Genomic DNA, 114,413 nt, shown 5'->3' with positions numbered 1-114,413 from the left:
CAGGAATCGGCGACGGGCGAGCATAGGGGTTCTCCTGGTGACCGCCCGATTATTGGCGCCTCCCCTGCGACCCACCAGCGCGAAAAATCAGGGCAACCCATAAGTTGAATTCATGCCTGGCGCGATCAACTGTTTGAGATTTACGAAATTCCTCATTGAACGGGTAGGATCAGCCATCACCCTGGCTCACGGCTCTCCGATGCTGCACCCCACCCTGCCACTGAACGCGCTGCGTGCGTTCGAGGCCGCCGCCCGCCACCAGAACTTCACCCGAGCCGCGCTGGAGTTGTGCGTCAGCCAGGCCGCACTGAGCCACCAGATCCGGGGCCTGGAAGACCGGCTCGGCATCCGCCTGTTCCATCGCCTGCCGCGCGGCGTGGCGCTGACCGACGAGGGCGCGGCGCTGTATCCGGTGCTCAACGAATCGTTTGAACGCATCTCAGCCAGCATTGCGCGCTACACCGGCGGGCCGGCCCGGGAAGTACTCACGCTGGGCGTGGTCGGTACCTTTGCCACCGGCTGGCTGCTGCCACGGCTGGCCGCGTTCGAGGCGGCGCACCCGGACATCGAGCTGCGCCTGCAGACCCACAACAACCGCATCGACCTGGCCGGCGAAGGGCTGGACCTGGCGATCCGCTTCGGTGATGGCGACTGGCAGGGACAGGCCTGCACGGCGATCCTGGATGCCCCGTTCGCGCCGCTGTGCGCACCGGCATTGGCGCGGCGGCTGAAGCAGCCGCGCGACCTGGCCACACTGCCGTTGTTGCGCTCCTACCGCAGCGACGAATGGCCACGCTGGCTGCAGGCGGCCGGCGTCAGCGGTGTGGAAGCGCGCGGGCCGGTGTTCGATTCCTCGCTGACCGTGGCGATGGCCGCCGCAGGGGGAGCCGGCGTGGCGCTGCTGCCCCTGCGCATGTTCGAGCAGGAACTGGCCGAAGGCCGCCTGCTGCAGCCGTTCGGCACCACGCTGGAGCTGGGCCGCTACTGGCTGACGCGATTGCGTTCGCGCGCCGAACGCGAGCCGGCCAAGCGCTTCCGCGAGTGGCTGCAGGCGCAGGGCGCATGACAAAAAAAGGGGACGGAGGGGATTAAGTCGTTTGTGGCACAAACGACTTAATCCCCTCCGTCCCCTTTTTTGCGTGATCAGGACTCCAGCAGCTCCATCCACGCTGCCTCAGCTTTTTCCAGCTGCGCCGCGGTGGTTTCGCGGTCACGTCCGATCACCGCCATGCGGGTCGCATCGGCGTAGTTGGCCGGATCGGCCAGCTGGCGGTCGAGCTCGGCCAGCGCGCTCTCCAGTTCGGCCACCTTGGCCTCGGCAGCGGCCAGCTTGTGCGGGTTCACCGGCTTCTTCTGCACCACCTGCGCCACCGGTGCGGTCTTGACCACCACCGGCTCTTCCACCTGCTCCATGCGCGCCTTGGTGCCCTGCGCCTGCGGGCGGGTGCGCAGCCACGCGGCGTACGCGTCCAGGTCGCCATCGAACGGTTCGACCACACCATCGGCCACGCGCCAATAGGTATCGCAGACCAGGCCGATCAGGTGGCGGTCATGCGAGACCATCACGATCGCGCCTTCGAAGGTGGCCAGCGCTTCGGCCAGTGCTTCGCGCATTTCCAGGTCAAGGTGGTTGGTCGGTTCGTCCAGCAGCAGCACGTTCGGCTGCTGCCAGGCGATCAGCGCCAGCGCCAGGCGCGCGCGCTCGCCACCGGAGAAGCCATCAACCGGCTCGAATGCACGATCGCCCGGGAAGTTCCACTTGCCGAGGAAATCGCGGAAGGACTGGTTCGGTGCGTCCGGGGCGATCTCGCGGAAATGCTCCATCGGCGATTGGCCTTCGTGCAGCGATTCCACCGTGTGCTGGGCGAAGTAGCCGATCTTCAGGTCCGGGTGCGCCATGCGCTCGCCGACGATCGGTGCGAGTTCGCCCACCAGGGTCTTCACCAGGGTGGTCTTGCCCGCACCGTTCGGGCCGAGCAGGCCGATGCGCTGTCCCGCTTCCAGGCCGAAGCCGACGTTGTGCAGGATCACCGCGTCCTTGCCGTAACCGGCCTCGACGTGGTTCAGGCGGATCAGCGAGAACGGCAGCTTGGCCGGCGGCGCGAACTCGATGCGGAACTCGCGCTCGGCGCGCACCGCTTCGGTGCCGGCCAGCTTGGCCAGGCGCTTCATGCGGCTCTGCGCCTGCGCGGCCTTGCTGGCCTGCGCCTTGAAGCGGTCGATGAAGCTCTGCAGGTGGGCGCGCTCGGCCTGTTCCTTCTCGTGCGCGATCTGCTGCTGGCGCAGCTGTTCGGCGCGCTGGCGCTCGAAATCAGTGTAGCCGCCCGGGTAGAGCTTGGCGCCGCCGCCGTGCAGGTGCAGGGTGTGGGTGGCCACGTTGTCGAGGAACTCGCGGTCATGCGAGATCAGCAGCAGGGTGCCCGGGTACTTCAGCAGCCACTGTTCCAGCCAGTACACCGCGTCCAGATCCAGGTGGTTGGTCGGTTCGTCGAGCAGCAGCAGGTCGCTGGGCATCATCAGCGCGCGGGCCAGGTTCAGGCGCACGCGCCAGCCGCCGGAGAACGAGGACACCGCGCGGTGGTGCGTCTCGGCAGGGAAGCCGAGGCCGTGCAGCAGCTTGCCGGCACGCGCTTCGGCGTCGTAGGCCCCCATCTCGGCCATCTTGGTGTGCGCGTTGGCCACCGCCTCCCAGTCTTCGCGGGCGGTCGCCTCGGCCTCTTCGGCCAGCACCGCGGCCACCTCGGTATCGCCGCCCAGCACGAAGCTCAGCGCCGGATCCGGCAGCGACGGGGTTTCCTGGGCCACGCTGGCGATGCGCACCTTGCCGGGCAGGTCGACGTCACCCTTGTCGGCCTCCAGCTCGCCCTTCACCGCCGCGAACAGGCTGGACTTGCCAGCACCGTTGCGGCCGACCACACCTACCCGGTAACCGGCGTGCAGGGTCAGGTCGACATTGGACAACAGCAGCCGCTCGCCGCGGCGCAAGGCGAAATTACGAAGGGAGATCATCGGGGGAGGGGTCCATATAACCGGATGGAATGTGCTGGTGAGCACTGTTCCTGCGACGCAATTCTAGCGTTAACGAATACTTGACGCGTCCCGGGATGCGCAGTGGCCGACGTTCCTCTCTCCCACGTCCCCGCCGCGCGCGTCCCGGGGTCCCTTCCTGCCAGCGCTGATCCGGGCTAAATGGTTGCTGCTGCAACGTTTTTTCTGACGCCTGGCATTTGACAGGCACTGAATATCCCGTTAATTGCTGTATTGCGCACCGCAACAACCGCCGTCCGCCTCACGCTCGTGATGTCGATTCCGGTGCCGCCCCCGCCAACCGGAGCCCCATCCCGATGACCCGCAAGACCCGCCTGATCGCCGCCGCCGTCGCTGTCGCACTCGGTGGCTCTCCGTTCGTCGCCGCTGCCCAGCAGGCCGGCACCGCCGCCAACACCCTGGACACGGTGATCGTCACCGGCACCCGCGTGGCCGACCGTACGGTCGCCGAATCGCAGTCGCCGATCGACATCATCACCCCCGAAGTGCTGCAGTCCACCGGTACCAGTGAACTGGCCACCGCACTGTCGCGCGCCCTGCCCTCGCTGAACTTCCCGCGCCCGGCGCTGACCGACGGCACCAGCGGCGTGCGCCCGGCGCAGCTGCGCGGCCTGTCGCCGGACCAGGTGCTGGTGCTGGTCAACGGCAAGCGCCGCCACACCTCGGCGCTGATCAACGTCAACGGCAGCATCGGCCGTGGCTCGTCGGCGGTGGACATCAACGCGATCCCGATCGCCGCGATCGAGCGCGTGGAAGTGCTGCGTGACGGTGCCTCGGCACAGTACGGCTCGGACGCCATCGCCGGCGTCATCAACATCGTGCTCAAGGGCAGCGGCAGCGGCGGCAGCCTGGCAGTGGACTACGGCCAGTACTCGGCCGGCGACGGCAACAAGTACCAGCTGTCCGGCGACACCGGCGTCGAGTTCGGCAACGGCCGCGGCCGCGTGCACGTGGCCGGCCAGATCAGCCAGCAGGACGAGAGCAACCGCGCCGGCCCGTACCGCGGCACCACGCCGAACACCGGCAACTTCCCCAGCATCGGCCAGAAGACCTTCATCGTCGGCGACCCGCGCGTGGATGCCACCGCGGCCTCGGCCAACGCCAGCTTCGACTTCAGCGACCACGTGACCGGCTACGCCAGCGCGCTGCTCAGCAACCGCGACATCACCTCGTTCGCCTTCTACCGTTCGCGCAACCACAGCGGGCAGAGCGCGCTGCTGGCGCAGACCTACCCGGACGGCTACGTGCCGGAGATCAACCAGTATTCCAAGGACCGCTCGCTGGTGGCCGGGGTCAAGGGCAACACCGACAACGGCTGGACCTGGGACCTGAGCCTGAACCACGGCGAGAACACCCTGGACTTCCACACCCGCAACAGCATCAACTACAGCCTCGGTGCGACCAGCCCGCGCTCGTTCTACGACGGCACGCTGAAGTACCAGCAGGACATCTTCAATGCCGATCTGACCAAGTCGCTGGACTGGGGCCTGGCCTACCCGGTCACGCTGTCCTTCGGCGGCGAGTACCGCAAGGAGAAGTGGGACCAGAACCCGGGCGAACTGAACTCGTACACCGGCAGCGGCGCGCAGGGCTTCGCGGGCTTCACCCCGACCAATGAAGTGCATGCCGACCGCCACAACTACGCGGTTTACGCCGGCCTGGAAGCGGACCTGACCGAGAAGTTCTCGGCCGGCATCACCGGCCGCTACGAGGACTACTCGGACTTCGGCGACCGCTTCTCGGGCAAGCTGTCGGCGCGCTACGCGTTCACCGACAAGGTGGCGCTGCGGGCCACCGCCTCCAGTGGCTTCCGCGCGCCCTCGCTGGCCCAGCAGGGCTACCAGGCGGTGACCAGCCAGTTCCTCAATGGCGTATTCGTCGAGCGCGGCACCTTCCCGACCACCAGCCAGGCCGCGCAGGCGCTGGGCGCCTCGCCGCTGAAGGCCGAGACCTCCACCTCGTACAGCCTGGGCCTGGTGCTGCAGCCGGTCGATCGCCTGTACATCACCGTCGATGCCTACCAGATCGACATTGACGACCGCATCGCGTTGTCGTCCAGCATCACCACCAACGCGGCCACCAGCGCGCTGCTGGGCACCCTGGGCCTGCCGCAGGTGACCGCGTTCTCCTACTTCACCAACGGCCTGGATACGCGCACCCGTGGCGTCGACTTCGTCTCCAGCTACACCGTACCGTTCACCGCCAGCAGCCTGGAGCTGACCGCGGCCTACAGCTACAACGACACCGAAGTGCGCCGTGTCGGCGGCACCCCGGCGGTATTCGGCACCCTAGGCCTGACCCAGTCGCTGATCGGCCGTGATGAGATCGGTCGCATCGAGGACAGCTACCCGCGCGACAAGGCGATCCTGAGCGGCACCTGGCGTTCGGACCACTGGGAGCTGGGCCTGGCCGCCACCCGCTACGGCAAATTCACCGTGCGCAACTCGGCCACCGCGCTGCGTGACCAGACCTACGGCGACGCCTGGGTGGTGGATGCCTCGGCCAGCTACAAGCCGAGCAGCAACTGGACCCTCACCGTGGGCGCCGACAACCTGCTCGACAAGTACCCGGACCGCACCGAAGACCTGCAGAACTCCACCTTCGGCATGCTGCCGTACAGCAACTACTCGCCGTTCGGCTTCAACGGCGCGTATGTGTACGGTCGGATCAAGTACACCTGGTAAGCGGTACTGCCGGCCGCTGGCCGGCATGCCCGGGCCGCGCCTGGAGGAGAGCCCCTTCTTGTTGAAGGGGCGCGCCGAAGGCGTGGGTTGAAGAGGAATGCGTAGGCAAATCCGCCGGCCACGGCACGTGGCCGGCGGATTTGCCGTATCTGGCCTCATCGGTGAAAATCGGGATACCCCCGATTGCCTGCGAGTGCCGATGCACCATGACACCGACCTGATCAACATCGTTGCCGTTGGCCTGGGGCTCGCCTTCATCTTCGGCGCGCTGGCCAACAAGCTCCGCTTGTCTCCCCTGGTCGGTTACCTGGTTGCTGGCATCTGCGTAGGCCCGTTCACCCCCGGCTTCGTCGCCGACCAGGCACTGGCCAACCAGCTGGCCGAACTGGGCGTGATGCTGCTGATGTTCGGCGTCGGCCTGCACTTCTCGTTGAAGGACCTGATGGCGGTCAAGGCGATCGCCATCCCCGGCGCCATCGGCCAGATCGCGGTCGCCACCCTGCTCGGCTGGGGCGTGGCCTCGCTGATGGGCTGGCCGGCCATCCATGGCGTCATCTTTGGTTTCTCGCTGGCCACCGCCAGTACCGTGGTGCTGCTGCGGGCAATGGAGGAACGCCGCCTGCTGGAAACCATGCGCGGCAAGATCGCGGTCGGCTGGCTGATCGTGGAAGACCTGGCCTGCGTGCTGGCGCTGGTGATGATGCCGGTAATGGCAGGCGTGTTCGGTCCGGACGCGTCCAAGGAATCGCACTCGCTGGGCAGCGTGCTGGCCGACATCGGCTGGACCTTCGTGCAGCTGGGCCTGTTCGTGGCGGTGATGCTGGTGGTCGGCCGGCGGGTCATCCCGTGGATCCTCGAGCGCATCGCCGGCACCGGTTCGCGTGAGCTGTTCACCCTGTCCGTGCTGGCGATCGCGCTGGGCGTGGCGTTCGGCTCGGCGATGCTGTTCGGCGTCTCGTTCGCGCTGGGCGCGTTCTTCGCCGGCATGCTGCTCAACGAATCGGAGCTGAGCCACAAGGCCGCGCATGATTCGCTGCCACTGCGCGACGCGTTCGCGGTGCTGTTCTTTGTCTCGGTCGGGATGCTGTTCGACCCCAACATCCTTGTCCAGCATCCGTGGCAGGTGCTGGCCACCGTCGCCATCATCATGTTCGGCAAGTCGGCGGCGGCATTCTTCATCGTGCGTGCCTTCGGCCACCCGACCAGCACCGCGCTGACCATCTCGGCCAGCCTGGCGCAGATCGGCGAGTTCGCCTTCATCATCGCCGGCCTCGGCGTGGCCCTGCAGATCCTGCCGAAGGAAGGCCAGTCGCTGGTGCTGGCCGGTGCGCTGGTGTCGATCATGCTCAACCCGCTGGTGTTCGGCCTGCTGGACCGTTGGCAGGCCAAGCAGGAGCAGTCGCCGCAGGCGCCCGAGCCGCCCGAAGCGATCGGCCCGTCGCGCGACCTGCATGACCACGCCATCGTGATCGGCTATGGCCGGGTCGGCAGCGAACTGGCGCAGGTGCTGCGCGACCGTGGCGTGCCGGTGCTGGTGATCGACGACAACAAGGAACACGTCGAGGAAGCCCACGCCAAGGGCCTGGCGGCGATCCGCGGCAGTGCGGCGGCCGACCGGGTGCTGGCCGAGGCGCATCCGGAGCGGGCCAAGATCGCGGTGCTGGCGATTCCGCAGCCGCTGGAAGCCGGTGAAGCACTGGCCAAGCTGCGGGCGATCAATCCGGACCTGACGCTGCTGGCGCGTGCGCACAGCGATGCCGAGGTGAAGCATCTGCTGGAACATGGTGCCGATGGCACGGTGATGGCCGAGCGCGAGCTGGCCTATTCGCTGGCGGAGATGATCATGTCGACGCCGCCGTACCGGAACCTGGGGCAGCACAGCATCCCGGTGGTGTGAGGGGTCTGCGGCAGGGCTTGCAGCCCTGCACCGGCTGAATCAACTTCAACGGCAACGGCAGAAGCAAAAGCTGGCATCCCGTGGAATGGCGGGATGGGGCCAGTTGCGGGAGACGCCGTAAACCCTTCCATGGGGGCTTGGCCGCGGCATCCATGCCGCGGACACTCCCGCAACCGGACCCAGCCCGCCTTCGACGGTTTTCCGCGATCTATCGGAAATACTCCTGGGGTCAGATCCGTTTTCCGCAGGAAAACGGATCTGACCCCGGAAACAGAAAGATCCCCGGTCGACCCGCATCGACCGGGGATCTGGATCGCCACGTTGCCACTGCCTTGGAGAGGCAGTTCCACCGTAACGCATCGCTCGGCCCGTGGTGATCGCCTGTGGCGATGACGACCAAGCGCGTGGCTATCAGGCGCCGGCCAGGGCCTGTTCCAGGTCGGCGCGCAGGTCGCCGATGTGCTCGATGCCGATGGACAGGCGCACGGTGTCCTCGCTGACCCCGGCCTTGGCCAGTTCGGCGGCATCCAGTTGGCGATGCGTGGTCGAGGCCGGGTGGGTCGCCAGCGACTTCGCATCCCCCAGGTTGACCAGGCGGGTGAACAGCTTCAGCGCATCGAGGAAGCGTGCGCCGGCTTCACGGCCACCGGGCAGGCCGAAGGTCAGCACGCCCGACCCATGCCCGCGCAGGTAGCGCTGCGCGGCGGCATGCTCGGGATCGTCAGGTAATCCCGCATAGCGCACCCAGGCCACCTTGGCGTGCGCCTTGAGGAACTGCGCCACAGCCAGCGCATTGGCGTTGATGCGTTCCATGCGCAGGGCCAGGGTCTCGATGCCCTGCAGGAGCAGGAACGCATTGAACGGCGACAGCGCTGCGCCGGTATTGCGCAATGGCACCACCCGCGCGCGGCCGATGTAGGCCGCCGGCCCCAACGCTTCGGTATAGACCACGCCGTGGTAACTGGGGTCGGGCTGGTTGAGCCGCGCGAAGCGCGTGGGTTGCGCCGCCCAATCGAAGCGGCCCGAATCGATGATCGCGCCGCCCAGGCTGTTGCCGTGCCCGCCCAGGTACTTGGTCAGCGAATGCACCACGATGTCGGCGCCGTGCTCGAACGGGCGCAGCAGGAAGGGCGTAGCCACCGTGTTGTCGACGATCAGCGGCACCCCGGCGGCATGCGCGACCTTGGCGATGGCGGCGATGTCGGTGACATTGCCGCGCGGGTTGCCGATGGATTCGACGAACACCGCCTTGGTGCGTTCGTCGATCAGCGCGGCGAACGCGGCCGGGTCGGCCGGGTCGGCGAAGCGCGCCTGGATGCCGTACTGCGGCAGCGTGTGCGCCAGCAGATTGAGGCTGCCACCGTAGAGCGCACTGGAGGCGACGATGGTGTCACCGGCTTCGGCGATGGTCTGGATGGCGTAGGTGATCGCGGCCTGCCCCGAGGCCAGCGCCAGCGCGCCGATGCCGCCTTCCAACGCGGCCAGGCGCTGTTCCAGCACGTCGGTGGTGGGGTTCATGATGCGGGTGTAGATGTTGCCGGGCACCTTCAGGTCAAACAGGTCGGCGCCGTGCTGGGTGTCGTCGAACGCATACGCCACGGTCTGGTAGATCGGCACGGCCACCGCGCGGGTGGTCGGGTCGGGACGGTAGCCGCCGTGCACGGCCAGGGTTTCCAGTTGCCACTGCGGGTCGCTCATCGGGCCAGGCTCCATCCGGGGAAACGGCCACCATAGGCCAGCCGCGGGCCGCCGCTGAAAGCCACTGGCGATGACGGCCGTACCCACGGTTATCAGGTTGGTCGCGATTCAGGCAGTCGTCATGGGCCGTTGCTAGGCTTCGCCGCCGGGCGCTCCTGCCCGGGCACGGAGGCCCCTCGCATGCAGCCATCTTCCTGGACCCCTGCGCCCAGCCACTCACCCACCTCGGTGCTGCTGGTGGAGGACGACCGCCGCCTGGCCGAACTGGTCAGCGATTACCTCCACGAACATGGCTTTGCCGTGCGGCATGTGGCCCGCGGTGACCTTGCGGGCGCGGCCTGCCGCCAGCACGTGCCGGAGCTGGTGGTGCTGGACCTGATGCTGCCCGGCCTGGGCGGCATCGATGTGTGCCGGCAGATCCGCAGCTTTTCCGATGTGCCGATCCTGATGCTGACCGCCTGCGAGGACGACATCGAACAGGTGCTGGGCCTGGAGTCGGGTGCCGATGACTATGTGCACAAGCCGATCGAGCCGCGCCTGCTGCTGGCCCGCCTGCGCGCCCTGCTGCGCCGCCGCCATGGCAGCAGCACCACCGGCACGCCCAGCCGGCTGATGCACGGGCAACTGCTGATCGATCGCATGCAGCGCGAAGTGCACCTGCACGGCGCGGCGGTGGACGTGGGCACCACCGAATTCGAGATCCTGTGGCTGCTGGCCAGCCAGCCCGGACAGATCCTGTCGCGTGACCAGATCCTGCAGGCGGTGCGCGGGATAGGCTTCGACGGCCTGGACCGCAGCGTGGACGTCTGCATCGGCAAGCTGCGCCGCAAACTCGGTGACGACGCACGCGAACCGCGGCGCATCAAGACCGTGTGGGGACGCGGCTACCAGTTCAATCCTGCGGCCTGGTCGGAATGAAGCGGCTGTTCCTGTGGCTGTGGTTCGTCACCGGTGCCTGCTTCCTGGCCTCGGTGTTCTTCCTCAACCACATCCTGGATGGCATCTACACGCCCGTGCAGGATCGCGTTTTCGTCCAGCAGGTGCGCGGGCAGGTGTACGCCCTGCGCAGCGGCCTTGCGGGCCTGGACGCGGGTCAGCAGCGTGAGCGCCTGCGGCAGTGGCAACCCCACTACGGCATTGCCTTGACCCTGCTCGACGGTCCTCCCGCGCTCGATCGGCAGGAACAGGCGGCCGTGCAGGCCGATGGCTTCATCGTGCGCGATCAGTACCAGCAGGTCCTGCTGCCCATCGAGGGGGTCGATGGTCGCTGGCTGCACCTGCGCCTGCCTGGGGCCGTGCAGATGACCACGTACATGACCCTCGCCGCCTACCTCAGCATCCTGCTGCTGGTGGGCGCCAGCCTGTATGCCTGGGTACGCCTGCTCTGGCGCGATCTCGAAGCGTTGCGCCTGCATGCCGACCGCATCGGCGCCGGTGATCTGCAGGCACGCGCACAGGTCTCGCCGCGCTCGCAGATCCGCGTCATCGTCGACCATTCCAACCGCATGGCCGCGCGCGTGGCCGAACTGGTGCAGCGCCAGCGCGATCTCACGCATGCCATTTCGCACGAACTGCGCACGCCCATCGCGCGCGTGGCCTTCGGCCTGGACCTGATGCAGGACAGCGATGATCGCGAACGCCGCGCGCGACTGGCGGAGGGACTGCATGGCGACCTGGCCGAACTCAACCGGCTGGTCAGCGAACTGCTGGCCTACGAACGGCTGGAGCATCCCAGCGAAGGCGAGCCGATGCAGCGCATCGAAGCCGATGACTGGCTGCAGGCCTGCCTGGCCGATGCGCGCCGTGATGCGGAACGCGCCGGCCTGGTGCTGCGCGTGCAGCCCAGTGCGTTGCCACGGGTGGATGCCGAGCCACGCCTGCTGCAGCTGGCGCTGAGCAACCTGGTCGGCAATGCGCTGCGCCACGCGCGCTCGCAGGTGGAAGTGTCGCTGGTCGGTGTGGGCGGACGCGCCTGTCTGCGCGTGGACGACGATGGCCCCGGCATCGCCGAGGCCGACCGCGAGAAGGTGGTCCGCCCGTTCACTCGCCTGGATGACAGCCGCAGCCGTGACACCGGCGGCTTCGGCCTGGGCCTGGCGATCGTCGGCCGCATCGCCGCGCGCCACCACGGCGAGCTGCGCATCGGCCGCGCCACCCTTGGCGGCGCACGCCTGGAAATGCACTGGCCGCTGGCTGCCAGCTGAACGCCCACGGGCGCGCTTACAGTTGGTTACAACTCCCGCACAACTGCGGACGGATCGGTCGCCGGCGTATCGCCACGCTGGCAACCCTGCAGCGCGCGCCGGATGCGCGTGCTGCTTTCCTCCCATTGTCGAGAGTTTCCATGTCCCCGCTTCGCCGTTCCCCTGCCCTGCTCTGCCTGGCCCTGCTGCCGGTGTTCGCCGCCCCGATCGCTTACGCCAAGGATGACCACTGGACCTTCGAGCTCGCCGCCGGGGGCGGCGTGGCACCACGCTACAGCGGCAGTGAGGAGTATCGTGCAACGCCCTCGCTGTCGTTCGATGCCACCGCGCCGGGGGGCTGGTTTCTGGGCACCAGTGGCATCGGCTGGGGCACCTCCCTCGGCGAGCACACCCGCGTGCGGGCCTATGTGGGTGCCAGTGGTATCCGCAAGGACAAGGACTCGCTGCTTGGCGGTTCCGACTTCCTGCGCGGCATGGGTGATATCGATGCCCGTCCCCTGGTCGGCGTCTCGGCGGGTTATACGCTCGGCGAAGCCGTGCTGAGCGGCTCCTGGCAGTTCACCCGCAAGGATGAGGACAAGGCCGAGAATGGCCTGGCCACCCAGCAGATCCATCTGAACCTGACCCTGCCGCTGTTCGACCTGGCCGGCGGCGTGGTCAGCGGCAGCGTCTCCACCGACTACGGCAACCGCGGTTACCTGCAGACCTGGTACGGCGTCAGTCCGGCACAGGCGGCGCGCACCGGCTTTGCCGAACACACGCCGAAGGCCGGCCTGGTCAGCGCCGGTGTCGGCCTGAAGTGGAGCCACCGCGTCGGCCGCAATGGCAACTGGTACATCTCGGCCGAAGGCACGCGCCTGCTCGGCGATGCCGCCGACAGCCCGATCGTGCAGAAGGCAAACCAGTTCGGGCTGATGAGCGGTTACACCCACCGCTTCTGATGCATGAAGGGCGCCGCTGGGCGCCCTTTCCTTCTGCGATCAGCGGCAGGCCGGCGCGTCGCCGCTGCCGCACAACCCGACCTCGCGCAGCCAGCCGATCCACTGCACGACGTCCTCCTTCTCCGGCTCGGAGCGGAACGACTTCTGCACGGTGTGGAAGCCCTGCCTGCCCTGCATGCCCTTGATCCAGGTGAACTCGGGCTTGCCTGTCCCTGGATTCTGCGGGCAGCCGAGCATCAGCAGGGCGAAGGGCCGTCCCCCTTCTTCGCCTTCGCGGATCCAGTGGCTCTGCGCCGCCGGACAGGCGATGCGCCACCCCGCCTCGATGATGCCGAGGAACTCACGCGGACTCACATGGCCACTGTTCGGCGCATCGTTGACGGTGACCATGTCGGTCCAGTCGTGCACGGTCTGGCCCTGTGGCACGTACTCGGTGATGCGGTTGCCTTGCGCGTCGGTGCTCTGGTGGGCCTGCTGGTAGCCCTTCATCGGCGGCAGCTGGACCTGTTCGGCGGCCGCGGCGTGTCCACAAACAGCAGCCAACGCCAGCGTCATGCAGAATGAAGCCCTGCGGGCAACGTCCATGCGGTTCTCCTCATCCTTGCGAAAGTGAAACAGGACCATCGTGCGCTGCCAAGGCTCGGATGGCGCCCCAGCCATGGCCGGGGCGCCACCGGTTCAAGCCTTGGCGAAGACCAGGCGACCACCGTCGTTGCCGACTTCGATGGTATCGCCGTTGACGAAGGCGCCGGACAGGATCTGCTGCGCCAGCGGGTTTTCCAGCTGCGACTGGATCGCACGCTTCAACGGGCGCGCGCCGTACACCGGATCGAAGCCGACGTTGCCGAGCAGGTCGAACGCCGCATCGGAGACCGCCAGCTTCAGCCCGCGCTCGGCCAGGCGCTTCTCCAGCCCGCGCATCTGGATGCGCGCGATCTGCTTGATCTGCTGCTTGTCCAGCGGGTGGAACACCACGATGTCGTCCAGGCGGTTGATGAACTCCGGACGGAAGTGCGCCTGCACCACGCCCATCACCGCTGCTTTCATCTGCGTGTAGGCCTCCGGACTGTCGTCGGCGCTCATGTCCTGGATCTGGTGCGAGCCCAGGTTGGAGGTCATCACGATGACGGTGTTGCGGAAGTCCACGGTGCGGCCCTGGCCATCGGTCAGGCGGCCATCGTCCAGCACCTGCAGCAGGATGTTGAACACATCCGGATGCGCCTTCTCCACTTCGTCCAGCAGGATCAGCGAATACGGGCGACGACGCACCGCCTCGGTCAGGTAGCCGCCTTCCTCGTAGCCGACATAGCCCGGGGGCGCACCGATCAAGCGGGCGACGCTGTGCTTCTCCATGAACTCGCTCATGTCGATGCGGATCATCGCGTCGGCGCTGTCGAACAGGAACTCGGCCAGCGACTTGCACAGCTCGGTCTTGCCGACGCCGGTCGGGCCGAGGAACAGGAACGAGCCGGCCGGGCGATTCGGATCGGACAGGCCCGCTCGCGAGCGGCGCACCGCATCGGAGACGACCTTGATCGCTTCCTCCTGGCCGACCACGCGGTTGTGCAGCACCTCTTCCATGCGCAGCAGCTTGTCGCGCTCGCCTTCGAGCATCTTGTTGACCGGAATGCCGGTCCAGCGCGATACGACCTCGGCGATCTCCTCGTCGGTCACGCGATCCTGCACCAGCTTGAAGTCCTTGTGCTCGGCTTCCTGGGCCGCGGCCAGCTGCTTTTCCAGCTGCGGCAACAGGCCGTACTGGATCTCGCTCATCTTGGCGAAATCCTGGCGGCGCTGCGCGGCCTCCAGCTCCAGCTTGGCCTGCTCGACCTGTTCCTTGATCTTAGTGGCGCCCTGCAGCGCGGCCTTCTCCGACTTCCAGATTTCATTGAGGTCGGAGAACTCGCGCTCCAGCCCGTCGATGTCGTTTTCCAGGTCGGCCAGGCGCTGCCGCGAGGCCTCGTCCTTCTCCTTCTTCAGCATCTCGCGCTGGATCTTCAACTGGATCACCCGGCGCTCCAGCCGATCCAGCTCCTCCGGCTTGGAGTCGATCTCCATGCGCAGGCGCGAGGCAGCCTCGTCCATCAGGTCGATGGCCTTGTCCGGCAGCTGGCGGTCGGTGATGTAGCGGTTGGACAGCGTGGCGGCGGCCACGATGGCCGGGTCGGTGATCTCCACCCCGTGGTGCACGGCGTACTTTTCCTTCAGCCCGCGCAGGATCGCGATGGTGTCCTCCACCGACGGCTCACCGACGAAGACCTTCTGGAAGCGTCGCTCCAGCGCAGCGTCCTTCTCGATGTACTTGCGGTATTCGTCCAGCGTGGTGGCGCCGATGCAGTGCAGCTCGCCGCGTGCCAGCGCCGGCTTCAGCATGTTGCCGGCATCCATCGCACCGTCGGCCTTGCCCGCGCCGACCATGGTGTGCAGCTCATCGATGAACAGGATGATCTGGCCTTCGTTCTTGGCCAGGTCGTTGAGCACACCCTTCAGGCGCTCCTCGAATTCGCCGCGGAACTTGGCCCCGGCAATCAGCGCGCCCATGTCCAGCGACAGCACGCGCTTGCCGCGCAGGCCTTCGGGTACTTCGTCGTTGATGATGCGCTGGGCCAGCCCTTCCACGATCGCGGTCTTGCCCACGCCCGGCTCGCCGATCAGCACCGGGTTGTTCTTGGTCCGGCGCTGCAGCACCTGGATGGTGCGGCGGATTTCCTCGTCACGGCCGATCACCGGGTCGAGCTTGCCGCTCTCGGCACGCGCGGTCAGGTCGATGGTGTACTTCTCCAGCGCCTGCCGCTGTTCCTCGGCATTCTCCGACTGCACGTTCTCACCGCCACGCAGCTTGTCGATCGCCGCCTGCAGGCGGGTCTTGTCGGCACCGGCGGCGCGCAGCGCCATGCCCAGCGTGCCGCCGTCGTCCAGCGCCGCCAGCACGAACCACTCGCTGGCAATGAAGGCGTCCCCGTGCTGCTGCGCCAGCTTGTCGGTCTGGTTCAGCAGGCGCCCCAGATCGTTGCCCATCGAGACGTTGCCGGCCTGGCCGGATACCTTGGGCAGTGCGTCCAGCGCCTCGGTCAGGCGCTCGCGCAGCACCGGCACGTTCACCCCGGCCTGGGCCAGCAGTGGGCGCGTGCTGCCACCCTGCTGGTCCAGCAGCGCGCTGAACAGGTGGACCGGTTCGATGATGCTGTTGTCGCGGCCCACGGCCAACGACTGTGCGTCTGCCAGCGCCTGCTGGAAACGCGAGGTGAGCTTGTCCATCCGCATTGCGAATCCTCATCGGTCATCAGGGCCGGCCTGGGCCGGCAATGCTGGAAAGATGCGGTTGCCCCACCCGGTTTCAAGGGTGGCTGCGACTGCACCCCGGGGCCAGTCAGCCTGCGGCCAGCATGCCGGAGCGGGTGTGGTCGGCGCGTTGATCCCGATCAGTCCGGGGCGGCGGACCGGCTCAGCGGGTGATCGCGGTGCGGATCGCCCGCAGCTGCTGCTTGACCGCATGCACCTGGGCTGCGTCCATGCGCAGCAGCGCCTTCTGGCCGACCGAGCGCGACTGCAGGGTGGGATCGACAAAGCGGTAGCGGCCGCGCGCATCGCGCTGCACCGCCGGGGGCTGCGCCAGTTCCGGGGTCTCCAGCAGGTGGTCGATGACTGCTACCAGACGGTCGTTGAAGTAGCCCTCGGGCCGGCCCAGGTCGACGTAGGCCTGCTGGATCAGCGGATAGAAGCGCTTGTAGGCGGTGGCCGTTGCCGCCGGGTCGAGCGCGGTGAAGGCCTGCACGTAGGGCGCGTAGCGCGCCGCGTTGCTGGCGGCGATGCGTTCGCCGCCCTCGGCGGGTTCAACCTGCAGGCTGCCCGGCAGCGGTCGCGCGGCCAGCGCGGTCGGCGGCACGCTGGGCTTGTCCAGGTTGTCGAGCTGGGTAACCAGGCGCTGGATCAGGTGGTCGCGCAGCAGCAGGGTCAGTGGCCCCTCGCCCTGGAACAGCTGGCTCAATGCGCCCCAGGCCGCCGCATCGCTGTCGGCCAGCGTCGGCAGCGCCGGGTCAGCCGCGGCCTCGGTATCCAGCGGATGCCTGATCGGCGGTGGTGCCGGCGCGGGCTGCGCGGCCGCCTGCGGTTGTGGCGGCGCGCCGGTACTGGCGGGGGTTGATTGCACGGGTACCGCAACACCGTCTGCCATGTGCTTCAACTGATCGCGGAACAACCAGCCGCCCGCACCACCGATCACCACCACACCCAACACCCAGGGCCAGACCGCCTTTCCGCTCTGCATGATGCAGCACCTCGTATCACACGCATGGAAAGGGTGTGACCCCCACGGTTGCAACGGGTTCCCCGCCTGTTCCGCTGCCGTTGGGGTTCGCCTGCACCCGTGTCGCGCTCACGCCTGCTTTGCATGCTTCGCGCGAGGCTGTACGCCTTGCACTGTGGAGGCACCACCATGCAGTACGCGCTGTATTACTGGACCGGCATCCAGGGCCGTGGCGAGTTCGTGCGGCTGGCGCTGGAAGACGCCGGCGCCGACTACATCGACATGGCGCGGGTGCACGGCGATGCAGTGATGCAGTCGTTCCTGGAGGGCCGCAGCGAAGGCGCACAGCCCTTCGCGCCGCCGTTCCTGAAGGCCGGTCGCCAGGTCATCGCGCAGGTCGCCGCGATCCTGGATTTCCTTGGCCCGACGCTGGACCTGGTGCCGCAGGCCGCATCGCGGCGGATGCAGGCGCTGCAACTGCAGCTGACCATCGCGGATCTGGTGGCCGAGGTGCATGACACCCACCATCCGATTGCCGCGTCGAAGTACTACGAAGAGCAGAAGACCGAAGCCAAGGCACGTGCCGCGTCACTGCGCAGCGAGCGCCTGCCGAAGTTCCTCGGCTACTTCGAACAGGTGCTGGCCGCCAACGGTGGCCGCCATGCCCTGCGCGAGCATTCGTATGTCGATCTGTCGCTGTTCCAGCTGCTGAGCGGGCTGGACTACATGTTCCCGCGGCGCATGCAGGCGCTCGGCCCTACCGTGCCCCTGCTGCGGGCGTTGCAGGAGCGGGTGGCGAAGCGACCGAACATCGCCGCCTATCTGGCATCGGAGCGGCGGTTGCCGTTCAACACCAACGGCATCTTCCGCCATTACCCCGAACTGGACGCCGAACGGTAGTGCCGGCCGCTGGCCGGCAGCTGCACCCTCCGCCCGAAACCCCCGGTAGTGCCGGCCGCTGGCCGGCAGCTGCACCCTCCGCCCGAGGCCCACGGGTAGTGCCGGCCGCTGGCCGGCAGCTGCACCCTCCTCCCGAAGCCCACGGGTAGTGCCGGCCGCTGGCCGGCAGCTGCACCCTCCGCCCGAAGCCCACGACGGTGCCGGTCAGCGGCCGGCACCACCGCGGGGTCAGCTGTTCCCACCCAGCGGCTGCACCGGCTGTTTCTGCAGCGACAACAACCCCAGCAGCAGTGCCAACGCCACATAGGCACCGGCAAACTGCCAGCTGATGATGCGCGCCAGGCCGTCCAGGTCCCATGGCAGGTAGATGCCACCGCGCGGATCCACCGAATGGATCAGGCCGAACAGGGTCAGCCCGGCGGCCACCAGCAGGACGCCACAGGCACGGCGCAGGCGGCCATCGACCATCGCCGCCACGGCCGAGATCCACAGCATCGAGGTGATGATGAAGCCATTGCCCAGGGTGAAGATCACCGCCAGCTCCGGCAGGCCGTGGCCGTCGAGCTTGGTCAGCAGCTGCGGCAGCTGGTCCGGTGCGATCCAGCCGGGCGCCTTGATCGCCAGCAGGTAAGCCACCGACGGCAGGAAACCGAACACCATCGCGCCGGCGTGGTGACGCGGCGTCGCCTGGAAGGCCTGGGTGGTGATGTCGATGGCCACGTACACGATGATCGGCGCCAACACCGCCAGCGGCAGCCATTGCACCAGCCCGGAGATGATGCCAAGCATGCCGCCGATACCGACGAACAGGCCGGTCAGCAGCGTGTAGCCGCTGCGCGCGCCCATGTGCTTGTACGCCGGCTGGCCGATGTACGGCGTGGTCTGCGCGACGCCGCCGCAGATCCCGGCCACCAGCGTGGCCACCGCTTCCACCAGCAGAATGTCGCGGGTGCGATAGTCATCACCGGCCGCACGCGCGCTTTCAGAGACGTTGATGCCACCGACCACCATCAGCAGGCCGAACGGCAGCAGCAGCGGCAGGTAGGTCATCGCGGTGGGCAGGCCGTCGAGGAAGCCCAGCGTCGGCAGCGGCAGCACCACCTGCGGCGGCACCCACTCCGGTACATGGAAGCCGGGCGCGCCCAGCCCGGCCAGGCCGAGGCCGTAATACAGCACGGTGCCGAACACGAAGGCCAGCAGCACGCCCGGACCACGCACCGGCAACTTGCCCTTGGCGATCAGCACATACAGCAGCAGGCCCAGCGTGGTGAAGCCGACCAGCGGCGAGCGCAGCGTTTCCAGCAGCGGCAGCAGGCCCATCAGCACCAGCGCAATGCCGGCAATGGAGCCCAGCAGCGCCGCACGCGGCAGCGCGCGGGTGACTGCTTCGCCGAAGAACGACAGCACGAACTTGAGCACGCCCATGATGACCAGCGCGGCCATGCCCAGCTGCCAGGTGGCGATGCCTGCGGCATGCGGATCCATGCCCTGCTGCTTGAAGGCGATGAAGGCCGGGCCAAGCACCAGCAGGGCCATGCCGATGCTGGTGGGGGCATCCAGGCCGAGCGGCATGGCGGTGACATCGTCGCGGCCGGTACGCGCAGCCAGCCGACGCGCCATCAGCGTGTACAGCAGGTTGCCGACCAGCACGCCGAAGGCCGTGCCGGGGAACATGCGGCCGAACACCACGTCGGCAGGGAACTGGAAGATCCCGACCAGGGCCATGGCGATGAAGCCGAGGATGGAGAGGTTGTCGACGACCAGGCCGAAGAAGCCATTGAAGTCGCCGGCGACGAACCAGCGACGCGGTGCGGCGGAAGCGGGAGCGGACATGGAAGGGGCGGAGGGGGTGGGGAGCGCCGATGGTAGGCCCAGCAGGGCCCGGGCGCCAATTCCGCGGTGGAATGATGGGTTCCAGCGGACGGCGGGGCCCCTCTTGGCTGGTCGCGGGTAGAGTCGACTGTCAGTCGACTGGCATTGCGCGTTGGGCCGGTCGGGGTGGGCAGCGCAGGACGCGCCGTAAACCCGTCCTTGGGGGCTCGATGGTGCCATCCATGGCGCCAACGGTCCTGCGCAGCCCATCCCGACCGGCCCCTGACAGTTTCCTGCGCGCGGCAGCCACGGAAGAACATCAAAAGATCCAAAGCCGAGCCAGGCTCTCGCTGTAGTGCCGGGCCCATGCTCGGCTGCTGTACGCGAAGCCTCTGAGCCGAGCATGGCCCGGCAGTACAAGAACAATTCGATCATTTCCACGCTATCCACGCATGGCGTGGATCTACCGTGTCGACCAAGGTCGACACCTGCCCAAGGATGGCCGCCGTTGCTTCCGAGGTGGCCGGCCAACGGCCGGCACTACCGCGGGTGCAGGGCGCAGCCCTGCATCCTCGCCCTACTTCTTCAGGAAGTTGTCCACCAGCAGATGCTTCACGTCGTCGAAGCGGCCATTCAACACCGCCTTGGCGGCATACAACGCCGTACCGGCCACCTGCTTGGCCTCGATCTGCGGCGGCATCACCAGTTCGGCGCGGCTGGTATGCACGTCCAGCAGCGCCGGGCCGCGCTGGGACAGGAAATCCAATACCGCCTCTTCCAGATCCTCGCTGCGGGTCACCGTGCGGCCGTTGAAGCCGATCACCTCGGCCAGGCGGCCGAAGTCCGGGTTCTTCAGGTCGGTGTAGTTGTCCAGCAGGCCTTCCACCTTCTGCTCCAGCTCGACGAAGTTCAGCGAGCCGTTGTTGAACACCACCACCTTGATCGGCAGGTTCTCCTGCACTGCCGTGAGCAGGTCACCGAGCAGCATCGCCAGGCCACCATCACCGGACAACGAGATCACCTGCCGGCCGGGGAAGGCCTTCTGCAGGCCCAGCGCCTGCGGCATCGCGTTGGCCATCGTGCCGTGCAGCAGGCTGGTCAGCGTGCGGCGACGGCCGTTGACGCGGATGTGGCGCAGCACCCACACCATCGGCGAGCCGCCGTCAGCAGTGAACAGCGCATCATCGCTGGCGTGCCTGGACAGCAAGGCGGTCAGGTGCTGCGGGTGGATCAGTTCACCCTCGCCCGGTTGTTCTTCCTGCTCGCGTGTCTTCAGTGCCTTGTCGCGACGCTCGATGCATTCGTCCAGGAAGCTGCTGTCCTCGCGCGGCGGCAGCATCGGCAGCAGCGCGTCCAGGGTCGGTGCGATGTCACCGACCACGCCGAGGTTCACCGGATGGCGGCGGCCGAGGTGGCTGCCATCACGGTCGACCTGGATGATCGTGGCCTTGTCCGGATAGAACTGGCCCCAGGCGAAGTCGGCGCCGAGCAGCAGCAGCGTGTCGCACGCCATCAGCGTATGGAAGCCGGATTCGATGCCGAAGATGCCGGTCATGCCCATGTTGTACGGATTGTCCGGCTCGACGAAATCCTTGGCGCGCGAAGTATGCGCAACCGGCGCCTGCAGGCGCCGGGCCAGTTCCAGCAGCTGCGCGTGTGCGCCCTGGCAACCGGCACCGGCGTAGATGCCAATGCGCTTGCCCTGCCCCAGCAGTTCGGCGATGCGCTGCAGTTCGGCATCCGCCGGACGCAGCACCGGCTGGGTGTAGTGCACCGAGAACGGCACATCGTGCTTCACCTCAGCCTGGCTGATGTCGGCCGGCAGGATCACTACCGCCACACCCCGGCGGCTGATCGCCGCCTGGCAGGCCAGGGCCACGACGCGACGCGCCTGCTCCGGGCTGTGCACCTGTTCGCAGAACACCGTACAGCTGCCATAGACCGCCTTGAAATCCACTTCCTGCGGAAATTCCATGCCCAGCTCACTGGTCACCACCTGGCTGGCGATCAGCACCATCGGTGCACGGTTGCGATTGCTCTCGAAGACGCCGTTGATGAAGTGCAGGCCACCGGGACCACAGGAACCCGCACAGGCGGTCAACTCGCCACTCACCAGCGAATCGGCGCCGGCAGCGAAGGCGGCCACTTCTTCGTGGCGTACATGTACCCAGTCGATTTCACTGCGGTGCAGGGCATCGGTGACGTGATTCAAGGTATCGCCGACGATGCCATAACAGCGGCGGACGCCCGCCTGCTGCAGGGTATCGACAACGATCTCGGCAACGCGCTTGCTCATCGGAGAAATCCTCGAGGGGAGAACATCCGAGGCTAGACCCGAAGAAGTGATGCCTCCGTGGGCAAGGCGCACATCACCTCGATAGGCAAACTACCGGCGGAGATCGAGTCAATCGTTGACGTTGATCCAGCCCACCACCTCACCCTGCCTGGGGTTACGGTAGCGCAGCTTCACCCAGCCGTCCCGTTCATCCAGCAGTTCCACGCGGTCGCCCTGGACCAGGTAACGCCTGGTGCTGGATGCGCCGGGTTGGTCGAACAGGAACAGGCGCGCGGGCACCACGGTGGCTGTCACCGCAACCAGCGGGCTATCGTTTTCGGGCACTGCCAACCCGTCATTGATGGCTCGCTCTTCGATCTCCGCGGTCGCCGAGTAGCTGGTCCAAACGGCCAATGGGCCATCAAACCGCGTCGCCTCCAGGTTCAGCACTTCTCCGTCCAACCTGGGCAACGTAAGCATGCGTTCAGAACGATAAAGGTACAGAACGCCGTTGAATGGGCGGTAGACATCAACACGCCAGACGGCACTTCGGCAGCTACTGCGGAGCACCTGATTCTCAGAATCCAATTCGATCCGGCCGAACTCCCCACAACTTCGCCTTGCTTTCCGCAGGACTGGCAGTGTTATGAACCTGCCAAGAAACCGATCGAACTTGTAGACAAGTGTTGAAAAATTGACCATTCCAACGGGTATCTGCACTACCAGATCAAGCTGACCATCAAAGTCCACATCCAACGCCATCAGCGTCGTTTCAGCTTCCAGCGACCCCGATGGAGCTGGCGGCAGCTGCTGTGTCGCGCCTGAGGGGAGTTGGACCTGGATGCCCCCGTCAGGTTGATGGACGACAGTTACCGGTGTTGCTGGCGCTACTTCGAACATAAGCTGCGCTTGTTCCACGACTGGCATCGACCAGGCCCTCCCCGGCAGAAGGAGCCCAAGCTGGAGAAGAATCAGCGACATCAGCGCCGCAACCATGTGCGGGCCGTCTCTCTCAAGCAGTCGCGGCTCGAAGCCGATCCCCATTGTCATTGGAATGCCCGTGCAGAAACTGGCTTTTCAGCCACCACCACGATCATGTGCCGGAGCACCCGGCAGCTCCATGCAAGAAATCCGAAATTGCTTCCAGCGTCGAGGGGACCAGTCCTGCAAGCAAGAAACACACCAGGCAGCAGTGGCCCGGCTATCCAGGGGCCTGTCAGTTCAGTTCAATCAATCGTTGACGTTGATCCAGCCCACCACCTCACCCTGCCTGGGGTTGCGGTAGCGCAGCTTCACCCAGCCGTCCCGTTCATCCAGCAGTTCCACGCGGTCGCCCTGGACCAGGTAACGCCTGGTGCTGGATGCGCCGGGTTGGTCGAACAGGAACAGGCGCGCGGGTGCCACCGCGGCCTGCCGACCACGCAACGGTCCATCCGGCGGAGCACCCAGGCCATCGGCGATGGCACTTTCCAGCACGCGGCCGGCGGCATCATAGGTGCGCCAGACCGCCAACGGCCCGTTCTCTTCGCGTTGTTCCCACTGCAGCGCGGCGTTCAACGTATCGCCCAGCATCAGCACGCGCTCGGCGCGGTACAGATGGAGTGTCGCGCCTGCAAAGCGATACTGGTCGGTGTACCACATCGGGCCGCTGCGGCAGCTGCTGGTCAGCGTGCGGCTCGGACGGTCGACCGTCAGCCCCATCAGCTCACCGCAGCTGTCCTTGCCGTGGGTCTCGGCCTGCAGCACGCGGAATGCCTCAACGGCCGGATCGAACCGGTACACCGCCACCGCTTCGTTGACCATGCCTACCGGAGCGCGTGCGACCAGTTCCGGGTAACCATCGAAATCGACATCTTCGAGCGACCATCGCGAATTGCCGTCGGCATCGGCCGCGCCGGCCAGCGTCTGGCGCTTGCCCGAGGGTGACAGCTGCAGCGCGATGCTGCCGTCCTGCTGCGGATCGGCATGCGCCTGCACATGCGCGGCCACCTGGAAGCGCAGCGTTTCTCCGTCGTCCCCACCCGCCTGCGCCGTCGGTGCCAGTACGCCTGCCAATGCCAGGCCCAGCAGGCATTCCATGTAGTCCATCATTGCTCCCTGCGGCACCGCGGCGGCACCTTCAACTCAGAACGATACCTCGACCGCCTGCCGCGACCACAGCACCGACTGATGCCTGGTCTGCTGCTTCCACGCCAGGCGGATCGCCTCGATGTCGGCGCGGCGCTGCGGGGTGTCCTCGTGCAGCACCACCAGCACCTTGGTGCGCAGGCGGTTGGGCGCGGCATCGCCGCGGAACAGCCACTGGCCGTAGGCATCAAACACGGTCAGGCCGTCCGGGAAGCGCGGCGTTACTTCCTTGTCCAGGAAGGCGCGCCACTGCGCGTCGCTGATGGTGTCGGCCTGCGGGCGGTTGCCGGCCCCCTGCTCCTCGCCCACCCCGAAGTACAGCTCGCTGCGCACCCAGCCATGGCCGGCGGAAGGGCGGGCAGCATCGCCCTTCAGTTCGGCGGTGGTGGCCGTGGCATAGGCGCTGGGCGCCTGCGAAGACAGGCTGGCGCAGCCACTGGTGGCCAGCAGCACGGCGAAGACGAGGCCAAGGTGTTTCATCGGTACAGCTCCGGGGAAGGGGGACAGGGCGAGCCGGCAGCGTACAGCGCCACCGGCCCGGTGTGCTGATGCCAACCGGGCATCAGCTCATGCCGGACCGGCAGGGACTTGCATCGGCACCGGCCATCACGCGAAGATAATATATCGCTTCATCCGGATGGATGTAAGTGAAACCATCTCCCCCTTCCCCGTCGTCGTTGTTGCTGGAGCCCCCCATGTCCGCCCGCCTGCCCGCGTCGCCGCTCGGCCTCGCCATCGCCCTCGCGCTTTCCTCCGCTGCCATCCCGGCCCTGGCCCAGGACGCCACCAACCTGGACACCGTGATCGTCACCGGCACCCGTGCCGCCGACCGCACCGTGCTCGAATCCACCTCACCGGTGGATGTGCTCACCGCCGAGGACATCCGCAAGGCCGGCGTGGTCAACGGCGAACTGGGCAGCGCGCTGCAGGCGCTGCTGCCGTCGTTCAACTTCCCGCGCCAGTCCAACTCCGGTGGCGCCGACCACGTGCGCGCGGCGCAGTTGCGTGGTCTGTCGCCGGACCAGGTGCTGGTGCTGGTCAACGGCAAGCGCCGCCACCACACCGCACTGGTCAACACTGACAGCAAGATCGGCAAGGGCACCACCCCGGTCGATTTCAATTCGATCCCGGTCAGCGCGATCAAGCGCATTGAAGTGCTGCGCGATGGTGCCGGTGCGCTGTACGGATCGGACGCCGTGGCCGGCGTGATCAATGTGATCCTCGACAACGGCGGCGACGGTGGCGAGATCGAGGCCAGCTACGGTGCCAACCACACCGACCTCAAGCCGATCGGCCGCACCCTCACCGACGGCCAGACCGGCAACATCAGCGCCAAGGTCGGCACCTCGCTGGGCGAGGACGGCGGCTTCCTGCGCGTCGGCCTGGAATACAAGCACCGCAACGGCACCAACCGCGCCGGCTTCGACCAGATTCCGCCGTGGGACCAGACGTCGGACAACCTGGCGCTGCAGGGCAAGCGCAACTACGTGCTGGGCGATGGCCAGAGCAAGGACATCAACCTGTGGCTGAACACCGAGATCCCGGTGGGACAGACCTCGACGTTCTACGCGTTCGGTACCTTCAACCAGCGTGACACCGAAGGCGCCAACTACTTCCGCTATCCCGATGGCGAGGCCAACTGGAAGCAGGTCTATCCGAACGGTTACCGGCCCATTTCCGAAGGCGAGAACCGCGACGTGCAGGCCGTGGCCGGCGTGCGCGGGCAGTGGGGCGAATGGAGCTACGACGGCAGCCTGGATTACGGCCAGAACGACTTCACCTACCGCCTGCGCGATTCGCTCAACGCCTCGCTGGGCCCGACCAGCCCGACCCGCTTCAAGACTGCCGATTACCAGTACGCACAGACGGTGGGCAATCTCGATCTGAGCCGCGTGTTCACCCAGAGCGACAGCATCAGCCACACGCTGGGCCTGGGCGTGGAAGCGCGCCATGAGCGCTACCAGACCCGCCCCGGCGACCCGGCCAGCTATGCGGCCGGCCCGTACACCGACCGCCCGACCGGTTCGCAGGCCGGTGGCGGCCTGACCCCACAGGACGCCGCCACCCTGTCGCGCGACGTGGCCAGCGCCTATGCCAGCCTGTCCAGCCAGTTCGGCGACCACTTCTCCAGCGATCTGGCCGCCCGCTACGAGCACAACGACGACTTTGGCGGCGAACTGACCGGCAAGCTCGGCCTGCGCTACGAATTCACCCCGGCGTTCGCGTTGCGCGGTGCCATCTCCAACAACTTCCGCGCACCCTCGCTGGCACAGATCGGCTACGAATCCACCTCCACCGGTTACAACGCCGGCGGCCAGCTGGTGCAGGGCCGCCTGCTGTCGGTCAACAATCCGATCGCGCGTGGCCTGGGTGCGCAGAACCTGAAGCCGGAGAAGTCGATCAACACCTCGCTGGGCTTCACCAGCCGCATCGGCGAGCACTTCGACCTGTCACTGGACTTCTTCCAGATCGACATCGATGACCGCATCGCGCTGTCGGAGAGCATCACCGGTGACGCATTGACCGATTACGTGGCCGCCAACTACGGCGTCAGCGGACTGCAGAGCGCCAGCTTCTTCGTCAATGCCGCCGATACCCGCACCCGTGGCGCCGAGCTGGTAAGCAACTGGCGGCAGTCGCTGGGCGATGGCCAGCTGCTGCTGACCGGCACCTACGCCTACACCAAGACCACGCTGAAGAATGTGCTGGCCACGCCGGCGCAGCTGCGCGCCATGAACCCGGACTACGTACTGTTCGGCATCGAGGAAACCAACACCCTGACCGATGCCACCCCGCGCACGCGTGGCAGCTTCTCGGCCGCCTGGAGCAACGACCACTGGTCGCTGAGCACCCGCGTGAACCGCTACGGCAGCGCCACCCGCGTGTTCAATTTCGGCGATGGCTACATCCCGCGCCAGACCTACCAGGCCGAGTGGCAGCTGGATGCCGAAGTGGAGTACCGCATCACCCCGCGCTGGAGCGTGGCCATCGGCGGCCAGAACCTGACCGACAACTACCCGGATCGATCCAACAACGACATCTACTACTTCGGCAACCTGCCGTACGACGTGCTGTCGCCGATCGGCAGCAACGGTGCGTATTACTACGGCCGGGTCCGCTATACGTTCTGATTCGCCAGTCTGGTAGGTAGTGCCGGCCGCTGGCCGGCAACCTCAGGGTGCCGGCCAGCGCCCGGCACTACCCCGATCAGTAGCCTGTCCTCGACCCCACGTACACGCCCGCGCTGGCAGGCTGGGCGTCATGGCTGAATCGCTCCCCCTGCGTCCGCCACCGCCATTGCTGGACGACGCCTGTGCGTTGTTTCTCGATGTCGATGGCACCCTCATCGAATTCGCTGCACGACCGGATGCCGTGCAGCTCCTGCCGGATGTGCGTGAAGCCATCGGCCGCATCAGTGACCGCCTGGAAGGCGCCGTGGCACTGGTCAGTGGCCGACCGCTTGAACAGCTGGACCAGCTGTTCGCTCCCCTCCAGCTGCCTGCCGCCGGCCTGCATGGGCATGAGTTGCGCGGCCACGATGGTCGCGTGCTGCGCGACGAACACGATGACGACACCGCCGAATGGCTGCACGCACTGCACCAGCAGGCGATGCGCTTCGCCCACGGCCATCCCGGCGTGCTGGTGGAGGACAAGGGCGTCGGCCTGGCCCTGCACTGGCGCGGCGCGCCGCACGCGGCCAGCGACGTGCGCACCTTTGCCAACCGCCACGTGCGCGGCCGGCCCGGTTACCGCCTGCAGCCGGGCGACCACGTGGTCGAATTCGTTCCGGTAGGCAGCGACAAGGGGCGCGCCGTGCGCCGGATGATGCAGTACCTGCCCTTCCGCGGCCGTCTTCCGGTCTTCCTCGGCGATGACCTCACCGATGAATTCGGCTTCGAAGCCGCCAACGTCCAGCACGGCTGGAGCGTGCTGGTGGGTGAACGTGAACCCAGCGCGGCGGTGTTTGCGCTGCCCGACATACGCAGCGTGCACGCCTGGCTGCGTGAGAATGCCTATTGACCCGGCCACCCCCCACGGCCGCAACCGAGATGTACCGCGTGATGACCCAACCCGATCTTGATCTGGGCGTGGTCGGCAACGGCAGCTTCGGCGCCCTGGTCGACAAACATGCCCGCGTCGTCTGGAGCTGCCTGCCCACCTTCGACGGCGACCCCACCTTCTGCGCCCTGCTCGGCCCCAACCAGCAGACCGGCGGCGACTTCGCCATCGAACTGGAGGACTTCGCCGGCAGCGAGCAGGAGTACCTCACCAACACGGCGATCCTGCGTACCGTCCTGCGCGACGCGCACGGCGGCGAGCTGGAAATCCTCGACTTCGCCCCACGCTGGCGTCAGAACGACCGCTTCTACCGGCCGGTCAGCCTGATCCGCCAGGTACGCCCGCTGGCCGGCAGCCCACGCATCACCGTGCGTGCGCGCCCGCTGGCTGACTGGGGCGCACGCGTGCCGGAGTCGACCTGGGGCAGCAACCATGTGCGCTGGATCCTGCCCGAGCACGTGCTGCGGCTGACCACCGATGTGCCGGTGCGCTTCGTGCGCGATGGCCTGCCGTTCGTGCTCAACCATCCCATCCACCTGATCCTGGGCGTGGATGAGTCGCTCAACCGCTCGATCAGCGGTTATGTGCAGGAAGCCTTCCAGCGCACCCGCGACTACTGGCGCGAATGGGTGCGCTACCTGTCCATCCCGCTGGAATGGCAGGACGCGGTGATCCGCAGCGCGATCACCCTGAAGCTGTGCCAGTACGAAGACAGCGGCGCGATCATCGCGGCGATGACCACCTCCATTCCGGAAGCGCCGGGCAGCGTGCGCAACTGGGACTACCGCTACTGCTGGCTGCGCGACGCGGCCTTCGTGGTGCGGGCGTTGAACCGTCTCGGCGCGACGCGCACGATGGAACAGTTCCTCGGCTACATCTTCAACCTGGCCACCACCGACGGCACGCTGCAGCCGCTGTATGGCATCGGCTTCGAAGCCAAGCTGGACGAAGATGAGGTTCCCAGCCTGTCCGGCTACCGCGGCATGGGCCCGGTGCGCCGTGGCAACCTGGCCTGGGTGCAGCGCCAGCACGATGTCTACGGCAGCGTGGTGCTGGCCTCCACGCAGCTGTTCTTCGACCGCCGCCTGCAGGATCCCGGCGACGCACACACCTTCGCCCGCCTCGAACCGCTGGGCGAACAGGCCTTCGCCCTGCATGACGTGCCCGATGCAGGCTTGTGGGAGTTCCGTGGCCGCACCGAGGTGCACACCTACACCAGCGCGATGTGCTGGGCCGCCTGCGACCGCCTGTGCAAGATCGCCGTGCGCCTCAAGCGCGATGACCGTGCGCACTATTGGCGCGAGCGCGCCGACACCATCCATGCGCGCATCATGGCCGAATCCTGGAATGAGGAACTGGGCCACTTCACCGATACCTTCGGCGGCCATCGCCTGGACGCCTCGCTCCTGCTGCTGGCCGACATCGGCTTCATCGACGCGATGGACGCCCGCTTCATCGCCACCGTCGATGCGATCGGCCGCGACCTCAAGCATGGCAATTCGCTGTACCGCTATGTCGCGCCGGATGACTTCGGCGAACCGGAGACCAGCTTCACCATCTGCACGTTCTGGTACATCGATGCGCTGGCGGCGATCGGGCGCATGGACGAGGCGCGCGAGATGTTCGAGCTGCTGCTGAAGCAGCGCAACCACCTGGGCCTGCTGTCGGAGGATCTGGCCTTCGACAGCGGCGAGGCCTGGGGCAATTTCCCGCAGACCTATTCGCACGTCGGCCTGATCACTGCCGCGATGCGCCTGTCGCGGTCCTGGCAGGAGGCATCGTGAGTCGTCTGGTCGTGGTTTCAAATCGTGTGGCCGTACCCGGCGAGAACCGCGCCGGCGGCCTGGCTGTCGGCCTGCTGGCCGCCCTGAAGGAACGCGGCGGCCTGTGGTTCGGCTGGAGCGGCAAGACGGTAAAGGACGGCAGCGGTACGCTGCACCGGCAGAAGGACGGTGACATTGACTACGTCACCATGGACCTGAGCAAGCGCGAGGTGGACGGCTACTACAACGGCTTTGCCAACCGCACGCTGTGGCCGCTGCTGCACTTCCGCCTGGATCTGGTCGACTACGACCGTGCCACCCGCGAGACCTACCACAAGGTCAATGCGCTGTTCGCCGACAAGCTCGCGCCCTTGCTGCGCGAGGACGACATCGTCTGGATCCACGACTACCACCTGATCCCGCTCGGTGCACTGCTGCGCGAGCGCGGCATCGGCTGCCGCATCGGCTTCTTCCTGCATATCCCGATGCCCTCGGCCGACCTGCTGCAGGCGATGCCCGATCACCTGCGGTTGTTCTCCGCGCTCTACGCGTATGACCTGGTGGGATTCCAGACCCAGCGCGATGCCGATCGCTTCCAGACCTACCTGCGCCTGTTCGGCGGTGGTCGCGTGCTCGACAACGGCACGCTGGAAGCGCCGGGCGGGCGCCGTTTCCGCGCAGCGGCGTTCCCGATCGGCATCGACACCGAGCTGATCGCGCGCCAGGCCGGCACTGCGGCGACCAAGACCGCGGTGAAGAACCTGCGCAACAGCCTGCGTGACCGCCAGCTGGCGATCGGCGTCGACCGCCTGGATTATTCCAAGGGCCTGCCCGAGCGCTTCCTCGGCTTCGAACGGTATCTTGAGCGCCATCCCGACCAGCGCGGCTCGCTGACCTACCTGCAGATCGCCCCGGTCTCACGCGGCGATGTCACCGAGTACCGGCAGCTGCGCAGCCAGCTGGAACAGATCGCCGGGCACATCAACGGTGGCCACGCCGAACCTGACTGGACACCGCTGCGCTACGTCAACCAGAACTTCACCCATGCCACCCTCACCGGCTTCTACCGGGCGGCGGCGGTCGGCCTGGTTACGCCGCTGCGCGATGGCATGAACCTGGTGGCCAAGGAATACGTGGCCTCGCAGGACCCGGAGGATCCCGGCGTGCTGGTGCTGTCGCTGCTGGCCGGCGCCGCCGACGAACTCAAGCAGGCACTGCTGGTGAACCCGCACGACCTGGATGGCGTTGCCGACGCCATCGCCACCGCGGCGACGATGTCGCTGCGCAAGCGCAAGGAGCGCTGGCACGCCATGATGGAACACCTGCGCACCTACGACATCAACCACTGGCGCCGCAGCTACCTGGACGCGCTGGAAGGCTGAAGGAAAAAAGGGGACGGAGGGGATTAAGTCGTTTGTGCACAAACGACTTAATCCCCTCCGTCCCCTTTTTCTTCAATCCAGGAATCGCGCGGCCTGCTCCGGTGCAGGCAGGTGGCAGGCGTCATGCCGGCCGAACCAGCGATAGCGGTTCCGTGCGAGCGCGCGATAGGCTGCATCGCGCCAGCGACGCGGCACCATCCGCATTACGCCGCTCAGGCGCCATGCACTGCCCAGCCCGGCCAGTACACGCAGGATCGCATCGGTATCGGTCCACGCGCCCTGCGCGTCCAGCAGCAGGAACGACGCCGGGTCCTGCGGGTCCAGCCCGTGCGCGCGCAGCAGCGCACTGCCCCGCTCGCCCTGCATCGCTGCAAAGCGATAACGTTGCTTGCGGTCGAAACGCAGCAGGAAGCGCACCCAGCGATTGCACAGAGCGCATACGCCATCAAACACGATCACCGGATTGCCCGCCCCGGTGGCGGCCTCACTGCGGTTCGAGCCAGCCTTCATAGCGGATCAGGGCTCCCACCCAAGGCAACGTCACATCAACCCGGAAAGTGTAACGCTCGCCCTCCCCGGCCTCCCGACACTGCACGCCCGCAAACCACCGTGCTGGCAGCGGCAGCAGCCCGAACGTCCAGACCCGCCGCACCGACCAGTCGATGCCACCTTCGCGGGCCTGCAGCGCGAACTCGAAACGCACCGCGCCCAGCTGCTCGCGCAGATGCCCCTCATGCGCCCACAGCCGCGACACCATCGGCCAGCGGCCGAACCGTCGCGCCCACTGCTCGCCCTGCCGGTAGTGGTTGAAGGCCACCTCGGTGGGCAGCGCGTCACCGTCCCGTGGCAACCGCGCCAACGCAGCCAGCAGCGGCACCAGCCAGTGCCGCCCCCTCACGATGCGCGCCTGTCCCACATAGCGGCAGGGCAACGGCGCGGCATGCAGCGCCTGCACCGGCCCTGCCAGGGTGGCGAAGGCCGGCCCCAGCACGCGCGCGAACAGCGGCGGAGTCAGGGCGCGATCCAGGCCAGGGTCGCCATGCGCCCGGTACGACGGTCGCGCCGGTGCGAATACAGGTCCGGATCGGCCATGGTCGACACCGTGCCGCCATACACCTGTGCCGGGTCCATCCCCGCAGACTGCAGGCGCTGCCGCGCCAGCGCGAACAGGTCCACCTTCCAGTGGCCTGCGCGGGTGGCCACGAACGCCGCCTCGGCGGCCGGATCATGGCCGACGAAGGCGTGATAGACCTCCTCGCCGATCTCATAGTCGGCCGGCCCGGCGGCCGGGCCCAGCCAGGCCCGCAGCTGCGCCGGCGGCGTCTGCAGGGCGGCCACCGTGGCCTCCAGCATGCCGTCGGCCAGCCCACGCCAGCCGGCATGGGCCGCGCCCACCTCGCTGCCATCGGCGGCGGCGAACACCACCGGCAGGCAGTCGGCGGTCAGGATCGCCAGCACCACGCCCGGCACCGAGGTTACCGCCGCGTCGGCCACCGGCTCGCTCGCGCCGGGCACCGGCGGTGCATCGAAGCGCAGCACGGTGCTGCTGTGCACCTGGCGCAGCCAGTGCGGTGCCGACGGCAGTGCCAGCCCCTGTTGCAGCAGCTGGCGGTTGTGCTCCACGTTGGCCGGGGTATCCCCATCGGCCGCGTGCCGGTTGCCCAGGTTGAACTGCGCGAACGGCGCCGGCGAGATGCCCGCGCCGTGCCGGCGCGTGGTCAGCGCATGGACGCCTGCGGGCGCCGGCCAGTCGGCCTGCAGCAACGGCAGCGCGGCCGCCATCACCAGCGGTCCCGCTCGCGGGCGGCGAAGGCTTCGCTGTCTTCGCGCAGCACCTTCATCAGGTGCAGCATGTCCTCTGGCACCGGCGCGGTATTGCGCACCGGCTCACCGGTGATCGGGTGCGTGAACTCCAGGGTCTCGGCGTGCAGTGCCTGGCGCTTGAAGCCGCGCAGCGCGGCGACCAGTTCGTCGCTGGCGCCCTTGGGCAGCTTCAGCGCGCCGCCGTACAGCGGGTCGCCGATGATCGGATGGCGCACGTGTGCCATGTGCACGCGGATCTGGTGGGTACGGCCGGTTTCCAGGCGGCACTCCAGCGCGGTGTGCGCCCGGAAGCGCTCGCGCAGGCGGTAGTGGGTCACCGCTTCCTTGCCGTCCTCGCGCACTGCCATCTTCAGGCGGTCACGCGGGTGGCGGTCGATCGGGGCATCGGCAGTACCACCGGCCACCAGCGCGCCCATCACGATGGCCAGGTACTGGCGGTGCACGTCACGTGCCGCCAGCTGCTCGACCAGCGCGGTCTGCGCTTCCAGGGTCTTGGCCACCACCATCACGCCGCTGGTGTCCTTGTCCAGGCGGTGCACGATGCCGGCGCGCGGCAGCACCGCCACCGACGGATCGCGGAACAGCAGCGCGTTGACCAGGGTGCCGCTGTGGTTGCCGGCACCCGGATGGACCACCAGGCCGACCGGCTTGTTGATCACCAGCACGTGCTCGTCCTCGAACAGCACGTCCAGCGGGATGTCCTCCGGCAGCGCGTCGGTCTGGGTTTCCAGCACCACATTGAGGGTCACGACCTCGCCGCCGCGCAGCGGATCGCGCGGGCGCACCTGGGCACCGTCCAGCAGGACCTCACCGGCCTTGATCCACTCGGTCAGCCGCGAACGCGAGTATTCGGGGAACAGTTCGGCCACGACCGCGTCGAAACGGCGGCCGGCGGCGGTGTCGGGGACGATGGCCTGGCGGGCCGATTCAGAGGGTTGTTCAGACATGGCAGGGGCATTCTTTGAAATTTTGGGGTCCCGGCGGCCGGTTTCAGTCGCTGGACAGGACACTAGGCTATCATCGACCCTTCGTATTCCAGCCGCGTCCCGCCTCGACCCCATGATCCGACGCTCCGCCATGCTCTCCGCGCCCGTCCGCCTCACCGCCCTGCTGCTGGTGCTGGTCATCGCCGCAACCGGCTGCCACCGCGGCGCCAAGAAGGGTGATCGCCCCGACGAAGGCGTGCCGGTCGAACAGCTGTACGAGAAAAGCCACAAGCTGATGCAGGGCGGCAACTGGAGCGGCGCCGAAGCCAGCTTCCGTCGCCTGGTGGCCCAGTATCCCTACGGCCCGTACACCGAGCAGGCGATGATCGAAACCGCCTACGCCCAGTACAAGGCCGGCAAGCACGATGACGCCGTGTCCAGCATCGACCGCTTCATCCGGACCTACCCGACCCACCGCAACATTGCGTACCTGTACTACCTGCGCGGCCTGGCCAACTCCAACCGCAGTACGGTTTTCCTGCGCCGCGTATGGTCACTGGATGCCAGCCGCCGCGACCTGTCCACGCCGCACCAGGCGTACTCGGACTTCAACATCGTGGTCGACCGCTACCCGAACAGCCGCTACGCGGCGGATGCGCGCCAGCGCATGCTGGAGCTGCGTGACGTGTTCGCCCAGCACGAACTGGACAACGCCCTGTACTACATGCGCCGCGGCGCCTGGGTCTCGGCCGTGGGCCGCGCCAACTACCTGCTGGAAACCTACCCGCAGAGCGCCTTCCAGTACGACGCCGTGGCCGTGCTGGCCGATTCCTACACCCACCTGGGCAACAAGACCCTGGCCGACGACGCCCGCCGCGTCCTGCAGCTGAACCAGCCGGACCACCCGTGGCTGGAAGGCAAGTGGCCGAAGTACCCGTGGATGATCCGCAAGCTGAACCCGTTCGCCGGCGAGAAGTCCGCCAGCACCGGCCAGCGCAACGCGCGACTGGAAAAGAAGTAAGAGAGGGCCCCGGAAGGGGCCTTTTCTTTGTCGGTCGATCCACGCCATGCGTGGACCACGACACTCGGAATGCTACGAATCCCCGGCGGTTGCGACGGCGGTCGCATCCTGCCCGGGCGTGGGTGTCCACACTGCGGCGCTGCGGCCACACCGGCCATCACGGAGCGCCCCATGCCGACACGGCCCTGTAGTTTCCGTTTCCTGTCCTGTCTTCTCGCCAGCGCCCTGCTGGCGCTGACCCTGGCGCCCGCGGCCTTCGCGCGGGGCGCACCGGGCGATCTGCTGTCTGCCGCGCCCTATCGCGCGCCCTGGGTGCCGTCCAGGGCCGCCCAGGCGTACAAGCTGCACTACCGCACCCCGGATCACCACGGCGCGCTGGCCGAAGGCACCGGCCTGCTGTACCTGCCCGCCGGCACGCCGCCCATCGGCGGTTGGCCGGTGGTGTCGTGGGCGCATGGCACCCAGGGCATTGCGGACCGTTGTGCGCCCTCGGTCTCCGGCCCCACCCATGCCGAACGCGACGGGCGCTTCCTGGACGTGTTCCTGGCCCGGGGCTATGCCGTCGCCGCCGCCGACTACCAGGGCCTGGGCAGCCCAGGCCGCCATGCCTACCTGCACGTGCGTACCGCGGCGCGCAACACCATCGACATGGTCAAGGCGAGCCGGCAGTACCTGGGCGCAGCAGCGTTGTCGCCGCGCTGGGTCTCGGTAGGCTATTCGCAGGGGGGCGCAGCCGCGCTGGTCGCCGGGCACCTGGCGGCTTCCCATGGCGGGCCCTCACTGCAGTACCGCGGCAGTTTCACCGCCGGAACGCCGACCGCCGTCGAACTGACCGCGCTGGTGATGAAACCCGACAACCGCACTGCCAATCCCGGCGCGCTCAACGCGTATCACGCGTACCTGCTCGACGGCCTGCTGCAGGTCGCGCCGCAGGTCGACCGGGTACTGAGCGACGCCGGGCGCGCCCGCATTGCACTGGCACGCGAGCAGTGCCTGGGGGATCTGGCCAGCACGCTCGACGGCATGGATACCGGCAGCATGTTCACTGCACCGCTGACCGGCGTGCCGGGCATCTGGACGGTGCTGCATGACTACCTGGGCGTGCCGCGCCGCGGCTTCAGCCAGCCGCTGATGCTGGCCCATGGCAGCGAGGACCGCGATGTCCCCTATCTGACGACCCTGCTGTATGCCGCAGGCCTGGCCCTGCGCGGCGAGCCGGTCGCGTTCCGGCGCTATCCGGTCGACCACCGCGGCACACTGGACGCAGCGGCGGCCGATGGCCTGGCGTTCGTGCGTGCGCGACTGGAGGACGACGCCTTCAACGACGCTGCGGAGATCGCAGGCCTCGAACAGATGCTCGACGAAGCCCGGTAGATTCACGCCATGCCGGATACGCGATCCAGGACGTTGCCGGCCAGCGGCCGGCACTACCGACCGCGGTAGATTCACGCCATGCGTGGATGAGCGGGATACGGGCTGCCGGCCAGCGGCCGGCACTACCGAGCACGGTAGATCCACGCCATGCGTGGGTGCGCGCGATACGGGCTGCCGGCCAGCGGCCGGCACTACCGAACACGGTAGATCCGCGCCATGCGTGGATGCGCGGGATACGGGCTGCCGGCCAGCGGCCGGCACTACCTGCCGACGGCTACCTCAGCCCTTGTAGCCGTTGCTGATCGGGTAGCGACGCTCGCGGCCGAACGCCCGGCGCGAGACCTTCGGCCCCGGCGCGGCCTGGTGCCGCTTCCACTCGCTGATGCGCACCAGGCGCAGCACGCGATCGACCACGGCCGCGTCGTAGCCGGCGCCCACGATCTCCGTGCGCGACTGCTCCTGGTCGATGTAGCGATACAGGATGCCATCCAGCACGTCGTAGGCCGGCAGCGAGTCCTGGTCCAGCTGGTTCTCGCGCAGCTCGGCCGATGGCGGGCGGCTGATCACCGCCGGTGGAATCACCGGTGCGCCGCCCACGGTATTGCGCCACTTGGACAGGCCGAACACTTCGGTCTTGTACAGGTCCTTCAGCGGCGCATAGCCACCGCACATGTCGCCGTAGATGGTGGCGTAGCCGACCGCGTACTCACTCTTGTTGCCGGTGGTCAGCAGCAGGCCGCCGAACTTGTTGGCCAGCGCCATCAGGATCACGCCGCGGCTGCGCGACTGCAGGTTCTCTTCGGTCACGTCCGGCGCGGTGCCTTCGAACATTGGCGCCAGCGATTCCATCAGGCCCTTGAACGCCGGCTCGATCGACACGGCCTCAAGCTTCACCCCCAGCGCCCGGCACTGCTCGGCGGCCAGATCGTTGGACAGGCCGGCGGTGTAGCGCGACGGCAGGCGCACGGCGGTCACGTTCTCCGCGCCCATCGCATCCACGGCCAATGCCAGCACCAGGGCCGAGTCGATGCCACCGGACAGGCCCAGCCACACCTTCTTGAAGCCGTTCTTGCGGCAGTAATCCTGGATGCCGCGCGTCACCGCGCGCCAGGCCAGCGCGTCCATGCTTTCGTCGCCGTCGTCCATCCACACGTGCGGCATGAAGCGGCGGCTGTCGCCGTCGTACTCCACCACCAGCCACTGGTCGACGAAAGCGGCGGCGGCCGGGTGCACCGTGCCATCACCGTCGGCCACCACCGAGGCGCCATCGAACACCAGCGCGTCCTGGCCACCGACCACGTTGAGATAGGCGATCGCCGCCCCGCTCTCGCGGGTTCGTGCGGCCAGCACAGCATCACGCTGGGCGTGCTTGCCACGCTCGTACGGCGAAGCATTGGGCACCACCACCAGCTGCGCACCGGCGCGCACGGTGTCGGCCAGCGGTTCGGCAAACCACAGGTCCTCGCAGATCAGCAGCCCGACCGCAATGCCATTGACCTCGAACACGCAGCTGCCGCCATCCGGATCGACGTCGAAGTAGCGGCGTTCGTCGAACACGGCGTAGTTGGGCAGTTCGCGCTTGCGATAGGTCTGCTCCACCAGGCCATCACGCAGCACGCTGGCGGCGTTGTAGACCACCGCGCCAGCCGCCTGTGGCCAGCCAACCACGGCGGTGATGCCACGGCAGGCGGCGGCGATGCGGGTCATTGCCTGCTCGCACTCGTACAGGAAGCCCGGGCGCAGCAGCAGGTCTTCCGGCGGATAACCGCTCACCGCCAGCTCGGGGAACATCACCAGCTCGGCGCCGTACTCGTCGCGCGCCTGGCCGATCATCTCGATGATGCGCTCGGTGTTGCCGGCGACATCGCCAACCGGGAAGTCGAACTGCGCCATCGCGATACGGATCGAAGCCATGGGATTCCAGCCTGTGGTTGCAATGCCGCCATTGTAACGCCGGGGTCAGATCCCTTTTGCACAGCAAAAGGGATCTGACCCCACGCCAGACGCAGAAAGGCCGCCCGGAGGCGGCCTTTCTGTTTCAAGCAGCCGGCCAGCGGCCGGCGCTACAGCGTCGTCTGCCGGAGGCAGTCGATCTTATTTCACCAGCTTGGCGATGGCAGCGCCCAGGTCGCCCGGCGAACGGACGGTGACGACGCCTGCGGCTTCCATCGCGGCGAACTTGCCTTCCGCAGTGCCCTTGCCGCCCGAGGCGATCGCACCGGCGTGGCCCATGCGCTTGCCGGCCGGAGCCGACGCACCGGCGATGAAACCGACGACCGGCTTCTTCACGTGGTTCTTGATGTACTCGGCGCCGGCCTCTTCGGCGTCACCACCGATTTCGCCGACCATGATGATGCCTTCGGTCTGCGGATCTTCGTTGAACAGCTTCAGGCAGTCGACGAAGTTCAGGCCGTTGATCGGGTCACCGCCGATGCCGATGCAGGTGGACTGGCCCAGGCCGACTTCGGTGGTCTGCTTGACCGCTTCATAGGTCAGGGTGCCCGAGCGCGACACGATGCCGATCTTGCCCGGCTTGTGGATGTGGCCCGGCATGATGCCGATCTTGCACTCGCCCGGAGTGATGACGCCCGGGCAGTTCGGCCCGATCAGCACGGTGTCCGGGTAGGAGCGGGTCAGCACGTTCTTGACGCGCAGCATGTCCAGCACCGGGATGCCTTCGGTGATGCAGACGATGACCTTGATGCCGGCAGCCGCGGCTTCCAGGATCGCGTCGGCCGCGAACGGCGGCGGCACGTAGATGACCGACGCGTTGGCGCCGGTGCTCTGCACGGCGTCGGCAACGGTGTTGAAGACCGGCAGGTCGATGTGGGTGGTGCCACCCTTGCCCGGGGTCACGCCGCCAACAACCTGGGTGCCGTACTCGATCATCTGAGTGGCGTGGAAGGTGCCCTGCTGGCCGGTGAAGCCCTGCACGATCACCTTGGTGTTCTTGTTAATCAAAACAGACATGGGAATTTCCTTCGGTGTCGTGGATCAGGCGGCGTTCTTGACCGCTTCAACGACCTTCTTGGCGCCGTCGTTGATGTTGTCAGCCGGGATGATGGCCATGCCGCTGTCACGCAGCAGCTGCTTGCCTTCTTCCACGTTGGTGCCTTCCAGGCGCACCACGACCGGAACCTTGACGCCCACTTCCTTCACGGCGGCGATGATGCCTTCGGCAATCATGTCGCAGCGGACGATGCCGCCGAAGATGTTGACGAAGATGCCTTCGACCTTGTCGGAGGACAGGATCAGCTTGAACGCTTCGATGACGCGCTGCTTGTTGGCACCGCCGCCCACGTCCAGGAAGTTCGCCGGCTCGCCGCCGTTGAGCTTGATGACGTCCATGGTGGCCATGGCCAGGCCGGCGCCGTTCACCATGCAGCCGATGTTGCCGTCCATGGTGACGTAGTTGATGTCCAGCTCCGAAGCGGTCACTTCGGTTTCATCTTCCTGGGACTTGTCGCGCATCGCGACCAGTTCCTTGTGGCGGAAGTTGGCGTTGTCGTCGCTGTTGAACTTGCCGTCCAGCGCGTACAGGTTGCCATCGTCCAGGATCGCCAGCGGGTTGATCTCAACCAGCGCCAGGTCCTTTTCGTTGAAGATGCGGTACAGGTTCACCATGATGTTGGCGAACTGGCCGGCCTGCTTGGCGGTCAGGCCCATCTTGAAGCCGATGTCACGGCCGTGGTAACCCTGCACGCCCTCGACGAAGTCCACGTTCAGGGTGTGGATCTTGTCCGGGGTCTCGGCAGCGACCTGCTCGATTTCCATGCCGCCTTCGGAAGAGGCGATGTAGCTGATGGTGCGGGTGCCGCGATCCACCAGGACCGACAGGTACAGCTCCTTGACGATCTCACCGGCGGTGGTCACCAGCACCAGGTTGATCGGCAGCTCGACGCCGGCGGTCTGGTAGGTGGCCATCTTGGTGCCGAGCATCTTGGCGGCTGCGGCCTTCACGTCGTCGACGGTCTTGCAGAACTTGACGCCGCCAGCCTTGCCGCGGCCGCCAGCGTGGATCTGCGCCTTGACCATCCAGGGGCCCTGGCCCAGCGACTGGGCGACTTCAACCGCCTCGTCCGGGGTCGCCGCGACCTTGCCGGCCGGGACCGGGATGCCGTATTCGGCAAGCAGTTGTTTTGCCTGGTATTCGTGGAAATTCATGCGTCACCGTGGGAATAGGAACGACCGCACGCAATTCCTCAGGGCCCCTGGAAGAGGCACCGGCACGGACCGCGGCGGGCCCACTATTGTGGCCGAGCCGGCGCCGGGGCGCAAAGAAGTCTGTACAAAACGCCACACCCGGCCAGATTTCCGCCGTCATTCAGGCAGTTGCGCCCGGGCGCACGCTGGCTACCGGTATCCATCCCGGGCCAAATGCGCGATCCGAACCGCGCCGGCGGCGCCCTGCCGGGGGCCCTATACTGGTCAGCCAGGGTGTGTCGCGTCGGGGTTGCTCGGCCGCGTCCACCCCGGGCCACATCGAAGCGACGTGCCCGCCCGGCCTCAGGGGACGCCGGGCAGGCCCGCCGCAGATTCCAGACCCAGGCAGCCAGAAGGGGAGTTCCGGCGTGTCACCCAGTGCTTCATTGATCGACCGCATCGAATCGATTCCGCGGCGTGAGCTGTATTTCTTCGCGCTGTACCGGGTGCTGATCGCCTCGGTCATCGCCGCCCTGCTCTACAGCCCGCTGTCGGCCATGGTCGGCGAAGCGCACCACCCGCGGCTGGCCGACACCGTTGCGGCGATCTATCTGGGATTGTCGCTGCTGGCGCTGGTGATCGGCCGCAACGAACGCTGGCTGCGCCCGATCGTGGTCAGCGGCGTGCTGGTGGACATCGTCGCCGCCACCCTGCTGTCACATGCCCTGCCCGGTGCCAGCGCCGGCATCTCGATGTCGCTGCTGTTCAACATCGCCGCCGCCGCCACCCTGCTCCCGCTCAGCCTGGGGCTGGGCCTGGCGCTGGCCGCCAGCCTCGCCACCGGCGTCGAATACACCTGGAAGCTGCTGGAAGGCGGCGACCCCACCCGTACCCTGGCCGAACTGGCGATGTTCGCGACCAGCTACCTGGCCCTGGCCTTCATCAGCTACCAGGTCGGCAGCCGCGCGCGCCGCAACCAGCAACTGGCCAACCAGCGCGGCGACGAAGTGGCCAACCTGTTCCAGATCAACGAGCTGATCATCCGCCGCATGCGCACCGGCGTGCTGGTGGTCGACGCCGACAACCGCGTCACCCTGGCCAACGAGGCCGCCTCGATGCTGCTCGGTGACAGCGACGGCAGCGGCGAAAGCGGCCGCCTGGACCTGGCCAGCGCCGCCCCGGAACTCGCCCGCCGGCTGCAGCGCTGGCGCAACGGCTGGGCGCAGGACGAACTGCCGCTGCAACTCAACCCCGACCAGCCCGAAGTGCAGCCGCGCTTTGCCCGCCTGCTGGCCGGCAGCGACCTGGCCCTGGTGTTCCTGGACGACTCCAGCGTGGTCTCGCGCCGCGCCGAATCGCTCACCCTGTCGGCGATGGGCCGCTTCTCGGCCAGCCTCGCCCACGAGATCCGCAACCCACTGGCCGCGATCAACTACGCCGTGCAGCTGCTGGAAGAAGGCACCGGCTTCAACGAAAGCGACCGCCGCCTGCTGCAGATCATCCGCCAGCAGTGCCAGCGCACCAACGGCATCGTCGAAAGCGTGCTGGGCCTGGCCCGGCGCGAGCGCGCCACGCCCGAGAACGTCGACCTGGCCGCCTTCGTGCGCCGCTTCGTGCTGGAGTACAAGCAGGGTCAGACGCTGGAGACCGACAGCATCGAGCCGATCATCAGTGACACCTCCGTGCTGGCCCAGGTCGACACCAAGCACCTCTACCAGGTGCTGACCGTGCTGGTGCACAACGCGCTCAAATATGGCCGCATCGGCCAGCAGCCGGCACGGGTGCGCCTGCGCGTGGCGCAGCACGAGCGCAGTGCGGTCATCGACGTGATGGACCGTGGCCCCGGCATTCCCGAGAGTGTGGCCGCACAGTTGTTCCGGCCCTTCTTCACCACCTCCGAGCACGGCACCGGGCTGGGCCTGTACATCGCCCGCGAGCTGTGCCGGGCCAACCAGGCGCGGCTGGACTACATCCCGGTTCCGGCCGGTGGCTCCTGCTTCCGCCTGGTGCTGCCCGGCCCGCACACCCTGCTGCCGAGCTGATTCCGTGCGTCAAGCATTTGTCGCTTCCAGCCCCCTCGTTTATCTTCTCCGCCCATGAACGAAACCCGCAGCGCCCTCGTCGTCGACGACGAACGCGACATCCGCGAACTGCTGGTACTGACGCTCGGCCGCATGGGGCTGCGCATCAGTACGGCAGCCAACCTTGCCGAAGCGCGCGAACTGCTGGCCAGCAATCCGTACGACCTGTGCATCACCGACATGCGCCTGCCGGACGGCAACGGCATCGAGCTGGTCAGCGAGATCGCCCACCACTACCCGCGCACGCCGGTGGCGATGATCACCGCCTTCGGCAGCATGGACCTGGCCGTGGAAGCGCTGAAAGCCGGCGCCTTCGACTTCGTCAGCAAGCCGGTGGACATCGCCGTGCTGCGCGGCCTGGTCAAGCACGCGCTGGAACTGAACAACACCGAGCGCCCCGCGCCCGGCCCCGCCGCCGAACAGGGCGCACGCCTGCTGGGCGATTCGCCGGCCATGGACGTGCTGCGTACCACCATCGGCAAGGTCGCGCGCAGCCAGGCGCCGGTCTACATCCTCGGCGAATCCGGCGTGGGCAAGGAGCTGGTCGCACGCACCATCCACGCCCAGGGCGCCCGCGCGGCCGGCCCGTTCGTGCCGGTCAACTGCGGCGCGATTCCCGGCGAGCTGATGGAGAGTGAGTTCTTCGGCCACCGCAAGGGTAGCTTCAGCGGCGCCCACGCCGACAAGCCCGGGCTGTTCCAGGCCGCGCACGGCGGCACCCTGTTCCTCGACGAAGTAGCCGAGCTGCCCCTGCAGATGCAGGTGAAGCTGCTGCGCGCGATCCAGGAGAAGTCGGTGCGCGCGGTGGGCGCTGCCACCGAAGAACCGGTGGACGTGCGCATCCTCTCGGCCACCCACAAGGACCTGGCCGAACTGGTCGAGGACGGGCGCTTCCGCCACGACCTCTACTACCGCATCAACGTGATCGAACTGAGGGTGCCGCCGCTGCGCGAGCGTCGCCAGGACCTGCCGGAACTGGCCGCATCGGTGCTGGCTCGGCTGGCCCGCAGCCATGGCCGCCCGACGCCGCTGCTGGCGCCGTCGGCGTTGGACGCGCTGGCCCAGTACGCCTTCCCCGGCAACGTGCGCGAACTGGAGAACATCCTGGAACGCGCGCTGGCACTGGCCGAGGAAGATTGCATCGGCGCCGACGACCTGCGCCTGCCGCAGCATGCCCCGCGCACGCCCGGCAGCGCAGCGCCCGCCGAAGCCGTGGTGGACCTGCAACCCGGCAGCGCCGCCCTGCCCTCGTACATCGAACAGCTCGAGCGTAGCGCCATCCAGCGCGCGCTGGAAGAAAACCGCTGGAACAAGACCCGCACCGCCGCGCAGCTGGGCATCACCTTCCGCGCGCTGCGCTACAAGCTGAAGAAGCTGGGGATGGAGTAAGGACAGGGCCCGACGCGGGCCCACCAACGGGTAGTGCCGGCCGCTGGCCGGCAACCTCATGCATCGCGGCATCCACGCATGGCGTGGATCGACCTCAATCCTTCGTAACGCGGTTGATCTCGGCCAGGCTGGTGATCCCGGCCGCCGCCTTCTTCAACGCCGACTGGCGCAGGTCGTTCACCCCGATCTGCTGCGCGGCCTCGGCAATCTGCAACGCATTGCCACCGGCCAGCACGATCGTGGCGATCTCGTCGGTCATCGGCATCACCTGGTAGATACCGGTACGGCCCTTGTAGCCCTCGGTGCATTCGTCACAGCCGACCGCCTCGTACAGCTCGATACCCGCATCCAGCTGCGCCTGGGTGAAGCCCTCGGCCAGCAGCGCATGCTCGGGCAGGTTGGACGGGCGCTTGCAGTTGTTGCACAGCCGGCGCGCCAGGCGCTGGGCGATCACCAGGGTCACCGAGCTGGTGATGTTGTACGGCGCAATGCCCATGTTCATCAGGCGCGCGATGGTCTGCGGCGCATCGTTGGTGTGCAGCGTGGACAGCACCATGTGGCCGGTCTGGGCCGCCTTGATCGCGATCTCGGCCGTCTCCAGGTCGCGGATTTCGCCAACCATGATGATGTCCGGATCCTGTCGCAGGAACGAGCGCAGTGCAGCGGCGAAGGTCATGCCGCGCTTGTTGTTCTGCTGCACCTGGTTGACGCCGGGCAAGCGGATTTCCACCGGGTCTTCGGCGGTGGAGATGTTGCGCGTCTCGTCGTTGAGGATGCCCAGCGCGGTATACAGCGACACCGTCTTGCCCGAACCAGTCGGGCCGGTCACCAGCACCATGCCGTAGGGCTTGTGGATGGCGTCCAGGAACAGCTTCTGCTGGTCCGGCTCGTACCCCAGCTTGTCGATGCCCAGCTTGGCCGCGCTGCCGTCCAGGATACGCAGCACCACCTTCTCGCCGAACAGGGTCGGCAGGGTGCTCACGCGGAAGTCGATCTGCTTGGTCTTGGACAGGTTGAGCTTGATGCGTCCGTCCTGCGGCACGCGCTTCTCGGCGATGTCCAGCTGCGCCATCACCTTCAGGCGTGCGGCGATACGCTGGTTCAGCTTCACCGGCGCGCGCGCGACCATCTTCAACAGGCCGTCGATGCGCAGGCGCACGCGATAGTCGTCTTCATAGGGCTCGAAGTGGATGTCCGAGGCGCCCTTGCGGATCGCGTCCACCAGCACCTTGTTGACGAACTTCACCACCGGGGTGTCGTCGCCCTTGGCATCGATGCCGGAGTCGCCGCCCCCGGGAATGTCCTCGTCACCGCCGGACACATCCAGGTTGCCAATGCCATCGTCGTCACCGCCCAGTGCGTCGCCCAGCGTGTCATGGCTGGCATGCCACTGCTCGAGCGTGCGGCGGATCTGGTCTTCATCCACCAGGATCGGCTCCACCACCAGGTTGGTGTGGAACTTGATCTCGTCCAGCGAATGGGTCGGATTGCTGGTGCCCACGAACAGCTTGCCGCCGCGTTTGAACAGCGGCAGCACGTTGTGCTTGCGCAGCAGTTCCTCGCTGACCAGGCTCATTGCGTTCTGGCTGGCGTCGAACGTGGACACGTCGAACAGCGGCATGCCGAACTCGACCGCGTTGGCGGCCGCCAACTGGGCCGCCCCGACCACCTTGTTCTGCGCGAACCAGGTCGGCAGCGGCTGGCGGGCGGCAGCGGCCTTGGCCATTGCGTCACGGGCAGAAGCCTCGTCCAAGGCGCCATCCTGGACCAGGCGACGGGCCAGGCCGGTGATGCCGACGAGATTGACGGTGGTTACGGCATTCATATGGATCCTTGGCTCATCATGGGTCAGGCAGTGCGGCGCGCCTTCCAAGGGCACCGCACAGGGCAGCAGAACCTGCCGCGACCCGATGGCCGACGACGACGCCAATCCTTCAGCATGACTGCCTCGCCCGGCACTCCCAGCCCGGCAGGCACGATCCTGACTCCCTCGGGGATGATAGCCCCGTCAACGGCCCGCCAACATCCCATTGGCAGGCCGAAGTGTGATCAACAGCCGGTTGGGCGATAGCGCGCTTCGAAGGCGCTGCCGTCGCAGGTCCAGGTGCCGTCGGCTGCGCGGCGGAGGATGAGATCTTTGCCTTGCACTGCTCCGCCTCCGCTCACCGTGCATGCGATGCTTCCCACCCCGGCATCAGTAAGCTCAGCCTTTACTGCGGAGCAACGTTCCGTCACCTTCAATCCAATGTATGCGGCAGTAACGTCAGCAGCGTTCCTGCTGTCTTGCGCCACTGCTTCAAGCGTGGTCTTTCCTGGGCGTATGTCGGAAAGCGCGGCGGCCAATTGCGCCCGCGACACATAGTTCATATAGATTGGAATGGAGACCGCAGCGACGATTGCGATGATTGCGACGACAATCATCAGCTCAATCAACGTAAAGCCATTGCTTCGCTTCATGCCCCCCTCCCCAATGAGAGACTTGTTCACGAGATGTCTGCCCCTATGCATTTTATTAGCCATTAAACAAAAGGCCCCGATATACGGGGCCTTTTGCCATAACCGCTGCTAGCTATTACTTGCAGCCGCCCGGGATGTACTTAGCGTCCAGATCGGTCGCGGTGCAAGCCCAGGTACCATCTGCTGCACGAGCCAGAGCCAGCGAGCCCTTGGCAACCTTGGAATTACCCGACAGCTTGCAGGTGATCGTTGCGGTGCCAGCGGTCGCATCGCCGTCAACCGTAATCGCGCAGCGATCCGAGTTCTTCAGGCCAATCTGCGCCGGGGTCTTGTCGAAGGCCTTGCCTTCATTCAGCAGCACTTCTGCCTGGGTCTTGCCCGGGGTGATTTCCGCCAGACCAGCAGTAGCCTGCGACTTGGCCACGTAGTCCTGGTACATCGGCAGGGCGATGGCGGCCAGGATGGCGATGATCGCAACGACGATCATCAGTTCGATAAGGGTGAAGCCCTTCTGGTTCTTCATTTGATACATCCCCAAGATAGTGGTGGTTGATTTCAGAGCACAGGATCGGTCTGGCCGGCGGCCAGCTGAGCGGGTCCTGCCCCCTGCGGGTGGATCAACGCAGGTTGCGTGCCAACCCCGGCACGCCTCCCCCTGGATTTCCCCGCGCCCATGATGGCAGCTATTTCACGGATGGGAACCCCCCCGATGCGAATCTGCGATGGACGCGGCAATGTGACGCAGTGCGTCACCTTTGGTCGGCACCTGGCACGAATTCGCATGATGGTGCCCCCAACAACTGCCCAGACGGGCATGAACCCGCTACCATCGACGGCTAGACGCCCGCCTGGGGATGGCGGGTCTTGGGGAGCCGATATGTCTGTCAGTCGCAGTGCGATCAAGAAGGAGCCCGTGGCGCGCAGCACCACGGAGCTGCAGCCGTTTGTCTGGGAGGGGACCGACAAGCGGGGCGTGAAGATGAAGGGTGAGCAGACCGCGAAGAATGCGAACCTGCTGAGAGCAGAGCTACGTCGTCAAGGCATCACCCCAGGCACAGTGAAGCCCAAACCCAAGCCGTTGTTCGGCGCTGCAGGCAGCAAGATCACGCCGAAGGAAATCGCCTTCTTCAGCCGCCAGATGGCTACCATGATGAAGTCGGGCGTACCCATTGTGGGATCGCTGGACATCATTGCGAACGGGCATAAGAACCCGCGCATGAAGAAGATGGTGGATGGCCTGCGTGCCGATATTGAAGGCGGCTCGTCACTCTATGAGGCCATCAGCAAGTATCCGGTGCAGTTCGACGAGCTCTACCGCAACCTTGTACGGGCTGGTGAAGGCGCTGGCGTCCTCGAGACGGTGCTGGACACTGTCGCCAACTACAAAGAGAACATCGAAGCCCTGAAGGGCAAGATCAAGAAGGCGATGTTCTATCCCGCCATGGTGCTGGCGGTTGCCCTGCTGGTCAGTGGCATCCTGCTGGTCTGGGTCGTGCCGCAGTTCGAGGACGTGTTCAAGGGATTCGGCGCGGACCTTCCCGCCTTCACCCAGATGATCGTCAACATGTCGCGGTTCATGGTCTCGTGGTGGTGGCTGATCCTGCTGGTCATCATCGGTTCGATCGTGGGCTTCATTGCCGCCTATAAACGGTCGCCGAAGATGCAGCACAGCATGGACCGACTGGTCCTGAAGCTGCCGGTCATCGGGCAGATCATGCACAACAGCTCAATCGCCCGCTTTGCCCGTACCACCGCCGTCACCTTCAAGGCCGGCGTGCCTTTGGTGGAGGCCCTGGGGATCGTGGCAGGCGCCACCGGCAATACGGTTTACGAGCATGCCGTATTGCGCATGCGCGACGACGTCTCGGTCGGGTACCCGGTCAACATGGCCATGAAGCAGACCGCCCTGTTCCCGCACATGGTCATCCAGATGACCGGCATCGGCGAAGAGGCCGGCGCCTTGGACGCTATGCTGTTCAAGGTGGCCGAGTACTATGAGCAGGAGGTCAACAATGCCGTTGACGCCCTGAGCAGCCTGCTGGAACCGATCATCATGGTAATCATTGGTACCATCGTCGGCGGCATGGTCATCGGCATGTACCTGCCGATCTTCAAGCTCGCTTCCGTCGTCGGATAATCAATACATGGCATTTCTCGACCAGCATCCCGGCCTCGGCTACCCCGCCGCGGCCGCCCTGGGGCTGCTGCTGGGCAGTTTCCTCAACGTCGTCATCCTGCGCCTGCCCAAGCGGCTGGAGTGGCAGTGGAAGCGCGATGCGCGCGAGGTCCTGGAAGAACCGGACTTCTACGAGCCCCCACCACCGGGGATCGTGGTCGAGCCCTCGCACTGTCCGCACTGCAAGCACAAGCTGAGCTGGTACGAGAACATCCCGCTGTTCAGCTGGATCATCCAGGGCGGCAAGTGCCGCCATTGCAAGGCGCCGATCTCGCTGCAGTACCCGCTGGTCGAGGCCCTGACCTCGGTGCTGGTGCTGGCCTGCGTCTGGCAGTTCGGCTTCGGCTGGCAGGGCTTCGGCGCCATCGTGCTGACCTGCTTCCTGATCGCCTTGTCCGGCATCGACCTGCGCACCCAGCTGCTGCCCGACCAGTTGACCCTGCCACTGATGTGGCTGGGCCTGATAGGCAACATCGACAACCTGTACATGCCGGCCAAGCCTGCCTTGGTCGGCGCGGCGGTGGGCTATCTGTCGCTGTGGATGGTCTGGTGGCTGTTCAAGCAACTGACCGGCAAGGAAGGCATGGGCCACGGCGATTTCAAGCTGCTGGCCGCCCTCGGCGCCTGGTGCGGGTTGAAGGGCATCCTGCCGATCATCCTGCTGTCGTCGGTGCTGGGCGCCATCATCGGTTCGATCTGGCTGTACACCCGGGGCCGTGACCGCGCCACGCCGATCCCGTTCGGCCCCTACCTGGCCATCGCGGGCTGGCTGTACTTCATGTGGGGCGCTCCCGTGGTGGAGCAGTACCTGGTGTTGAGCGGGCTGCGCTGAGGGGAATCCCCATGAGCGGGTATGTGGTTGGCCTGACCGGTGGCATTGCCGCCGGCAAGAGCGAGGTGACCCGGCGCTTCGAGGCGCTGGGCATCGTGGTGGCCGATGCCGACCTGGCCGCCCGTGCGGTGGTTGCTGCCGGCAGCCCCGCCCTGGGCCGTATCGCCGAGCGCTTCGGCGCCGGCATGCTGCAGGCGGATGGCAGCCTGGACCGGGCGCGCCTGCGTGCCCATGTATTCGCCGACCCGACCGAACGGGCCGAGCTGGAAGCGATCACCCACCCGGCCATTCGCCTGCTGATGCAACAGCAGTGCGTGCAGGCCACCAGTCCCTATGCGATTGCCGCCATCCCGCTGCTGACCGAGGTCGGTGGGCGGCAGGCCTACCCGTGGCTGGACCGGGTATTGCTGGTGGATGCGCCCGAAGCGGTGCAGCACGCCCGGCTGATGCAGCGCGACGGCATCGACGCCGCGCTGGCCAACAAGATGATCGCCGCCCAGGCCAGCCGCGCGCAGCGGTTGGCGCTGGCCGATGATGTGGTGGTCAACGATGGCCACCCGGAAGGCCTGCAGGCGCAGGTGGAGGCGCTGCATGAGCGCTATCTGGGGTTGGCTGGGGGTTGAGGCCTGGTTGCCGGCCAGCGGCCGGCACTACCAAAGCGAATCCACGCGTGGCGTGGATCTACTGGACGACTCGGCTGCCGGCCAGCGGCCGGCACTACCGAAGCGCATCCACGCATGGCGTGGACCTACTCCAGCTGCAGGCGGGCATAACGGGCCAGTTCCCGGGCGCCAAGCAGCAATCCGTCGACCACATCCGGGCTGAGCTGCTGGTGGGCGCCGCCCTGTTCGCGGGCGGCTTCGGCGGCGTGCAGCACCTGCATGAGTGCATTCAAGCCGGCCAGGGTGCGGCTGAGGCCGGCCATGGTGGCCGCCTGGGCCGGGCTGAGGCCCTGTGCTTCCAGGCGCCGCCCGTCGGCTGCATCGCGACCGTCCATGCGGGCAAGCAACGCAGGCAGCAGATCCTTGGGATCGTCGAGCAGGGTTTCGATGCGCTCGGCGAGGTCGGCCGGCAGCAGGTTGGCGGCTTCGCCGATCAGGGCATGCAGTTGGGGGAACAAGGGGCGTGCGGACATGGTGAATCTCCTCGCAGACGACGAGCCACCTGCGGATGCGAGGTGGCGGACGGTGCGGGTTGGCGTACCGGAGACCCAACAACTCAAGCGCGAGGAAAAAGACTCCAGCGGATTCTGATGAATCCCCACGCACCATCCGCCGAAACAAGGCAGGCGGTGCATTGTCCATGATGAGCCGCAGCCCACCCGGAGCGCTTGAGTTGAAGGTTTTTTTCAGGACGCCAATCCCGGCCAGGGCACCTGCCCCGGCCGACCCATCTGGCCATCACGTAGCGCTGTGATCTGTAAGGAAATTCTCAAGCCGCAGTTGGGTGTACGAATGCGTGCATGCGGACACGCGCGCTACGTGGCAACGGTCACGGTGATGTCGTGTTGGGCTTCTGGTCCATCACGCCTGCGAAGTTAATTCGATGGCACTAGCGACACAGGGCGCGTTGTGAGGTCGGCAGGATTCGTGCCGACCAAGGTCGGCACCCACCCAAGCAGGCGCCCTTACAACGGCTTCGGCGAGAACGTCAGCGTGGCGATCACGCCGCGCTCGCCACCGGGGCGCACGCTGACCTGCCAGCCATACAGATCGCACAGGCGGCTGACGATCGACAGGCCGATGCCACCGCCCTGTGAATGACCGGCGTGCGTACCGCGATAGCCGCGCTGGAACAGCTTGGCGGCGTCCTCTTCGCTCAGGCCCGGGCCGCTGTCGGTCACCGACACCGAATTGCTGCCGACAAAGACGCGCACCTCGCCATCCTGCGAGTATTTCACCGCGTTGCCGATCAGGTTGCCCAGCGCAACCGACAAGGCCGCCTCCGGCGCATCGATCACCAGGTTGCGCTCGCCTTCCAGTACCAGCTCCAGCGGCTTGCCGCCCAGCTGTGCGCGGTGCGCATCCAGCAGCTGTTCGGCCACGCGGGCGACGTTGCTGGTGCCCTGCCCACGCTCATTGCGCGACAGCAGCAGCAGCGCGCCGATCAGGTCGCTGCACTGCTGTTCGGCACGCTGGATGCGCTGCAGACGCTGCAGCACCTTCTCATCCAGGCCGGGCCGGGTCAGCAGCAGCTCGGTGGCGCCACGTATCACCGCCAGCGGCGTGCGCAGCTCGTGGCTGACGTCGGCATTGAACTCACGGTCGCGCTGCACCACTTCGGTCAGCCGCGACGAATAGTCATCCAGCGCCTGCGCGAGCTGCCCCACTTCGTCATCGGGGAAACGCGGCGCCAGCGGCTCGGGCTCGCTGGTGCCGCCGCGATAGGCGCGCAACCGCGCAGCCAGGTCCGAGACCGGCTTCATCACCTTCGATGCCGACCACCAGCCGAGCACCAGCGACAGCAGGCTGAACACCAGCACCGACAGCACCAGCGCGCGGTTGAGCTGCTGCCCGCCGCGCACGCTGTCGGTCATGTCGTAGGCCAGGAACGCCCAGGCGTCGGGTGTTTTGCGCACGGCCAGCTTGTACGCATAAGGTTGCCCGCGCTCGTCCACGCCAGAGATGTTGTGATTGCCATCGGGCAGCGCGGCCCAATCTGGCTCTTCTTCGCGCAACGCCTCGAACTTGTCAGGCTTGACCAGGCGCGCACGCATCTGCTGCACGGGCAGGTCGGGGTTGCGGTCGGGGCTCTCGTAGAACCGCCGCACGTACTCGTTGATGTTGCGGTTCATCACGTCTTCGACCAGCTGGTTTTCCACGCGCATGCGGGCCCAGTTGGTGGCGAACGCGAACAGCGTCGTCAGGCAGAAGCCCAACAACACGAACGAGACGATGATGCGGCTGCGCAGGCGCCGCCGGTACGGCGAACGCCGGCGCTCCCCCTTGGTTGCCACGGAATCAGGCTTCCGGGGTGGCGATGCGGTATCCGATGCCATGGCGGGTCTGGATCAGCGGCACTTCAAACGGCTTGTCGACCACTGCACGCAGGCCGTGGATATGGACGCGCAGCGAATCCGAGTCGGGCAGCTCTTCGCCCCAGACGCGGGTCTCCAGCTCCTGGCGGGTGACCACGGCCGGCGCGGCTTCCATCAGGGCCTGCAGGATCTTCAGCGCGGTCGGGTTGAGCTGCAGCAGCTTGCCCTGGCGACGCACCTCCAGCGTGTCCAGGTTGTATTCCAGGTCGCCGGTTTCCAGCACGCGGGTCTGCACGCCCTTGCCGCGGCGCGACAGCGCGTTCAAGCGCACTTCCACTTCCTGCAGCGCGAACGGCTTGATCAGGTAGTCATCGGCACCGGAATCGAAACCGGCCAGCTTGTTGTCCAGCGAGTCGCGGGCGGTCAGCATCAGCACCGGGGTCTGCTTGCGCGCCTCGTTGCGCAGCTTGCGGCACACTTCGATGCCATCCATGCCCGGCAGGTTCAGGTCCAGCACGATGGCGTCGAACTCGTGGACCACGGCCAGGTGCAGGCCGGTCACGCCGTCGGCGGCGAAGTCCACGGTATGACCACGATCCTCAAGGTAGTCGCCAAGGTTGGCGGCGATGTCGCTGTTGTCTTCGATTACGAGAATGCGCACTGGGACCTCTGGTTCTTGAAGGGTCGTCGGGGGGCCAGGCCCACCCGCTCAGGATGCCCCTGTGCGGGTGGACGCGACGTCTACCTGCTGAACGATACAGGTTCCATTCTTAACATTTCGTACCGACGGGGCGACACCGGGCAAGGCCCCTGCGGCGGCGGGTCAGCGGCTGATGCGCTGCTGGTCGGTCAACGCCTGGCGGCTGTCTTCCTGGGCCTTGCGACGCTGGGCCACGGTCAGGCAGACACTGGTCGGCATGTTGCTGCCGGTGAGGCGCTCGCGACGGCAGATCATGCGGCTGTCGGCCTGGGCACGGGTCATGATGGTATTGACGATCTCCTGCTCGTTGAACAGGTCGTTGCGCTCCTGCGCCGCCAGCTCATCCACCTTCTCGCGGCCATTCATCTTGATCCGGATCCGGTTCAGCGCCTGCTGCACGCGACTCTTGTCCTCCAGCCCGATTTCACTGTAGTCCTCGCTGCCCATGGCCGTTTCGACGCGGCGGATCTGCTCGGACACCGGGGTGAAGGAATCCATCTGCACGGTGTCCTTCTGCGCCTTGGCCTGCACGGTGGCCACCAGGCCGAGCGACAGCATCAGGGCGAGCGTAGTGTTGCGGTACATGACGAGCTCCATGTTCGTCCATGAATAGGGTCTCGACTTTACGGTTCCGCCGATGCGTCCACAAGGGACGCACGGCAGGGTGACCGATGGCCGCGCGCGGCCCGCGCGACAGTGCTCAGGGCTTGTAGTTGTTGAAGCGCTGGCCGTCGTTGAGCGCCTTGCGGCTGTCTTCCTCCGCCTTGCGGCGCTGGGCCACGGTCAGGCAGACGCTCTGCGGCATGTTGCTGCCGGTGGTGCGCTCGCGACGGCAGACCATGCGGCTGTCGGCGTGGGCGCGGGTCATGATCGTGTTGATCACTTCCTGGTCGTTGAAGATCTGGGTGCGGTCCTGCGGGCTGACCTGTTCGATGCGTTCGTGGTCGCCCATCTTGATCTTGATGCGGCCCAGCGCCTGCTGCACGCGGCTCTTGTCTTCCAGCCCGATCTCGCTGTAGTCCTCGCTGTTGATGGCCGCCTCAACGCTGCGGATCTGTTCGGCCACCGGTGCATTGGCGTCGAACTTCACCTGTGCCTTCTCGGGCTTGGCGTGGGCGGTGGTGGCCAGTGCCAGGCCCAGCATCAGGGCGACGGGAATCATGCGCTGCATCGTTACCTCCAGGTTCTTCCATGAGTGGAAATCGATCCTGCGCTATCGCCGACGCGCCGTCACGGCACGGTCGGCGAGACCACAGGCCCGTGCGCGCTCAACGCCCGGCGGGCGGTGGGCTGAGCATGTTGTAGCTGCGCTGGTCGTTGATCAGCGCCTTGCCCTTCTCCTCGATCCGGCGCCGTTCGGCCACGGTCAGGCAGCGGCTCTTGGGCATGTTGCTGCCGGTGGTGCGTTCGTACTTGCAGATCTGCCGGCTGTCTTCGTGGCCGCGCGCCAACAGGGTGTTGATGCGCTCCTGCTCGTTGAACACCTCGGCCTGCAGCTGCGGCGGCAGTTCCTGCACGGTCTGGCGCTCGCCCAGGTGCTGGCGGATGCGCGACAGCGACTGCTGCACCTGGCCGCGATCCTCGGCAGACAGTTCGGCATAGTCGGGGGCAGCCAGGGCGGTTTCCACCTGGCGCATCTGTTCGGCGACCGAGCCCTGCCGGTCCATCTGTACAGCGGCTTTCTCCGGCTTGGCGGCAACAGCGCCAGACAGGCCCAGCAGCAACGCGATCGTCATGATGCGGTACATCGCCAACCTCCCGATCCATCCCGGAACGAAGGGCCAACTCTACGACCGTCACGCGGCCTCCACAAGAGACCTTGGGCACGGGGCCCACCGGCATAAAAAAGGCCCAGGCGGTGCACCCGCCTGGGCCTGAAGTCGTATCCCGATACCGATCCTGCTGAGAGGCAGAGCTGCGGTTCGCTGAAGCCTACGCCGGGGTCGATTAAAGCCTCGTTAAAGCCGCGGATCATTTACCCATGAGAATCACAACCCCATGAATAATCAGGGCTTTTTGATCTTCTCTACGTGCTCGATGATCCGCGTGGCCACGTCGACCCCGCAGGCCGCTTCGATGCCCTCCAGCCCGGGCGTGGAGTTGACCTCCAGCACCAGCGGGCCGCGCGCGGAGCGGATCAGGTCCACGCCGCAGACCGACAGGCCCAGTGCCTTGGCCGAGCGCACCGCCACCTGCTGCTCGGCACGGCTGGCCTTGGCCGCCACGGCGGTGCCGCCGGCGTGCAGATTGGAGCGGAAGTCGCCCTCCGGTGCCTGCCGCTGCATCGACGCCACCACCTGATCGCCGACCACGAAGCAGCGCAGGTCGGCCCCCTTGGCCTCGCCGATGAATTCCTGCATCAGGAAGTTGGCATACAGACCGCGCAGGGCCTCGACGATGCCGCGCGAGGCACTGGCCTTTTCGGTCAGGATCACGCCACGCCCCTGGGTGCCTTCATTGAGCTTCACCACATGGGGTGGCGGACCGAGCATAGACAGCAGGTCGACGGTGTCATCAGGGTTGTCGCCGAACACGGTGACCGGCATGTCGATGCCCTTGGCCGCCAGCAGCTGGTGCGCGCGCAGCTTGTCGCGCGAACGCAGGATGGCGTCGGAGGGGTTGGGCGTGCGCGCGCCCATCAGTTCGAACTGGCGCAGCACGGCGGTGCCGTAGCGGGTGATGGAGGCACCGATGCGCGGGATGACCATGTCCACGCCGGTCATCGGCCGGCCCTTGTAGTGCATGGAAAAGCCATCGGCGGCGATGCGCATGTAGCAGCGCAACGGATCCAGGATGCGCACGGTGTGGCCCCGCGCGCGTGCCGCCTCGACCAGCCGACGGGTGGAATACAGAGAGCTGTTGCGGGACAGGATGGCGAGCTTCATCGCAGTGGGATCGGTCGGCAGGCGCGCAGCATAGCGCGGGCGTGTGGCGGGCGGATGATGCCCGTCGCCGACGATCACCAACGTTGTGGATGAAGCGTCAGCTGTCCCGTCCAGCGCTGGCCTGGAAGCCGTGGGCCGCTTCGCCCAGTGCCGCCACGCAGGCCATCTGCAGGGCGGAATTACTGAACGCCTGCTGGTAGATCTGCTCGATCAGTTGCGCGGCCTTGGGGCCGCCTGCACGCCCGAGCGCGCGCACCGCCTCAAGCTGCTTGTTCGAGCCGACGCCGACGGAAAGAAAGATTCTGTGGATGCGCTCGACGACGTCGTCCCGGCAGTTCATGGATGGCAGCTCCTGATCAATATCCGCGCACGCTAGTCGGTCAGTGCCGGCCTGCCCATGGGAAAAGTTTGAAGCGTTACGCGCCACCGCCGCAGCACTTCTAGGAGTTCTACGAAAATGTCGCTTTCGGCTGGAAGCGAGCAAGCGTGCCGATCACCATGGAAGCTCGCCCAAAAACGGAAATTCCGATGTCGAAAATGGAGCAACTCGCACAGAAGCTGCAGCAGTCCGCACACGCGGAACAGGCCCGGGCCATCGCGGTCGAAAAACAGTACCAGGACTGGATCCAGTCGCTGCATGTGCTGTTCGACACCATCGAGCTGTGGCTGCAACCGTTGGTGCAGGCACAGGTGGCCACGCTGCGCCGGGACACGGTCACCATCACCGAGAATCCGTCATCCGGGGAACTGAAAACCTACGCGGCCCCCGCACTGACCCTGAGTGTCAATGGCAAGGCCGCCGCGATCAAGCCTCTGGCCCGCTTCTGCTTTGGCTGCCAGGGACGGGTGGATATTCTGGCCCGGGAAAACCAGTGGCACCTGACACGGCACTTGGAGCCGGACGAGGTCTGGTACCTGCACACGCATGATCGCGCCCAGGGACGCGTGCTGGACGCGGACGCGTTGGCCGCGGTGTTCGCGGCGTACTGAGGCAGTCTGGAGGAACCCGCGCGGCGGAATGCGGCGCGGTCATGAAGGATGGAGCGGGCGATGGGAATCGAACCCACGTCAGTAGCTTGGGAAGCTACAGCTCTACCATTGAGCTACGCCCGCAGTGCGCGGTGAAAGTCTATGCGGTTGGGCCAGTGTTGCGCAATGGCACCATGCCGCAAAGGGGTCAGAGCCGTTTCCTGGCGGAAACGGATCCGCCCCCTGGCGCAACAGGTCGGAGCCCTTTCCCTGCGGAAAGGGCTCCGACCCCGGCGGTTACTGCTTAGAACGTGCCGCTGAAATTGGCGAACAGGGTGGCGTCCTGCGCGCGCTTCTGGCCGGTCGACGCGCTCAGGCCGAAGTTGCTCTGCAGGCCGAACAGTTCGGTGCGGGCACCCAGCACGACGGTGGCGTAGTTCTTGTCGAACTTCAGGCCCGGCACGCGGTAGCTGCCCAGTTCCGGCAGGGTCTGCAGCCAGGCGCTGGCCTGCTTGGTGTCCTCGAACTCGTGATCGTAGGTCACCTGGGCGTACGGCTTGAGGGTGCCGCCATCGAAGCGGGCCTGCCAGCCGATGCGACCCACGGTCGAATCGACGTTCTGGCGGTCGTAGCCCAGTGCGGTGGCCAGGGTGCCGGCCGCAGCGCTTTCGGTGTAACCATCGATCTTCACCTTCTGCCAGATCACCGAGGCGATCGGGCCGTGGCGGAAGCCACCTTCGGTGCCGAACTCGTAACCGGCGTTCAGCGCGGCGGTCAGGTTGCTGCCGTCCGGCGAACCACCATGCTCACGGGTGGCCGGGCCCAGCTGGACCTTGCGGTTCACGTCATAGGACAGCCAGGTGTAGCTGACCTGGCCATTCACCCAGATGCGGTCGCCATACCAGCCTGCGAACAGACCGGCGGTGGTGTCCTTCTGGGTGAAGTCGCCACGGCTGTTGCCGAAGTCGGCGTTGAGGCGGCCGAAGCCGGCGAAGCCGCCGAACACCATGCCGTCGCGGGCCCAGTCGATACCGAACAGGCCGGCCGGGGCCAGGCCGTCGTACAGGTCGGCGTGGTCGTAGCGTTGCAGGTCGCCACGCACGCCGCCCCACCAGGACAGGCCGTCGGCCGGACGACCGCCGAGGTGCATGCTGACCTGGTCGGCACGCGAACGACCGATGGTCTGCGCCGAGTGGCTCAGCACCTGCTGCAGGCGCGGGGCTTCCAGCACCGACACCGCGTACTGGCCCAGCAGCTGGTGGCCGGCGGTGGTCGGGTGCACGCCGTCGGCGAACAGGTAGGTGTTGGCCGCATCCGGACTGACGTAGCTGGTCGGGTTGCAGGTCAGGATGCTCTGCGTCGAGTTGGCCGGGTCGATCCTGCAACCGGTGCTGGTGACGTTGGTGAAGCCGTACATGCCCGGGTTGGCGGCGACTTCGCCCAGCACGGTGAAGGTATCGAGCGGGATGAACGCGATGCCAGCCTGCTTCAGGCCGCCGTACAGCGCCTTGTTGTAGCCGGCCGACAGCGCGGTGGCGGCGGCGGCATTCGGACCGCGGAAGGCCGGGGTCAGGCCGACGTTGGGCAGGTTCGGCACCAGCACGTACTCGGCACCGGCCTGCTTCAGCGCGCCGACCAGGGCGATCTGATCGGTGACGGCGGCGCCGATGATGGCCTGTGCCTGCGCCGGCGCAGCGGCGGCCGCGAACAGGTCATTGGCACCGCCCCACACCGTGTACAGGACATTGGCGTCAGCCTTGCCGCCATTGGCAGCCAGATAGCGCGCCGCCTGCGACTTCAGCGACGGGATGGTTCCCATCGGGCTCGCCACGTCCACGCCGACGCGGGCACCGCCGACCGCGTAGTTGTCGCCGCTCTGGCCGTTGCCGTTGGCGGCGCCGTTGAGGCCGTAGTAGTTGGCGACCTGCTGCGCCCACACCCAACCGGGGTTGGTGGTGAACTGGCCGGTCACCGGACGCACATCGGCCGGCAGCAGCGGGCGGAAATAGCCGGCATCGGTCAGGCTGTCGCCGAAGAACACGGCCTTGGAATACGGGGATTCGCCTGCCATGGCCGGAAGCGCGGCCAGCGCGATCGCGGCCGCCATCAGGGAGCGGATCGGGCGTTTGCTGAGCAGCATGTAAAAAACTCCTGTGGGGATATCGTTGAGGACCCGGCGGACGTACGCCGGCGCACGGTGAATGGTTTCACTGCGCCGCGTTTTGCTCACGCTGCGCCGCCGCATGGATTGTCGCCCGAGGGCGCTGGACCCCGCTGTGCCGGGGCTGGCGATCAGCGACATTTGCAAGGGTTCCGATCCGCGCAGGCCATCGGCGACAATGCGGTGATGAACATCCAGCTCAACGGCGAACCCCGTACCCTGCCCGCCTCGGCGACCCTCCACGATCTGCTGCAGGCCGAGCAGCTGCTGCAGCGCCGGGTCGCGGTCGAGGTCAACGGCGAGATCGTCAGCCGCAGCCGCCATGGCGAGCACGTCCTGGCCGAAGGCGACGTGGTGGAGATCGTGCACGCGCTGGGCGGCGGGTGAGGCTGCGCGGGTAGTGCCGGCCGCTGGCCGGCAATCCGACGCTGTCAGGCACCCTGCATTTGCCGGCCAGCGGCCGGCACTACCCTCGCCCTCCTGCGGACAGCACCGCCTTGCATGACCCCATCTTCAGGCGGATAAGCGATAATCGCGCCATGAACGTTCATGTCTCCCCCGATTCGCTGGTGATCGCCGGCAAGACCTATGGCTCGCGGCTGCTGACCGGCACCGGCAAGTTCAAGGATCTGGAAGAAACCCGCCTGGCCACCGAGGCTGCCGGCGCCCAGATCGTCACTGTGGCCATCCGCCGCACCAACATCGGGCAGAACCCGGGCGAGCCGAACCTGCTCGACGTGCTGCCGCCGGAGCGTTTCACCATCCTGCCCAACACGGCCGGCTGCTACACCGCCGAGGATGCCGTGCGCACCTGCCGCCTGGCCCGTGAACTGCTGGACGGCCACAACCTGACCAAGCTGGAAGTGCTGGGCGACCAGAAGACCCTGTACCCGGACGTGATGCAGACCCTCAAGGCTGCCGAACAGCTGGTCAAGGACGGCTTCGAGGTGATGGTCTACACCTCCGACGACCCGATCCTGGCCAAGCGCCTGGAAGAGATCGGCTGCGCTGCGGTAATGCCGCTGGCCGCGCCGATCGGTTCGGGCCTGGGCATCCAGAACAAGTACAACCTGCTGCAGATCATCGAAGACGCCAAGGTGCCGATCATCGTTGATGCCGGCGTGGGTACCGCCTCCGATGCCGCGATCGCGATGGAGCTGGGTTGCGACGGCGTGCTGATGAATACCGCCATTGCCGGTGCGCGCAACCCGGTGCTGATGGCCAGTGCGATGCGCAAGGCGGTCGAGGCCGGCCGCGAGGCGTTCCTGGCCGGACGCATCCCGCGCAAGCGCTACGCCAGCGCTTCTTCGCCAGTGGACGGGCTGATCGGCTGATGACCAATCCTTTCGACAGCGCCGGTTCCAAGGCCCCGCCCAAGCCCTTCACCGTGAGCGAAGGCCGCCGCGAGGTGCGCAGCTTCGTGTTGCGCCAGGGTCGTTTCACCCCGGCCCAGCAGCGCGCGTTCGACGAACGCTGGCCGCGCTTCGGCCTCGACTACACCGGCCAGCCGCGTGACCTGGACGCCACCTTCGGCCGCCCGGCGCACAAGGTGCTGGAAATCGGCTTCGGCAACGGCGCCGCGCTGCGCTTCGCTGCGCAGCACGATCCGTCGCGCGACTACATCGGCATCGAAGTGCACGCCCCTGGCGTGGGCCGGCTGCTCAACGCGCTGGCCGACGACAACGCCGACCACGTGCGCCTGTACCACCACGACGCGGTGGAAGTGCTGCAGAACGAGATCGCCGACGGCGCCCTCGATGAAGTGCGCATCTACTTCCCGGACCCGTGGCACAAGAAGCGTCACAACAAGCGCCGCCTGCTGCAGCCGGCGTTCGCCGAACTGCTGGTGCGCAAGCTGCGCCCGGGTGGCCGCCTGCACTGCGCCACCGACTGGGAAGACTACGCCGAGCAGATGTGGGACGTGCTCGATGCCACCGCCGGCCTGGTCAACCGCGCCGGCCCGCGTGGCAGCGTGCCGCGCCCGGACTGGCGCCCGCAGACCCACTTCGAGACCCGCGGCCAGAAACTCGGCCATGGCGTCTGGGACCTGTTGTACGACCGCACCTGACGATCGCCTGAGGACGCCGCGCCCCACATGGATACCGCGCTGACGCTGACCAACGACATGAAGCTCGTGCTCGGGCTGGTCGGCTTCACGATGGCGATGTTCCTGTTCGAGCGCATCCGCGCCGACGTGGTCGCGCTGGTGGTGCTGGTGGTGCTCGGTGTCACCGGGCTGATCGCGCCGGAGGAGATCTTCGGCGGTTTCTCCGGTAACGCGGTGATGAGCATCATCGCCACCACCATCCTCGGTGCGGGCCTGGACCGCACCGGGGCGCTGAACCGGCTGGCCGCCTGGCTGCTGCGGCGTGGCCATGGCGTTGAGCAGCGGCTGCTGATGATGACCACGGCCATTGCCGGCCTGAACTCGTCCTTCATGCAGAACCCATCGGTGATGGCGCTGTACCTGCCGGTCGCCTCGCGGCTGGCGGCGCGCACGGGCCTGACGATGCAGCGCCTGCTGCTGCCGATCTCGGCGGCGATCGTGATGGGCGGTGCGCTGACCATGGTCGGCAACTCGCCGCTGATCCTGCTGAACGACCTGCTGGCCTCGGCCAACAACAACCTGCCCTCGGGCCTGGCCACCATCGAGCCACTGCGCATGTTCGCGCCGCTGCCGATCGGCGTGGCGCTGCTGGTCGCCTCGCTGCTGTATTTCCGCTACTACGGCGACCGCAAGCTGATCGAGGAAGAGAACCTGGTCAACGACGGGGTCACCCCGGCGCGCACCGAAAGCTACTTCGCCAAGACCTACGGCATCGAAGGCGACGTGTTCGAGCTGGTGGTGAGCGCGGAAAGCCCGCTGGTCGGCATGACCCTGGGCGAGGCCGAGAACCTGCACGACGCGCCGTTGCTGCTGGCGCTGAAGACCGGCAACGACACCCGCCTGGCGCCGCCGGCAGAGATGCGCATCTGGGTCGGCAGCGTGCTCGGTGCGATGGGCCCGCGCCAGCAGATCAGCGACTTCGCGCAGAACCAGTTCCTGCGCATGTCCTCGCGCCTGAAGCACCTGGGCGACCTGTTCAACCCCAGCCGCGCCGGTATTTCCGAGGCGGTGGTGCCGCCGACCTCGAATGTGATCGGCAAGAGCGCGGCCGACCTGCGCCTGCGCAAGGAGCGCGGCATCAGCCTGCTGGCGATCAACCGCGACAAGCAGGTGATCCGCGAGGACGTGCGCGACGTGCAGCTGCGCGCCGGTGACATGCTGGTGTTCCACAGCATCTGGACCGACCTGGCGCAGGCCGCCAAGAGCCGCGACTTCGTGGTGGTCACCGATTACCCCACCGGCGAGCAGCGACCGCACAAGTTCAAGATCGCCATGGCGATCTTCGCGCTGACCATCCTGATCGCGCTGACCAGCAAGCTGCCGGTGGCGCTGACGCTGATGACCGGCGTGGCGGGCATGCTGCTGACCGGCGTGCTGCGCATGGACGAGGCGTATGCCTCGATCAACTGGAAGACGGTATTCATGATGGCCGGGCTGATTCCGCTTGGCTGGGCGATGGATTCCAGTGGCGCGGCGGCGTGGGTGGCCGGCCATACCATCGACAAGCTGCCGACCGGCATTCCGGTGTGGGTGCTGGAGGTGGCGCTGGCACTGCTGACCACAGCGTTCTCGCTGGTGATCAGCCACGTGGGCGCGACCATCGTGATGGTGCCGATCGCGGTGAACCTGGCGCTGGCGGCAGGCGGCAACCCGACCGCGTTCGCACTGATCGTGGCGCTGTCGGCGTCCAACAACCTGATGACGGCCTCCAACCCGGTGATCTCGATGATCACCGGCCCGGCCAACTACACCCCGCGCGAGATGTGGCGGGTCGGCGGCCCGTTGTCGCTGATCTACACCTGCGTGGTGGTGCTGATGATCAACCTGATGTTCTGAGGAATGGGTTTATCGGCAGGGCTGCGCCCTGCACCCCGGTAGTGCCGGCCGCTGGCCGGCACCGATCTCGTTCTGGTAGCTGCCGACCTCGGTCGACACGGCTTTTGTAGCGTCGAGCCATGCTCGACTGCTCCTGGCTTGATGGGGTCAGAGCCGTTTTCCTGCGGAAAACGGATCCGACCCCCAGCTGGCTTCAAGCCAGGTAAACCTGCCCGTCGCGCACGTCCACCGGCACCGCGCGCAGGCGGTCGCCCTTGCACGGGCCGGCGATGCAGTCGCCACTGTCCAGCGCGAACGAGGCGCCGTGCGCGGCGCAGACCAGATGCCCCTCGCGGCTCTTCAGGAACTGACCCGGTGCCCAGTCCAAACGGCGGCCGGCATGCGGGCAGATGTTCAGGAACGCGCGCACCTGCGCACCGTCGCGATACAGCACCAGCGATTCGGCATCGCCATCGACCAGCGCTTCGACCTCGGCAAACGCGCCATCGGCGAGGGCATCCAGGGCGATCAGGGCGGCAGCGGCAGTCATGGCGAAGGCTCGTACGGTAAACCCGCATTGTCGCATGCCCACTCAGGTCACTGGCTGCGACATGAACACAAGTCATTGATCTGTAATAAGCACAGGCTATATTTAACGAGTTTTTCACTCAATGACAGTGGCGCGTCCCGATACTCTGCTTTCGCTGATCCCAGCCTATCGAGCCGCCATGTTCAATCGCGCATCCGCCTTCAACCAGTTCCGCACCCTGTTCGCGCCGCGCAAGCCGCGTCACCCGCTGGTGCGCGTTGCCGTGGGCCTGCTTGGCCTGGCGATCCTGGCCGCGATGGTGTTCATCGGCGTGTTCGTCGGTGCCGCGATGATCCTGGTGGGCCTGGCGTGGAAGCTGCTGGCCTCGCGCAAGCCGGGGACTGCACGCCCGGTCGACCCGACCGTGGTCGAGGGCGAGTATCGCGTGGTGCGCAAGCCGGTGCTGCCGGCCTCGCGCTGATCCACGCGTGCGGCGCCCGCTGACGGCGGGCGCCATGCGTTCTAGACTGCGGGCACGCCCTTCCTGGATGCCCGCATGTCCGATGTCTCCGATGTGATCCCTGCCGCAGCCCTGCCGCGTGTGCCGGTAGCCGGTGGTGGCAGTTTCCCCGTGCACCGCATCTACTGCGTCGGCCGCAACTTCGCCGACCACGCCCGCGAAATGGGTGCCGCGGTGCCGGCGGCCGATGACCGTGGCCGCCCGATGTTCTTCAGCAAGCCGGCCGACGCGATCGTGGTCGGCCACGACGATGCCATTCCCTACCCGCCGTCGACCGCCAACCTGCACCACGAAGTGGAGCTGGTGGTGGCGATCGGCCGCGATGCGCCCGCCGGCGAGCTGGCCGTGGCCGACGCCGACGCACTGGTCTACGGCTATGCCGTCGGCCTGGACCTGACCCGCCGCGACCTGCAGGCCGCGGCCAAGGACAAGGGCCACCCGTGGGATGCGGCCAAAGGCTTCGATGCCTCCGCGCCGATCAGCGAGATCGTCCACGCCGAAGAAGTGGGCGACCTGGCTGCGCTGAATCTGTCGCTGGAGGTCAATGGCGAGGTGCGCCAGCAGGCGCTGCTCGACCAGATGATCTGGAACGTGCCGGAAATCCTGCACGAGCTGTCCAAGCTGTGGCAGCTGCGTGCCGGCGACCTGGTGTTCATGGGTACCCCGTCCGGGGTGGCTGCGCTGAAGCCCGGCGACCGTTTCAGTGCCCGCCTGGAAAACGTGGCCGAGCGCCACGGCGTGATCGCCGGCTGACATCACCTGCGCTACCCTGCGCGCTGTCCACTTCCCCACCGGAGAAAAACAACAATGGGAATGCTCACCGAGTTCAAGGAATTCGCGATGCGCGGCAACGTCATCGACCTCGCCGTCGGCGTGGTGATCGGCGCGGCCTTCGGCAAGATCGTGACGGCGCTGGTCGAGAAGATCATCATGCCGCCGCTGGGCCTGCTGATCGGCAAGGTGGACTTCTCGCAACTGGCCTGGACGTTGTCACCGGCCCGGCTCGGCCCCGATGGCAAGGAAATTCCGGCGGTAGTGATCGGCTACGGTGACTTCATCAACACGCTGATCCAGTTCGTGATCGTGGCCTTCGCCATTTTCCTGGTGGTCAAGGCGATCAACCGCCTGTCGCGCAAGAAGGAAGCGGCACCGGCCGCGCCGGCCGAAGAAGTGGTGCTGCTGCGCGAGATCCGCGACAGCCTGAAGAAATAAGGCCGCAGAACGGTCGTGCCGGCCGCGACTGCACGAAAGCCCCGCTCCGGCGGGGCTTTCGCTTTGCTGCATCTGGCGGAAAACAGCATCCGCGCCAGCCATGACCTCCCGCCCATGCGCCGGGCTGAACGACTGTTAAGCTCCAAGGCTTAGGTCCCTTCCCGGAGTTGTCCATGCGTCGCCGCGTCCTTGCCATCGCATCCTCCCTCGCCCTGCTGGCCGCCCCGGCCTTCGCGGCGCCGCGCACCACCACCCTGCCCCCGGCGTCGCTGGCCACCGCCGCACAACTGCGCGACCGGGCGCTGGCCGATGACACCGGCTGGAAGGTGGTCGAGTCGCTCACCACCGAGATCGGTCCGCGCATCGCCGGCAGCGAAGCCGACGCCCGCGCGGTCGCCTGGGCCGAAGCCAAGTTCAAGGCCCTGGGCTTTGACAAGGTCTGGAAGGAGCCGGTGACGTTCCCGAAGTGGGAACGCCGCAGTGAACACGCCGCCGTGACCGGCAAGAACCCGCAGCCGCTGCAGATCACCGCACTGGGCGGCAGCCCGGGTGGCACCGTGGAAGCCGAGGTGGTGCGCTTCGCCGACCTGGCCGCGCTGCAGGCCGCGCCGGCGGGTTCGCTGAAGGGCAAGATCGCCTTCGTCGATTACCAGATGCTGCCGTTCCGCGATGGCCGCGACTACGGCCGTGGCGGCGCGATCCGCAGCAAGGGCCCCTCCGAGGCGATCCGCAAGGGCGCGGTCGGTTTCCTGATGCGCTCGGCCGGTACCGACTCGCACCGCGTGCCGCACACCGGCATCACCCGTTTCGATGACGGCCTGACCCCGGTGCCGTCGGCCGCGCTGTCGGTGCCCGATGCCGACCAGCTGGCGCGCCTGCTGGCGCGTGGCAGCACCACGGTGAAGGTGGCGCTGGACTGCGGTTGGGATGGCACGGCCACTTCGTACAACGTGATCGGCGAGATCACCGGCCGCAGCCTGCCGAAGGAAGTGGTGGTGATCGGCGGTCACCTGGATTCGTGGGACCTGGGCACCGGCGCTGTCGATGACGGCGCAGGCGTGGGCATCACCATGGCTGCAGGCCACCTGATCGGCCAGCTCAAGCAGGCACCGAAGCGCACCATCCGCGTGATCGCCTTCGCCAACGAGGAACAGGGCCTGTACGGCGGCAAGGCCTATGCCGAGGCACACGCGAAGGACGTGGCGCTGCACCAGCTGGCCGCCGAGAGCGACTTCGGCGCCGGCCGCATCTACGCCTTCAATACCGGTTCGCCGAACCCGGAAGGCTCGCGCGAAGCGACGAAGCAGATTGCCGAAGTGATGAAGCCGCTGGGCATCGAGTACCAGGCCGACAAGGGGGGCCCGGGCCCGGACGTCGGCCCGCTGGCCGCCAAGGGTGGTGCGTGGGCGTGGCTGGCGCAGGACGGCTCGGACTACTTCCACCTGCACCACACCGCCGACGACACGCTGGACAAGATCGACCCGAAGGCACTGGCGCAGAACGTGGCCGCCTACACCGTGTTTGCCTACCTGGCGGCAGAAGCCGATGGCAGCTTCGGCAGCGAGGCCAAGGCGACCACGCCGCCGAACGAGTGATGCGCTGGCGCCGGGCCATGCCCGGCGAGTGCCGCGGGAAGAGCGGTGCGAACCGAGGTTCGCACCCACCCGGCAATGGCGTGGGTCAGAGCCCTCGCCCTGGCGAGGGATCTGACCCCGATCCTGAGGGATCTGACCCCGATCCTGAGGGATCTGACCCCGATCCTGTCAGCCTTCCCACACGCTGGTGTTGCGCACGCCCAGCAGTTTCGGGTTGAACAGCGGATCCTTGCCGGCCTGGCGATGCTGCTCGTAATCGCGCAGTGCGGCCAGGGCAGGCCTTTGCAGCAGCAGGATGGCGATGATGTTCAGCCAGCTCATCAGGCCAACGCCGATGTCGCCCAGCGACCAGGCCACTGTGGCACTGTTCACCGCCGAGTAGCCGGTCGCTGCCAGGAACAGCAGCTGGAAGACGCCCATCAGCCACGCCGCCGGCCGATCGCGGCACAGATAGCTGACGTTGGTCTCGGCCATGTAGTACAGCGCGAGGATGGTGGTGAACGCGAACGGCAGGATCGCCAGCGCCACGAACGAACGGCCGAAGCCCGGCAGCGCCGATTCCACCGCATGCTGCACGAAGCGTGGCCCGGCCTCGACGCCGGGCAGATTGCCCAGCAGCAGGCGCGCCTCATCGGGAATGCCGTTCACCGCCGGGTCGTAGACGTTGTACAGGCCGGTGGACAGGATCAGGAAGGCGGTCGCACTGCACACCACCATCGTGTCGATGTAGACCGAGAACGACTGCACCAGGCCCTGCTTGACCGGATGCGAAACTTCCGCGGCGGCGGCCGGGTGCGCCCCACTGCCCATGCCGGCCTCGTTAGACAGCACGCCGCGACGCACGCCCCACTGGATGGCAGTACCGATCATCGCACCGAACGCTGCATCCACACCGAATGCACTGCGCAGCACCAGCATGATCACCTCCGGCAGCTTCTCCGCGTTCAGCACCATCACCAGCGCCGTGACCAGCAGGTAGGCCACGGCCATCAGCGGCACCACCCATTCGGCCACGCGCGCAATGCGCCGCACACCGCCGATGAGGATGGCGCCCAGCACCACCAGCAGAACCGCGGTGGTGGTCATCACCGGTACGTCCCAGGCTTCGTTCACCGCACTGGTGATCGCATTGGACTGGGTGCCGGCCAGCATCGCGCCCGCCAGCACCGTCACCAGTGCGAACAGCACGGCATACCAGCGTTGGCCGAGGCCTTTCTCGATGTAGTACGCCGGGCCGCCCCGGTACTGCCCCTTGCCGTCGCGATCCTTGTAGATCTGCGCGAGCGTGGATTCGATGAAAGCACTGGACGCACCGAGGAAGGCGACGATCCACATCCAGAAGATCGCGCCGGGGCCGCCGAAGGCGATGGCCATGGCGACGCCGGCGATGTTGCCGACGCCCACCCGGCTGGACAGCGAAAGGGACAACGCCTGGAACGGCGACACCCCGGCATCGGAGCGCTCATGGCGGAACATCAGGCGCAGCATGTCCGGCAATGCACGCAGCTGGATGAAGCGCGTGCGCACGCTGAAGTACAGGCCGGTGAGCAGGCACAGCACTACCAGGTAGGGGCTCCAGACGACGCCGAGGATCGTGTTGACGATGGATTCGATGTTCATCGGCGACCTCCTAGAAGAACATGCCCAGGGCAATCTGGGGGCTGACGATATGGCGGGTGTTGCGGCCCGCCACGCTGAACTCCACGCCGGCGATCAGGCCCAGCGTCGGGCTGAAGTGGTACTCCACCGCCGGCGCCAGAGTGACGCTGCGGCTGGCCGGGCGATGTTCCTCGATGCGCTCGACGTGGCCGCTGGCGTTGCGCGCGAAACCACTCAGGCGCTGGCCGGTCTCGCGACTGGCGGCCACCTCCATCACGCCGACCCAGCGCGGACTGAAGCTGTACTCGGCCCCCACCGACAGGCCCAGCACCGAACCGCGGGAGATGTGTCCCTGGAAGCTGTCATCGGTGCCGTACACGCTGGCCCCGGAGATCGCCGTGCGCGACGGCGCCGGCCCCGCGCTGAGCTGGGCGCGCCAGCGCAGCGGGCGGTCGTTGCCCAGCCAGACCACCTGCTGCACGCCCACTGCGGCAGTGGTGCGCTGCACGCCGTCGCCCTGCGCATCGAGCGGATTGCCGGTGATGCGGTCATGGCTGCCGGTGCTGAAGCGCTGCACCAGCGCGACCGAGATGGCCGGACGCGTGCCATCGGCATTGGGCGCCTGCAGCAGGTACTGCAGGCGCGCGGTGGTATCGCCGGCGCGGAAACCACTGCTGCGCGCGCTGCCCTGTTCGGCACGCGATGCACTGAGATTGACCTGGCCCATCACCCGGTCGCTGAAGCCGTAGACGATCGGCACTACCGTGGCCCACGCACCGCTGTGCTGCGCGCTGCCGCGGCGATGGCCGCCATCGTCATACTGATCGCGGCTGTCGACCCGCACCAGGTAGGGTTCGATGTACCAGTTGCCCTGCGGCAGGCCGGCCGGGTTGGGGGTGATCAGCGGACCGGTGAAGTTGACCCCGTCCAGGCTGCGTTCGCCGGCTGCGGCACGGCCGTTGGCAAGGACGCTGGTCAGGACCAGCAATGCGATGAGGATACAGCGTGGGTGATGCATGGCAGCCTCTTCTGGACACCGTGGGATGGAGTTCCACCCTGCGTTGCCGGAAGCGGCTGACCAATAAGGAAACTTTCAAAACGTCATGCGCGCTTGACGCAATGACGAACCCTGGAAGGGATCGGAGCCCTCGCCCGCGGCGAGGGATCCGACCCGGGATACCAGATCAGCTGCGGCGGCTGGCCCACTGCGCCAGCAGCACCGCCGTGGCCGAGGCCACGTTCAGGCTCTCCACTGCGCCGCTGCCGGGAATCGAGACCTGCAGGTCGCACGCACCCGCCAGGCCACGGTCCATGCCCTCGCCTTCGGCGCCCATCACATACACCAGGCGTTGCGGCAGCGCGGTGCGGAACACGTCGTCACCGCCCTCCACCAGGGTCGCGGCCAGGCCGAAACCGGCGGCACGCAGCTGTGCCATCGCCTGAGCGGTCTCCGGCAGCTGCACCAGCGGCACCGCCTCGGCACCGCCCTCGGCCACGCGCGCGGCGGCACCGGACAGCGCCAGCGTGCTGCCGGCCGGCAGCAGCAGCGCCTTGGCACCGAAGTGCGCGGCCGAGCGCAGGATCGCGCCGAGGTTGTGCGGGTTGCCCACGCCATCCAGCCACAACGCCAGCGCCGGACCGTCACCGACCTGCTCCAGCCACTGCGCCAGCGGCAGTGCCGGTGCGCGCAGCACGTCAGCCACCACGCCTTCGTGGTGGGTGGTGCCGGCAAGCTTGTTCAGATCGCCGTCTTCAACCACGCGATACCCCACGCGGTTGGCCACGCACCACTTCAGCAGCGGCTGCAGGCGCGGAATGCGCGCCTCCAGCAGGTACAGCTTGCGCAGCGCCTGCGGCCGCGCTTCGAACGCGGCCAGCACGGCATTGAGGCCGTACAGGCGCAGCTCGTCGCTGCCACCGCGCCCACCACCGCCCGTGGCCGGCACCTCCGGACGCGGCAACGGCGTTGCGCGCGGCGGACGGGCGGACGGGCGGCGGTTGTTCCAAGGGTTGTTCACTTACACACTCTCCTGCTTGCGCTGGCGCCAGAAATCGGCGTTCTTGATGCCCAGGGCATCAGGGTCGAACACCGGATCCAGGCCGAGCTTCTTCTGTCGTTCGTAGTCACGCAGGGCCAGCATCGCCGGCTTCTGGATGATGAGGATGGCAATGATGTTCAGCCAGGCCATCAGGCCGACGCCGATGTCACCCAGCGCCCAGGCCAGGGTTGCATTGTGGAACGCGCCGAACACCACCATGCCGATGATGCCCAGGCGCAGCACCAGCACCGTCAGCGGGCGCTTCTTGTTGTGGTTCACATAGCTGAGGTTGGTCTCGGCCATGTAGTAGTACGCCATGATGGTGGTGAAGGCGAAGAAGAAGATGGCGATGGACACGAACGCCGAACCCCAGCCCGGCAGCACGGCTTCCACGCCGGCCTGGGCGTAACCGGCGCCTTCGGGAATGCCGGCCAGGCCCTGGAAGATCGGCGGGGCGCTGGCGCCTGCAGGCGAGTAGACGTTGTAGGTGCCGCTGGCCAGGATCAGGAACGCGGTGGCGGTGCACACCATCATGGTGTCGAAGTAGATGGCGAAGGCCTGCACGTAACCCTGCTTGGCCGGGTGCGAGACTTCCGAGGCAGCCGCTGCATGCGGGCCCGAACCCTGGCCGGCTTCGTTGGCGTAGATGCCGCGCTTGATGCCCCACTCCACCGCCAGGCCCATCATCGCGCCGAACGCGGCGTGGGTGCCGAAGGCGCTGCTGAAGATGATGTTGAACATCTCCGGCACGCGGTCGTAGTTGATGATCATGATGACGATGGCCATCAGGATGAAGCCGGCGGCCATGAACGGCACCACCACTTCGGCGAAGTTGGCGATGCGCTTGACGCCGCCGAAGATCACCACGCCCAGCAGCAGTGCCACCACGATGCCGATGCCCAGCTTCAGCGCCTGCACCGACTCCATGCCGAAGGCCTGTCCATCGAGCGGGCCGCACAGGGCAGTACCGCGGCAGGCGTTGATGATGCTGTCGGCGATGGCGTTGGCCTGCACGCCCGGCATCAGGAAGCCGGCGGCGATGATCGTGGCGATGGCGAAGGCCAGCGCGTACCACTTCAGGCCCATGGCCTTTTCGATGTAGTACGCCGGGCCACCGCGGTAGCGGCCTTCGGCGTCCTTGGTCTTGTAGATCTGCGCCAGGGTGCATTCCACATACGACGTGGACGCGCCGAGGAAGCCCATCACCCACATCCAGAAGATCGCACCGGGGCCGCCGAAGGCGATGGCGGTGGCCACGCCGGCAATGTTGCCGATGCCCATGCGGCCGGCCATCGACATGGCCAGGGCCTGGAACGAGGACACACCGGCGTCGGATTTCTCACCCTTGACGGTGAGGCGGCACATCTCGAAGAAGCCGCGGATCTGCATGAAGCGCGTGCGCAGGCTGAAGAACAGGCCGGCGCCCAGGCACACGAAGATCAGTGCCTTGCTCCAGATGATGCTGTTGATGAAGTGTACGGTTGCTTCCACGCGCGCTCTCTCCAGTCGGCGGGTTGTAAGGACGTCCCGTCGGCTGGAGGGGACCGGTCGATTCTCCCTGATCGCAGGCCGCTGCGGTAGCGCCAGAAGACAAGGGGCCGGATCCCTTGCGAAGCGCGCGGGGGCTCCGGCCCCGGTTCGCCCGTTTGAGGGGTTGGGGTCAGCGCCCTTTTCTGGCGAAAAGGGATCTGACCCCGGGGGTTCACGGCAGCTGCGTGCGTACCCGGGCGAAGCGGCGCAGGTCGTGCAGCACGCCACGCTTGTAGACGGCGCAGCGCTCCACGCCCTCCTCCTGGAAGCCGTTCTTTTCCAGCACCCGCGCCGAGCCGAGGTTGAAGTCCACCACCGTGGCCTGCAGCCTGAACAGGCGCAGCTGGTCCATCACCCACGGTGCGAACAGGCCGACCACACGGGTCATCACGCCCTTGCCCCAATGCGCCTGGCCCAGCCAGTAGCCCAGTTCGGCGGTGTGCCCCCGCTCGGCCACGCCCTGCTGGGCGCCGACGCTGCCGCAGGCCTGGCCGTCGATCTCGATGGCCAGGTTCAGGGTGCCGGGGGCCAATACGCGGCCCTCAAGGAAGGCCTCGCCATCGGCGCGCGTGTACGGGTACGGGAAGCGGTCGCGCAGGCCGCGAGACACCTCGGCGTCGTTGGCGTGGCGCAGCAGGGATTCCAGGTCTTCATTGCGCCAGGGACGCAGTCGGAAACCTTCACCCTGGAGTGGCGGGGTCAGAGCCCTTTCCGTTCCGGAAAGGGATCCGACCCCTGGCCCGACCCCGCCGGCGCGCCGGTCAGGCATGGCCGCCCACCGACGGCGACGCTGCTTCCTGCGTCTCCAGCTCGCGCTTCACCGCTTCCGGCGAACGGGTGTACGGGGCCAGCCGCGCGTAGAACGCCGGCACCACGAACAGCGACAGGAACGTCGAGAGGGTCACGCCGAAGATGATCACGATGCCGATCGTGCCACGGCTGGCCGAACCGGGGCCACCGGCCACCACCAGCGGGATGGCGCCGACCACGGTGGCGATCGAGGTCATCAGGATCGGGCGCAGGCGCACCATCGCCGATTCGATGATCGCCTCGCGTACCGTGCGCCCGTCGTCACGCAGCTGGTTGGCGAATTCGACGATGAGGATGCCGTTCTTTGCAGCCAGGCCGACCAGCATGACGATGCCGATCTGGCTGAACAGGTTCACCGTGCCGCCACTCACCCACAACCCGACCAGCGCGCCGAGCACGCCCAGCGGCACCGTCAGCATGATGGTCAGCGGATGGATGAAGCTCTCGAACTGCGCGGCCAGCACCAGGTAGACCACCAGCAGGGCCATGGCGAAGGTGAGCAGCACAGCGCCGCCGGCGCTCTGGTACTCACGCGATTCGCCCTTCCAGTTCACCTGCGCGTACTGCGGCAGTTCTTCCTGGGCCACGTTCTGTGCCCAGGCAATGGCCTCGCCCAGCGGATAGCCCGGCGCCAGGCCGGCACTGATGGTGATCGAGCGCAGGCGGTTGAAGCGGTTCAGCGTGCCGGCCTCGGCCACTTCACTCAGCGTGACCAGGTTGGACAGCGGCACCAGCTCACCGGAGGTGGCGCGCACGCGGATCGCGGCCAGGTCGGCCGGGCTGGCACGGCCATCGCGGCCGGCCTGCACCAGCACGTCGTACTCCTCGCCGTTGTCGACGAAGGTGGTGACGCGACGCGAGCCCATCATGGTTTCCAGCGCCGAACCGATCGCGGTCACCGGCACCCCAAGGTCGGCCGCACGCTGGCGATCGATGTTCACCCGCATCTGCGGCCGGGTTTCCTTGTAGTCCGAGTCCGGGCCGACCAGCCCGGGATTGTCGGCCATGCGCAGCAGGATGCGATCGCGCCACTGCGCGATCTCGGCATATTCCGGGCCGCCCAGCACGATCTGGAACGGCTGCCCGCCGCTGCGCACCAGGCCACCGCCGACCTGCGTACGCACGCGCACGCCGCGGATGGTGTCCAGTTCCTTCTGCAGTTCATTGGCCACGTCCGGCGTGGCCTCGCTGCGCTGGCGCCACGGCTGCAGGAAGATGCTGACGCGGCCGGTGTGCATCTCTTCGCTGGCCCCGAAGCCGCCGGGCACGCGCGGATTGGCGCGCACGATCGGCTTGTCCGGGCCCACATGCGGCGCCAGCAGCGCTTCCACCTGCTGCACCTGCTGCACGGTGTAGTCGTAGCCGGCGCCTTCCGGGCCGTCGATCATGATCTGGAACGAGCCGCGGTCTTCGGCCGGCGCCAGTTCCGACGGCAGCAGCTTCAGCAGGCCCCAGCTGGCAGCCAGCGCGGCCACCATCACCAGCAGGTAGATCCAGGTGCGGTCGACATGGTGATCGAGCACCCGCCCATAGGCGCCTGCAAGGCGTTCCAGGTTGCGGTTGATGAAGCCGTGCAGCCCGCGTGGTGCCTGCCCGGTGTGCGGCTTGAGCAGCTTGGAGGCCATCATCGGCGTCAGCGTCAGTGCCACGAACGCGGACAACGCGACCGCCGCCGCCAGTGCCACCGCCAGCTCGCGGAACAGGCGCCCGGTGTTGCCTTCCAGGAAGCCGACCGGCAGGAACACCGCCACCAGCACCGCCGTGGTGGCGATCACCGCGAAGGCGACCTGCGCGGTGCCGCGCTTGGAGGCCACCAGCGGTGGCTCGCCCAGGTCGATGCGGCGCTGCACGTTCTCCACCACCACGATCGCATCGTCCACCACCAGGCCGATGCACAGCACCAGTGCCAGCAGGGTCAGCAGATTGATCGAGAAGTCGAACGCGTACAGCGCGATGAACGCGGCGACCAGGCACACCGGCACCGTCACCGCCGGGATCAACGCGGCGCGGAAACTGCCGAGGAACAGCCAGATCACCGCCAGCACCAGGATCATCGCTTCCACCAGCGTGGCGTAGACGCGGTCCACGGCTGCTTCGATGAAGGTGGTGTTGTCGAAGGCGACGAAGATCTGCGTGCCCTTGGGCAGGGTCAGCGCCACCCGCTCGGCTTCAGCGCGCGCGGTGCGCGCCACGTCCAGCGCGTTGGCGGTGGAGGTCTTGACGATGCCCAGGCCGATGCCCGGCTCGCCGTTGCTGCGGTAGTACGCGCGGCGCTCGGCCGAGGCCAGCTCGATCTTCGCCACGTCGCCCATGCGCACCACGTAGCCGTCGCGGCCCTTGCCCAGCGGGATGGTCGCGAAGTCCTCGGGCTTGATGTAGTTGCGCTCCACGCGCAGGGTGAAATCGCGGTCGGTCGACTCGATGCGGCCGGCCGGCAGCTCCACGTTCTCGTTGCGCAGCGCGGTTTCCACGTCACCGGTGGTCAGGCCGCGTGCGGCCAGCTGGTCGCGGTCCAGCCAGATGCGCATCGCATAGCGCTGGCGGCCGCCGATGCGGACCTGGGCCACGCCATCCAGGCTGGAGAAGCGATCGACCACGTAGCGGTCGGCGTAATCGCTCAGTTCCAGCGTGTCCATGGTCGAAGAGACCATGTTGAACCAGATGATCGGGTCGGCATCGCTCTCGACCTTGGCGATTTCCGGCGGCCGCGCTTCTTCCGGCATGCGGTCGGCCACGCGGCTGACCGCGTCGCGCACATCGTTGGCCGCCGCTTCGATATCGCGGTTGGAGGTGAACTCGATGCTGACCTGCGAGCGGCCGTTGGTGCTGCGTGCGTTGATCGTATCGATGCCCTCGATGCCAGCCAGCGCATCTTCCAGCACCTGGGTGATGCGGCTCTCGATGACGGCCGCCGAGGCGCCGGTGTAGTCCACCGACACCGACACGATCGGCGGGTCGATGGCCGGCAGTTCGCGCAGGGTCAGGCGGGTGAAGGACATCACGCCCAGCACCAGCAGCAGCAGGCTCATCACCACGGCAAACACCGGGCGCTGGATGGAAATGTCGGACAGCTTCATCCGCCGTGGCCCTCGGCTGCGGCCGGCGCCGGCGCATCAGCGGGCTCGCCGCCATGGGCTGGCGCGACGTCCTTGGCCGCGACCTTCAGACCCGGGCGCAGCTTGCCGGTGCCGTCGACCACGATGCGCTGGCCGGCCTCCAGGCCCTGCTTGATCTCGACGACGCCCGCACGGCGCGCACCAGTGACCACATCCACGCGCTCGACGCTGTCGTCGCTCCTGATGCGGTACACGAAGGTATCGCGGCCGACCTGCACCACCGCAATTTCCGGAACCACCAATGCCGGGCGCTCGGGGCGGAACAGGCGCACGTCCAGCAGCATGCCCGGGCGCAGCGCATGGTCGCCGTTGGCGAAATCGGCACGCACGGTCACCGCGCGGGTGGCCGGATCGATGCGCGCATCGATGGTGCTGACCTCGCCCTCGAAGGTGCGGCCCGGCCATGCCACGCTGGTGGCGCTGACCTTGTCACCGACGCCGAGCGCGGCCAGTTCCACTTCCGGCACTTGGAAATCAACGTGCATGTGCTCGATGTCATCGAGCGTGGCGATCACCGTGGTCGGCGTCAGCAGCGTGCCCGGGCTGACCTGGCGGATGCCGAGCACGCCGGCGAACGGCGCACGCACGCGACGGTCGGCGATGTCCGACTGCATCTGCGCCACGCGCGCTTCGGCGGCATCGCGGATCGATTTCTGGGTATCCAGCGTAGCGCTGGACACCAGCCGCTGGGTGGCCAGCTCGCGCTGGCGCCTGTACAGCTGGTCGGCCTCGTGGAAGGTGGCCTGCGCCTGCACCAGTGCGGCCTCCTGGGCCTGGCCGCGCAGGGTGACGATCGGCGCACCGGCCGCCACGTGCTGGCCGCTTTCAAAATGCACCTTCTCGACGATTTCGCTGACCTTGGCGGTGACGCTGATCGATTCACGCGCCCTGGCCGTGCCCAGTGCCTGCAGGGTGTCGTTCCACTGCCGGGACTGCACGACCTGTGCCGTGACCGGCACCGCTTCGCCCTGCCGACGTGCGGCGGCCTCCTGTTTGCCTGCGCACCCGGCCACCAGGGCCAGGCTGAGGCCAAGGGCCAGGGTCGAAGCGATACGAGCCAACATGAACGGTCCAGATTGATCCACGGCCGCCGAGTGTAGGCAAGGGCCTGCGAAAGCGGTATGTGCCAAGCGTTTACCGGCGTGGAACCGCAGCTGCGATAGCGCCTTGAACCCGTTCCATGCAAGGCTGCCCGCTGCGATGTCGGCGTGTGTCGAGGTGTATCCCGCGCCCCATCGAGGCGGCGGCCGTCGTAGAGTCGAACCAGCCCGACGGAGGGCGTCGGGTGGGGACGGATCCTGGCGGGGATCCGGCCCCTTTTTTTTGCCGCTTACGCACCGCTGGCGGCGGGCCATGCCCGGAGCATCAGTACCGGTAGTTCAGCTTCATCCACAGGCTGCGCCCCGGCTCATTGATGCGTACCGGGTCGGCGGGGAAGCCGAAGTCGGCACTGCCGGCCAGGTTCAGGTGTTCGCTGTAGGCGCGGTCGAACAGGTTGTCGATGCCTGCACTGAGCTGCAGCTGCGAGCTGAAGCGATAGGCTGCATTGAGCGCGAAGGTGGCGAAACCCGCGCTCGGTCCAAGGTCCTGCGCGACGACGTTGCCTTGGCCAACTGCGACACGATGCTGGTGGGTCACCGCACGCAGCAGCGCACCGGCGTTCCAGCGCTGGCCCTCCCAGTTCGCACTCAGGCGCGCTTCCAGCGGCGGCATCTGCGGCAGCGGACGCTGCTGATCGCGGTTCTCGCCCCACGCATAGGCCAGCGTGCCGCCCAGTGTCCACTGCTGGGCCAGGCTCACTTCCAGGCCAGCCTCGGCACCGGCGATACGCGCGTCGACATTGCTGGCCTGGCTCATGCCCATCATGCCGCTGCCGTGGTAGGTGACCAGGATGTAGTCCTGGATCTGCCCGGCGTAGGCCGAGACCCAGGCCTGCACGCGCGGTCCCTTGTACTGCAGGCCGACGTCGAGCTGGGTGGTCCGCTCGGGCTGGATGCCGGCAAACGCGTTCACCGCACCGGCCGGGCCGTGGTCGGGCGAGAACAACTCCCAGTAGTCGGGCATGCGTTCACTGTGGCCGAGCCCGGCATACGCGGTCAGGCCATCGGCCAGGTCCTGCTCGTAGCGCAGGAAGCCGCTGCCAAGCCATGCCTTGCGATGCTCGCCCGCGGTCGGATTGGGCATGTTCCCCATCATCCCGCGGATCGATTGCCGCGCATCGCGCACGCTGGCACGGTCGACGCGCAGGCCGCTGATCCAGCGCTGGCCGGTACCGGCGCCGAGCGTCAACTCGGTGAATGCGCCATAGCGGCGAAAACTGGCATCGGTCTCCCACGCGGCCTGGCGGTAGGTGCCGCGGCCCATGCCCATGCGACCACGGTGCCGGCTGTCTTCGCCATCCACGCCGGCGACCAGCTGCACGTCCTGCCAGCGCCACTCGGAACTGACCCGGCCGCCCTGGGTGCGTCGATCCACGTTCGACGCCATCGGCATCGGCATCATGCTGTGCGGATTCGGGGTGCGCAGCGTGTAGTTGTCCATCACGTGGTCGGCCTCGTTGTAGTACACGTTGGCCTGCACCGTGTCCCACGCCCCCGGCAGGTTGCGCTTCTCGAAGCGCGCGGCGTAGCTGGTGCGTTCGAATGAGGCACCGTCCATGCCGCGCCCGGCGTACCGCGCGATGGCGTCGCCGGCACCGGCGGAGACTTCCAGCAGCGTGTCGGCATCCGGCGTCCAGCCGATGGCCACGTCACCATTCCACTTGCGCCACTTCGACGGCACCACTTCACCGCGGCCGTCCGAGTAGTCATCGGCTTCGGATCGGTTGCCGCTGGCGCGCACATAGCCGGTCGGGTTGCCCAGGGTCAGGTCCAGCACCTGGTCGTTGCGGTTGCGCGAACCGACCAGCGCACTGGCATCGGCGCGCAGGCCGGGCTCCTCGAAGCGCGGCGTATCGCGCTCGAAACGCACGGTGCCCGCCGACGCACCCGCGCCCCAGCGCACGCTCTGCGGGCCCTTGATGATGGTGAGCCGGTCGAAGCTCTCCGGCGCGATGTAGGACAGCGGATTGTCCATCCGCGATGGGCAGGCACCGATCAGGTTGCCATCATTGCTGAGGATGTTCAGGCGCGAACCGAACATGCCGCGCAGCACCGGGTCACCGTTGGTGCCACCGTTGCGGATGGCGGAGAAGCCCGGAACGGTCTTCAGGTAATCGGCACCGTCGCTGGCGGGCACCGGTTGCCGTGGCAGGCGCGGGTCGGTCACCCAGTGCAACGGCGAGGACGGTGCGGCGGCGGTGACCACCAGCGTGTCGAGGGTGCGCGCCTCTTCGGCGGGCGCAGCATGAGCCAGCGTTGCAGCCACGGCCAGGCCAAGGGCAACCGGCAGGCGCGCGCAGGCGCCCGCAGGGCGGGAAGTCATTTTCATCGGAACAGCTCCAAGGTACGCACGCGCGCACGGCGCCCGGTGAGGCGTCGTGCGGCAGATTCATGGGGACATCAGCGGACGATGGCGCGGCGCGGTGGCCCACGCGCGGCGTGTGCCGGCCAGCGCAGCGCCGGCAGCACCTGTTGCGTCCACGCGAACGTCAGCCGTGGCCGCCACAGCAGCGGCAACAACAGCACCAGCACCGTCAGCCAGGGCAGCAGGCGCATGGCCAGCACGCAGTATTCGCAGGCGTCGCCGTGCATGGCGTGGGGATCGGCCGGTGGGGTCGGATCCTTCTGCCCATGCAGAGGGCTCTGACCCAATCCGGCGCCGTCGTGATGCATGTGCGCGTGGTCCATGCCCGCCATCGCTGCGTGGCCCACCGATGGCGCCTGCAGCGCGCGGCTGACCAGCGGCGCAAGCACCATCAGCAGCGTCGCCAGGACGGCGAGCTGGAGCAGGAGACGCTGCGGGCGGGACAGGCGGGTCACCGCGCTAGTGTAGAGGCGGGTCCAGGGTTGCCCGTGCGACGAACCGTCGCAGGACGGGGTTTATCGGCAGGGCTGCGCCCTGCACCCGCTGCGAGCTGGAGCTGGAGCAACAGCAACAGCCGAAGCAAAAGCGGGCTTCCTGTGGGAAGGCGGGGTGGGTCCGGTTGCGGGAGACGCCGTAAACCCGTCCCTGGGGGCTTGGCCGCGGCATCCATGCCGCGGACACTCCCGCAACCGGACCCACCCCGCCTTCGACAGATCTCTGCGATCTGCAGTAGATCCACGCCATGCGTGGATGAGTCTCCATCGGAATCGAATATTTCGAATTGGAATCGAAATGCGTCCACGCATGGCGTGGATCTACCGTGTCGACCAAGGTCGACACCTACCAACAGCCGTCGGAACCTGTCAGAGGTGGGGCGGTGTGGGCAGGCAGGACCGTTGGCGCCATGGATGGCGCCATCGAGCCCCCATGGGTGAGGGCGCTTTGCTTGCGAAGCACTGCTTCGCAAGCGCCCGAACGCGCAGCCGCCGGCGGCTGGGCCGGACCGCGGAGCGGGGTTTACGGCGTGTCCTGCCTGCCCACACCGCCCCGCCATCCCACAGGAAACCCGCATTTGATGTTGATGTTGCTTCTGAGGTTGCCGGCCAGCGGCCGGCACTACCGCAGGTGCAAGGCTGCAAGCCCTGCTCGACCCACCTCACACCGTGATGGTCTGGGTCAGCGACTCCCAGGTTGGTGGCAGCGGCCACGCGGCCGCCTGGTTGCCGTCCAGCACCCTGCGCAGGTCGCGCGGATCGATCTGCGGGGCCAGCACGTGCACCAGCTCCAACGCGTAATCACGCAGCACGCGGTCGCGTGGCAGCACTGCCCAGGCGATGCACTCGGCAATCGGCGCCGGCGCCGGCCAGGCCTTCAGGTCTTCATCGTTGGAACTGACCGCCATCTCGGCCAGCAGGCCCACGCCCAGGCCCGTACGCACGTAGGTCTTGATCAGGTCGGCATCGAGCGCGGTCAGTGCCAGGTCGGGCACCAGCCCATGGGCGGCGAAGGCGCGCTGCAGCGACGAATTCGGGCGGGTCGAGGATTCGTAGCTGATCAACGGCTGCCGCGCCAGCGCGGCCAGGTCCGGTGCGCGACCGGCGCGGTCCAGCGGGTGGCCCTTGGGCACCACCACCAGCCGCCGCCAGCGGAACAGGGGAACCGCGATGCCATCGGTCGGTTCGCCGCCAGCGGTGCTGATGATCGCGATATCGGCATCCCCCTGGTTCAAGCGGTCCAGCGCGTCGGCTTCACCGGCCTGCTGCAGGTGCACGCTGACCTGCGGGTAGGCCTGCTTGATCGCCGCCACCGCCGGTGGCAGCACGAAGCGCGCCTGGGTGTGGGTGGTGGTCAGGATCAGCTGGCCCTGGCTCTCGCGGCGCTGGTTGGCGGCGTAGGTGCGGATGTTGTTGGCCTCGGCCAGCACCGCGCGGGCACGGGCGATCACCTCGGTGCCGGCCGGGGTGACCGACTCCAGGCTGCGGCCCTTGCGCACGAACAACAGGAACCCGAGCTCATCCTCCAGCTGCTTGAGCTGCTTGGACAGGCCGGGCTGGGTGGCGTGCACGCGCGAAGCGGCCAGCGTGATGTTCAGCTCGGCGTCGGCGATGGCAACCAGGTAGCGCAGCTGGGTCAGCGTCATGGGAGGCAGGCGGCGTGGGGCGGAGGTCCACTCTAGGGTCAATTGCCGTCACCAGCTTATAACCAAAGGTTGTTTAAGAAAGGTATCTGGTCATTTCCGGGCGTCATATGCCGGCGCTACGGTCAGCCGGCAGCCGCTGGCCTGAACAGCCAGCCCTCCCCTTCGCCCGCCGAAGCCCGGCGTGGCCCCCGTTTCCGGAGCGCTTCCATGGCCCTGTACGACTCCATCCTCGATACCGTCGGCAACACCCCCATCGTCAAGCTGCAGCGCCTGGCACCGCCGCAGGTCAGCGTCTACGTCAAGGTTGAATCGTTCAATCCGGGCGGCTCGGTCAAGGACCGCCTGGCGCTGGCGATCATCCTCGACGCCGAAGCACGTGGCCTGCTCAAGCCGGGCGACACGATCGTGGAGGCCACCTCGGGCAACACCGGCGTGGCGCTGGCGATGGTCGCTGCCGCGCGCGGCTATAAGTTCGTGGCCACCATGGTCGAGACGTTCTCGGTGGAACGCCGCAAGCTGATGCGCGCGTACGGTGCCAAGGTCATCCTGACCCCGGCCGCCGAACGCGGCAGCGGCATGGTGCGCAAGGCGCGCGAGCTTGCCGAGCAGCACGGCTGGTTCCTGGCCAGCCAGTTCGCCAACCCGGCCAACCCGGCCTATCACCGCAGCACCACCGCTGCGGAAATCCTGCGCGACTTCGCCGGCAAGCGGCTGGACTACTTCGTCAGCGGCTGGGGCACCGGCGGTACGCTCACCGGCGTAGGCGAGGTCCTGAAGGTGGCGCGCCCGCAGACCCGCATCATCGCCACCGAGCCGGCCGGCGCTGCCCTGCTCAAGGGCGATGACTGGAAACCGCACAAGATCCAGGGCTGGACCCCGGACTTCGTGCCGGACGTGCTCAATCGCGATGTGGTGGATGAACTGCTGTCGGTCGAAGATGACCGCGCGATCGCCACCGCGCGCCGCCTGGCTGCCGAGGAAGGCATCTTCGTCGGCATCTCTGCCGGTGCCACTGTGGCCAGCGCGCTGGACGTGGCGGCCCGCGCAGAACCGGGCGCGGTGATCCTGGCAATGCTGCCGGATACCGGTGAACGCTACTTCTCCACGCCGCTGTTCGCCGATGTCAACGAAGGCTCCGACGACGACTGGCTGGCCGGCCTGCCGTGACATCCGGGTCAGAGCCTTTTCCATCCGGAAAAGGATCTGACCCCATCCTGTTACGGGCCCGGGGTCGGATCCCTTTTCCGCAGGGAAAGGGCTCCGACCCCGCTCTGCTTCAGCCTGCGTGAAGGCGTCGCCCGCCATCGTGCGTGAAGGCCGTCGGATCGCAGCGCGTGAGACGGTCATGACGCAGCATCGATGCCCTGTCCCCTACCGTGGGAACAGCCGGCGCAGCTGCTGCGCGGATCACCTCACAGGCAGGAGACGGACGCATGAAGATCGAGGTTTGGCAGGGTGACATCACGACCCTGGCGGTGGATGCGATCGTCAACGCGGCCAACGAAACACTGCTCGGTGGCGGCGGTGTCGACGGCGCGATCCATCGCGCGGCCGGCCCGGCCTTGCTGGCCGAGTGCGCGCAGTTGCCGGAGTTGCGCCCGGGCGTGCGTTGCCCGACGGGCGAAGTGCGCGCCACCAGCGCCCATGCGCTGCCGGCGCGCCATGTACTGCACACGGTCGGCCCGGTCTGGCATGACGGCCAGCGCGACGAACCGGCGTTGCTTGCGAACTGCTACTGGAAGTCGCTGCAGCTGGCCGAGTCGCTGGGCGTGCAGTCGATCGCGTTCCCGGCGATCAGCTGCGGTGTCTATGGCTATCCGCTGTACCAGGCGGCGCAGATCGCGGTGACCGAAACACTGGCCTGGCAGCGCAGCCACGCGCAACCGATGCGGATCGTGCTGGTGGCGTTCAACACCGCCACCGCCAAGGCCTACCAGCAGGCGCTGAACGCCGCCGGGCAAGGCGCGGACAGCGAATCGCGCGGGTCGATGCTGCCGCCCCTGGGCGATGCGGGCTTTGCCGCCGCGCACTGACCGCCGGTACGCAAGCATGAAAAAAAGGCCGGGCAATGCCCGGCCTTTTCCTTTGCAGCGTTGCGCTGATCCACGCGGAGCGCGGATCACCGTCAACGGCTGGCGGCTTCCACGGCTGCAGCATCATCGGCGCTGGCCGCAGCATCGGCCGCTGCACGCGCCGCCGAAGCCGCAGCTCCATCCCCGCTGGCACCCTCCACCTGCACGCGCACTTCCACCAGGCCCGCGCCATTGCTCAGGCTGGACACATCCACGGTGTAGTGACCGGCCGGCAGGGTTTCTTCCAGGCGCGCATTGGTATCGTTGCCGCCGTCATCGTCGGTCAGCTCGACGTCGCCGCCAACGACGCGCAGCACGGTATCGACCTGGCTGGAGATCGCATCCAGGCGGACATCGGCCGGGCGGTCCAGGGACAGCAGGAAGCGGCGGCGGCCATCGTTGTCGAGCATCGTGTACACGCTGCCCGACTTCGGCAGCGCCGTGCCATCACGTTCAACCAGGTTGCCCGGCAGCTCGATGCGCTTGGCAGACAGCTTGAACATGCCGCTGACGCCGCTGCCAAGGCCACGTGCCGTCAGGGTGTACTTGCCCGGCTTCAACGACAGGCTCAGGCGCGAGTTGATGCCGTCACCATCATCGTTCTCGGCATCCACGTCCGGCCCTTCCAGCTTCAGCACCGGATCGAACGCATCCGACTCCAGGCGGATGTCGTACAGGCCGGCCTTGTCCACCTGCAGGGTGTATTCCTGGGCTTCGCCGGCCAGCATGTCGACGACTTCGCCAGCGCCGGCGATCGGCTTGCCGTCGTACGGCACCAGCTTCTCGGCACGCAGACGGTACGGACCGTAATCGGTCGAGCCGTTGGCGTTGACCGCCACCTGGTAGGTGCCGGCACCGTTGGCACGGAACGCCAGCGAGACGTCGTCCGCGCGCTCGTAACCGGTGGCACTGCTGGCCACCAGGCTGCCGTTGCTGAATACCGCGATCGAGCCACTCAGCGAACCGGTCAGCTTCAGTCCAACCAGCTGCCGGTCTTCCAGCTTGATCTGGTAAAGCTGGTGGTGGCTGCCATCGTTGTAGTTGATGCCGCTGCGCGAGGTGATCTCGCCGGACACTGGTTTGTCGAAATCGAGGGACGCGGCCTTGCCCGCATCCGCGCCGCCGCCGATGCGGTTGCAACCGCCGGCGACGAGGGCCGTGGCAACGGCCAGAGTCATTGCTGCCAGACGCATGTTGTTTCTCCTTGGCCTTCCATGTGGTTCCCGCGTACCGGCCGGGCACACGGGGGCGGAAAAGATACCCGCAAAAGCAAACGCCGGCGCGATGCCGGCGTTGCCCTGTTCATCCAGCGATCGGGCGGATCAACCGTTCCACTTGCCCAGCGCGGCCAGGCCATTGTCCTTGGCGCGCTCGTACACGGTCTTCTGGGCGGCGGCGTAGTTGCCCTTCATGTCCTTGGCCCACAGCTTCAGCGCGGCCTGCTGCATGGCGCGGCCGTAGGAGAAGCTCAGCGGCCACGGCAGGTTGCCCAGCTGGTTCATCGCGTTCAGGTGTTCGGTGGACTGCTCGTCGGTCTGGCCGCCGGACAGGAACACCACGCCCGGCAGGATCGCCGGCACGGTGCTCTTCAGGCACATCACGGTCGACTCGGCCACTTCCTCGACATCGGCCTGCTCTTCGCAGTCCTTGCCCGAGATGACCATCGATGCCTTCAGGATGGTGCCTTCCAGCAGCACGTTCTGCTGGTACAGGGCGTCGAACAGCGAACGCAGGGTGGCTTCGGTCACTTCGTAGCAGGTTTCGATGTCATGGTCGCCATCCATGATCACTTCCGGCTCGACCATCGGCACCAGGCCGCATTCCTGGCACAGGGCCGCATAACGGGCCAGCGCATGGGCGTTGGACTCGATGCAGGTACCCGACGGGATGCTCTCGCCGATGTTGATCACCGCACGCCACTTGGCAAAGCGCGCGCCCAGCTTGTAGTACTCCTGCAGGCGCTCGCGCAGGCCGTCCAGGCCTTCGGTCACCAGCTCGCCGGGGCAGCCGGCCAGCGGGTGCGCACCCTTGTCCACCTTGATGCCCGGAATCATGCCGTGGTCGGCCATGTACTTGGCGAACGGCACGCCGTCCTTGGTCGACTGGCGGATGGTTTCGTCGTACAGGATGGCGCCGGAAATGTGCTCGTTGAGCTTCGGCGTCGTCAGCAGCAGCTCGCGGTAGGCGCGACGGTTCTCCTCGGTGTTCTCGATACCGACGCCGGCGAAACGCTTGGCGATGGTAGCGGTGGATTCGTCGATCGCGATGATGCCCTTGCCCGGGGCGACCATGGCCTGGGCGGTTTCAGCCAGCTGTTCGATGCTCATGTATTTCCTGTGGCGGGTGCGGGAAAAACGTAAGTATAGCCCTGCTGCCCGTTGCCTCGCCGTGGAGGACAGGATGGAAACGCTTCCACGTCTACGCAGGACAATGGATGTCCTGCGGCATGGGGTCAGAGCCCCTTCGGGATCTGACCCCTGGCCAGTGCGGGGTCGGATCCCCGCAGGGGCTCTGACCCCGGATCGGCAGCGCCGACCCGACCGTCAGGGCTTACAGGTCGCCCAGGCCGATGGCGCGGCCGTCCTCGCCCACTTCCAGCAGGCGCAGGGTATTGGTGGCACCGTGGGTTTCCATGTGCTCGCCGCTGGTGAACACGACGCGGTCACCGGCCTGCAGCAGTTCCGATTCGACCAGCAGGCGGATGCTGCCGCGCGCCGCTTCGCGCGGGGTCAGGCCGCGGCTGTCGAAGTTGATCGGGAACACATCGCGCATCAGCGCCATCTGGCGACGCGCACCATCGTGGCGGGTCACCGCGAACACCGGCGCCTTGGCGCGGAAACGCGACAGGTAACGCGCGGTGCCGCCGGATTCGGTCATCGCCACGATCGCGCGCACGCCCACGTGCTGCGACAGGAACATGGTGGCCATGGCGATGGCCTGGTCGGCACGTTCCAGGTTGCGCGGCGAGGCATTGAAGTCGGTCTCGGTCTGGAACTGGCGCTCGGCCCCCAGGCAGATGCGCGCCATCGCTTCCACGGCCTTCACCGGATAGGCACCCGCGGCGGTTTCGGCCGACAGCATCACCGCGTCGGTACCGTCGATGACCGAGTTGGCCACGTCCAGCACTTCGGCGCGGGTCGGGATCGGGCTTTCCACCATCGACTGCAGCATCTGCGTGGCGGTGATCACCACCTTGTTCTGCGCCAGCGAGGCCTTGATGATCTTCTTCTGCAGGCCCGGCAGCTCGGCATCGCCGATTTCCACACCGAGGTCGCCACGGGCGACCATCACCACATCGCTGGCCTCGACGATTTCTTCCAGGTTCTCGATCGCCTCGGTGCGCTCGATCTTCGACACCAGCGCCGCGTCACAGCCGTGCGAGCGCGCGATGTCGCGTGCGTCGTTCATGTCCTGTGCGTTGCGGCAGAACGACACGGCGATGAAGTCGACGCCGATCTTGGCGACGATGCCGATCAGTTCCTTGTCGCGCTCGGTCAGCGCACCCAGCGAAAGGCCGCCGCCCTGCTTGTTCAGTCCCTTGCGGTCGGACAGCACGCCGTCGTTGAGCACGGTGTTGACGATGCGGTCGCCCTGCACTTCCACCACCTGCAGCTGCATCAGGCCGTCGTCGAGCAGCAGGACGTCACCCGGGCCCACGTCCTGCGGCAGGCCGAGGTAGCTGACGCCCACCTGGCTGGCATTGCCGGGCCCGGCGTTCTCGCTGGCGATCAGGTCGAAGCGGTCACCCGCCTTCAGCTGCACCTTGCCTTCGGCGAAGCGCTCGATGCGGATCTTCGGGCCCGGCAGGTCGGCCAGGATGCCCACTTCCACGCCCACCCGGGCCGACGCGGCGCGCACTTCGGCGGCGCGCTTGGCCTGGCCGGACGGATCGCCATGGCTGAAATTGAGGCGCACCACGTTGACGCCGGCGCGGAACAGATCCTCCAGCACGCCCGGCGGGTCAGTGGCCGGACCGAGGGTGGCAAGGATCTTGGTGCGACGCTGACGCTCGAACATGGTGGATGGGCCTCTCCCGTTAAAGAACGGAAATTAGCACATCCTTCACGCCGCATGTATACGGTTACAGCCTTGTGCCGCCTGACTCCGCGGGTCATCGAACGGACATCATGCGGACATACGGTGGCGCAGGGCGTGCTGTGGCGCCGAGCCCATGCCCGGCCGGGCATGCGCCGGAGCAGCCGGGCATCGGCTCCGCGCTACAGGAAGCTAGGCCAGCAGCGTTTCCAGCTGCGCCGGTTCGCGTGCCAGCTGGCCAGCGCCGGCCGCAGTGAGTTCCGCCTCACCGCCAAAGCCCCACAGCACACCCACGCTGCGCAGGCCGTGGTGACGCGCGCCTTCGATGTCCATGCGGCGGTCGCCGATCATCCAGCACTGTGCGGGCTGCACCTGCAGCCGGCGCAGAGCTTCCCCGACCAGCTCCGGCTTGTGGCTGCGCGAGCCATCCAGGGTCGAACCGATGATCTCCTCGAACAGCCCGCCAAACGGCAGGTGCTCAAGGATGCGACGCGCATGCGGCTCGTTCTTGGCGGTGACCACCGCCAGGCGGTGGCCACGGCCATGCAGCGTGCGCAGCGTGTCTTCCACCTGCGGGTACACCGTGTGTTCGCGCCAGCCTTCGACGTCGAACCGCTCGCGGTAGTAGCCCACCGCCTGTTCCACCCGCGCCGGTTCGATGAACAGCGGCGTGAAGGTGGTGCGCAGCGACGGACCGATCCAGCCCAGCAGGGTTTCCTGCGGCTGCACCGGATGGTCCATCTTCTGCAGCGCATAGGCGATGCAGGCGGTGATGCCGACCTGCGAATCGATCAGCGTGCCGTCGAGGTCGAAGAACAGCACATCCCTGTTGCGGTCGGCACTCATGCGCCGCGCGCGTCGAGGGCGGCGACCGCCGGCAGGGTCTTGCCTTCCAGGAATTCCAGGAATGCGCCACCGCCGGTGGAGATGTAGCTGACCTGCCCGGCGATATCGAACTTGTCGACTGCGGCCAGGGTGTCGCCGCCGCCAGCGATCGAGAACGCCTTCGAGCCGGCGATGGCGCGGGCCAGCGCTTCGGTGCCCTTGCTGAAGGCGTCGAATTCGAACACACCGACCGGACCGTTCCAGACCACGGTGCCGGCCTTGTCGATCAGCTGCGCGTACTGCGCGGCAGTCTGCGGGCCGATGTCGAGGATCAGGTCGTCTTCGGCGACGGCGTCGACCGCCTTCACTTCGGCAACGGCATCCGGCATGAACTGCTTGGCGGTGACCACGTCGACCGGCAGCGGGATGTCGGCGCCACGCGCCTTGGCGTCGGCCACGATCTTCTTCGCGGTGTCCAGCAGGTCCGGCTCGTACAGCGACTTGCCGACGTTGTAGCCCGCCGCAGCAATGAAGGTGTTGGCAATGCCACCACCGACGATCAGCTGGTCGACTTTGCCGACCAGGTTGGCCAGCAGCTCCAGCTTGGTGCTGACCTTGCTGCCCGCGACGATGGCCAGCAGCGGCTTGGCCGGTGCGTCCAGCGCCTGCGCCAGCGCGTCCAGCTCGGCCATCAGCAGCGGGCCGCCGGCAGCGACCGGGGCGAAGCGGATGACACCGTGGGTGGACGCCTGCGCGCGGTGCGCGGTGCCGAAGGCATCCATCACGAACACATCGCACAGGGCGGCATACTTCTTCGAAAGGGCTTCATCGTCCTTGCCCTCGCCGACGTTCATGCGGCAGTTTTCCAGCAGCACCAGCTGGCCCGGCTGCACGTCGACACCGTCAACCCAGTCACGCACCAGCGGGACCTCACGGCCAAGCAGCGCGGACAGCCGCTGCGCGACCGGCGCCAGCGAGTCGGCCTCGCTCCACACGCCTTCCTTCGGGCGCCCCAGGTGCGAGGTGACCATCACTGCCGCGCCCTGCTCCAGCGCGCGCTTGAGCGTCGGCAGCGAAGCGGTGATGCGCTGTTCGGAGGTGATGCGGCCATTCTCGATCGGCACGTTCAGATCCTGGCGGATCAGCACGCGCTTGCCGGAGAGGTCGAGGTCGGTCATGCGGACGATGGACATGGGCAACTCTTTGGCTCGGGGACGGGATGCCGGAGTACGGCAGACGGGCATTGTATCGGCTGCGGGTGGTGGCAGGGCCGATGCCTGCGGCAGGCAGAAGCGCAGAGCGACAGCGACAGCAAAGCGCTGGCGCTTCGTGTTGCCGTGGATGGGCCGGGGTGGTGTGGCCTGGCAGGGGACGCCGTAAACCCACCCCGCCCGGCCAAGCGCGGCTGTTGCTTTACACGCCCCCCACCCACGAGGGGCTGCGCCGTTCGCCGCAACCTACGCCGAAGGCGTCGGCTTCTGCCGAAGCAGGCTGAGCGCCAGGCCACCCACTACCACCACGCCCAAGCCCAGCAACGCCCACAGCAACCACGACTTCCAGTCACGTTGCGGCTTCAGCGCCGCATCACCCGCCAGCGGTTCCGGGCTGCCTTCCAGTCGCGCCAGGGTCGGCTGCCACGATGGATCGTTGCGCTGCCGCAGTTCCTCGATCAGCACGCCGATCGGTGCGTCGGTGCGGCGCGCCGTCGCGCTGCCTACCGCCAGCGCGTAGGGCGCCGCGCCCTGGCTCAGGAACACCAGCACTTCCGGCTGGTAGCCCAGCCGCAGTGTCGGGGCGGTGGCGGTTTCCGCCGGATTCGCCACGAGCTTCCAGTAGCGGTCGCGGTGCACCCCGCCCAGCGGCTGTGCCGCCGACTGCTGGCGCTGGCCCTGCGTGCCCTGCTGCACCTGGTAGGCGATCCACGGCGCGCTGCGGCGCTGCCACTCGGCACCCTCGTCATCGCGACTGAACAGCGTCCACTGCACCAGGCTGTTATCGGTGCTGGCCACATCGGCACGTGCCACCGGGAACCGGCCATCCATCTCGAAGGTGTACTCGCCCTTGCCGTTCGTGGTCGGCTCTAGCGACAGCCATTCCCACGGCAGCGTCGCCGGCGCTGGCGGCAGCTCCGCCAGCACGCCGCGCAGGGTCGGCAGCTGCGAATCACCCTGCGCCAGAACACGCAGGTAGCGCGCGGCCCCATCCACCTGCAGGCGGCGCTGCAGCAGGCGCTTGCCGGCGCGCTGCAGGTCCACCAGCGGCACGTCGCGGCCGATCGGGCGCCAGTGCTGCAGATCGTCGCTGGCATCCACCTGCACCTGTGCCTGCAACGGCTGGCCGCTGTCGGCCCAGTCCAGCACCAGCGCCGCCAGCGGCTGCTGGTCGAGCATGCTGGCGTCAATCAGCCAGCCGCCCTGCCCCTTCGCTGCCCCCGCGCTCCCCACCCGCGCTTCAACCCGGCGCACGCGGCCATCGGTATCGCGCTCGGTCAGCAGCTGCAGGTCGTTGCGCTGGGCATCGGCCAGCGGCGGCAACGCGAACCACGGCAGCTCGCGCTGCACCGGCGGCTGCGCCAGCGGCTGGTCCGGCGCCAGCAGTGCCGACGGCAGTAACTGGCTGGCCGCGTTGAACACCTGCAGGTCGCTGAGGTCGGCGCTCACGGCGCGGCGGTAGATCGCCGGCTCCAGCACGATGCGGTAGGCACCGGACTGCGCGCTGGACAATGTGAGCGGCCATTGCTCGGCATACTGCGTGCGGTAATCAGCCGCCTGCACCACGACGGCGGCCAGCATGCCGAACATCGCCGGCAGCAGCGCCCTGCTCCACTTCCTCATTGTTTTTCCTCCACGGACGGCGCGGCACTGGGCGGCGCCGGTGCCAGATAACCCACGACCGTGCACAGCAGGCCGTAGGCAATGAACGATGCAATACCCAGCAGGTTGCCCAGGTGCTGACGATCGACAAGGACCAGCTTGGCCAGTACCACGCCCATCAGCACCGCACCGACCATCCACAACACGCGCTGGCCACGCCGCGAGCCCCACACCCACGCGATCACGCCGAGCACGCTCCACAGCACGGTCAGGCTGGTCTGGGCCAGGCTGAAGCGCATCATCGACGCGCTCCACGCCAGCCCACCCCACTGGTGCACGCCATGCAGCACCAGGCTGGTCAGCGCGACGAAGGCCGCCAGTGCCAGCAGCGGCAGGCGCATCTTCAGCAGCCCCTGCGGTGCCTGGTCGCCGTACAGCCAGCGCGCCAGCAGCAACAGGCTCAGCCACTGGCCGATCTCGGCCGGATTCAGCACCGGTAGCCACAGCAGCGGTGCGGCGTCGCCCGGCAGCAGCTGGCCGAACAACCAACCGACCGACAGCAGGCCGAACAGCACGCATTGCAGGGGCACACGCACGCGGTCGAATGCCTCGCCCAGCGGCCAGCGCAGCGCGTTCCAGCGCCACAGCGACAGCGCCGCCATCAGCAGCCACGGCACGGTCACCAGCAGGGTCGTCCAGCCCTGTGCCAGATCGGCTTCGCCGCCTCCCCACAGGGCCAGCAGCGAAAGCAGCGACGGCCACAGCAGCCACCACAGGAACTGCGCGATGCGGGCCACGGTATCGCCGCCCTGGCGCAGGCACAGCAGGGTGCGCACGCCCAGGACCGCGAACACCGCCCAGGCCAGCGCGCCATAGCCGGCGAACGGCTGGTGGTGTGCATCGCTCTGCATCAGGGCCAGCGGGAAGCCCAGCGCGAGCATCGCCAGCGCCGTCACGCCCAGCGCACGCGCCGGTTGTCGACGCTGCACTTCGGCCGCCAGCCAGGCAGTGACCGCGGCCAGCACCAGCAACGCGTCCACTTCGGTGCGATACGGGAAAAAGCGGGTGATCTCATGGGCCAGGCCGCCCAGCCACCACAGCAGGCCCCACAGGTAGTACACCAGTGCGACCTCATGACGCGGCCGGCGCTGGTAGCTCCACGCCGACGCAAAACCGGCCAGGGCCAGCAACAGCGCGCCGATGGCGGTCGGATTGATCAGGAAGCGCAGGTCCTCATGCCAATGGTCGCCGCCGGCAACGAAAGCGAACGCGGCGCCGATCTGCAGCAGGGCGCCGGACACCTGCGGCAGCCAGCGCTTCTGGCGCAGCCCCAGCCATGCCAGACCGGCACCTTCCAACGCGAACACCGCGCCGGTGGCGCGCGCCGACAATGCCAGCGGTACCGCCAGCGTGGCGAAACCCACCGCAAGCACGGCATGCGACTGCGCCAGCACGGTATAGGAGGCGCGTGCGATCAGCGCCCGGGCCAATACCGCGTAGATCGCGGCCAGGCCCAGCGCGCACAGGGCCAGCGTCATCGGTTGCGCGTGCAGCATGCCCGCCTGCAGCGAGAACGCGACCAGCGGCGTGCCGAACACCAGGCTGCCATCGACCAGGTCACGCCGGCCGGCCGGCTGGCGGCGTGCGTACAGCAGCGGAATCAGCAGGTAGAACACGAAGAACAACAGCAGGAACGGCTCAGTGCTGCTGAACTTGTCCGGTACGTACTGCAGCACGCCCCAGAAGGTGCCGATGCCGAAGGTGAAGGCGAAGCCCAGCAGGTTCAGTGCGCGCCATGGGCGGAACCACGCAATGGCGAAGATGCCCGCGTTGAGCACGGCGTAGTAGCTGAACAACCCCACGTGGTTGCCACTGCCGGTGGACAGCCACAGCGGTGCCATGAAGCCGGCCAGGATGCCCAGTACGGCCAGCGTGCGCGAGTTCTGCACCACCGCCAGCACGCACAGCCCGGCGACCAGTGCGATCGAACTGGCAAAGGCAAAGGCCGGCGGAATCAGGTCGAAGCGCTTGAAGGCCGCAAAGATGGTCAGCAGCAGCACGCCGATGGCACCGCCCTGCAGCGCCAGCGCAAACAGGCGCCGGCGTTCGCGCTGGTGCCAGCCGAATGCCAGCAGGCCCAGCGCAGCCACGGTGATGCCGGCCAGGCGCAGTTCGATCGGCAGCACCAGCCAGCCCTGGTCGCTGACGTACTTCAGCAGCGCCGCGACACCGGCCAGCAGCACCAGCATGCCGATCTTGACCGGCACGTTGCCTTCGGTGAACCAGCGCTTGACCGCACCGATGCCGCGCTCGATGACGTTGGGCAGGGCCGGTTCGGAAGGCAATGGCGGCTGCACCGGCACCGGCGGCACCGGCGGTGGTGCAGCCGGGCGTGGTGCAGGTGCGTCGGCGGGTGCTGCTTCGCGCACCGGGGGCCGAGGGGGTTGCGACGCCGCAGCGACGACCGGCCGCAGGAACGGGGGGTCGGCACTGGCGGTGGGCGTGGCCACAGGCCGTTCAGGCGCGGCGGCGGGCGTGGCGGTGGCAGGCCCCGCGGCCAGCGCGCCTTCCAGGGCGGCAACGCGGCGGCGCAGGCCGGCAATCATCACCAGTGCCACCACCAGCAGCAGCGGGATGGCCAGAAGAACCAGTACGACCAGGGCTATCAGTGCTTCCATTGCGTGCTTCCAATGCGATCCCGCGCCCCAGCGGCGGCGGTCGACGGCTCCATGCTACGACAGGGCGGCCCCCCTGAACGACGAACCCCGGCCAGGCCGGGGTCCGTCTGCGATCTGCGCCAGCCTTACTTGGCGGCGATGACCTTGGCCATCTCCAGGCACTTGTTGGAGTAGCCCCACTCGTTGTCGTACCAGGTCACCAGCTTGACGAAGGTGCCGTCCAGGGCGATGCCGGCATCGGCGTCGAACACCGAGGTGCAGGTTTCGCCGCGGAAATCGGTAGCCACGACCTTGTCTTCGGTGTAGCCCAGGATGCCCTTCAGCGGACCTTCGCTCTGTGCCTTCACTTCGGCGCAGATCTCGGCGTAGGTGGCTTCCTTTTCCAGCTCGACGGTCAGGTCGACCACCGACACGTCCGAGGTCGGCACGCGGAAGCTCATGCCGGTCAGCTTCTTGTTCAGTTCCGGGATGACCACGCCGACGGCCTTGGCCGCACCGGTGGACGAGGGAATGATGTTCTCCAGGATGCCACGGCCGCCGCGCCAGTCCTTGTTGGACGGGCCGTCAACGGTCTTCTGGGTGGCAGTGGCCGCATGCACGGTGGTCATCAGGCCGCGCTTGATGCCCCACTTGTCGTTGATCACCTTGGCCAGCGGGGCCAGGCAGTTGGTGGTGCACGACGCATTGGAGATGATCGCCTGGCCGGCGTAGGTCTTGTCGTTCACGCCGAACACGAACATCGGCGTGTCGTCCTTCGACGGGGCGGACATGATGACCTTCTTGGCGCCGGCATCGATGTGCTTCTGCGCGGTTTCCTTGGTCAGGAACAGGCCGGTGGCTTCCAGCACCACGTCGGCGCCGACTTCATCCCACTTCAGGTTGGCCGGGTCGCGTTCCTGAGTCAGGCGGATCTTCTTGCCGTTGACCAGCAGGTCGTTGCCCTGCACCGCCACGTCGGCCTTGAAGCGGCCGTGCACGGAGTCGTACTTGAGCATGTACGCCAGGTAGTCCGGCTCCAGCAGATCGTTGATGGCCACGATTTCGATGTCGTCGCCGAAGTTCAGCACCGCCGAGCGCAGGACGTTACGCCCGATGCGACCGAAACCGTTGATACCAACCTTGATTGCCATTTCTCAAGCTCCTGCGGCCGCGACAGGTGCGGCGGGATGGATAGGGCCCACAAGTCTAGCAAACCGCCGCTGGCCACCGTGGGCCAGCCGGGACCGCCGGCCGGCCCACGGACAGGATTTGATCCGGATCAAAGCGTTAGCGCGGCGTGAGGCCGAGACTGTCGCCATCCACCCAGCAACGAGAACACCCCCATGCGCAAGACCTCCCCCCTGATCGTGGCCAGCCTGGCCGCTGCCCTGTCCCTCGCCGCCGCCCCGGCCATGGCCCAGTCCAAGGGCGACTGGACCGTTTCGGCCGGCGTGCACCAAGTGGCACCGAAGTCGAACAACGGCTGGCTGGCCGGCGGCACCCTGAAGGTCGACGTCGACAACGACGTCAAGCCGACCATCACCGGCGAGTACTTCATCGCTGACAACCTGGGCATCGAAGTGCTGGCCGCGCTGCCGTTCAAGCACGACATCAACATCAACGGCCTGGGCCGCGTCGGCAGCACCAAGCAGCTGCCGCCGGTGGTGACCCTGCAGTACCACTTCAACAGCAAGGGCAAGGTGTCGCCGTTCATCGGTGCGGGCGTGAACTACACCACCTTCTTCAGCGAAGACACCACTGGTGCGCTGGCCGGCAGCAAGCTGAAGCTGCAGGATTCGTGGGGCCTGGCCGCACACGCCGGCGTGGACTTCGCGATCGGCGAGAAGGGTGCCCTGCGCGTGGACATGCGCTGGATCGACATCGACAGCAAGGTGAAATTGAACGGCGAGAAGATCGGCACGGTCAACATCGATCCGCTGGTCTACGGCGCTTCGTACGTCTTCAAGTTCTAAGCGGAGTGTTGAACGCGGGGGCTTCGCCCCCGCTCCCCCGCCACACGCAAAACCCTCGCAGCATGTTGCCCCGGTGATTGCCGGGGCTTTTTTGTTCCTGGGACTGAAGCGTTTCCGGAGCTGGGGCGAGGCGGGGAGCGCCGCTCCTTCCGCTGCGCTCCCACTTCGGAACAGGAACGCGCCGCTCTTCAATCCACCTACCCCGCTAGAATGGGCGCATGAAAGCCCTGCACTCCCTGTTCCTCGCCGCCGCCCTGGCGCCGGCCCTGCTGTCCGTCGCCGCCCCTGCCCACGCCTGGGGCGCGCAAGGCCACCGCCTGGTTGCCGAAGTCGCCGACGCCCGCCTCAACCCCGCCGCCCGCGCCGAAGTGGACCGCCTGCTGGCCACCGAACCGGACGCCACCCTGGCCAGCATCGCGCCCTGGGCCGACCAGCTGCGCGCCAAGGACCCGGGCCTGGGCCGTCGCTCGGCGGGCTGGCACTACGTCAACATTGCCGAAGACGACTGCCACTACGAAGCACCGAAACACTGCAAGAACGGCAACTGCATCGTCGAAGCCCTCAAGGCGCAGAGCGCTATCCTCGGCGACCGCAGCCTGACCGACGGCGAGCGCCTGCAGGCACTGAAGTTCGTCGTGCACCTGGTCGGCGACATCCACCAGCCGATGCACGCCGGTTATGCCCACGACAAGGGCGGCAACGACTTCCAGCTGCAGTTCGGCAACCGCGGTACCAATCTGCACTCGCTGTGGGACAGCGGCATGCTCAACACCCGCAAGCTGGACGATGCCGGCTACCTGCCGGTGCTGCAGAGCCAGCGCGCGCCGAAGCTGGCGCGGCAGTCCAACCCGCAGCGCGACCCGCAGACGTGGGCCGAGGCCAGCTGCCGCATCTCCATGCAAGCTGGCGTTTATCCGGCCACGCGTAAAATCGGTGACGAATACACCGAGCGCTACCGGCCGCTGGCCGAAGCGCAGCTGCGACTGGCCGGTGAGAACCTGGCGCAGTTGCTGAACCGCGTGCTCGGCACGCGCTGAGGAGCATTCCGATGCCGGTCCAGGTGCAGTCGTTCTTCCACCGTGACAGCAACACCTTCAGCTATCTGGTCAGCGACCCGGCCAGTGGCGAGGCAGCGCTGATCGACCCGGTGCTGGACTACGACCCGGATACCGACGCCAGCAGTGAAGCGCCGCTGCATGCCGCGTTGCAGGCGATCGAACAGCACGGCCTGCAGCTGCGCTGGCTGCTGGAGACCCATGCCCATGCCGACCATGTGTCGGCCGGGCGCCGCCTGAAGCAACGTTTCCCGCAGGCCACGCTGGCCATCGGCGAAGGCATCCGCGCGGTGCAGGCCACCTTTGCGCCGCGCTACGGCCTGCAGCTTCCTGCGGCAGATGAAATCTTCGATCACCTGTTCAGCGATGGCGAAATCTTCGCTCTGGGCGAACAGCGCTGCCAGGTGATCGCCGTACCCGGCCATACCAGCGACAGCATCGCCTACCTGATCGGCGATGCGCTGTTCACCGGCGACTCGCTGTTCATGCCCGATGGCGGCACCGCCCGCTGCGATTTCCCCGGCGGCGACGCCGCGCAGCTGTACCGCTCGATCCAGCGCCTGCTCGCACTGCCCGACGCCACCCGCGTGTTCGTCTGCCACGACTACGGTCCGGGCGGCCGCGGGTTCGCCAATGAAACCACCATCGGCGAACAGCGCGCGCACAACATCCACGTGCACGAAGGCGTGGCCGAGGCGGAGTTCGTCAGCGTGCGCCAGGCCCGCGATGCCACGCTGGACGAGCCAGCACTGATGCAGCCCGCAGTAAAGGCCAACATCCAGGGCGGGGCCTGATCGCCATCGCTGTGCCCGCCGGGCATGGTCCGGCGCTACTTTCATCGCAAACGATCATTTCCCCTGCGTGCGCACCACGTGGCGGCCCTTCACGATCTCGAAGGTGAAGGCGTACTGCAGCGTGACCGCCACCGGTTCGACGCGCTCGGCGCTGCGGCAGTCACCGCGATCGGCAGGCACCCTTCCCGCCGCGAAGTGGCAGACCGCAGCGGGCGAGTACTTCCACATCGCCACGGCCTCCTGCGCGGCCTGCAGCAGGGGCGCATTCTCGCCCGCAGCACCTGCCGCGCACTCAGGGCGATCGGTCAATGGCAGGCTGCGCTCCACGGCGCCATTGGCATCCACCACCACCTGCAGGCAGATGGTGGTCGGCGCCAGTTCCGCGCGCGGGTCACGATCGCCGACCTCCGGGTCCGGTGCCGCGTACAGCTGCGGCATCCGGTAGCCTTCGGTCGCACCCAGCGCATACACCTGCAGCTGCCCACTGCCGCCGCCCGCCTGCGGCTGCAGGCGTTGGTGGCCGACATTCTCACTGCGCGTATCGACGGTGGTCAGGCGGTCCTGGCTCGCACACCCCGCCAGCAACGCCGCCGCCATGATCAGCGGCGCGGACTTCACTGGGTTTCCCCGGTATCGTCCATGGCATAGGTGATCGGAATGCGTACGGCAGCGGCTACCGGTTTGCCATTCTTCATCGCCGGCCGATAGGTCCAGCTGCGTGCCGCAGCGATCGACACCGCATCGAACACGCCCGGATTGGTGGCACTGAGCACGCGGACATCGCTGGGACGCCCCTGCGCATCCACCTCCACGCGCAGGTTCACCACGCCTACCTGGCGCTGCTCGAACGCGGATTTCGGATAGGACGGCGGTGGCATCCTGTCGACCTGGATCGGACGGTCCAGCCCCGCCTTGGCCGCATCCGGTTCCGCGTGCTCGAACGGCTCGACACCGATCCTTGGGCTTCCTACCGCACTGCCCTGGCTGGCCCACGCCACCGCTCCCATTCCCACGCACAACCCGACCACCAGCACCTGACCGGACACCCACGGCAGTGCCTTCCGCTTGGACTGCTTCAACATGGCGATACGCTCCTTCAACACGGGTTGGCTGCGCCAATGGCAGACCGCTGGCGCAACCGGGTGAACCAGCTGCGCCTTCAGCAGCGTGCTGGCGTAGAGGCCGCGCAGCGCAGGCTGCGGGGCGATGGTGCGGGCATCACAGGCCAGCTCCTGGTCGCGCAGGAAGCGGCGTGCGGCCCATGGCAGCAGCGGGTGAAACCAGAACACCGCTCGCGCCAGCAGCAACGCGCCGTTGGCCCAGTGATCACCATTGCGACGGTGGCTGCGCTCGTGCTGCAGGATCAGTCCCTGCTCCTGTGCGCTGAACTGCTGATCGAAGTCCGGGCCCACCACGATGCGCGGCCGCCACAGGCCAACCAGCGCTGGCAGGCCTGGGTCACCACTGGCCTGCCAGCTGCCATCGGCGCGCGGCTTCAGTGAGCCCATCCGCCGTTGGAAACGACGCTGCGCGCGCAGGTCGCGCAGCAGGCAGAGGCCCATGCCCAGTGCCCATAGCGCCAGCAGCAGCCCGGCCCATGGCAACGACGGCCCGTTCAGGGCATCGATGGCACCGGGCATTACTTTCAGCGGCAGCGTGGGTACCTGCTGCAACAACGCAGCCCGCGGCAACGGCAGCAGCAGGGCCACCAGCAGCAGCGGCAGCAGCCACCAGCTGCGGTAGGCCAGCCCAGCGCCGCCCAATCGCACCAGCAATGGCCGCATCAGCGCCAGCAGGGCTACGCCCACTGCCAGCCACAGGCTGGCCTGCCACAGTCCGTCGAGCAGCTCAGTCATGGTCCAGCTCCTGGATCAGCTTCTTCAGTTCGGCGATGTCCTGTGCGCTCAGCTGGCCGCGCTCGCTGAAGTGCGCCACCAGCGGCGCCACGCGCCCTTCGAAGACACGGCCGATGAAGTCCTGGCTCTGCGCCTCCACCCACGCCTGGCGCTGCAGCAGCGGCCGGTACAGGTAGCGCCGGCCATCGCGCTCGGCGGCGATCGCGCCCTTGGTCAGCAGGCGGTTGAGCAGGGTCTTGATGGTCGGCTCGGCCCAATCGCGGTGGGCCAGCGCGGCGACCACTTCGTCGGCACTACGCGGTGCCTGCTGCCACAGCACCTCCATCACAACGGCTTCGGCTTCGCTGATCGGGGTCATGGTTTACATCCGTAATCGATGATCCGATTACGCGCGTAATCGAACCACCTGTCAAGCCCCTCGACTCCAGGTTCATCCCGGCTGCGCCAGCATCGATCCCTCCCGCCCAGGGCCCCGGATGAAAGCGCTGCCCAAGAAGGATTTCCCGGTCGAGCAGGCCCGCCGCTTCCTCGAACCCGGCCCGATCGTGCTGGTCAGTACCGCTTGGCGCGGCCAGCGCAACCTGATGACGATGGGCTGGCACATGGTGATGGGCTTCTCGCCTTCGCGGGTCGCCACCTACCTGTGGGACGCCAACCACAGCCATGCGCTGGCGCGTGGCAGCGGCGAGTGCGTGATCAACGTGCCCGGGGTTGAACTGCTCGATACCGTGGTGGATATCGGCAACTGCAGCGGCCGCGAGGTCGACAAGTTCGCCCGTTTCGAGCTCGATGCGCTGCCCGCGCGCGAGGTCGGCGCGCCGCTGGTTGGCCAATGCCATTCGTGCTTCGAATGCCGGTTGTACGACGACAGCCAGGTGGCGTCGAGCAACCTGTTTGTCTGGGAAATCGTGCGCGCCCATGTTGCGCCCCGGCCGAAACTGCCGCGCACGGTGCATTACCGCGGCGATGGGCAGTTCATGGTGTCCGGCGCGGAAGTCTCGCGTCGACGGCGGTTCAAGCCCGACATGCTGTAATGCCCGCACTCCCCCACACGCAGGACCGCCGCGCATGACCGAACACCTCACCGACCTGGACGCCGCCGTCGATTGGTTGTTTGCGCGCGTGGACGGGCCGCTGCGGATCGGGGCACCGCTGGCACTGGGCAAGCCGCATCGGCTGCTCAATGCCCTCTACGTACGCGTCGAACATGATCCTTCGCGGCCGCTGCAGCTGTATACCGCGCTGTCGCTGAACCCGCCGAAGGCGCGGGGCAACGGCCTGGAGGCGCGCTTCCTGGCGCCGTTCGCGCAGCGCCATTTCGGCGATGATTTCCCGCGCCTGGCCTACGCCGATGCGATCGCGCGCGACGCATTGCCGGCACATGTGCAGGTGGAAGAGTTCTACATGCAATCCGGCGCCCTGCTCGGGTCGCGGCAGGCACAATCCAGCTATACCAGCCTGAACTACACCCATGCCGCCGACGCGGTCGCGCAGCGCGCACCGCAGGTGATCGTGCAGAAGGTGGCGATGCGCCCGAACGACCGCCGGCTTTCGCTGTCGTGCAACAACGACATCACCCAGGACACGCTGGATGCAATGACCGCCCGTGGCCTGCCGCGTCCGCTGCTGATCGCCGAGATCGATCCCCAGCTGCCCTACCTGGGCGGCTCGGCCACGGTCGATGTCTCGTTCTTCGATCTGGTGATCACTCCGCCGCCGCCGTATCCGGCGCTGTTCGGGCTGCCGCGGCAGCCGGTCGGCGATGCCGACTACGCCATCGGCCTGTACGCCAGCACGCTGGTGCGCGACGGCGGCACCCTGCAGATCGGCATCGGCACGCTGGCCGATGCACTCAGCCATGCACTGGTGCTGCGCCACACCGACAACGCGCGCTACCGCCGCGTGCTGCACGCGCTGGATCCGCAGCTGGCCAGCCACCCGCTGGTGCAGGAAATCGGCGGGCTGGATCCGTTCGAGGTGGGCCTGTACGGCTGCAGCGAGATGCTCAACGAAGGCTTCCGGCGGCTGGTGCAGACCGGGGTGATCAAGCGCAAGGTGCACGACGACCTGGCGCTGATGCAGCGCATCGAGAACGGCAGCACGTTGTCGATCGACCACGCCACCCTGGCCGCCGAGGGTGAGTACCTGCACGGCGCGTTCTACCTGGGCTCGCCGGAATTCTACGAGTGGCTGCGCACGCTGCCGGAAGACGAATGCCGCGCGATCGGCATGCGCCGCATCAGCGAGATCAACCAGCTGTACGGTGGCAACGAGACGCTGGAACGCCTGCAGCGCCGCCATGCGCGCTTCTTCAACTCCTGCATGATGGCCACCGCGCTGGGCGCGGCGGTGTCGGACGCGCTGGACGATGGACGCGTGGTATCCGGTGTGGGCGGCCAGTACAACTTCGTGGCGATGGCACATGCGCTGCCGGAAGCGCGCAGCGTGCTGATGTTCCGCGCCGCGCGCGATGACAAGGGCCAGCGCGCATCCAACGTGCGCTGGAACTACGGGCACACCACCATCCCGCGCCACCTGCGTGACATCTACCTCAACGAATACGGCATCGCCGACCTGCGCGGGCTGACCGACGAGGACTGCGTGCACGCAATGACCGCGATCACCGAGGCGCCGTTCCAGGATGAGCTGCTGCAGCAGGCGCAGGCCTCGCGCAAGCTGCTGGCGGCCGCGCAACCGGACCCGGCGCGCCAGCAGCGCAACACGCCGCAGGCGCTGGCAGCGGCGTTGGCCCCGTTCCGCGCCGATGGCAGCCTGCCCGACTATCCGCTGGGCAGCGATTTCAACGAGATCGAGCAGGTGCTGGTGAAGGCGCTGGCCTGGCTGAAGGCCAATACGCAGACCCGCGCCGGCAAGCTGCGTACCGTCTGGGCAGCGCTGCGCCAACCGGCAGGCGACGGCGATGCGGTGTACCTGCAGCGCATGGGCCTGCAGGCGCCGAAGGATTTCGCCGAACGCCTGGACGCGCGACTGCTGCGCCTGGCACTGGCGCGCACTGCCTGAAAAAAGGGGACGGAGGGGATTAAGTCGTATGTGCACATGCGACTTAATCCCCTCCGTCCCCTTTTTTCATCCACGCATGACGTGGAGCTACTGTCCGCTCCTCACTGAATCCTCCAGATACAGGCGGGCAATCGGTGGATGCGCTCGATGCTCGACCTGCCACAGATCGTATGCCGCCTGCATCGCGAGCCACATGCGAGCATTGCCCAGACCTGCAAGCTCAAGGCGGAATGCGAGTTCTGCGGAAATGCCGGCGTGCCCGTTGATGATCGTCGACAGCTGGCCGCGCGAATAGCCGAGATGCTGTGCCAGCGCACTGATCGACATACTGATCGCCGGCAGGACATCTTCGCGCAGCGATTCCCCGGGATGCGGCGGATCATGCAACGGCATCGAGCAGACTCCTAGTGGTAATCAAGGTAATCGACCAGTTCGACGTCGAGCCCACGAAAGCGGAACACCAATCGCCAACTCGCCGAGACACTTACCGCCCAGTAGCCGCTATAGCTCCCGCGCAGGGGGTGCAGGCGATTTCCGGGCAGCCCCATGTCCCCAGGCAGACGGGCCTGATCCAGCTGCAGAAGCAAACGCCGCAATCGAGCCACATGATCGGCACGGACTCCGGAAATGTCGCCCCGCTCATAGAGCGCCTTCAGGCCTTTATGCCTGAAGCTGACGATCATGCGACGACAGTGTAAGGCATCACCTTACACCCCGCAAATCCACCGTGGTTTTCTGCGCCGCGCGTCTTGTCCATGACTACTTCTGAGGGGTGCCTCGGCCGGCCCTCCTTTTCGCAGAGAACGCAGATCAGATGAAGAGGCCAACGCGACAGCAGCACCGCCGGGCGGAACGGGCCGAGCAGAGGAAAAGGGGACGGAGGGGATCAAGTCGTGTGTGCACATACGACTTAATCCCCTCCGTCCCCTTTTTTTGGTCTGGAGAACGAGAAAGGCCGGCGTGCGCCGGCCTTTCCTTCATTGCACCGCGAAGCGGCTTACAGCGACTTGGCCGCTTCCACCACGTGGGCGGTGGTGATGCCGAAGTGCTTGTACAGCTGGTCTGCCGGAGCCGAGGCACCGAAGGTGTCGATACCGATCACCGCACCGTCCAGGCCGACGAACTGGCGCCAGAAACCGGTGACGCCGGCTTCCACCGCCACGCGCTTGCGCACTGCATTCGGCAGCACCGCTTCACGGTAGGCCGCATCCTGGCGCAGGAACACATCGGTAGACGGCATCGAGACCACGCGGGTCTTGATACCGGCTGCGTCCAGCTGGGCCTTGGCTTCGGTGGCCAGCGAGACTTCCGAACCGGTGGCGATCAGGATCACGTCCGGGGTACCGGCGGCATCGGCCAGCACGTAGCCGCCGCGCTCGATCTGCTTGATCTGCTCGGCGCTGCGCGGCTGGTGCGGCAGGTTCTGGCGGCTGAACACCAGGCAGCTCGGGCCATCCTGGCGGGTGATCGCGGCCTTCCAGCTCACCGCCGACTCGACCGCATCGCACGGACGCCACACGTCGTTGTTCGGGATGTAGCGCAGCGAAGCCAGGTGCTCCACCGGCTGGTGGGTCGGGCCGTCTTCGCCCAGGCCGATCGAGTCGTGGGTGTAGACGTGGATGGCGTGGGCCGGGATCAGCGCGCTCATGCGCACGCCGTTGCGGGCGTAGTCGCTGAACACCAGGAAGGTGGCGTCGAACGGAATGAAGCCACCGTGCAGGGCCAGGCCGTTGGCGATGGCGGTCATGCCGAACTCGCGCACGCCGTAATACACGTAGTTGGCGTTGGCGTCGTCGCTGGCAACCGATTTGCTGCCCTTCCAGAGGGTCAGGTTGGAGTGCGCCAGGTCGGCCGAGCCGCCGACGATTTCCGGCAGCAGCGGGGCGAAGGCTTCGATGGCCAGCTGCGAGGCCTTGCGCGAAGCGATCGTCGGGCCTTCAGCGGCCACCTGGGCGATGTAGGCATCGGCCTTGCCAACGAAGTCGGCCGGCAGTTCGCCGTGCGAGCGACGGGTCAGCTCGGCCGCTTCCGCCGGATACTGGCTGGCGTACTTGTCGAACAGCTGCTCCCACTCGGCCTGGCGCAGGGTGCCGGCGCCGTTGGCACGCCAGCCGTCGTAGATCGCCTGCGGGATCTCGAACGGGCCGTATTCCCAGCCCAGCTGCTTGCGGGTGGCTTCCAGCTCGTCCTTGCCCAGCGGTGCGCCGTGGCTGGATTCCTTGCCCGCCTTGTTCGGCGAACCAAACCCGATGGTGGTGCGGCAGCAGATCAGGGTCGGCTTGTCGCTCTGCGACAGCGCGGCCTCGATGCCGGCCTTGATGCTCTCCGGGTCGTGGCCATCGACGTCGCGGACCACGTTCCAGCCATAGGCCTCGAAACGCTCCGGGGTATTGTCGGTGAACCAGCCCTCGACGTTGCCGTCGATGGAGATGTGGTTGTTGTCCCAGAAGCAGACCAGCTTGTGCAGGCCCCAGGTACCGGCCAGCGACGCGGCTTCGTGCGACACGCCTTCCATCAGGCAGCCATCGCCCATGAACACCCAGGTGCGGTGGTCGACCACTTCCAGCTCCGGGCGGTTGAAGCGCTGAGCCAGCAGCTTCTCGGCCAGGGCGAAGCCCACGGCATTGGCGAAACCCTGGCCCAGCGGACCGGTGGTGGTTTCCACGCCCGGGGTCTCATGACGCTCCGGGTGGCCGGCGGTGTGGCTGCCCAGCTGGCGGAACAGTTTCAGCTGCTCGATCGGCAGGTCATAACCGCTCAGGTGCAGCAGTGCGTACTGCAGCATCGAACCGTGGCCGTTGGACAGCACGAAACGGTCGCGGTTGAACCAGTGCGGGTTGCTCGGGTTATGGCGGAGGTAGTCGTTCCAGAGGACTTCGGCGATGTCGGCCATGCCCATGGGCATGCCGGGGTGGCCGGACTTTGCGGTTTCAACCGCATCGGCGGCAAGGAAGCGGATGGCGTTGGCCAACTGGCGACGGGTAGGCTGCGTCATGGTTCTGTCGGAATCGGGAGGCGGCCGCGGACGTGCGGGCGGCCTATTGTCCCATAGTCACCGGGCGGGGGTCAGTTCACCTTGCCCGGTCGTGCCGGCCGCTGGCCGGCAGTTGCGCAGAATTCGATGAAGATCATGAAGTTGCCGGCCAGCGGCCGGCACTACCCGCCCCCGGAGTCCGGGGGCTGCGCCAAAGGCGCGGGGGTGTGGAGGCCGATAAGGGGGCCCACGATTCGCATCGCGAAACGTGGGAGCGGCAGCGCGCATGCGATGACGCGTACCCGGCCAGCGGCCGGCACTACCCGCCCCCGGAGTACGGGGGCGGGGCGTTGGACTCAGTCCTGGTGCGGTGCCAGGGCCGGGCCATCGTGGGACTCGCCCTTGGCCACCAGCGTGGTCAGGGCCAGGTCGCCGGTCACGTTCAGCGCGGTACGGCACATGTCCAGGAAGTGATTCACGCCCAGGATCAGGCCGATGCCCAGCGGGTTCACGCCGACCATCGCGCAGATCATCGCCACCACCGGCAGCGAACCCGACGGAACGCCGGCGGTGCCGATGCCGCCGAGGATGCAGACCGCCATCACCATGAACTGCTGGCCGATGCTCAGGTCCACGCCGAAGAACTGGGCCAGGAAGATCACCGTCACGCCCTCGAACAGTGCGGTGCCGTTCTGGTTGGCGGTGGCGCCCACGGTCAGCACGAAGCGCGATACGCGCTGCGGCAGGCCCATCTGGTCGGCCACGCGAAGCGCGGTGGGCAGGGTGGCATTGCTGGAGGCGGTGGAGAACGCCATCACCGTCGCTTCCTGGGTATCGCGGAAGAACGACAGCGGCGAGCGGCCCGACAGCCACACCGCAGTACCGTAGGTCACGATCATGTGCAGGCCCAGCGCCAGCACCACCACGCCCACATACGCACCCAGGCGGATGATCAACTCGAAGCCGAACAGCGCGGCCAGGTTGAACATGAAGCAGGCCACGGCGTACGGGGCCAGGCGGATGACCAGGTTGATCAGGGTCATCGAAATCTCGAACACGCCTTCGATGGCGCGGCGCAGCGGTGCGACCTTCTCATCATCGGTCAGCACCATGCCGATGCCGAACATCAGCGCGAAGAACATCAGCGACAGGATCGCGCCGTTGTCCGAAGCGGCCTGCAGCACGTTGCTCGGCACGATCGACAGCAGCATGTCCATGCCCTTCGGCGTGCCATGGATGCCGGCGACGATTTCCTTGCTGCGCTCGGCGTTCTCCGACAGCATCAGTGCTGCGGTCTGCGGATCCACGCCCGCGCCCGGCTTGAGCACGTTGACCAGCACCAGGCCGATGCCGACCGCGATGCCCGACAGCAGCACGGTGTAGGCCAGGGTCTTCCAGCCGATGCGGCCAAGGGCGCGGATGTCGCCCATCTCCGACACGCCCATGATCAGCGCCGAGAAGATCAGCGGCACGATCAGCATGAAGATCAGGTTGAGGAACAGGCCCGACGCCGGGGTGGTGACGTAGTCCATGACCCACTTGGCACCGGCCTGCAGACCCCCGACGCTGCCGCCCAGGGCATGCACGGTCAGTCCCAGGACCAGGCCGATCGCAAAGCCGATGCCCATCTTCCAATGCAGGGGCAACTTCTTCTTGTCGGCAGCAGCTGCTGTCATACGCGGGTTTCCTCGAAAAATGAATGCACTCTAACAAAGCGCGCAAGCGGCGCCGGTTCAGGTTCGCCGCGGCGGATACAGCGGCGCCAGGCCAGTGTCGGCGGCACCCGCCGCCGCCGACCAGTGCGGTCCGTCACGGAAGGCGCCGCGCAGGCGGGCCCGCAGCGCACCCGGATCGCCCTGCCCGCCCCAGCGCGCCTGCTGCAGATCCTGCAGCACCTGGCGTTGCACCGGGTCATCCAGCCGCGCGATGACCTGTTCGATGCGCTCGACCCCGGCCATTGCGCACAGCCGTGCTTCCACCTCGTGGAAATCTTCGCCATCCAGCGCGCGGCGCAGTTCGGCCACGCCGGCACGTCCGGTCGCCACGGCCGGCGCAGCGGGCGTGCCGGCTGCCGGTGCTGCGGAACGCGGGCGGCGACCTCGCTGCCAGCCCCACAACAGGGTCAGCAGCCACAGCAGCGCCAGGCCGATGGCCGCCGCCATCCATGGCCACGGACGCTCGGTCAGGCCACTGGCGCGTGGATCGGTTGCCGCGATACGCGCGTCCTGTCCATCGCTACCGGGCAGCGCGGCATCGGTGTCGATCGGCGGCAGCGGTGCGGGTGAAGCGCTGCCACCGCCATTGCCGGCCGCAACGGCCAGCGTCAGGTCCGGCAACGTCGCTTCCTGTGCCTTCCCCGCGCGCACATCCCACCACGGCAGGCGCGGCCCCGGTACCACCAGCGATCCCGGCTGGCGCGGCACGATCGAATAGCGGCGGGTGATCTTCAGCCGCGGCGTACTGCCGTTGAACGTCTCTTCGTACTGCGCGGGTTCCGCGAACACCTGCGCGGCGTTGCCGACATCGGGCACCGGCAGGTCGGTGAACTGTGCACGGGTCGCGCCTTCGGCCACCGCCTCGACGACCACGTTGGCCGCTTCGCCGGTGCGGGCCTGGGTCGGCGCACTGGTGTAGCGCAGCTGCAGGCTCTGCAGCGGCAGCCACGGCTGCGGCGCCTGTGCCGGCTGGGCCTGCACCTGCAGGGTGCGGTCGGCGCCGGTAGCATTCATGCGCCCGTCGCCGCCGCCGAAGAAGTCATCGAAGAAGCCACCGGCGCTGCGCCCACTGAAGCGCGCACCGGCCAGCCGCAAGGCGCCACTGCGCTCGGGGATCAGCAGGAAACGCCGTTCGACCACGTTGTAGCGGCGGCCATTGACCTGGCGCACATCGGTGCGGTCATCGCCCACGCGCTGCAATGACGCGCCCGCCGGGGTGTCCAGCACCAGCTCGCCGGAGGCCAGCTGCGAGGCGAAATACAGCCGTACCACGACACCCACGCTCTGCTGCACGTACGGCGTCGGGTCGTCGACCACGGTTTCGATGAAGGCCATCGCATTGCTGTCCGGACCGGCCACGGCAGCCGCATCCACCTGCAGGGTCAACGGCGCAGTCCGCGTGCTCCCCACCTGCAGGCCCGGCACCACCAGCGCACCGCTGCGCCGTGGCGTCAGTGCCACGCCATACAGGTTGCGCTGCTGCATGCTGCCATTGCTCCACTCCACCTGGCGGCTGCTGGTCTGCCCGCTCAAGTCGAAGTCGGTGCGCAACGGGGTGAAGTCAGGCGCACCCTGGTCGCTCTCGACATTGAGGGTGACCGTGTCACCCATTGCGATACGGTCGCGGTCGAGCCAGGCACGCGGCTGCGCCCACGCCAGCAGCGGCAGCCACAGCAGCAGCACTGCCAACAGCGACCTCGGCCAGCGCCGGTGCATGTTCGTCGACCGCGTCATCGCCCTTCCCTCTTCCTGCGTTCGTTTTCCAGCTGGAACTTGGCCCGCAGCAGGGCGCCCGGGTCATCCGGCACGCGCCGCATCCACGCTTCCACCGCCTGTTGCTCCTCGCGCTGGCGTGGCGTGCGGCCCTCACTGCCCGGTACCGGTTTGCCGTCCTTGCCGGCCTCACCCTCGCGTGCCTGCTGCATCGCCTGCTGCATGCGCTGGCGCTGCTGTTCATCGGCCTGCGCCTGTGCCTTGGCATCTTCCACCTGCGGCGGTGCCTGCTGGCCATCGCGGCCCCGCTGGCCGAGCTGCGGGCTCGACTGCGCCTTGTCAGACTCCTGCCCGGGCTGGCCCTGCTGCCCTGGCTGTGGCTGGCCCTGCCCCGGGTCCTTCTGCCCCTGCTGCGGCTGCTGTCCCTGCGGATTCTGCTTGCCCTGGGAACGGTCCTGTTGTTTCTGCGGCGGCGTCTGCTGATCCTGGCCCTGGCCGCCACCGGATTGCCTGCGCTTGCGTGCAGCATCGACCACGGCGCGGTTGGCCACTGCATCGGCCATGCCCGGATGCAGCGCCAGTGCGCGGTCGTAGGCGGCGATCGCTTCGTCGTAGTTGCCTTCGCGTGCCAGCGTGTTGGCCAGGTTGTACCACCCGGCATCGCTGTCGATGCCTTCGAATTGCCTGCGTGCCGTGGCGAAGTCGCCCTTGCGGTACGCCTGAACCCCCTCGGCCAGGCGCTGATGCTGCACCTGGTCGCTACGCTTCCACAGCGTGCCCTGCGCGGCCGGCGAAGCGTGCGTCGCAGGCACCTGCGCCTGTGCGCCATTCATCCACGGCAGCAGGCCGACCGCGAGCACCGCGGCCAGCACCGCGCGACGACGGAAGGCCAGCAATGCCAGCAGCATCACCGGCGGCAGCAGCCAGAAGCCCTCGTCAAGCCACTGTTTGCCTTCGCCCGGCCGCTGCGCCGCCGTGCCGTCGCGCGCGTCAAGCACGCCGAGCGCGCGCAGGTCGCTGTCATCGGCAGAGATGCGTGCATAGCGGCCGCCACCTGCGGTGGCCACCGCACGCAGGCTGGCCTCGTCCAGGGACGCCTGGCGGATCTGCCCGCTGCCATCGCGGTAGGCCGCACCAGCCGGCGTACCCAGGCCCAGCACCGACACCTGCAGGCCCAGGCTGCGCGCCTGCGCCGCGGCCAGTGCAGCTTCACCATCCGCCTGATCGCTGACCAGCAGAATCTGCCCCTGCAACGCGCCGATCTGCCGCATCAACCGTGTTGCCCAGTCGATGCCACGGTCGGCACGCTGGCCATCGCGTGGCATCACGTCCGGTGACAACGCATCCAGATACAGCGCGACGTTGCTGCCGTCGTCGGTGAGCGGGGCCACGGTGTAGGCATCATCGGCGTACACCACCAGCCCCACCTGTCCGCCCTGGCGCGCGCGCAGCAGCTCGCCCAGTTTCGCCCGCGCCTGCAGCAGGCGCGACGGCGGAAGATCGGTTGCGCTGATCCGGCTGGACAGGTCCAGCACCACCAGCAGCGGCGCACTGGCCTGGAACATCGGCTGCGCCTGCTGCCGCCAGCTCGGCCCGGCCATCGCAAGCGATGCCAGTGTCCAGCCCAGCAGCAGCGCCCAGGGCAGGCGCACTCGACGCTTGGCACCCGCGGCCAGCAGATGTGGCAACAGGTGCGCGTCCACGGCCTGCCGCCACGCATCACTGCGCCGTTGCCGGTACAGCGCCAGCGCGAGGATCAGCGGCAGCGCCAGCAGCGCCCATAGCCACTCGGGCCGCAGGAAGTGCAGCACGTTCCAGTCGGGGAGATTCGAAGCAAACGCGATCATCGGCGACGCTCCGGCCACAGCCAGGCCAGTGCGCCCAGCAGCAACGCCAGCCCCAACGGCCAGGCATAGCGTTCTTCGCGCGGGCGCAGGCTCGGCCCCTTCGCGGCGACCGGCTCCAAGCGATCGAGCTCTGCGTAGATCCCGGCCAGCTGCGCGGTGTCACGCGCGCGGAAGAACTGGCCGCCGGTCATGCTGGCGATCTTCTTCAGGGTGGCCTCGTCGACCGGATCCTGGTCGGTGGAAATGGGAATGCCGAACAGACGCATGCTGCCATCGCCGCCAAACGCGACCGTGTGGATGCGCACGCCCTCGGCGCGCGCGACTTCCGCCGCGCGCAGCGGCTCCAGCACACCGGCATTGCTGACACCATCGGTCAACAGGATCAGCACGCGCTGCCCCTCCGGCTGGCTGCGCAGGCGCTTGACCGCAAGGCCGATGGCATCGCCGATGGCGGTCTCGCGCCCGGCCAGGCCGACCACGCTGTCGCGCAGCTGGTCACGCACGCTGGCCAGGTCGGCAGTAAGCGGCGTGAGCGTGTACGCGCGATCACCGAAGATCAGAAGGCCGACGCGGTCACCCGCGCGACGATCAAGGAAGTCGGCAAGCACCGCTTTGGCTGCGGTAAGACGATCGACCGCCTGGCCGCCCAGCACCATGTCGCCCTCGCCCATGCTGCCGGACACGTCCATCGCCAGCATCATCTGTCGCCCCTGCTGCGGGGGCGTGATGGCTTCGCCGAGCTGTTGCGGTCGTGCCAGCGCGATGCACAGTGCGCACCACCCCAGCCACAGCAGCAGTGTGCGCAACCACGACACGTCGACGCGGCCACCCGCCGACAGCGCTTCCAGCTCGGCGGCGGCATAGGGCACGCGCAGTGCGGCGCCCGGCGCTGCACGACGCCTCCACCCGCGCATCAGCAGCGGCAACGGCAGCGCCAACAGCGCCAGCGGCCACGCCAGCTGCAGGTCCGGCCATGGCCAGTAGCTCACCCACAGGTTCATCGGCGGCGCTCCAGCAGCATCGCCAAATAGCGCTCGCGCGCCCAGCTGCGTACGGCCGCCACGTCGTTGCTGTCGACCCGCGGACGATAAGCGCCTTCAGCCAACAGGCTGCGGCGGTCTTCAGGCAACGTGCGCTGCGGATCCAGGCGTTGCCACCAGGCGTCATCGCGCAGCGATTCGCTGCCCGGCCGAGCATGGCGGGCGGCACGGCGCAGCAGTCCTGCGATCGCCGCCAGTTCGGCGGTGGCATCCGGGGCGGTGGCCAGTTCCTGGTCGAACAGCTGCAGCCAGCGCTGGCGACGGCGGCGACGCCGCCACACCAGCACGGCGATCACCAGCAGCACCAGCACGACCGCCGCGCCGATCATCAGGTAACCGGGGGCGGGCGGCCACCAGGAAGGCGCCGGTGGCAGCTGCACATCACGCAGCGGCAGGCTGGCACTCATGCCGGTACCTCGGTCGGTGACGGCGCAAGCCAAGCGTCGCTGGGCGCATCGGTGGACAGCACCTGCACGTCGACCCGGCGCGCGCCGAGCTGGCGGCGCAGTTCCTGCAGCGGCTCAACGAAATGCGCCTGCCAGTGCGCCTGCACCTCGCTGCGACGCAGATCGAGGCCGACGCGCTGCTGTGCGGTCTGGAACTGCAGCGCCGCCGAGGGCGGTTGCAGTTCCAACGGATCGACCAGCAGCACCAGGCTGAGATCGTGATGCTGGGCCAGCGCGCTCCAGCGCGCCGGCGCAATGCGGATGGCCTGCTGCGGGTCGGCCAGCACCAACATGCGGGCCCCCGGGCGCAGCACGCGGGCGGCATGGTCCAGCGCGCGCTCCAGGCCCAGATCGTCCGACGGCGGCTGTGCATACCAGCGGCTGAGCGCATCGAGCACGCGCAGCACGCCGCGTGGCCCGCCTGCGGGGGCGATCGGCGCTTCGCGATCGCTGCCGCGCAGCGCACCCACGCGGTCGCCACGGCGCTGCGCCGACCACGCCGCGACGGCACCGGCGCGGGCGGCCTGCACCGACTTGAAACGCACGCGGGTACCGAAGTACAGCGCAGGCGAGGTGTCGGCCACGATCAGGCTGACCCGCTCGCGCTCGGCCTGGAACAGCTTGGTGTGGGCGCGGCCAGTACGCGCGGTCACCCGCCAGTCGATGTGACGCGCGTCGTCACCGGCCACGTACTCGCGCGACTCGGCGTATTCCATGCCACGTCCGCGCAGCGGCGATGGCGCCTGGCCGGCGTTGCCGGTGCGTCCGCGGCGCGGCGGTGGCGGGCGCTGGGCCAGGCGCCGCAGTGCGACCAGCTCGGCCAGCTGCGGGCGCAGGCCGTCACCTTCGACGGACGACGGCACCTGTTCCGGGGATCGATCGGTCATGCGCAGGCTCAGGGTGCCGGCACCCGGGCCAGCAGCTCCTGCACCAGGCGCTCGCCGTCCCAGCCTTCGGCGGTGGCTTCATAGCTGGGCAGCACGCGATGGCGCAGCACGTCGGCCGCGACCGCACGCACATCATCGGGGGTGACGAAGTCGCGACCGGCCAGCCAGGCACGTGCACGGGCACAGCGCTCCAGCGCGATGGAACCGCGCGGGCTTGCGCCCCAGGCGATGCGGCGGCCCAGGCCGGCGTCGTAGCGCGACGGATCGCGCGAGGCCAGCACCAGTTCGACCAGGTAACGCTCCAGCGCCGGCGCCATGTGCAGGTCCAGCACTTCACGGCGGGCATCGAATACGTCCTGCATCGGCATCTTGTCCGGCGCCGGCGCGGCCTCGCCCAATGCGCCACGCGCACGCTCTCGGGCCAGCCGCAGGATTTCCGATTCGGCCGCCTGGTCCGGGTAGCCGATGCGCACGTGCATCAGGAAGCGATCCAGCTGCGCCTCCGGCAACGGGAAGGTGCCTTCCTGCTCGATCGGGTTCTGCGTGGCCATCACCAGGAACAGGGGCGGCAGCGCATAGGTGTGGCGACCGACGGTGACCTGGCGCTCGCCCATGGCTTCCAGCAGCGCCGACTGCACCTTGGCTGGCGCGCGGTTGATTTCATCGGCCAGCAGGATCGGGTGGAAGATCGGGCCGGGCACGAACTCGAAACGGCCTTCCTGCGGGCGCCAGATCTCGGTGCCGGTGAGGTCGGCCGGCAGCAGGTCGGGCGTGAACTGCACGCGGGCGAAATCAGCGTCCAGGCGCGAGGCCAGCGCACGGATCGCCGTGGTCTTGGCCAGGCCGGGCGCGCCCTCCACCAGCAGGTGGCCGTCGGCCAGCAGCGCAATCAGCAGACGTTCCACCAAAGCTGCCTGGCCGACGATCTCGGCCGACAGCGCATCGCGCAACCGGGTGAATGCCGCATGCAGGCGGGAGATGGCCGGCGCGGGCGGCGGCAGGACGGTTTCGGGCATCGGCGGTGGCAGGTTCATGGGGGCCTTTGACCGGCGCAGGACGGCACGGGTTCCCGACATCATCGCAGGGTGCCTTGCGATTGGCATCAAGAACGGCTGAACGGCCCATCCACGCATGGCGTGGATCTTATCTCTTGCCGATCTGGCACCTTGGGTGCCGAGAGCCCGGCGTGGGCGACCGTGTGGATCCAGGTCTTGCGACCGAGAAGTAGCTTGGGTCCCCACGCCGGATTCTCCCTGAACCGC

96 protein-coding genes and 1 tRNA gene (1 of these 97 running past the window's edge) are annotated in these 114,413 nt (G+C 67.4%); 34 read left to right on the top strand and 63 right to left on the bottom strand.

What is annotated here, in order from left to right; translation table 11 throughout:
• A protein-coding gene (gene blaL2, locus AC5P9C_RS10245) for a L2 family extended-spectrum class A beta-lactamase (protein ID WP_343543259.1) crosses the window boundary here: on the bottom strand, window positions 1-24 show its beginning. 891 nt of this gene lie to the left of the window's left edge; only the first 24 of its 915 coding nucleotides appear in the window; its start codon is at window positions 22-24; its stop codon lies beyond the left edge, outside the window.
• Between the two features lie 175 nt (window positions 25-199).
• Here blaL2 and ampR point away from each other — a divergent pair, with 175 nt between their 5' ends.
• A complete protein-coding gene (gene ampR / locus AC5P9C_RS10240) occupies window positions 200-1,066 on the top strand; it encodes a LysR family transcriptional regulator AmpR (RefSeq protein WP_049465574.1) in 867 nt (288 codons plus the stop codon).
• Window positions 1,067-1,143: 77 nt separating this feature from the next.
• Here ampR and AC5P9C_RS10235 read toward each other — a convergent pair whose 3' ends face one another.
• On the bottom strand, window positions 1,144-3,009 hold the full coding sequence (locus tag AC5P9C_RS10235; RefSeq protein WP_032958937.1) for an ABC-F family ATP-binding cassette domain-containing protein: 1,866 nt from the start codon (window positions 3,007-3,009) through the stop codon (window positions 1,144-1,146).
• A gap of 335 nt (window positions 3,010-3,344) precedes the next feature.
• On the opposite strand from AC5P9C_RS10235, the gene AC5P9C_RS10230 reads away from it, so the two are divergent.
• Window positions 3,345-5,732 carry a TonB-dependent receptor plug domain-containing protein gene (locus tag AC5P9C_RS10230; RefSeq protein ID WP_049467960.1) on the top strand — a complete coding sequence of 796 codons (2,388 nt, stop codon included), beginning with the start codon at window positions 3,345-3,347 and terminating at the stop codon, window positions 5,730-5,732.
• Between the two features lie 199 nt (window positions 5,733-5,931).
• Window positions 5,932-7,629 (top strand): YbaL family putative K(+) efflux transporter, encoded by a 1,698-nt coding sequence (gene ybaL / locus AC5P9C_RS10225; protein ID WP_049467962.1) that lies wholly within the window; start codon window positions 5,932-5,934, stop codon window positions 7,627-7,629.
• 411 nt (window positions 7,630-8,040) lie between these two features.
• Here the strand turns inward: ybaL and AC5P9C_RS10220 are convergent, their stop codons facing one another.
• On the bottom strand, window positions 8,041-9,327 hold the full coding sequence (locus AC5P9C_RS10220) for an O-acetylhomoserine aminocarboxypropyltransferase/cysteine synthase family protein (RefSeq protein ID WP_343543192.1): 1,287 nt from the start codon (window positions 9,325-9,327) through the stop codon (window positions 8,041-8,043).
• A 180-nt stretch (window positions 9,328-9,507) separates the two neighbouring features.
• Between AC5P9C_RS10220 and AC5P9C_RS10215 the strand changes: the two genes are divergently transcribed.
• From AC5P9C_RS10215 to AC5P9C_RS10205, 3 genes are all read left to right on the top strand, one after another.
• Entirely contained in the window at window positions 9,508-10,245 is a 738-nt protein-coding gene (locus tag AC5P9C_RS10215) for a winged helix-turn-helix domain-containing protein (RefSeq protein WP_049467562.1), read from the top strand.
• Window positions 10,242-11,531, top strand: coding sequence for an ATP-binding protein (locus AC5P9C_RS10210; protein ID WP_088476369.1), 1,290 nt, complete (start codon window positions 10,242-10,244; stop codon window positions 11,529-11,531). The genes AC5P9C_RS10215 and AC5P9C_RS10210 overlap by 4 nt, the downstream gene beginning before the upstream one ends.
• 140 nt (window positions 11,532-11,671) lie before the next feature.
• The gene (locus AC5P9C_RS10205; protein ID WP_053506521.1) at window positions 11,672-12,472 is read left to right on the top strand and encodes a MipA/OmpV family protein; all 801 of its coding nucleotides are present in this window, start codon (window positions 11,672-11,674) and stop codon (window positions 12,470-12,472) included.
• A gap of 39 nt (window positions 12,473-12,511) precedes the next feature.
• Here AC5P9C_RS10205 and AC5P9C_RS10200 read toward each other — a convergent pair whose 3' ends face one another.
• The 3 genes from AC5P9C_RS10200 to AC5P9C_RS10190 all read right to left on the bottom strand — a co-directional run bounded on the left by AC5P9C_RS10200 (window position 12,512) and on the right by AC5P9C_RS10190 (window position 16,739).
• On the bottom strand, window positions 12,512-13,057 hold the full coding sequence (locus AC5P9C_RS10200) for a hypothetical protein (RefSeq protein ID WP_414615288.1): 546 nt from the start codon (window positions 13,055-13,057) through the stop codon (window positions 12,512-12,514).
• A gap of 93 nt (window positions 13,058-13,150) precedes the next feature.
• The gene (clpB, locus tag AC5P9C_RS10195; RefSeq protein WP_012481080.1) at window positions 13,151-15,736 is read right to left on the bottom strand and encodes an ATP-dependent chaperone ClpB; all 2,586 of its coding nucleotides are present in this window, start codon (window positions 15,734-15,736) and stop codon (window positions 13,151-13,153) included.
• Window positions 15,737-15,917: 181 nt separating this feature from the next.
• Window positions 15,918-16,739 (bottom strand): DUF3014 domain-containing protein, encoded by an 822-nt coding sequence (locus AC5P9C_RS10190; protein WP_164081960.1) that lies wholly within the window; start codon window positions 16,737-16,739, stop codon window positions 15,918-15,920.
• A 168-nt stretch (window positions 16,740-16,907) separates the two neighbouring features.
• Between AC5P9C_RS10190 and AC5P9C_RS10185 the strand changes: the two genes are divergently transcribed.
• Window positions 16,908-17,618: a glutathione S-transferase gene (locus AC5P9C_RS10185; RefSeq protein ID WP_312558254.1), complete on the top strand. Its 711-nt coding sequence runs from the start codon at window positions 16,908-16,910 to the stop codon at window positions 17,616-17,618.
• 228 nt (window positions 17,619-17,846) lie between these two features.
• Here AC5P9C_RS10185 and AC5P9C_RS10180 read toward each other — a convergent pair whose 3' ends face one another.
• The 5 genes from AC5P9C_RS10180 to AC5P9C_RS10160 all read right to left on the bottom strand — a co-directional run bounded on the left by AC5P9C_RS10180 (window position 17,847) and on the right by AC5P9C_RS10160 (window position 24,312).
• Window positions 17,847-19,451 (bottom strand): SulP family inorganic anion transporter, encoded by a 1,605-nt coding sequence (locus AC5P9C_RS10180; RefSeq protein ID WP_312581752.1) that lies wholly within the window; start codon window positions 19,449-19,451, stop codon window positions 17,847-17,849.
• Between the two features lie 556 nt (window positions 19,452-20,007).
• Window positions 20,008-21,726: a thiamine pyrophosphate-dependent enzyme gene (locus tag AC5P9C_RS10175; protein ID WP_164687682.1), complete on the bottom strand. Its 1,719-nt coding sequence runs from the start codon at window positions 21,724-21,726 to the stop codon at window positions 20,008-20,010.
• Between the two features lie 108 nt (window positions 21,727-21,834).
• Window positions 21,835-22,686 carry an SH3 domain-containing protein gene (locus AC5P9C_RS10170; RefSeq protein WP_326422867.1) on the bottom strand — a complete coding sequence of 284 codons (852 nt, stop codon included), beginning with the start codon at window positions 22,684-22,686 and terminating at the stop codon, window positions 21,835-21,837.
• A 249-nt stretch (window positions 22,687-22,935) separates the two neighbouring features.
• The gene (locus AC5P9C_RS10165; protein ID WP_343543184.1) at window positions 22,936-23,793 is read right to left on the bottom strand and encodes an XAC2610-related protein; all 858 of its coding nucleotides are present in this window, start codon (window positions 23,791-23,793) and stop codon (window positions 22,936-22,938) included.
• A 36-nt stretch (window positions 23,794-23,829) separates the two neighbouring features.
• Window positions 23,830-24,312 (bottom strand): DUF3574 domain-containing protein, encoded by a 483-nt coding sequence (locus AC5P9C_RS10160; protein WP_053461179.1) that lies wholly within the window; start codon window positions 24,310-24,312, stop codon window positions 23,830-23,832.
• 215 nt (window positions 24,313-24,527) lie between these two features.
• Between AC5P9C_RS10160 and AC5P9C_RS10155 the strand changes: the two genes are divergently transcribed.
• From AC5P9C_RS10155 to otsA, 4 genes are all read left to right on the top strand, one after another.
• Complete coding sequence (locus tag AC5P9C_RS10155; protein ID WP_414615287.1) at window positions 24,528-26,963, top strand: TonB-dependent receptor plug domain-containing protein; 2,436 nt, start codon at window positions 24,528-24,530, stop codon at window positions 26,961-26,963.
• A gap of 130 nt (window positions 26,964-27,093) precedes the next feature.
• Window positions 27,094-27,852, top strand: coding sequence for a trehalose-phosphatase (otsB, locus tag AC5P9C_RS10150; RefSeq protein ID WP_057494711.1), 759 nt, complete (start codon window positions 27,094-27,096; stop codon window positions 27,850-27,852).
• Between the two features lie 41 nt (window positions 27,853-27,893).
• Window positions 27,894-29,675 carry a glycoside hydrolase family 15 protein gene (locus tag AC5P9C_RS10145; protein WP_049467587.1) on the top strand — a complete coding sequence of 594 codons (1,782 nt, stop codon included), beginning with the start codon at window positions 27,894-27,896 and terminating at the stop codon, window positions 29,673-29,675.
• Window positions 29,672-31,036, top strand: a complete 1,365-nt coding sequence (gene otsA, locus AC5P9C_RS10140; RefSeq protein ID WP_049467583.1) for an alpha,alpha-trehalose-phosphate synthase (UDP-forming) — start codon at window positions 29,672-29,674, stop codon at window positions 31,034-31,036. The genes AC5P9C_RS10145 and otsA overlap by 4 nt, the downstream gene beginning before the upstream one ends.
• A gap of 72 nt (window positions 31,037-31,108) precedes the next feature.
• On the opposite strand, the gene AC5P9C_RS10135 is transcribed toward otsA, so the two are convergent.
• The 4 genes from AC5P9C_RS10135 to rluD are packed head-to-tail and all read right to left on the bottom strand — an operon-like array spanning window position 31,109 to window position 33,807.
• Window positions 31,109-31,546, bottom strand: coding sequence for a thiol-disulfide oxidoreductase DCC family protein (locus tag AC5P9C_RS10135; RefSeq protein ID WP_414615282.1), 438 nt, complete (start codon window positions 31,544-31,546; stop codon window positions 31,109-31,111).
• Entirely contained in the window at window positions 31,521-32,027 is a 507-nt protein-coding gene (locus tag AC5P9C_RS10130) for a DUF4166 domain-containing protein (protein WP_343542071.1), read from the bottom strand. The genes AC5P9C_RS10135 and AC5P9C_RS10130 overlap by 26 nt, the downstream gene beginning before the upstream one ends.
• A 20-nt stretch (window positions 32,028-32,047) precedes the next feature.
• On the bottom strand, window positions 32,048-32,818 hold the full coding sequence (gene pgeF / locus AC5P9C_RS10125; RefSeq protein WP_049437910.1) for a peptidoglycan editing factor PgeF: 771 nt from the start codon (window positions 32,816-32,818) through the stop codon (window positions 32,048-32,050).
• Window positions 32,818-33,807 carry a 23S rRNA pseudouridine(1911/1915/1917) synthase RluD gene (rluD, locus tag AC5P9C_RS10120; protein WP_053461185.1) on the bottom strand — a complete coding sequence of 330 codons (990 nt, stop codon included), beginning with the start codon at window positions 33,805-33,807 and terminating at the stop codon, window positions 32,818-32,820. Before rluD ends, pgeF begins: the two co-directional genes overlap by 1 nt.
• 112 nt (window positions 33,808-33,919) lie before the next feature.
• Between rluD and AC5P9C_RS10115 the strand changes: the two genes are divergently transcribed.
• Together AC5P9C_RS10115 and AC5P9C_RS10110 are read left to right on the top strand one after the other, a co-directional pair.
• On the top strand, window positions 33,920-34,807 hold the full coding sequence (locus AC5P9C_RS10115) for an outer membrane protein assembly factor BamD (RefSeq protein WP_032960726.1): 888 nt from the start codon (window positions 33,920-33,922) through the stop codon (window positions 34,805-34,807).
• Between the two features lie 171 nt (window positions 34,808-34,978).
• A complete protein-coding gene (locus AC5P9C_RS10110; protein WP_343542069.1) occupies window positions 34,979-36,181 on the top strand; it encodes a lipase family protein in 1,203 nt (400 codons plus the stop codon).
• A 279-nt stretch (window positions 36,182-36,460) separates the two neighbouring features.
• Here AC5P9C_RS10110 and AC5P9C_RS10105 read toward each other — a convergent pair whose 3' ends face one another.
• The 3 genes from AC5P9C_RS10105 to sucC all read right to left on the bottom strand — a co-directional run bounded on the left by AC5P9C_RS10105 (window position 36,461) and on the right by sucC (window position 40,345).
• Window positions 36,461-38,095 (bottom strand): NAD+ synthase, encoded by a 1,635-nt coding sequence (locus AC5P9C_RS10105; protein WP_049471428.1) that lies wholly within the window; start codon window positions 38,093-38,095, stop codon window positions 36,461-36,463.
• A 180-nt stretch (window positions 38,096-38,275) separates the two neighbouring features.
• Entirely contained in the window at window positions 38,276-39,151 is an 876-nt protein-coding gene (gene sucD / locus AC5P9C_RS10100; protein WP_005418610.1) for a succinate--CoA ligase subunit alpha, read from the bottom strand.
• 24 nt (window positions 39,152-39,175) lie between these two features.
• Window positions 39,176-40,345 (bottom strand): ADP-forming succinate--CoA ligase subunit beta, encoded by a 1,170-nt coding sequence (gene sucC, locus AC5P9C_RS10095; RefSeq protein WP_005418614.1) that lies wholly within the window; start codon window positions 40,343-40,345, stop codon window positions 39,176-39,178.
• Window positions 40,346-40,752: 407 nt separating this feature from the next.
• Here sucC and AC5P9C_RS10090 point away from each other — a divergent pair, with 407 nt between their 5' ends.
• Together AC5P9C_RS10090 and AC5P9C_RS10085 are read left to right on the top strand one after the other, a co-directional pair.
• Window positions 40,753-42,366 (top strand): sensor histidine kinase, encoded by a 1,614-nt coding sequence (locus AC5P9C_RS10090; protein WP_049471427.1) that lies wholly within the window; start codon window positions 40,753-40,755, stop codon window positions 42,364-42,366.
• Window positions 42,367-42,420: 54 nt separating this feature from the next.
• On the top strand, window positions 42,421-43,794 hold the full coding sequence (locus AC5P9C_RS10085; protein WP_049471425.1) for a sigma-54-dependent transcriptional regulator: 1,374 nt from the start codon (window positions 42,421-42,423) through the stop codon (window positions 43,792-43,794).
• Between the two features lie 94 nt (window positions 43,795-43,888).
• On the opposite strand, the gene pilB is transcribed toward AC5P9C_RS10085, so the two are convergent.
• The 3 genes from pilB to AC5P9C_RS10070 form a co-directional block, all read right to left on the bottom strand.
• Entirely contained in the window at window positions 43,889-45,619 is a 1,731-nt protein-coding gene (gene pilB / locus AC5P9C_RS10080; RefSeq protein ID WP_343543124.1) for a type IV-A pilus assembly ATPase PilB, read from the bottom strand.
• Between the two features lie 224 nt (window positions 45,620-45,843).
• Window positions 45,844-46,251 carry a pilin gene (locus tag AC5P9C_RS10075; protein ID WP_343543125.1) on the bottom strand — a complete coding sequence of 136 codons (408 nt, stop codon included), beginning with the start codon at window positions 46,249-46,251 and terminating at the stop codon, window positions 45,844-45,846.
• A 115-nt stretch (window positions 46,252-46,366) separates the two neighbouring features.
• The gene (locus tag AC5P9C_RS10070) at window positions 46,367-46,774 is read right to left on the bottom strand and encodes a pilin (protein ID WP_343543127.1); all 408 of its coding nucleotides are present in this window, start codon (window positions 46,772-46,774) and stop codon (window positions 46,367-46,369) included.
• A gap of 354 nt (window positions 46,775-47,128) precedes the next feature.
• Between AC5P9C_RS10070 and AC5P9C_RS10065 the strand changes: the two genes are divergently transcribed.
• Genes AC5P9C_RS10065 through coaE form a run of 3 tightly spaced genes read left to right on the top strand, consistent with a single transcriptional unit; the run spans window position 47,129 to window position 49,882 of the window.
• Window positions 47,129-48,388, top strand: a complete 1,260-nt coding sequence (locus AC5P9C_RS10065) for a type II secretion system F family protein (protein WP_343543129.1) — start codon at window positions 47,129-47,131, stop codon at window positions 48,386-48,388.
• Window positions 48,389-48,395: 7 nt separating this feature from the next.
• Window positions 48,396-49,259, top strand: a complete 864-nt coding sequence (locus AC5P9C_RS10060) for a prepilin peptidase (RefSeq protein ID WP_005418626.1) — start codon at window positions 48,396-48,398, stop codon at window positions 49,257-49,259.
• An 11-nt stretch (window positions 49,260-49,270) separates the two neighbouring features.
• The gene (gene coaE, locus AC5P9C_RS10055; protein WP_343541061.1) at window positions 49,271-49,882 is read left to right on the top strand and encodes a dephospho-CoA kinase; all 612 of its coding nucleotides are present in this window, start codon (window positions 49,271-49,273) and stop codon (window positions 49,880-49,882) included.
• Between the two features lie 125 nt (window positions 49,883-50,007).
• Here the strand turns inward: coaE and AC5P9C_RS10050 are convergent, their stop codons facing one another.
• The 8 genes from AC5P9C_RS10050 to AC5P9C_RS10015 form a co-directional block, all read right to left on the bottom strand.
• The gene (locus AC5P9C_RS10050) at window positions 50,008-50,394 is read right to left on the bottom strand and encodes a hypothetical protein (RefSeq protein ID WP_182068247.1); all 387 of its coding nucleotides are present in this window, start codon (window positions 50,392-50,394) and stop codon (window positions 50,008-50,010) included.
• 492 nt (window positions 50,395-50,886) lie between these two features.
• Complete coding sequence (locus tag AC5P9C_RS10045) at window positions 50,887-52,257, bottom strand: sensor histidine kinase (RefSeq protein ID WP_049466038.1); 1,371 nt, start codon at window positions 52,255-52,257, stop codon at window positions 50,887-50,889.
• Window positions 52,220-52,897, bottom strand: a complete 678-nt coding sequence (locus AC5P9C_RS10040) for a response regulator transcription factor (protein ID WP_005410804.1) — start codon at window positions 52,895-52,897, stop codon at window positions 52,220-52,222. The genes AC5P9C_RS10045 and AC5P9C_RS10040 overlap by 38 nt, the downstream gene beginning before the upstream one ends.
• A 162-nt stretch (window positions 52,898-53,059) precedes the next feature.
• The gene (locus AC5P9C_RS10035; RefSeq protein WP_049466036.1) at window positions 53,060-53,521 is read right to left on the bottom strand and encodes a hypothetical protein; all 462 of its coding nucleotides are present in this window, start codon (window positions 53,519-53,521) and stop codon (window positions 53,060-53,062) included.
• Window positions 53,522-53,636: 115 nt separating this feature from the next.
• On the bottom strand, window positions 53,637-54,107 hold the full coding sequence (locus AC5P9C_RS10030; protein ID WP_049466034.1) for a hypothetical protein: 471 nt from the start codon (window positions 54,105-54,107) through the stop codon (window positions 53,637-53,639).
• 97 nt (window positions 54,108-54,204) lie between these two features.
• Window positions 54,205-54,684 (bottom strand): hypothetical protein, encoded by a 480-nt coding sequence (locus AC5P9C_RS10025; RefSeq protein WP_197640508.1) that lies wholly within the window; start codon window positions 54,682-54,684, stop codon window positions 54,205-54,207.
• A gap of 258 nt (window positions 54,685-54,942) precedes the next feature.
• Window positions 54,943-55,821 (bottom strand): 30S ribosomal protein S6--L-glutamate ligase, encoded by an 879-nt coding sequence (rimK, locus tag AC5P9C_RS10020; protein WP_005418651.1) that lies wholly within the window; start codon window positions 55,819-55,821, stop codon window positions 54,943-54,945.
• A gap of 97 nt (window positions 55,822-55,918) precedes the next feature.
• Window positions 55,919-56,161 (bottom strand): hypothetical protein, encoded by a 243-nt coding sequence (locus AC5P9C_RS10015; protein ID WP_495205156.1) that lies wholly within the window; start codon window positions 56,159-56,161, stop codon window positions 55,919-55,921.
• A 146-nt stretch (window positions 56,162-56,307) separates the two neighbouring features.
• Here AC5P9C_RS10015 and AC5P9C_RS10010 point away from each other — a divergent pair, with 146 nt between their 5' ends.
• Window positions 56,308-56,811, top strand: a complete 504-nt coding sequence (locus AC5P9C_RS10010) for a hypothetical protein (protein ID WP_143025122.1) — start codon at window positions 56,308-56,310, stop codon at window positions 56,809-56,811.
• Between the two features lie 49 nt (window positions 56,812-56,860).
• On the opposite strand, the gene AC5P9C_RS10005 is transcribed toward AC5P9C_RS10010, so the two are convergent.
• Window positions 56,861-56,934: transfer RNA gene (locus AC5P9C_RS10005), tRNA-Gly, on the bottom strand.
• Window positions 56,935-57,094: 160 nt separating this feature from the next.
• On the bottom strand, window positions 57,095-58,930 hold the full coding sequence (locus tag AC5P9C_RS10000; RefSeq protein ID WP_074725060.1) for an autotransporter domain-containing esterase: 1,836 nt from the start codon (window positions 58,928-58,930) through the stop codon (window positions 57,095-57,097).
• A gap of 207 nt (window positions 58,931-59,137) precedes the next feature.
• Here AC5P9C_RS10000 and thiS point away from each other — a divergent pair, with 207 nt between their 5' ends.
• From thiS to AC5P9C_RS09980, 4 genes are all read left to right on the top strand, one after another.
• Window positions 59,138-59,338, top strand: a complete 201-nt coding sequence (thiS, locus tag AC5P9C_RS09995; protein WP_005418796.1) for a sulfur carrier protein ThiS — start codon at window positions 59,138-59,140, stop codon at window positions 59,336-59,338.
• 152 nt (window positions 59,339-59,490) lie between these two features.
• Window positions 59,491-60,285: a thiazole synthase gene (locus tag AC5P9C_RS09990; RefSeq protein ID WP_049466024.1), complete on the top strand. Its 795-nt coding sequence runs from the start codon at window positions 59,491-59,493 to the stop codon at window positions 60,283-60,285.
• On the top strand, window positions 60,285-61,019 hold the full coding sequence (trmB, locus tag AC5P9C_RS09985) for a tRNA (guanosine(46)-N7)-methyltransferase TrmB (RefSeq protein WP_005410814.1): 735 nt from the start codon (window positions 60,285-60,287) through the stop codon (window positions 61,017-61,019). The genes AC5P9C_RS09990 and trmB overlap by 1 nt, the downstream gene beginning before the upstream one ends.
• Before the next feature lie 27 nt (window positions 61,020-61,046).
• Window positions 61,047-62,894 carry an SLC13 family permease gene (locus AC5P9C_RS09980; protein ID WP_049466020.1) on the top strand — a complete coding sequence of 616 codons (1,848 nt, stop codon included), beginning with the start codon at window positions 61,047-61,049 and terminating at the stop codon, window positions 62,892-62,894.
• 193 nt (window positions 62,895-63,087) lie between these two features.
• On the opposite strand, the gene AC5P9C_RS09975 is transcribed toward AC5P9C_RS09980, so the two are convergent.
• Window positions 63,088-63,423: a Rieske (2Fe-2S) protein gene (locus AC5P9C_RS09975; protein ID WP_049466019.1), complete on the bottom strand. Its 336-nt coding sequence runs from the start codon at window positions 63,421-63,423 to the stop codon at window positions 63,088-63,090.
• A 178-nt stretch (window positions 63,424-63,601) separates the two neighbouring features.
• On the opposite strand from AC5P9C_RS09975, the gene AC5P9C_RS09970 reads away from it, so the two are divergent.
• The 4 genes from AC5P9C_RS09970 to AC5P9C_RS09955 all read left to right on the top strand — a co-directional run bounded on the left by AC5P9C_RS09970 (window position 63,602) and on the right by AC5P9C_RS09955 (window position 66,729).
• Window positions 63,602-63,883 carry a hypothetical protein gene (locus AC5P9C_RS09970; protein WP_049466016.1) on the top strand — a complete coding sequence of 94 codons (282 nt, stop codon included), beginning with the start codon at window positions 63,602-63,604 and terminating at the stop codon, window positions 63,881-63,883.
• 75 nt (window positions 63,884-63,958) lie between these two features.
• Window positions 63,959-64,675, top strand: a complete 717-nt coding sequence (locus tag AC5P9C_RS09965) for a fumarylacetoacetate hydrolase family protein (RefSeq protein ID WP_049466014.1) — start codon at window positions 63,959-63,961, stop codon at window positions 64,673-64,675.
• Window positions 64,676-64,729: 54 nt separating this feature from the next.
• Complete coding sequence (gene mscL, locus AC5P9C_RS09960; protein WP_049412700.1) at window positions 64,730-65,134, top strand: large-conductance mechanosensitive channel protein MscL; 405 nt, start codon at window positions 64,730-64,732, stop codon at window positions 65,132-65,134.
• A gap of 173 nt (window positions 65,135-65,307) precedes the next feature.
• Window positions 65,308-66,729: a M28 family peptidase gene (locus tag AC5P9C_RS09955; RefSeq protein WP_343541070.1), complete on the top strand. Its 1,422-nt coding sequence runs from the start codon at window positions 65,308-65,310 to the stop codon at window positions 66,727-66,729.
• Between the two features lie 168 nt (window positions 66,730-66,897).
• Here AC5P9C_RS09955 and AC5P9C_RS09950 read toward each other — a convergent pair whose 3' ends face one another.
• From AC5P9C_RS09950 to AC5P9C_RS09905, 10 genes are all read right to left on the bottom strand, one after another.
• Window positions 66,898-68,349 (bottom strand): alanine/glycine:cation symporter family protein, encoded by a 1,452-nt coding sequence (locus tag AC5P9C_RS09950; protein ID WP_414615339.1) that lies wholly within the window; start codon window positions 68,347-68,349, stop codon window positions 66,898-66,900.
• Window positions 68,350-68,359: 10 nt separating this feature from the next.
• Complete coding sequence (locus AC5P9C_RS09945) at window positions 68,360-69,346, bottom strand: hypothetical protein (protein WP_343540820.1); 987 nt, start codon at window positions 69,344-69,346, stop codon at window positions 68,360-68,362.
• Window positions 69,347-69,512: 166 nt separating this feature from the next.
• Window positions 69,513-70,346 carry a TrmH family RNA methyltransferase gene (locus AC5P9C_RS09940; RefSeq protein ID WP_164081927.1) on the bottom strand — a complete coding sequence of 278 codons (834 nt, stop codon included), beginning with the start codon at window positions 70,344-70,346 and terminating at the stop codon, window positions 69,513-69,515.
• A complete protein-coding gene (locus AC5P9C_RS09935; RefSeq protein WP_057494690.1) occupies window positions 70,347-71,858 on the bottom strand; it encodes an alanine/glycine:cation symporter family protein in 1,512 nt (503 codons plus the stop codon).
• Window positions 71,859-72,069: 211 nt separating this feature from the next.
• Entirely contained in the window at window positions 72,070-72,666 is a 597-nt protein-coding gene (locus AC5P9C_RS09930; protein ID WP_064239087.1) for a GNAT family N-acetyltransferase, read from the bottom strand.
• Window positions 72,659-75,784, bottom strand: coding sequence for an efflux RND transporter permease subunit (locus tag AC5P9C_RS09925; protein ID WP_343540817.1), 3,126 nt, complete (start codon window positions 75,782-75,784; stop codon window positions 72,659-72,661). The genes AC5P9C_RS09930 and AC5P9C_RS09925 overlap by 8 nt, the downstream gene beginning before the upstream one ends.
• A complete protein-coding gene (locus AC5P9C_RS09920; protein ID WP_164687701.1) occupies window positions 75,781-76,887 on the bottom strand; it encodes an efflux RND transporter periplasmic adaptor subunit in 1,107 nt (368 codons plus the stop codon). Before AC5P9C_RS09920 ends, AC5P9C_RS09925 begins: the two co-directional genes overlap by 4 nt.
• A 301-nt stretch (window positions 76,888-77,188) precedes the next feature.
• On the bottom strand, window positions 77,189-79,252 hold the full coding sequence (locus tag AC5P9C_RS09915; RefSeq protein WP_343540816.1) for a TonB-dependent copper receptor: 2,064 nt from the start codon (window positions 79,250-79,252) through the stop codon (window positions 77,189-77,191).
• 71 nt (window positions 79,253-79,323) lie between these two features.
• Window positions 79,324-79,743, bottom strand: a complete 420-nt coding sequence (locus tag AC5P9C_RS09910) for a DUF2946 domain-containing protein (RefSeq protein ID WP_312581716.1) — start codon at window positions 79,741-79,743, stop codon at window positions 79,324-79,326.
• 701 nt (window positions 79,744-80,444) lie between these two features.
• Entirely contained in the window at window positions 80,445-81,428 is a 984-nt protein-coding gene (locus tag AC5P9C_RS09905; RefSeq protein ID WP_049465578.1) for a LysR family transcriptional regulator, read from the bottom strand.
• 207 nt (window positions 81,429-81,635) lie between these two features.
• On the opposite strand from AC5P9C_RS09905, the gene cysK reads away from it, so the two are divergent.
• Complete coding sequence (cysK, locus tag AC5P9C_RS09900; protein WP_057493368.1) at window positions 81,636-82,595, top strand: cysteine synthase A; 960 nt, start codon at window positions 81,636-81,638, stop codon at window positions 82,593-82,595.
• Between the two features lie 266 nt (window positions 82,596-82,861).
• Window positions 82,862-83,461: an O-acetyl-ADP-ribose deacetylase gene (locus AC5P9C_RS09895; RefSeq protein ID WP_182068700.1), complete on the top strand. Its 600-nt coding sequence runs from the start codon at window positions 82,862-82,864 to the stop codon at window positions 83,459-83,461.
• Between the two features lie 92 nt (window positions 83,462-83,553).
• On the opposite strand, the gene AC5P9C_RS09890 is transcribed toward AC5P9C_RS09895, so the two are convergent.
• The 8 genes from AC5P9C_RS09890 to gap form a co-directional block, all read right to left on the bottom strand.
• Window positions 83,554-84,693, bottom strand: a complete 1,140-nt coding sequence (locus tag AC5P9C_RS09890) for an ABC transporter substrate-binding protein (RefSeq protein ID WP_495205155.1) — start codon at window positions 84,691-84,693, stop codon at window positions 83,554-83,556.
• Between the two features lie 129 nt (window positions 84,694-84,822).
• Window positions 84,823-85,827 (bottom strand): class I fructose-bisphosphate aldolase, encoded by a 1,005-nt coding sequence (locus AC5P9C_RS09885; protein ID WP_049465590.1) that lies wholly within the window; start codon window positions 85,825-85,827, stop codon window positions 84,823-84,825.
• 223 nt (window positions 85,828-86,050) lie between these two features.
• On the bottom strand, window positions 86,051-87,517 hold the full coding sequence (pyk, locus tag AC5P9C_RS09880; protein WP_049465592.1) for a pyruvate kinase: 1,467 nt from the start codon (window positions 87,515-87,517) through the stop codon (window positions 86,051-86,053).
• A gap of 210 nt (window positions 87,518-87,727) precedes the next feature.
• Complete coding sequence (locus tag AC5P9C_RS09875) at window positions 87,728-88,381, bottom strand: HAD-IA family hydrolase (RefSeq protein ID WP_343540806.1); 654 nt, start codon at window positions 88,379-88,381, stop codon at window positions 87,728-87,730.
• A complete protein-coding gene (locus AC5P9C_RS09870) occupies window positions 88,378-89,553 on the bottom strand; it encodes a phosphoglycerate kinase (protein WP_049465599.1) in 1,176 nt (391 codons plus the stop codon). Before AC5P9C_RS09870 ends, AC5P9C_RS09875 begins: the two co-directional genes overlap by 4 nt.
• A 264-nt stretch (window positions 89,554-89,817) precedes the next feature.
• Complete coding sequence (locus AC5P9C_RS09865; protein WP_414615165.1) at window positions 89,818-91,194, bottom strand: DUF3999 domain-containing protein; 1,377 nt, start codon at window positions 91,192-91,194, stop codon at window positions 89,818-89,820.
• On the bottom strand, window positions 91,191-93,851 hold the full coding sequence (locus AC5P9C_RS09860) for a DUF2339 domain-containing protein (protein ID WP_343541662.1): 2,661 nt from the start codon (window positions 93,849-93,851) through the stop codon (window positions 91,191-91,193). The genes AC5P9C_RS09865 and AC5P9C_RS09860 overlap by 4 nt, the downstream gene beginning before the upstream one ends.
• Window positions 93,852-93,976: 125 nt before the next feature.
• A complete protein-coding gene (gap, locus tag AC5P9C_RS09855; protein WP_049465610.1) occupies window positions 93,977-94,981 on the bottom strand; it encodes a type I glyceraldehyde-3-phosphate dehydrogenase in 1,005 nt (334 codons plus the stop codon).
• A 192-nt stretch (window positions 94,982-95,173) separates the two neighbouring features.
• On the opposite strand from gap, the gene AC5P9C_RS09850 reads away from it, so the two are divergent.
• The 3 genes from AC5P9C_RS09850 (at window position 95,174) to AC5P9C_RS09840 (ending at window position 97,652) form a co-directional block, all read left to right on the top strand.
• Complete coding sequence (locus tag AC5P9C_RS09850) at window positions 95,174-95,803, top strand: OmpW/AlkL family protein (RefSeq protein ID WP_049465611.1); 630 nt, start codon at window positions 95,174-95,176, stop codon at window positions 95,801-95,803.
• Window positions 95,804-96,021: 218 nt separating this feature from the next.
• On the top strand, window positions 96,022-96,840 hold the full coding sequence (locus tag AC5P9C_RS09845) for a S1/P1 nuclease (protein WP_197640265.1): 819 nt from the start codon (window positions 96,022-96,024) through the stop codon (window positions 96,838-96,840).
• A gap of 11 nt (window positions 96,841-96,851) precedes the next feature.
• Window positions 96,852-97,652, top strand: coding sequence for an MBL fold metallo-hydrolase (locus AC5P9C_RS09840; RefSeq protein ID WP_164687707.1), 801 nt, complete (start codon window positions 96,852-96,854; stop codon window positions 97,650-97,652).
• 54 nt (window positions 97,653-97,706) lie between these two features.
• Here the strand turns inward: AC5P9C_RS09840 and AC5P9C_RS09835 are convergent, their stop codons facing one another.
• The 3 genes from AC5P9C_RS09835 to AC5P9C_RS09825 are packed head-to-tail and all read right to left on the bottom strand — an operon-like array spanning window position 97,707 to window position 99,866.
• Window positions 97,707-98,270, bottom strand: coding sequence for a hypothetical protein (locus AC5P9C_RS09835; RefSeq protein WP_329850134.1), 564 nt, complete (start codon window positions 98,268-98,270; stop codon window positions 97,707-97,709).
• Entirely contained in the window at window positions 98,267-99,508 is a 1,242-nt protein-coding gene (locus AC5P9C_RS09830) for a M56 family metallopeptidase (protein ID WP_343541670.1), read from the bottom strand. The genes AC5P9C_RS09835 and AC5P9C_RS09830 overlap by 4 nt, the downstream gene beginning before the upstream one ends.
• Window positions 99,501-99,866, bottom strand: coding sequence for a BlaI/MecI/CopY family transcriptional regulator (locus AC5P9C_RS09825; RefSeq protein WP_012481135.1), 366 nt, complete (start codon window positions 99,864-99,866; stop codon window positions 99,501-99,503). The genes AC5P9C_RS09830 and AC5P9C_RS09825 overlap by 8 nt, the downstream gene beginning before the upstream one ends.
• Before the next feature lie 118 nt (window positions 99,867-99,984).
• Here AC5P9C_RS09825 and AC5P9C_RS09820 point away from each other — a divergent pair, with 118 nt between their 5' ends.
• On the top strand, window positions 99,985-100,542 hold the full coding sequence (locus AC5P9C_RS09820; RefSeq protein ID WP_343541672.1) for a flavin reductase family protein: 558 nt from the start codon (window positions 99,985-99,987) through the stop codon (window positions 100,540-100,542).
• A 34-nt stretch (window positions 100,543-100,576) separates the two neighbouring features.
• A complete protein-coding gene (locus tag AC5P9C_RS09815) occupies window positions 100,577-102,529 on the top strand; it encodes an acetyl-CoA hydrolase/transferase C-terminal domain-containing protein (protein ID WP_343541673.1) in 1,953 nt (650 codons plus the stop codon).
• Between the two features lie 87 nt (window positions 102,530-102,616).
• On the opposite strand, the gene AC5P9C_RS09810 is transcribed toward AC5P9C_RS09815, so the two are convergent.
• The 10 genes from AC5P9C_RS09810 to AC5P9C_RS09765 form a co-directional block, all read right to left on the bottom strand.
• Window positions 102,617-102,922: a HigA family addiction module antitoxin gene (locus AC5P9C_RS09810; protein WP_057493358.1), complete on the bottom strand. Its 306-nt coding sequence runs from the start codon at window positions 102,920-102,922 to the stop codon at window positions 102,617-102,619.
• An 11-nt stretch (window positions 102,923-102,933) separates the two neighbouring features.
• Window positions 102,934-103,212 carry a type II toxin-antitoxin system RelE/ParE family toxin gene (locus AC5P9C_RS09805; RefSeq protein WP_032962148.1) on the bottom strand — a complete coding sequence of 93 codons (279 nt, stop codon included), beginning with the start codon at window positions 103,210-103,212 and terminating at the stop codon, window positions 102,934-102,936.
• A gap of 314 nt (window positions 103,213-103,526) precedes the next feature.
• Window positions 103,527-105,524: a transketolase gene (gene tkt / locus AC5P9C_RS09800; protein WP_049469278.1), complete on the bottom strand. Its 1,998-nt coding sequence runs from the start codon at window positions 105,522-105,524 to the stop codon at window positions 103,527-103,529.
• Between the two features lie 335 nt (window positions 105,525-105,859).
• Window positions 105,860-107,179 (bottom strand): dicarboxylate/amino acid:cation symporter, encoded by a 1,320-nt coding sequence (locus AC5P9C_RS09795; protein ID WP_064239101.1) that lies wholly within the window; start codon window positions 107,177-107,179, stop codon window positions 105,860-105,862.
• 57 nt (window positions 107,180-107,236) lie between these two features.
• Window positions 107,237-108,952, bottom strand: a complete 1,716-nt coding sequence (locus AC5P9C_RS09790; RefSeq protein WP_049465686.1) for a BatD family protein — start codon at window positions 108,950-108,952, stop codon at window positions 107,237-107,239.
• Window positions 108,949-110,778, bottom strand: coding sequence for a VWA domain-containing protein (locus AC5P9C_RS09785; RefSeq protein WP_074726472.1), 1,830 nt, complete (start codon window positions 110,776-110,778; stop codon window positions 108,949-108,951). The genes AC5P9C_RS09790 and AC5P9C_RS09785 overlap by 4 nt, the downstream gene beginning before the upstream one ends.
• Complete coding sequence (locus AC5P9C_RS09780) at window positions 110,775-111,779, bottom strand: vWA domain-containing protein (protein ID WP_074726471.1); 1,005 nt, start codon at window positions 111,777-111,779, stop codon at window positions 110,775-110,777. The genes AC5P9C_RS09785 and AC5P9C_RS09780 overlap by 4 nt, the downstream gene beginning before the upstream one ends.
• Entirely contained in the window at window positions 111,776-112,225 is a 450-nt protein-coding gene (locus tag AC5P9C_RS09775; RefSeq protein WP_053506009.1) for a DUF4381 family protein, read from the bottom strand. The genes AC5P9C_RS09780 and AC5P9C_RS09775 overlap by 4 nt, the downstream gene beginning before the upstream one ends.
• Window positions 112,222-113,151, bottom strand: a complete 930-nt coding sequence (locus tag AC5P9C_RS09770; protein WP_049465694.1) for a DUF58 domain-containing protein — start codon at window positions 113,149-113,151, stop codon at window positions 112,222-112,224. Before AC5P9C_RS09770 ends, AC5P9C_RS09775 begins: the two co-directional genes overlap by 4 nt.
• An 8-nt stretch (window positions 113,152-113,159) precedes the next feature.
• Entirely contained in the window at window positions 113,160-114,185 is a 1,026-nt protein-coding gene (locus AC5P9C_RS09765) for an AAA family ATPase (protein WP_049465696.1), read from the bottom strand.
• Between the last annotated feature and the right edge of the window lie 228 nt (window positions 114,186-114,413).

The sequence above is a fragment of the Stenotrophomonas sp. YJH_SMC_10 genome, from assembly GCF_059371555.1.
Note: the sequence above shows the minus strand (reverse complement) of the source record. Positions and strands in the feature narration are given on the sequence as shown.

What these genes read in the sequence shown, in the direction of transcription:
- AC5P9C_RS10165 (WP_343543184.1), bottom strand. Translation starts at nt 23,793, where the DNA reads ATGGACTACATGGAATGCCTGCTGGGCCTGGCATTGGCAGGCGTACTG.
- AC5P9C_RS09825 (WP_012481135.1), bottom strand. Translation starts at nt 99,866, where the DNA reads ATGACCCCGATCAGCGAAGCCGAAGCCGTTGTGATGGAGGTGCTGTGG.
- AC5P9C_RS09815 (WP_343541673.1), top strand. Translation starts at nt 100,577, where the DNA reads ATGACCGAACACCTCACCGACCTGGACGCCGCCGTCGATTGGTTGTTT.
- AC5P9C_RS10075 (WP_343543125.1), bottom strand. Translation starts at nt 46,251, where the DNA reads ATGAAGCGAAGCAATGGCTTTACGTTGATTGAGCTGATGATTGTCGTC.
- pgeF (WP_049437910.1), bottom strand. Translation starts at nt 32,818, where the DNA reads ATGGCGGCCGCGCTGCCGTTGCTGCAGGCCGACTGGCCGGCGCCCGCA.
- AC5P9C_RS10155 (WP_414615287.1), top strand. Translation starts at nt 24,528, where the DNA reads ATGTCCGCCCGCCTGCCCGCGTCGCCGCTCGGCCTCGCCATCGCCCTC.
- AC5P9C_RS09945 (WP_343540820.1), bottom strand. Translation starts at nt 69,346, where the DNA reads ATGCATCACCCACGCTGTATCCTCATCGCATTGCTGGTCCTGACCAGC.
- mscL (WP_049412700.1), top strand. Translation starts at nt 64,730, where the DNA reads ATGGGAATGCTCACCGAGTTCAAGGAATTCGCGATGCGCGGCAACGTC.
- AC5P9C_RS10135 (WP_414615282.1), bottom strand. Translation starts at nt 31,546, where the DNA reads ATGAAGGCTGGCTCGAACCGCAGTGAGGCCGCCACCGGGGCGGGCAAT.
- AC5P9C_RS09805 (WP_032962148.1), bottom strand. Translation starts at nt 103,212, where the DNA reads ATGATCGTCAGCTTCAGGCATAAAGGCCTGAAGGCGCTCTATGAGCGG.
- AC5P9C_RS10175 (WP_164687682.1), bottom strand. Translation starts at nt 21,726, where the DNA reads ATGAGCAAGCGCGTTGCCGAGATCGTTGTCGATACCCTGCAGCAGGCG.
- AC5P9C_RS10065 (WP_343543129.1), top strand. Translation starts at nt 47,129, where the DNA reads ATGTCTGTCAGTCGCAGTGCGATCAAGAAGGAGCCCGTGGCGCGCAGC.
- AC5P9C_RS09975 (WP_049466019.1), bottom strand. Translation starts at nt 63,423, where the DNA reads ATGACTGCCGCTGCCGCCCTGATCGCCCTGGATGCCCTCGCCGATGGC.
- clpB (WP_012481080.1), bottom strand. Translation starts at nt 15,736, where the DNA reads ATGCGGATGGACAAGCTCACCTCGCGTTTCCAGCAGGCGCTGGCAGAC.
- AC5P9C_RS10070 (WP_343543127.1), bottom strand. Translation starts at nt 46,774, where the DNA reads ATGAAGAACCAGAAGGGCTTCACCCTTATCGAACTGATGATCGTCGTT.
- AC5P9C_RS10050 (WP_182068247.1), bottom strand. Translation starts at nt 50,394, where the DNA reads ATGTCCGCACGCCCCTTGTTCCCCCAACTGCATGCCCTGATCGGCGAA.
- AC5P9C_RS09955 (WP_343541070.1), top strand. Translation starts at nt 65,308, where the DNA reads ATGCGTCGCCGCGTCCTTGCCATCGCATCCTCCCTCGCCCTGCTGGCC.
- AC5P9C_RS10060 (WP_005418626.1), top strand. Translation starts at nt 48,396, where the DNA reads ATGGCATTTCTCGACCAGCATCCCGGCCTCGGCTACCCCGCCGCGGCC.
- AC5P9C_RS09790 (WP_049465686.1), bottom strand. Translation starts at nt 108,952, where the DNA reads ATGACGCGGTCGACGAACATGCACCGGCGCTGGCCGAGGTCGCTGTTG.
- AC5P9C_RS10035 (WP_049466036.1), bottom strand. Translation starts at nt 53,521, where the DNA reads ATGTACCGCAACACTACGCTCGCCCTGATGCTGTCGCTCGGCCTGGTG.
- AC5P9C_RS10105 (WP_049471428.1), bottom strand. Translation starts at nt 38,095, where the DNA reads ATGGCTTCGATCCGTATCGCGATGGCGCAGTTCGACTTCCCGGTTGGC.
- pilB (WP_343543124.1), bottom strand. Translation starts at nt 45,619, where the DNA reads ATGAATGCCGTAACCACCGTCAATCTCGTCGGCATCACCGGCCTGGCC.
- AC5P9C_RS09870 (WP_049465599.1), bottom strand. Translation starts at nt 89,553, where the DNA reads ATGTCCATCGTCCGCATGACCGACCTCGACCTCTCCGGCAAGCGCGTG.
- sucD (WP_005418610.1), bottom strand. Translation starts at nt 39,151, where the DNA reads ATGTCTGTTTTGATTAACAAGAACACCAAGGTGATCGTGCAGGGCTTC.
- tkt (WP_049469278.1), bottom strand. Translation starts at nt 105,524, where the DNA reads ATGACGCAGCCTACCCGTCGCCAGTTGGCCAACGCCATCCGCTTCCTT.
- AC5P9C_RS09770 (WP_049465694.1), bottom strand. Translation starts at nt 113,151, where the DNA reads ATGACCGATCGATCCCCGGAACAGGTGCCGTCGTCCGTCGAAGGTGAC.
- AC5P9C_RS09875 (WP_343540806.1), bottom strand. Translation starts at nt 88,381, where the DNA reads ATGAGTGCCGACCGCAACAGGGATGTGCTGTTCTTCGACCTCGACGGC.
- AC5P9C_RS10220 (WP_343543192.1), bottom strand. Translation starts at nt 9,327, where the DNA reads ATGAGCGACCCGCAGTGGCAACTGGAAACCCTGGCCGTGCACGGCGGC.
- AC5P9C_RS10230 (WP_049467960.1), top strand. Translation starts at nt 3,345, where the DNA reads ATGACCCGCAAGACCCGCCTGATCGCCGCCGCCGTCGCTGTCGCACTC.
- AC5P9C_RS10000 (WP_074725060.1), bottom strand. Translation starts at nt 58,930, where the DNA reads ATGCTGCTCAGCAAACGCCCGATCCGCTCCCTGATGGCGGCCGCGATC.
- AC5P9C_RS10015 (WP_495205156.1), bottom strand. Translation starts at nt 56,161, where the DNA reads ATGAACTGCCGGGACGACGTCGTCGAGCGCATCCACAGAATCTTTCTT.
- AC5P9C_RS09860 (WP_343541662.1), bottom strand. Translation starts at nt 93,851, where the DNA reads ATGGAAGCACTGATAGCCCTGGTCGTACTGGTTCTTCTGGCCATCCCG.
- pyk (WP_049465592.1), bottom strand. Translation starts at nt 87,517, where the DNA reads ATGTTCGAGCGTCAGCGTCGCACCAAGATCCTTGCCACCCTCGGTCCG.
- rluD (WP_053461185.1), bottom strand. Translation starts at nt 33,807, where the DNA reads ATGTCTGAACAACCCTCTGAATCGGCCCGCCAGGCCATCGTCCCCGAC.
- AC5P9C_RS09915 (WP_343540816.1), bottom strand. Translation starts at nt 79,252, where the DNA reads ATGAAAATGACTTCCCGCCCTGCGGGCGCCTGCGCGCGCCTGCCGGTT.
- AC5P9C_RS10210 (WP_088476369.1), top strand. Translation starts at nt 10,242, where the DNA reads ATGAAGCGGCTGTTCCTGTGGCTGTGGTTCGTCACCGGTGCCTGCTTC.
- gap (WP_049465610.1), bottom strand. Translation starts at nt 94,981, where the DNA reads ATGGCAATCAAGGTTGGTATCAACGGTTTCGGTCGCATCGGGCGTAAC.
- AC5P9C_RS09785 (WP_074726472.1), bottom strand. Translation starts at nt 110,778, where the DNA reads ATGATCGCGTTTGCTTCGAATCTCCCCGACTGGAACGTGCTGCACTTC.
- AC5P9C_RS09895 (WP_182068700.1), top strand. Translation starts at nt 82,862, where the DNA reads ATGAAGATCGAGGTTTGGCAGGGTGACATCACGACCCTGGCGGTGGAT.
- AC5P9C_RS09890 (WP_495205155.1), bottom strand. Translation starts at nt 84,693, where the DNA reads ATGCGTCTGGCAGCAATGACTCTGGCCGTTGCCACGGCCCTCGTCGCC.
- AC5P9C_RS10160 (WP_053461179.1), bottom strand. Translation starts at nt 24,312, where the DNA reads ATGAAACACCTTGGCCTCGTCTTCGCCGTGCTGCTGGCCACCAGTGGC.
- AC5P9C_RS10045 (WP_049466038.1), bottom strand. Translation starts at nt 52,257, where the DNA reads ATGGCATCGGATACCGCATCGCCACCCCGGAAGCCTGATTCCGTGGCA.
- AC5P9C_RS09970 (WP_049466016.1), top strand. Translation starts at nt 63,602, where the DNA reads ATGTTCAATCGCGCATCCGCCTTCAACCAGTTCCGCACCCTGTTCGCG.
- AC5P9C_RS09905 (WP_049465578.1), bottom strand. Translation starts at nt 81,428, where the DNA reads ATGACGCTGACCCAGCTGCGCTACCTGGTTGCCATCGCCGACGCCGAG.
- AC5P9C_RS10085 (WP_049471425.1), top strand. Translation starts at nt 42,421, where the DNA reads ATGAACGAAACCCGCAGCGCCCTCGTCGTCGACGACGAACGCGACATC.
- AC5P9C_RS09830 (WP_343541670.1), bottom strand. Translation starts at nt 99,508, where the DNA reads ATGACTGAGCTGCTCGACGGACTGTGGCAGGCCAGCCTGTGGCTGGCA.
- AC5P9C_RS10200 (WP_414615288.1), bottom strand. Translation starts at nt 13,057, where the DNA reads ATGGACGTTGCCCGCAGGGCTTCATTCTGCATGACGCTGGCGTTGGCT.
- AC5P9C_RS09780 (WP_074726471.1), bottom strand. Translation starts at nt 111,779, where the DNA reads ATGAACCTGTGGGTGAGCTACTGGCCATGGCCGGACCTGCAGCTGGCG.
- AC5P9C_RS09810 (WP_057493358.1), bottom strand. Translation starts at nt 102,922, where the DNA reads ATGCCGTTGCATGATCCGCCGCATCCCGGGGAATCGCTGCGCGAAGAT.
- AC5P9C_RS09840 (WP_164687707.1), top strand. Translation starts at nt 96,852, where the DNA reads ATGCCGGTCCAGGTGCAGTCGTTCTTCCACCGTGACAGCAACACCTTC.
- AC5P9C_RS10190 (WP_164081960.1), bottom strand. Translation starts at nt 16,739, where the DNA reads ATGCAGAGCGGAAAGGCGGTCTGGCCCTGGGTGTTGGGTGTGGTGGTG.
- AC5P9C_RS09920 (WP_164687701.1), bottom strand. Translation starts at nt 76,887, where the DNA reads ATGTTGGCTCGTATCGCTTCGACCCTGGCCCTTGGCCTCAGCCTGGCC.
- AC5P9C_RS10025 (WP_197640508.1), bottom strand. Translation starts at nt 54,684, where the DNA reads ATGTACCGCATCATGACGATCGCGTTGCTGCTGGGCCTGTCTGGCGCT.
- coaE (WP_343541061.1), top strand. Translation starts at nt 49,271, where the DNA reads ATGAGCGGGTATGTGGTTGGCCTGACCGGTGGCATTGCCGCCGGCAAG.
- AC5P9C_RS09765 (WP_049465696.1), bottom strand. Translation starts at nt 114,185, where the DNA reads ATGAACCTGCCACCGCCGATGCCCGAAACCGTCCTGCCGCCGCCCGCG.
- AC5P9C_RS10235 (WP_032958937.1), bottom strand. Translation starts at nt 3,009, where the DNA reads ATGATCTCCCTTCGTAATTTCGCCTTGCGCCGCGGCGAGCGGCTGCTG.
- AC5P9C_RS09950 (WP_414615339.1), bottom strand. Translation starts at nt 68,349, where the DNA reads ATGAACATCGAATCCATCGTCAACACGATCCTCGGCGTCGTCTGGAGC.
- AC5P9C_RS10170 (WP_326422867.1), bottom strand. Translation starts at nt 22,686, where the DNA reads ATGTCGCTGATTCTTCTCCAGCTTGGGCTCCTTCTGCCGGGGAGGGCC.
- AC5P9C_RS10145 (WP_049467587.1), top strand. Translation starts at nt 27,894, where the DNA reads ATGACCCAACCCGATCTTGATCTGGGCGTGGTCGGCAACGGCAGCTTC.
- AC5P9C_RS09980 (WP_049466020.1), top strand. Translation starts at nt 61,047, where the DNA reads ATGGATACCGCGCTGACGCTGACCAACGACATGAAGCTCGTGCTCGGG.
- AC5P9C_RS09795 (WP_064239101.1), bottom strand. Translation starts at nt 107,179, where the DNA reads ATGACAGCAGCTGCTGCCGACAAGAAGAAGTTGCCCCTGCATTGGAAG.
- AC5P9C_RS09990 (WP_049466024.1), top strand. Translation starts at nt 59,491, where the DNA reads ATGAACGTTCATGTCTCCCCCGATTCGCTGGTGATCGCCGGCAAGACC.
- AC5P9C_RS10205 (WP_053506521.1), top strand. Translation starts at nt 11,672, where the DNA reads ATGTCCCCGCTTCGCCGTTCCCCTGCCCTGCTCTGCCTGGCCCTGCTG.
- ybaL (WP_049467962.1), top strand. Translation starts at nt 5,932, where the DNA reads ATGCACCATGACACCGACCTGATCAACATCGTTGCCGTTGGCCTGGGG.
- trmB (WP_005410814.1), top strand. Translation starts at nt 60,285, where the DNA reads ATGACCAATCCTTTCGACAGCGCCGGTTCCAAGGCCCCGCCCAAGCCC.
- AC5P9C_RS09865 (WP_414615165.1), bottom strand. Translation starts at nt 91,194, where the DNA reads ATGAGGAAGTGGAGCAGGGCGCTGCTGCCGGCGATGTTCGGCATGCTG.
- AC5P9C_RS10215 (WP_049467562.1), top strand. Translation starts at nt 9,508, where the DNA reads ATGCAGCCATCTTCCTGGACCCCTGCGCCCAGCCACTCACCCACCTCG.
- AC5P9C_RS09965 (WP_049466014.1), top strand. Translation starts at nt 63,959, where the DNA reads ATGTCCGATGTCTCCGATGTGATCCCTGCCGCAGCCCTGCCGCGTGTG.
- AC5P9C_RS09925 (WP_343540817.1), bottom strand. Translation starts at nt 75,784, where the DNA reads ATGAAGCTGTCCGACATTTCCATCCAGCGCCCGGTGTTTGCCGTGGTG.
- AC5P9C_RS10185 (WP_312558254.1), top strand. Translation starts at nt 16,908, where the DNA reads ATGCAGTACGCGCTGTATTACTGGACCGGCATCCAGGGCCGTGGCGAG.
- AC5P9C_RS09845 (WP_197640265.1), top strand. Translation starts at nt 96,022, where the DNA reads ATGAAAGCCCTGCACTCCCTGTTCCTCGCCGCCGCCCTGGCGCCGGCC.
- rimK (WP_005418651.1), bottom strand. Translation starts at nt 55,821, where the DNA reads ATGAAGCTCGCCATCCTGTCCCGCAACAGCTCTCTGTATTCCACCCGT.
- AC5P9C_RS09885 (WP_049465590.1), bottom strand. Translation starts at nt 85,827, where the DNA reads ATGAGCATCGAACAGCTGGCTGAAACCGCCCAGGCCATGGTCGCCCCG.
- AC5P9C_RS09850 (WP_049465611.1), top strand. Translation starts at nt 95,174, where the DNA reads ATGCGCAAGACCTCCCCCCTGATCGTGGCCAGCCTGGCCGCTGCCCTG.
- AC5P9C_RS09930 (WP_064239087.1), bottom strand. Translation starts at nt 72,666, where the DNA reads ATGCCTGACCGGCGCGCCGGCGGGGTCGGGCCAGGGGTCGGATCCCTT.
- cysK (WP_057493368.1), top strand. Translation starts at nt 81,636, where the DNA reads ATGGCCCTGTACGACTCCATCCTCGATACCGTCGGCAACACCCCCATC.
- otsB (WP_057494711.1), top strand. Translation starts at nt 27,094, where the DNA reads ATGGCTGAATCGCTCCCCCTGCGTCCGCCACCGCCATTGCTGGACGAC.
- AC5P9C_RS09820 (WP_343541672.1), top strand. Translation starts at nt 99,985, where the DNA reads ATGAAAGCGCTGCCCAAGAAGGATTTCCCGGTCGAGCAGGCCCGCCGC.
- AC5P9C_RS09775 (WP_053506009.1), bottom strand. Translation starts at nt 112,225, where the DNA reads ATGAGTGCCAGCCTGCCGCTGCGTGATGTGCAGCTGCCACCGGCGCCT.
- AC5P9C_RS10115 (WP_032960726.1), top strand. Translation starts at nt 33,920, where the DNA reads ATGATCCGACGCTCCGCCATGCTCTCCGCGCCCGTCCGCCTCACCGCC.
- AC5P9C_RS10030 (WP_049466034.1), bottom strand. Translation starts at nt 54,107, where the DNA reads ATGCAGCGCATGATTCCCGTCGCCCTGATGCTGGGCCTGGCACTGGCC.
- ampR (WP_049465574.1), top strand. Translation starts at nt 200, where the DNA reads ATGCTGCACCCCACCCTGCCACTGAACGCGCTGCGTGCGTTCGAGGCC.
- thiS (WP_005418796.1), top strand. Translation starts at nt 59,138, where the DNA reads ATGAACATCCAGCTCAACGGCGAACCCCGTACCCTGCCCGCCTCGGCG.
- AC5P9C_RS10110 (WP_343542069.1), top strand. Translation starts at nt 34,979, where the DNA reads ATGCCGACACGGCCCTGTAGTTTCCGTTTCCTGTCCTGTCTTCTCGCC.
- sucC (WP_005418614.1), bottom strand. Translation starts at nt 40,345, where the DNA reads ATGAATTTCCACGAATACCAGGCAAAACAACTGCTTGCCGAATACGGC.
- AC5P9C_RS10180 (WP_312581752.1), bottom strand. Translation starts at nt 19,451, where the DNA reads ATGTCCGCTCCCGCTTCCGCCGCACCGCGTCGCTGGTTCGTCGCCGGC.